105 protein-coding genes, 4 tRNA genes and 1 pseudogene (2 of these 110 running past the window's edge) are annotated in these 115,343 nt (G+C 28.4%); 46 read left to right on the forward strand and 64 right to left on the reverse strand.

What is annotated here, in order from left to right; all coding sequences use genetic code 11:
• Positions 1-64 carry the 3' end of a PAQR family membrane homeostasis protein TrhA gene (gene trhA / locus QIA22_RS01140; RefSeq protein ID WP_301611351.1) on the forward strand. Its footprint begins 638 nt before the window's first position, so only the last 64 of its 702 coding nucleotides appear in the window; its start codon lies beyond the left edge, outside the window; the stop codon is at positions 62-64.
• Here trhA and rseP read toward each other — a convergent pair.
• The 16 genes from rseP to QIA22_RS01220 all read right to left on the reverse strand — a co-directional run bounded on the left by rseP (position 61) and on the right by QIA22_RS01220 (position 15,673).
• Positions 61-1,362: an RIP metalloprotease RseP gene (gene rseP / locus QIA22_RS01145; protein ID WP_301611352.1), complete on the reverse strand. Its 1,302-nt coding sequence runs from the start codon at positions 1,360-1,362 to the stop codon at positions 61-63. The two genes, trhA and rseP, sit on opposite strands and share 4 nt — an antisense overlap.
• 19 nt (positions 1,363-1,381) lie before the next feature.
• Positions 1,382-2,245 (reverse strand): phosphatidate cytidylyltransferase, encoded by an 864-nt coding sequence (locus tag QIA22_RS01150; RefSeq protein WP_301612191.1) that lies wholly within the window; start codon positions 2,243-2,245, stop codon positions 1,382-1,384.
• The gene (gene uppS, locus QIA22_RS01155; protein ID WP_301611353.1) at positions 2,235-2,927 is read right to left on the reverse strand and encodes a polyprenyl diphosphate synthase; all 693 of its coding nucleotides are present in this window, start codon (positions 2,925-2,927) and stop codon (positions 2,235-2,237) included. Before uppS ends, QIA22_RS01150 begins: the two co-directional genes overlap by 11 nt.
• A 4-nt stretch (positions 2,928-2,931) precedes the next feature.
• Positions 2,932-3,486, reverse strand: coding sequence for a ribosome recycling factor (frr, locus tag QIA22_RS01160; RefSeq protein ID WP_301611354.1), 555 nt, complete (start codon positions 3,484-3,486; stop codon positions 2,932-2,934).
• 37 nt (positions 3,487-3,523) lie between these two features.
• On the reverse strand, positions 3,524-4,363 hold the full coding sequence (gene tsf, locus QIA22_RS01165) for a translation elongation factor Ts (RefSeq protein WP_301611355.1): 840 nt from the start codon (positions 4,361-4,363) through the stop codon (positions 3,524-3,526).
• A gap of 3 nt (positions 4,364-4,366) precedes the next feature.
• Positions 4,367-5,149 (reverse strand): 30S ribosomal protein S2, encoded by a 783-nt coding sequence (gene rpsB / locus QIA22_RS01170; protein WP_301611356.1) that lies wholly within the window; start codon positions 5,147-5,149, stop codon positions 4,367-4,369.
• A 208-nt stretch (positions 5,150-5,357) separates the two neighbouring features.
• Positions 5,358-5,636, reverse strand: coding sequence for a hypothetical protein (locus tag QIA22_RS01175; RefSeq protein ID WP_184125028.1), 279 nt, complete (start codon positions 5,634-5,636; stop codon positions 5,358-5,360).
• 18 nt (positions 5,637-5,654) lie between these two features.
• Positions 5,655-6,377 (reverse strand): hypothetical protein, encoded by a 723-nt coding sequence (locus QIA22_RS01180; protein WP_301611358.1) that lies wholly within the window; start codon positions 6,375-6,377, stop codon positions 5,655-5,657.
• 61 nt (positions 6,378-6,438) lie between these two features.
• Positions 6,439-7,050, reverse strand: a complete 612-nt coding sequence (locus QIA22_RS01185) for a tetratricopeptide repeat protein (RefSeq protein ID WP_301611359.1) — start codon at positions 7,048-7,050, stop codon at positions 6,439-6,441.
• Positions 7,050-8,705 (reverse strand): 30S ribosomal protein S1, encoded by a 1,656-nt coding sequence (locus QIA22_RS01190; protein ID WP_301611360.1) that lies wholly within the window; start codon positions 8,703-8,705, stop codon positions 7,050-7,052. Before QIA22_RS01190 ends, QIA22_RS01185 begins: the two co-directional genes overlap by 1 nt.
• 2 nt (positions 8,706-8,707) lie before the next feature.
• On the reverse strand, positions 8,708-9,373 hold the full coding sequence (cmk, locus tag QIA22_RS01195; RefSeq protein WP_301611361.1) for a (d)CMP kinase: 666 nt from the start codon (positions 9,371-9,373) through the stop codon (positions 8,708-8,710).
• Positions 9,357-10,106 carry a pseudouridine synthase gene (locus tag QIA22_RS01200; protein WP_301611363.1) on the reverse strand — a complete coding sequence of 250 codons (750 nt, stop codon included), beginning with the start codon at positions 10,104-10,106 and terminating at the stop codon, positions 9,357-9,359. The genes cmk and QIA22_RS01200 overlap by 17 nt, the downstream gene beginning before the upstream one ends.
• Complete coding sequence (locus QIA22_RS01205) at positions 10,093-10,860, reverse strand: hypothetical protein (protein ID WP_301611364.1); 768 nt, start codon at positions 10,858-10,860, stop codon at positions 10,093-10,095. The genes QIA22_RS01200 and QIA22_RS01205 overlap by 14 nt, the downstream gene beginning before the upstream one ends.
• A 14-nt stretch (positions 10,861-10,874) precedes the next feature.
• Positions 10,875-11,972 carry a recombinase RecA gene (recA, locus tag QIA22_RS01210; protein ID WP_301611366.1) on the reverse strand — a complete coding sequence of 366 codons (1,098 nt, stop codon included), beginning with the start codon at positions 11,970-11,972 and terminating at the stop codon, positions 10,875-10,877.
• A 13-nt stretch (positions 11,973-11,985) separates the two neighbouring features.
• On the reverse strand, positions 11,986-14,691 hold the full coding sequence (gene greA / locus QIA22_RS01215; protein ID WP_301611368.1) for a transcription elongation factor GreA: 2,706 nt from the start codon (positions 14,689-14,691) through the stop codon (positions 11,986-11,988).
• Between the two features lie 37 nt (positions 14,692-14,728).
• Complete coding sequence (locus QIA22_RS01220; protein WP_002656953.1) at positions 14,729-15,673, reverse strand: tetratricopeptide repeat protein; 945 nt, start codon at positions 15,671-15,673, stop codon at positions 14,729-14,731.
• A 183-nt stretch (positions 15,674-15,856) separates the two neighbouring features.
• Between QIA22_RS01220 and QIA22_RS01225 the strand changes: the two genes are divergently transcribed.
• On the forward strand, positions 15,857-16,984 hold the full coding sequence (locus tag QIA22_RS01225; protein WP_301611377.1) for a tetratricopeptide repeat protein: 1,128 nt from the start codon (positions 15,857-15,859) through the stop codon (positions 16,982-16,984).
• A gap of 46 nt (positions 16,985-17,030) precedes the next feature.
• Here the strand turns inward: QIA22_RS01225 and hisS are convergent, their stop codons facing one another.
• A complete protein-coding gene (gene hisS, locus QIA22_RS01230) occupies positions 17,031-18,401 on the reverse strand; it encodes a histidine--tRNA ligase (protein ID WP_301611378.1) in 1,371 nt (456 codons plus the stop codon).
• Positions 18,402-18,533: 132 nt separating this feature from the next.
• Here hisS and QIA22_RS01235 point away from each other — a divergent pair, with 132 nt between their 5' ends.
• On the forward strand, positions 18,534-20,423 hold the full coding sequence (locus tag QIA22_RS01235) for a penicillin-binding protein (protein WP_301611379.1): 1,890 nt from the start codon (positions 18,534-18,536) through the stop codon (positions 20,421-20,423).
• A 9-nt stretch (positions 20,424-20,432) separates the two neighbouring features.
• Here QIA22_RS01235 and QIA22_RS01240 read toward each other — a convergent pair whose 3' ends face one another.
• From QIA22_RS01240 to QIA22_RS01260, 5 genes are all read right to left on the reverse strand, one after another.
• Complete coding sequence (locus QIA22_RS01240; protein WP_301611381.1) at positions 20,433-22,325, reverse strand: AMP-binding protein; 1,893 nt, start codon at positions 22,323-22,325, stop codon at positions 20,433-20,435.
• Between the two features lie 457 nt (positions 22,326-22,782).
• Positions 22,783-23,091, reverse strand: a complete 309-nt coding sequence (locus tag QIA22_RS01245) for a PG0541 family transporter-associated protein (protein ID WP_301341327.1) — start codon at positions 23,089-23,091, stop codon at positions 22,783-22,785.
• Position 23,092: 1 nt separating this feature from the next.
• Positions 23,093-26,305, reverse strand: a complete 3,213-nt coding sequence (locus QIA22_RS01250) for an efflux RND transporter permease subunit (protein ID WP_301611382.1) — start codon at positions 26,303-26,305, stop codon at positions 23,093-23,095.
• 18 nt (positions 26,306-26,323) lie between these two features.
• Entirely contained in the window at positions 26,324-27,271 is a 948-nt protein-coding gene (locus tag QIA22_RS01255; RefSeq protein WP_301611383.1) for an efflux RND transporter periplasmic adaptor subunit, read from the reverse strand.
• 11 nt (positions 27,272-27,282) lie between these two features.
• Entirely contained in the window at positions 27,283-28,518 is a 1,236-nt protein-coding gene (locus QIA22_RS01260; protein WP_301611384.1) for a TolC family protein, read from the reverse strand.
• A 128-nt stretch (positions 28,519-28,646) separates the two neighbouring features.
• Between QIA22_RS01260 and yidD the strand changes: the two genes are divergently transcribed.
• The gene (gene yidD, locus QIA22_RS01265) at positions 28,647-28,937 is read left to right on the forward strand and encodes a membrane protein insertion efficiency factor YidD (protein WP_071891943.1); all 291 of its coding nucleotides are present in this window, start codon (positions 28,647-28,649) and stop codon (positions 28,935-28,937) included.
• Here the strand turns inward: yidD and QIA22_RS01270 are convergent.
• The 5 genes from QIA22_RS01270 to fliD all read right to left on the reverse strand — a co-directional run bounded on the left by QIA22_RS01270 (position 28,926) and on the right by fliD (position 35,189).
• Positions 28,926-29,801 carry a glycine betaine ABC transporter substrate-binding protein gene (locus tag QIA22_RS01270; protein WP_301611385.1) on the reverse strand — a complete coding sequence of 292 codons (876 nt, stop codon included), beginning with the start codon at positions 29,799-29,801 and terminating at the stop codon, positions 28,926-28,928. The two genes, yidD and QIA22_RS01270, sit on opposite strands and share 12 nt — an antisense overlap.
• A 69-nt stretch (positions 29,802-29,870) precedes the next feature.
• Complete coding sequence (locus QIA22_RS01275; protein ID WP_014023401.1) at positions 29,871-30,770, reverse strand: ABC transporter permease; 900 nt, start codon at positions 30,768-30,770, stop codon at positions 29,871-29,873.
• Between the two features lie 6 nt (positions 30,771-30,776).
• Positions 30,777-31,895, reverse strand: a complete 1,119-nt coding sequence (locus QIA22_RS01280; RefSeq protein WP_301611386.1) for an ATP-binding cassette domain-containing protein — start codon at positions 31,893-31,895, stop codon at positions 30,777-30,779.
• A gap of 159 nt (positions 31,896-32,054) precedes the next feature.
• Positions 32,055-33,065 carry a flagellin FlaB gene (gene flaB / locus QIA22_RS01285; protein ID WP_301611387.1) on the reverse strand — a complete coding sequence of 337 codons (1,011 nt, stop codon included), beginning with the start codon at positions 33,063-33,065 and terminating at the stop codon, positions 32,055-32,057.
• Positions 33,066-33,191: 126 nt separating this feature from the next.
• A complete protein-coding gene (gene fliD / locus QIA22_RS01290) occupies positions 33,192-35,189 on the reverse strand; it encodes a flagellar filament capping protein FliD (protein WP_301611388.1) in 1,998 nt (665 codons plus the stop codon).
• 180 nt (positions 35,190-35,369) lie between these two features.
• On the opposite strand from fliD, the gene nagA reads away from it, so the two are divergent.
• On the forward strand, positions 35,370-36,575 hold the full coding sequence (nagA, locus tag QIA22_RS01295; RefSeq protein ID WP_301611389.1) for an N-acetylglucosamine-6-phosphate deacetylase: 1,206 nt from the start codon (positions 35,370-35,372) through the stop codon (positions 36,573-36,575).
• A gap of 26 nt (positions 36,576-36,601) precedes the next feature.
• Positions 36,602-37,408, forward strand: a complete 807-nt coding sequence (gene nagB / locus QIA22_RS01300) for a glucosamine-6-phosphate deaminase (RefSeq protein WP_301611391.1) — start codon at positions 36,602-36,604, stop codon at positions 37,406-37,408.
• A 63-nt stretch (positions 37,409-37,471) separates the two neighbouring features.
• Here the strand turns inward: nagB and QIA22_RS01305 are convergent, their stop codons facing one another.
• Complete coding sequence (locus tag QIA22_RS01305) at positions 37,472-38,083, reverse strand: superoxide dismutase (RefSeq protein ID WP_301611392.1); 612 nt, start codon at positions 38,081-38,083, stop codon at positions 37,472-37,474.
• A gap of 14 nt (positions 38,084-38,097) precedes the next feature.
• Entirely contained in the window at positions 38,098-40,797 is a 2,700-nt protein-coding gene (secA, locus tag QIA22_RS01310; RefSeq protein WP_301611393.1) for a preprotein translocase subunit SecA, read from the reverse strand.
• Between the two features lie 61 nt (positions 40,798-40,858).
• Here secA and QIA22_RS01315 point away from each other — a divergent pair, with 61 nt between their 5' ends.
• From QIA22_RS01315 to alr, 6 genes are all read left to right on the forward strand, one after another.
• Complete coding sequence (locus tag QIA22_RS01315; RefSeq protein WP_301611394.1) at positions 40,859-41,995, forward strand: LIC_12708 family protein; 1,137 nt, start codon at positions 40,859-40,861, stop codon at positions 41,993-41,995.
• 28 nt (positions 41,996-42,023) lie between these two features.
• Positions 42,024-42,452, forward strand: coding sequence for a hypothetical protein (locus QIA22_RS01320; protein ID WP_301611395.1), 429 nt, complete (start codon positions 42,024-42,026; stop codon positions 42,450-42,452).
• A 4-nt stretch (positions 42,453-42,456) separates the two neighbouring features.
• Complete coding sequence (locus QIA22_RS01325; RefSeq protein ID WP_071891972.1) at positions 42,457-42,873, forward strand: hypothetical protein; 417 nt, start codon at positions 42,457-42,459, stop codon at positions 42,871-42,873.
• Between the two features lie 158 nt (positions 42,874-43,031).
• A complete protein-coding gene (locus QIA22_RS01330) occupies positions 43,032-43,826 on the forward strand; it encodes a S2/P23 family protein (protein ID WP_301611396.1) in 795 nt (264 codons plus the stop codon).
• Positions 43,827-43,849: 23 nt separating this feature from the next.
• Positions 43,850-44,527 carry a S2/P23 family protein gene (locus QIA22_RS01335; RefSeq protein WP_301611397.1) on the forward strand — a complete coding sequence of 226 codons (678 nt, stop codon included), beginning with the start codon at positions 43,850-43,852 and terminating at the stop codon, positions 44,525-44,527.
• 47 nt (positions 44,528-44,574) lie between these two features.
• On the forward strand, positions 44,575-45,693 hold the full coding sequence (gene alr, locus QIA22_RS01340) for an alanine racemase (protein ID WP_301612193.1): 1,119 nt from the start codon (positions 44,575-44,577) through the stop codon (positions 45,691-45,693).
• Here the strand turns inward: alr and QIA22_RS01345 are convergent.
• Positions 45,685-47,286 carry a hypothetical protein gene (locus QIA22_RS01345; protein WP_301611398.1) on the reverse strand — a complete coding sequence of 534 codons (1,602 nt, stop codon included), beginning with the start codon at positions 47,284-47,286 and terminating at the stop codon, positions 45,685-45,687. The two genes, alr and QIA22_RS01345, sit on opposite strands and share 9 nt — an antisense overlap.
• A 76-nt stretch (positions 47,287-47,362) precedes the next feature.
• On the opposite strand from QIA22_RS01345, the gene QIA22_RS01350 reads away from it, so the two are divergent.
• Complete coding sequence (locus tag QIA22_RS01350) at positions 47,363-47,530, forward strand: hypothetical protein (RefSeq protein ID WP_002657037.1); 168 nt, start codon at positions 47,363-47,365, stop codon at positions 47,528-47,530.
• Between the two features lie 26 nt (positions 47,531-47,556).
• Here the strand turns inward: QIA22_RS01350 and QIA22_RS01355 are convergent, their stop codons facing one another.
• The 4 genes from QIA22_RS01355 to malQ form a co-directional block, all read right to left on the reverse strand.
• Positions 47,557-49,305, reverse strand: a complete 1,749-nt coding sequence (locus QIA22_RS01355; protein ID WP_301611399.1) for a hypothetical protein — start codon at positions 49,303-49,305, stop codon at positions 47,557-47,559.
• Between the two features lie 80 nt (positions 49,306-49,385).
• Complete coding sequence (locus QIA22_RS01360) at positions 49,386-50,372, reverse strand: calcium/sodium antiporter (protein WP_301611400.1); 987 nt, start codon at positions 50,370-50,372, stop codon at positions 49,386-49,388.
• A gap of 27 nt (positions 50,373-50,399) precedes the next feature.
• A complete protein-coding gene (locus QIA22_RS01365) occupies positions 50,400-52,244 on the reverse strand; it encodes a putative glycoside hydrolase (protein ID WP_301611401.1) in 1,845 nt (614 codons plus the stop codon).
• Positions 52,245-52,363: 119 nt separating this feature from the next.
• Positions 52,364-53,884 (reverse strand): 4-alpha-glucanotransferase, encoded by a 1,521-nt coding sequence (malQ, locus tag QIA22_RS01370; RefSeq protein WP_301611402.1) that lies wholly within the window; start codon positions 53,882-53,884, stop codon positions 52,364-52,366.
• Positions 53,885-54,024: 140 nt separating this feature from the next.
• Here malQ and QIA22_RS01375 point away from each other — a divergent pair, with 140 nt between their 5' ends.
• Positions 54,025-55,194, forward strand: a complete 1,170-nt coding sequence (locus QIA22_RS01375) for an OmpA family protein (RefSeq protein WP_301611403.1) — start codon at positions 54,025-54,027, stop codon at positions 55,192-55,194.
• A gap of 9 nt (positions 55,195-55,203) precedes the next feature.
• On the opposite strand, the gene QIA22_RS01380 is transcribed toward QIA22_RS01375, so the two are convergent.
• Positions 55,204-55,581: a TraR/DksA family transcriptional regulator gene (locus tag QIA22_RS01380; protein ID WP_014023422.1), complete on the reverse strand. Its 378-nt coding sequence runs from the start codon at positions 55,579-55,581 to the stop codon at positions 55,204-55,206.
• 165 nt (positions 55,582-55,746) lie between these two features.
• On the opposite strand from QIA22_RS01380, the gene infA reads away from it, so the two are divergent.
• Entirely contained in the window at positions 55,747-55,968 is a 222-nt protein-coding gene (gene infA, locus QIA22_RS01385) for a translation initiation factor IF-1 (RefSeq protein ID WP_002556767.1), read from the forward strand.
• A 49-nt stretch (positions 55,969-56,017) separates the two neighbouring features.
• On the opposite strand, the gene QIA22_RS01390 is transcribed toward infA, so the two are convergent.
• From QIA22_RS01390 to mnmE, 10 genes are read right to left on the reverse strand one after another with little or no spacing between them, the layout of a single operon-like run.
• Complete coding sequence (locus QIA22_RS01390; protein ID WP_301612197.1) at positions 56,018-58,021, reverse strand: SH3 domain-containing protein; 2,004 nt, start codon at positions 58,019-58,021, stop codon at positions 56,018-56,020.
• Positions 58,015-58,602, reverse strand: a complete 588-nt coding sequence (locus QIA22_RS01395) for a tetratricopeptide repeat protein (protein ID WP_301341352.1) — start codon at positions 58,600-58,602, stop codon at positions 58,015-58,017. Before QIA22_RS01395 ends, QIA22_RS01390 begins: the two co-directional genes overlap by 7 nt.
• Positions 58,584-59,570, reverse strand: coding sequence for a vWA domain-containing protein (locus QIA22_RS01400; RefSeq protein WP_301611404.1), 987 nt, complete (start codon positions 59,568-59,570; stop codon positions 58,584-58,586). Before QIA22_RS01400 ends, QIA22_RS01395 begins: the two co-directional genes overlap by 19 nt.
• Positions 59,567-60,568: a vWA domain-containing protein gene (locus tag QIA22_RS01405; RefSeq protein ID WP_301611405.1), complete on the reverse strand. Its 1,002-nt coding sequence runs from the start codon at positions 60,566-60,568 to the stop codon at positions 59,567-59,569. The genes QIA22_RS01400 and QIA22_RS01405 overlap by 4 nt, the downstream gene beginning before the upstream one ends.
• On the reverse strand, positions 60,555-61,460 hold the full coding sequence (locus tag QIA22_RS01410; protein ID WP_301611406.1) for a hypothetical protein: 906 nt from the start codon (positions 61,458-61,460) through the stop codon (positions 60,555-60,557). The genes QIA22_RS01405 and QIA22_RS01410 overlap by 14 nt, the downstream gene beginning before the upstream one ends.
• A 3-nt stretch (positions 61,461-61,463) precedes the next feature.
• A complete protein-coding gene (locus QIA22_RS01415; RefSeq protein WP_301611407.1) occupies positions 61,464-62,339 on the reverse strand; it encodes a DUF58 domain-containing protein in 876 nt (291 codons plus the stop codon).
• 14 nt (positions 62,340-62,353) lie between these two features.
• The gene (locus tag QIA22_RS01420) at positions 62,354-63,346 is read right to left on the reverse strand and encodes an AAA family ATPase (protein WP_301611408.1); all 993 of its coding nucleotides are present in this window, start codon (positions 63,344-63,346) and stop codon (positions 62,354-62,356) included.
• 56 nt (positions 63,347-63,402) lie between these two features.
• Positions 63,403-64,029 carry a 16S rRNA (guanine(527)-N(7))-methyltransferase RsmG gene (gene rsmG / locus QIA22_RS01425; RefSeq protein WP_301611409.1) on the reverse strand — a complete coding sequence of 209 codons (627 nt, stop codon included), beginning with the start codon at positions 64,027-64,029 and terminating at the stop codon, positions 63,403-63,405.
• Positions 64,026-65,891, reverse strand: a complete 1,866-nt coding sequence (mnmG, locus tag QIA22_RS01430; RefSeq protein WP_301611410.1) for a tRNA uridine-5-carboxymethylaminomethyl(34) synthesis enzyme MnmG — start codon at positions 65,889-65,891, stop codon at positions 64,026-64,028. Before mnmG ends, rsmG begins: the two co-directional genes overlap by 4 nt.
• 2 nt (positions 65,892-65,893) lie before the next feature.
• Positions 65,894-67,288: a tRNA uridine-5-carboxymethylaminomethyl(34) synthesis GTPase MnmE gene (gene mnmE / locus QIA22_RS01435; RefSeq protein ID WP_301611411.1), complete on the reverse strand. Its 1,395-nt coding sequence runs from the start codon at positions 67,286-67,288 to the stop codon at positions 65,894-65,896.
• Positions 67,289-67,371: 83 nt separating this feature from the next.
• Between mnmE and QIA22_RS01440 the strand changes: the two genes are divergently transcribed.
• The 5 genes from QIA22_RS01440 to csrA are packed head-to-tail and all read left to right on the forward strand — an operon-like array spanning position 67,372 to position 71,680.
• Positions 67,372-67,866: a flagellar protein FlbF gene (locus tag QIA22_RS01440; protein ID WP_301611412.1), complete on the forward strand. Its 495-nt coding sequence runs from the start codon at positions 67,372-67,374 to the stop codon at positions 67,864-67,866.
• An 11-nt stretch (positions 67,867-67,877) separates the two neighbouring features.
• On the forward strand, positions 67,878-69,761 hold the full coding sequence (gene flgK / locus QIA22_RS01445) for a flagellar hook-associated protein FlgK (protein WP_301611413.1): 1,884 nt from the start codon (positions 67,878-67,880) through the stop codon (positions 69,759-69,761).
• 2 nt (positions 69,762-69,763) lie between these two features.
• Positions 69,764-71,038: a flagellar hook-associated protein 3 gene (locus tag QIA22_RS01450; RefSeq protein WP_301611414.1), complete on the forward strand. Its 1,275-nt coding sequence runs from the start codon at positions 69,764-69,766 to the stop codon at positions 71,036-71,038.
• Between the two features lies 1 nt (position 71,039).
• Entirely contained in the window at positions 71,040-71,432 is a 393-nt protein-coding gene (gene fliW, locus QIA22_RS01455; RefSeq protein WP_301611415.1) for a flagellar assembly protein FliW, read from the forward strand.
• A gap of 2 nt (positions 71,433-71,434) precedes the next feature.
• On the forward strand, positions 71,435-71,680 hold the full coding sequence (gene csrA, locus QIA22_RS01460) for a carbon storage regulator CsrA (protein ID WP_014023437.1): 246 nt from the start codon (positions 71,435-71,437) through the stop codon (positions 71,678-71,680).
• Here csrA and tsaB read toward each other — a convergent pair.
• From tsaB to infC, 6 genes are all read right to left on the reverse strand, one after another.
• Positions 71,664-72,317 (reverse strand): tRNA (adenosine(37)-N6)-threonylcarbamoyltransferase complex dimerization subunit type 1 TsaB, encoded by a 654-nt coding sequence (gene tsaB / locus QIA22_RS01465; protein ID WP_301611416.1) that lies wholly within the window; start codon positions 72,315-72,317, stop codon positions 71,664-71,666. The two genes, csrA and tsaB, sit on opposite strands and share 17 nt — an antisense overlap.
• On the reverse strand, positions 72,310-72,723 hold the full coding sequence (gene tsaE, locus QIA22_RS01470) for a tRNA (adenosine(37)-N6)-threonylcarbamoyltransferase complex ATPase subunit type 1 TsaE (RefSeq protein ID WP_301611417.1): 414 nt from the start codon (positions 72,721-72,723) through the stop codon (positions 72,310-72,312). Before tsaE ends, tsaB begins: the two co-directional genes overlap by 8 nt.
• On the reverse strand, positions 72,720-72,980 hold the full coding sequence (locus QIA22_RS01475) for a hypothetical protein (protein WP_301611418.1): 261 nt from the start codon (positions 72,978-72,980) through the stop codon (positions 72,720-72,722). The genes tsaE and QIA22_RS01475 overlap by 4 nt, the downstream gene beginning before the upstream one ends.
• A gap of 213 nt (positions 72,981-73,193) precedes the next feature.
• Positions 73,194-73,541, reverse strand: a complete 348-nt coding sequence (rplT, locus tag QIA22_RS01480; protein WP_301611419.1) for a 50S ribosomal protein L20 — start codon at positions 73,539-73,541, stop codon at positions 73,194-73,196.
• 20 nt (positions 73,542-73,561) lie between these two features.
• Entirely contained in the window at positions 73,562-73,762 is a 201-nt protein-coding gene (rpmI, locus tag QIA22_RS01485; RefSeq protein ID WP_184124917.1) for a 50S ribosomal protein L35, read from the reverse strand.
• 22 nt (positions 73,763-73,784) lie between these two features.
• Positions 73,785-74,345, reverse strand: a complete 561-nt coding sequence (infC, locus tag QIA22_RS01490; protein WP_002556788.1) for a translation initiation factor IF-3 — start codon at positions 74,343-74,345, stop codon at positions 73,785-73,787.
• A gap of 204 nt (positions 74,346-74,549) precedes the next feature.
• Between infC and QIA22_RS01495 the strand changes: the two genes are divergently transcribed.
• Together QIA22_RS01495 and QIA22_RS01500 are read left to right on the forward strand one after the other, a co-directional pair.
• Positions 74,550-75,203: a hypothetical protein gene (locus QIA22_RS01495; protein ID WP_301611420.1), complete on the forward strand. Its 654-nt coding sequence runs from the start codon at positions 74,550-74,552 to the stop codon at positions 75,201-75,203.
• A gap of 1 nt (position 75,204) precedes the next feature.
• A complete protein-coding gene (locus QIA22_RS01500) occupies positions 75,205-75,945 on the forward strand; it encodes a hypothetical protein (RefSeq protein WP_301611421.1) in 741 nt (246 codons plus the stop codon).
• Positions 75,946-75,957: 12 nt separating this feature from the next.
• Here the strand turns inward: QIA22_RS01500 and QIA22_RS01505 are convergent, their stop codons facing one another.
• Positions 75,958-76,767, reverse strand: coding sequence for a TatD family hydrolase (locus QIA22_RS01505; RefSeq protein ID WP_301611422.1), 810 nt, complete (start codon positions 76,765-76,767; stop codon positions 75,958-75,960).
• Entirely contained in the window at positions 76,764-77,903 is a 1,140-nt protein-coding gene (locus QIA22_RS01510) for a tetratricopeptide repeat protein (protein ID WP_301611423.1), read from the reverse strand. The genes QIA22_RS01505 and QIA22_RS01510 overlap by 4 nt, the downstream gene beginning before the upstream one ends.
• Before the next feature lie 337 nt (positions 77,904-78,240).
• Here QIA22_RS01510 and prfA point away from each other — a divergent pair, with 337 nt between their 5' ends.
• The 4 genes from prfA to QIA22_RS01530 are packed head-to-tail and all read left to right on the forward strand — an operon-like array spanning position 78,241 to position 84,391.
• Positions 78,241-79,314 (forward strand): peptide chain release factor 1, encoded by a 1,074-nt coding sequence (prfA, locus tag QIA22_RS01515; protein ID WP_301611424.1) that lies wholly within the window; start codon positions 78,241-78,243, stop codon positions 79,312-79,314.
• A 2-nt stretch (positions 79,315-79,316) separates the two neighbouring features.
• Entirely contained in the window at positions 79,317-80,177 is an 861-nt protein-coding gene (prmC, locus tag QIA22_RS01520) for a peptide chain release factor N(5)-glutamine methyltransferase (protein WP_301611425.1), read from the forward strand.
• A complete protein-coding gene (spoT, locus tag QIA22_RS01525) occupies positions 80,134-82,137 on the forward strand; it encodes a guanosine-3',5'-bis(diphosphate) 3'-pyrophosphohydrolase (RefSeq protein WP_301611426.1) in 2,004 nt (667 codons plus the stop codon). Before prmC ends, spoT begins: the two co-directional genes overlap by 44 nt.
• Entirely contained in the window at positions 82,127-84,391 is a 2,265-nt protein-coding gene (locus tag QIA22_RS01530) for a hypothetical protein (RefSeq protein ID WP_301611427.1), read from the forward strand. The genes spoT and QIA22_RS01530 overlap by 11 nt, the downstream gene beginning before the upstream one ends.
• A 4-nt stretch (positions 84,392-84,395) precedes the next feature.
• Here the strand turns inward: QIA22_RS01530 and QIA22_RS01535 are convergent, their stop codons facing one another.
• Both QIA22_RS01535 and QIA22_RS01540 read right to left on the reverse strand, forming a co-directional pair.
• The gene (locus QIA22_RS01535) at positions 84,396-85,481 is read right to left on the reverse strand and encodes a D-alanine--D-alanine ligase (RefSeq protein ID WP_301611428.1); all 1,086 of its coding nucleotides are present in this window, start codon (positions 85,479-85,481) and stop codon (positions 84,396-84,398) included.
• Position 85,482: 1 nt separating this feature from the next.
• Positions 85,483-87,009, reverse strand: a complete 1,527-nt coding sequence (locus QIA22_RS01540; RefSeq protein WP_301611429.1) for a UDP-N-acetylmuramoyl-L-alanyl-D-glutamate--2,6-diaminopimelate ligase — start codon at positions 87,007-87,009, stop codon at positions 85,483-85,485.
• A gap of 114 nt (positions 87,010-87,123) precedes the next feature.
• Between QIA22_RS01540 and QIA22_RS01545 the strand changes: the two genes are divergently transcribed.
• From QIA22_RS01545 to QIA22_RS01575, 7 genes and pseudogenes are all read left to right on the forward strand, one after another.
• Positions 87,124-87,196: transfer RNA gene (locus QIA22_RS01545), tRNA-Cys, on the forward strand.
• Between the two features lie 84 nt (positions 87,197-87,280).
• Positions 87,281-88,518: pseudogene (locus tag QIA22_RS01550) on the forward strand (hemolysin family protein).
• A 48-nt stretch (positions 88,519-88,566) separates the two neighbouring features.
• A complete protein-coding gene (hflK, locus tag QIA22_RS01555; RefSeq protein WP_301611430.1) occupies positions 88,567-89,502 on the forward strand; it encodes an FtsH protease activity modulator HflK in 936 nt (311 codons plus the stop codon).
• Positions 89,503-90,474: a protease modulator HflC gene (gene hflC / locus QIA22_RS01560; protein ID WP_301611431.1), complete on the forward strand. Its 972-nt coding sequence runs from the start codon at positions 89,503-89,505 to the stop codon at positions 90,472-90,474.
• Positions 90,475-90,785: 311 nt separating this feature from the next.
• A tRNA-Phe gene (locus QIA22_RS01565) sits at positions 90,786-90,858 on the forward strand.
• A 22-nt stretch (positions 90,859-90,880) separates the two neighbouring features.
• A tRNA-Phe gene (locus QIA22_RS01570) sits at positions 90,881-90,953 on the forward strand.
• A 28-nt stretch (positions 90,954-90,981) separates the two neighbouring features.
• Entirely contained in the window at positions 90,982-92,532 is a 1,551-nt protein-coding gene (locus QIA22_RS01575) for an HD-GYP domain-containing protein (protein WP_301611432.1), read from the forward strand.
• A gap of 3 nt (positions 92,533-92,535) precedes the next feature.
• Here QIA22_RS01575 and rsmD read toward each other — a convergent pair whose 3' ends face one another.
• Entirely contained in the window at positions 92,536-93,105 is a 570-nt protein-coding gene (gene rsmD, locus QIA22_RS01580; protein ID WP_301611433.1) for a 16S rRNA (guanine(966)-N(2))-methyltransferase RsmD, read from the reverse strand.
• A gap of 52 nt (positions 93,106-93,157) precedes the next feature.
• Between rsmD and QIA22_RS01585 the strand changes: the two genes are divergently transcribed.
• From QIA22_RS01585 to QIA22_RS01615, 7 genes are all read left to right on the forward strand, one after another.
• Positions 93,158-93,994, forward strand: coding sequence for a UTP--glucose-1-phosphate uridylyltransferase (locus tag QIA22_RS01585; RefSeq protein ID WP_301611434.1), 837 nt, complete (start codon positions 93,158-93,160; stop codon positions 93,992-93,994).
• Complete coding sequence (locus tag QIA22_RS01590) at positions 93,981-95,726, forward strand: BB_0208 family protein (protein ID WP_301611435.1); 1,746 nt, start codon at positions 93,981-93,983, stop codon at positions 95,724-95,726. The genes QIA22_RS01585 and QIA22_RS01590 overlap by 14 nt, the downstream gene beginning before the upstream one ends.
• 26 nt (positions 95,727-95,752) lie before the next feature.
• Positions 95,753-96,520 (forward strand): tetratricopeptide repeat protein, encoded by a 768-nt coding sequence (locus QIA22_RS01595; RefSeq protein ID WP_014023460.1) that lies wholly within the window; start codon positions 95,753-95,755, stop codon positions 96,518-96,520.
• Positions 96,513-99,224, forward strand: coding sequence for a tetratricopeptide repeat protein (locus QIA22_RS01600; protein WP_301611436.1), 2,712 nt, complete (start codon positions 96,513-96,515; stop codon positions 99,222-99,224). The genes QIA22_RS01595 and QIA22_RS01600 overlap by 8 nt, the downstream gene beginning before the upstream one ends.
• A gap of 6 nt (positions 99,225-99,230) precedes the next feature.
• Positions 99,231-101,066 (forward strand): DNA mismatch repair endonuclease MutL, encoded by a 1,836-nt coding sequence (gene mutL, locus QIA22_RS01605; protein WP_301611437.1) that lies wholly within the window; start codon positions 99,231-99,233, stop codon positions 101,064-101,066.
• A gap of 18 nt (positions 101,067-101,084) precedes the next feature.
• Positions 101,085-102,119: a coiled-coil domain-containing protein gene (locus tag QIA22_RS01610; RefSeq protein WP_301611438.1), complete on the forward strand. Its 1,035-nt coding sequence runs from the start codon at positions 101,085-101,087 to the stop codon at positions 102,117-102,119.
• A gap of 27 nt (positions 102,120-102,146) precedes the next feature.
• A tRNA-Ile gene (locus QIA22_RS01615) sits at positions 102,147-102,220 on the forward strand.
• Positions 102,221-102,230: 10 nt separating this feature from the next.
• Here QIA22_RS01615 and QIA22_RS01620 read toward each other — a convergent pair.
• Entirely contained in the window at positions 102,231-102,884 is a 654-nt protein-coding gene (locus QIA22_RS01620) for a hypothetical protein (RefSeq protein WP_301611439.1), read from the reverse strand.
• On the reverse strand, positions 102,862-103,440 hold the full coding sequence (efp, locus tag QIA22_RS01625) for an elongation factor P (protein WP_014023465.1): 579 nt from the start codon (positions 103,438-103,440) through the stop codon (positions 102,862-102,864). The genes QIA22_RS01620 and efp overlap by 23 nt, the downstream gene beginning before the upstream one ends.
• Positions 103,441-103,605: 165 nt before the next feature.
• Between efp and QIA22_RS01630 the strand changes: the two genes are divergently transcribed.
• The 4 genes from QIA22_RS01630 to pstB all read left to right on the forward strand — a co-directional run bounded on the left by QIA22_RS01630 (position 103,606) and on the right by pstB (position 107,770).
• Positions 103,606-104,445, forward strand: a complete 840-nt coding sequence (locus QIA22_RS01630; RefSeq protein WP_301611440.1) for an extracellular solute-binding protein — start codon at positions 103,606-103,608, stop codon at positions 104,443-104,445.
• Between the two features lie 89 nt (positions 104,446-104,534).
• Positions 104,535-105,443 carry a phosphate ABC transporter permease subunit PstC gene (pstC, locus tag QIA22_RS01635; RefSeq protein WP_301611441.1) on the forward strand — a complete coding sequence of 303 codons (909 nt, stop codon included), beginning with the start codon at positions 104,535-104,537 and terminating at the stop codon, positions 105,441-105,443.
• 104 nt (positions 105,444-105,547) lie between these two features.
• A complete protein-coding gene (gene pstA, locus QIA22_RS01640) occupies positions 105,548-106,987 on the forward strand; it encodes a phosphate ABC transporter permease PstA (protein ID WP_301611442.1) in 1,440 nt (479 codons plus the stop codon).
• Positions 106,988-107,770, forward strand: coding sequence for a phosphate ABC transporter ATP-binding protein PstB (gene pstB, locus QIA22_RS01645; protein ID WP_301611443.1), 783 nt, complete (start codon positions 106,988-106,990; stop codon positions 107,768-107,770). It abuts the gene before it with no gap.
• Positions 107,771-107,772: 2 nt separating this feature from the next.
• Here pstB and QIA22_RS01650 read toward each other — a convergent pair whose 3' ends face one another.
• Genes QIA22_RS01650 through QIA22_RS01670 form a run of 5 tightly spaced genes read right to left on the reverse strand, consistent with a single transcriptional unit; the run spans position 107,773 to position 112,622 of the window.
• On the reverse strand, positions 107,773-108,594 hold the full coding sequence (locus QIA22_RS01650; protein WP_002556818.1) for a ZIP family metal transporter: 822 nt from the start codon (positions 108,592-108,594) through the stop codon (positions 107,773-107,775).
• 40 nt (positions 108,595-108,634) lie between these two features.
• Positions 108,635-110,419 (reverse strand): alanine--tRNA ligase, encoded by a 1,785-nt coding sequence (locus QIA22_RS01655; RefSeq protein ID WP_301611444.1) that lies wholly within the window; start codon positions 110,417-110,419, stop codon positions 108,635-108,637.
• On the reverse strand, positions 110,419-111,636 hold the full coding sequence (locus tag QIA22_RS01660) for a flagellar motor switch protein FliG (protein WP_301612198.1): 1,218 nt from the start codon (positions 111,634-111,636) through the stop codon (positions 110,419-110,421). The genes QIA22_RS01655 and QIA22_RS01660 overlap by 1 nt, the downstream gene beginning before the upstream one ends.
• Positions 111,623-112,330, reverse strand: a complete 708-nt coding sequence (gene pgl / locus QIA22_RS01665) for a 6-phosphogluconolactonase (RefSeq protein ID WP_301611445.1) — start codon at positions 112,328-112,330, stop codon at positions 111,623-111,625. The genes QIA22_RS01660 and pgl overlap by 14 nt, the downstream gene beginning before the upstream one ends.
• Positions 112,331-112,340: 10 nt before the next feature.
• The gene (locus tag QIA22_RS01670) at positions 112,341-112,622 is read right to left on the reverse strand and encodes an SIMPL domain-containing protein (protein WP_301611446.1); all 282 of its coding nucleotides are present in this window, start codon (positions 112,620-112,622) and stop codon (positions 112,341-112,343) included.
• A gap of 68 nt (positions 112,623-112,690) precedes the next feature.
• Here QIA22_RS01670 and dusA point away from each other — a divergent pair, with 68 nt between their 5' ends.
• Positions 112,691-113,698, forward strand: a complete 1,008-nt coding sequence (gene dusA, locus QIA22_RS01675) for a tRNA dihydrouridine(20/20a) synthase DusA (protein ID WP_301611447.1) — start codon at positions 112,691-112,693, stop codon at positions 113,696-113,698.
• Here dusA and serS read toward each other — a convergent pair.
• On the reverse strand, positions 113,688-114,965 hold the full coding sequence (serS, locus tag QIA22_RS01680; protein ID WP_301611448.1) for a serine--tRNA ligase: 1,278 nt from the start codon (positions 114,963-114,965) through the stop codon (positions 113,688-113,690). The two genes, dusA and serS, sit on opposite strands and share 11 nt — an antisense overlap.
• 129 nt (positions 114,966-115,094) lie before the next feature.
• On the opposite strand from serS, the gene QIA22_RS01685 reads away from it, so the two are divergent.
• Positions 115,095-115,343 carry the start of a hypothetical protein gene (locus QIA22_RS01685; RefSeq protein WP_301611449.1) on the forward strand. The gene runs 453 nt beyond the window's last position, so the window shows 249 of its 702 coding nt (coding positions 1-249); its start codon is at positions 115,095-115,097; its stop codon lies beyond the right edge, outside the window.

Raw genomic sequence — 115,343 nt, forward strand, 5'->3', positions numbered from 1 at the left:
ATTAATAATAATCGCATCAGCATCTCACTTTTGGCTTATGCTAAAATACATTTCTAATTTTTAATTAAATATATTTAAAAGACCTTTCAAATCGTTAAAAAGGCCCAAGACAAAAAGAAGCAGCCCCAAAAAAATACCAAAGCTATAAAAAGAATAAATGGTTTTTGCCTTAAATCTTTTTCCACGTAAAAGTTCAACAAAGCTGATAAAAATTTGTCCCCCGTCAAAAATAGGTATTACAATAAAAAACAGATTCATACCAGCAAGAATTAAGCTTAAAAAAGAAATGCTATTGACCCAATACAATAGCCCTAAAGAATAAGATGAAGAGAGAATCCCCACAATCCCAACAGGGCCTGATACACTTTTAGAAGTATTTAAAAAATTTGTTATTAATAAAAAAATAGAATACAAAATGTCTTGCAAAACATTTATAACCTTAAAAAAAGAATTTTTAATGGCACTTGAAATATTTTCTACTTTAACTATCCTTTTTAAAGGTGGTGAAAAATATATGCCAATCATCTTATTTTTATCATGAAATACCAATTTTGAAGAAAAAATCTCTCCGTTTCTAGAAAACTTAATCTCCACAGCATCAGAATTTAAATTCTTAAGAAGATCATCTAAATCTCTTTTATTTTTCAAAAGAATATTATCAATGCTAATTATTTCATCACCTGGCTTTATTCCCGCAATCTTGGCAGGCGAATTTAAAACCACATCTGCTATCACAAGATCAACCCAAGGGCCAATCTCTTTTAAAAAATCTTGCAAACTAACAGTCTCTTTAAAAGTAATATTTTCTTTTTCCCTTAAAACATCAAATGTAATTGTAGATTTTTTCTCAGGAATAACTTTTCTTAAATCAGAAAAATATTCGATTTTTTTATTATTAACTTTTAATATAACATCACCGTCTCTAAATTTATCTTTTAAAAAAGAATCTTTATTTAAAACACTAACCCTTGAAGAATAATCAAAATATATAACACCCGCCATGCTTATGAAAATGAAAACAATAAATGAAAAAATCAAATTAAATAAAGGGCCTGCAAAATATATTAAAATTTTTTTAAAATGTGAAATTCCAAATAAAGAATCTTTATCTGCTTTTAATTCTTTATTTGCTTTAAGTTCCTTTTCTAAGTGATCAAATCCCTTAAGCTTACAATATCCTCCTAGAAGGATTGGAGAAAGTCTATACTCAGTATTATTAATTTTAAACTTTAATATGCTAGGGCCTATACCCACAGAAAAAACTTCAACCTTAACTTTGAAAAGTTTGGCAAATAAAAAGTGTCCTAGTTCATGAATAAATATTATAAAACTAAGAGCCAGCACACTAAAAAGAATATACATAAATTCCCTCCAAAAATCACTAAGATAAGTATAAATAAAATATCGGGCCCGTCAAAAGAAAAGAATCAATAGAATCAAGAGCCCCACCTCTACCAGGAACAATTTTCCCAGAATCTTTTACTCCAGCGCTTCGTTTTAATCCTGATTCAAACAAGTCGCCAATAATGGTAAAAACTCCAATCAAAATGCCCAAAATAATAGATTCTCCATAGCTTAAATTTATTAATCTAAAAACAACCGCAAATATAGCAGTAAACACAGAAAACAAAATGCCCCCCAAAAATCCCATTAATGTTTTATTTGGGCTAATAATAGTGGGACGATAACTGTTTTTCCCTAAAAAATAACCAAAAAGATATGCAAAAGTATCATTTCCACTTACCATAGCAAAAAGTATTAACATTAAAAATGGCGCCTTGGGTAAAGTTGTAATAGAAACCGTAAAAGACATTAATGCACCGGGATATATAAGTATAAAAAGTATTGACGATGCTTGAGACAAAAAATTTCCAATCTCATGTTCTTTAATAAATATCAAATTAACAATCCAATTGCTAAAAACTAAAGCTATAACCAAGTAATATATTAAATTCATGCCTAAATAAAAAACATTAAAATGAATATACGTTAAAATTGGAGGAACAAACCCTAAAAAAAAAGATAATATGCTCGAAAGTCCTGACGATTTGAATTTTAATTTTAATAAATCATTAACTTCTTTTGCCGCAAAACCACTAAATATAAAAATTAAAATATTAAGGAATAAATAATTTTTAAAATCTAAAAATATTAAAAATAAAATCAAAGGAACAAAAAATAGAAATGTTCCCAACCTTGCAAAAAAAGCAAATCTATTAATCTTACTCAATAAATCATCTCCCAAAATTTCTTTTTCTAAATTGGAAACATTCCAAATCCTTACTATATCTATTGTCATAATATTCAGGCCACAAAACATTTGAAAAAATCAATTCAGAATAAGCAATCCTCCATAAGAAAAAATTACTTATTCTAATATTTCCACCTGTACGTATTAAAAGATCAAGATCGGGAAGCTCTGGATTATCCAAAAAACTGGAAAAAGCATTCTCATTTAAAGACTCTAAATCAAAATCACTTGAAACAATTTTTTTAACAGCTCTAAGTATTTCATTACGACCTCCATAATTGATTGCTAAATTTAAAATAAGGTTATTGAAATTTTTAGAAAAGCTAATAGAATCTTTTATAGAACTTTTTACTTCTTCGCTTAAAGACTCAAAATCTCCTGAAACTATTATTTTTATTCCATTTTTTTTGTAAAAATCAAATTCAGCTCTCAAATAGTTAGCAATTAAAAACATCAACTTTTCTATCTCGCAAACATCCCTTTTCCAATTCTCAGTAGAAAATACATAAAAGGATAAATACTTAATGCCTACTCTTAAAGAATGCTTAACTATTTCTTTTGCTCTTTTTAGACCCTCTTTATAACCCTCCAAAGAAGATAATCCTTTACTTAAAGCCCACCTTCTATTGCCATCCATAATGATTCCAACATGACTTGGAAGAGAACCTTTATTCATGGATTTAAGCTTCCATTATTGCTTGAATTTTAGATTCTAAAATAGAATCAATCTTTTTAATATAAATATCTGTAGATTTCTGAATATCATCTAAAATTCTTTTTAAACTGTCCTCTGTAATTTCCGATTCTTTTTCTTGTTTTTTAACCCTATTGTTTAAATCCTGTCGTATATTTCTAGTTGAAATTTTATGCTCTTCTGCTATTTTTTTAGCATGCTTTACAATGTCTTGCCGCCTTTCACTAGTTAAAGTTGGAACTTTAATTCTAATAACTGAACCATCACTTGAAGGATTCATAGAAAGATCAGAATTAAGTATGGCTTGCTCTATTTTATTTAAAATGCTTTTATCCCAAGGTTGAATAACAACAAGCCTTGCTTCAGGAATTCTAATACTTGACACCTGAGTTATAGGTGTTCTTTGGCCATGGTATTGAATAAAAATTTTATCAAAAATATTACTACTAATTCTGCCTGTTCTTAGCGTTTTATATTCATTATCAAGTGATAAAAGAACTTTGCTCATCTTTTCATCTAGAAAAGCCTTATAATCTTCCATATAAACTACTCCTTGCCGATAAAAAGCAGTACATTATCTACCCTATTCTTAAATACTTAAACTCAACTATTTCTATCTTGCTTGAAATTGATTTTGAAATCTCTTCAAGCATTTCCCTTACAGTAATTTTATCATTCTTTACAAAACTTTGTTCAAGAAGAGAAATCTCAGCAAGATGTTTTTTAATCTTTCCTGCAACTATACCTTTGACTATACTTTCTGGCTTACCACTAGATTCTAATTGTTTGGTAAATATCTCTTCTTGCTCTTTAATATAATTTGGACAAACATCATCATTTTTCAAATAAACAGGAGCAAAAGCGGCCACATGCAAAGCCAAATCCATGGCAAAATTTTGAAACATTTTATCTTCGGTTTTAGAAAAATCATCTACTTTTAATTTAACTAAAACACCAATCTTAGATTGTTCGCCATGCAAATAAATTTTTACAAATTCATTAGATTGAATTTCGGTAATAAAAACTTTTTTAACCTGAATATTTTCTTTTATTGTAGCTGCTAAATTTTTAAGCTCTAACTCTTGAGAAGTAGTTAAAGAATCTCTTCCGCTTTCTACCAATTCCTTAATCAAAGAATTGCCAAAATTAACAAAATTATGATTTAAAGCAACAAAGTCTGTTTCACAAGAAACAAGCAAAAGCCCAGCATGAATATTATTTGAATATGAGAATACTCTACCCTCTTTTGCATCTCGATCTAGTCTTTTCTCAGCAGATGCAATTCCCATTTCTCTAAGTTTCTTTTTAGCTAATTCAAAGTCTCCACCAGCAGCAGATAAAGCTTTTTTACAATCTCCAAAACCGGCATTAGTTTCTTCTCGAAGTTTTTTTACATCTTGAGGACTAATAATACTCATAAATTACTCTCCCCCTTCTTCAATAGAATCACTTTTGTCATTTTTAATTTCAATTTCTTTCATCAAATCTTCTTCATTTAAATTTTCAATTATCTGAATACCAACCTCTTTATCACTTTCTAAGATAGCATCAGATATTATTTTGGTAAACAAAGCAACAGAACGAATCGCATCATCATTACCAGGAATTGGACAATCAATAACATCTGGATTACAATTCGTATCAACCACAGAAATAATGGGGATTTTTAATTTTCTAGCCTCATTAATAGCTATCTGCTCCCGCTTAGGATCAATGATAAAAATAGCACCAGGAAGTGTTTCCATATCTTTAATACCTGTTAAATTTTTAGCTAATTTTAATTTTTCACGATTAAGCTGTGAGATCTCTTTTTTACTTATCATATCAAAAGTTCCATCAACTTCCATCTTTTCTAGCTTTTTTAATTTTTGAACAGATTTTCTAATGGTATTAAAATTAGAAAGCATACCCCCAAGCCATCTATTGTTTACATATGGCATATCACTTCTTCTTGCTTCTTGTTCTATTATCTCGCTAGCTTGCTTTTTGGTTCCAACAAAAAGCACTTTTTTACCATCTTTTATTACCCTTTGAACAAGCTCATAAGAATCTTTAATACCCTGTAAAGTCTTTTGAAGATCTAAAATATGTATTTCATTTCTTTCAGAAAAAATAAATCTTTTCATTCTAGGATCAAGTCTTTTTACTTGATGACCAAAATGAACTCCGGCCTCCAATAGGCTCTTCATCGTAACAATTGCCAAATCAACCTCCTATCATCCTTCTCTTTTACTCACCATGAAAACACACGGCGGAAATTATCCCTTCTTTTATAAGAATATAATAAAACAATCCGATTAATAAGTCCACCTCAAATAAACACCATTCCCTTTAATAAAATTATCAACAAATTATATTAATAAAAAATATTAAAAGCTAAATTAATATCCAACTCTTTAAAAAATCATTCTTTTACAAATCATTCTTATTTCTTTCAGAGAATTTAATCAAACCTATTAAAATAACTGACCCCAAAATAGGAAATAAATAAAGAACAAAATCTATTTGCCTTTCATAATAATCAGAATAGAAAAAAGGAATAAAAAACAGAAATACAATTCCACCTAAAAAGCTTATTAAATAAACTACTAAAAACTTAAAATTTAATATGTTTAAAAACATAACAAAAAAGCTTACCAAAAAAGAAATAACAATGTTTGTTAAAATCAAATGAGAAAAAAATACTATCATGCTCCCCCTTAAAAATAACTAATCAGACAAACTAAATCCTGACAAATCTCCAAGATTAATAAGAACGCTATAAGCATCATCAACAATGCTGCCCACACCCATAACAAAAATTACCAAATTATACTTAGGAGCAATATCTTTTGTAAAAAAATCCTCATTTATATGTTTTAGATCAATTGGTCTTTTCTCTTTGTCTGAAAAATTGGACTTTTTAATAGATTTTGAAAAACCCACATATTCTCCTTTGTTAATATAAGACCTATATATGTTTTTCTTCTCAAGAATAGCAGATGAAGAAGTAATTCCATTTCTCACAATAATGAAAGCCTCACCAGGAACATCCTTTCTTAATTCCCCAAAATTTATTTCAAAGTATAAAGGCAACTTATTATCTACCCACTCTTTATTTAATTTAAAAACAGGTTTACCCGAATAAATAGTAGAACTCAAATTTATTTTATAAAACCCTCTATTGTTAAATTCACTAACATTGTCAAAAACACCCTTTAAGGCCTCAAAATCTTTTTCTACGCTTTTTTGAAAACTACTTATATGATAATTGGCACCTTCCGGATAAAATTTGTAATATATATCAAAACCTCTTAATTTACCAGCTGCTTGATTGGAAAAATAACCCGCTGGTAAAAAAAAAGCTACAGAATCTCTTGAAATTCGATTGTCAACCTTTTCTGGTGAAGGAAATATTAAAATGTTGTCAAGACCACACCCAAAAAACCCCATACAAAATACAAAATATAAGATAAAAAAAATTATAAAACCTCCCCCAAAAAAAATATACAAATTATTTTTGCTTAAGTTCTAAAATTTTATTATTTGCTATATTTATATATAAATTATTCTCATACGGGAACTTAACAATCTCTTCATATACTTTCACAGCAAGATCCTTATCTTTTTCCTCAATCAATATTGCCTTACTCAAAAGAGCTCTTACCTTTAAAAAATCCAAACTAGTACTATTAATAAGATCTTCATAAACTAACAAAGCATCTTCTTTTAATCCCATTTTTTCATAAACTGAAGCTTTATTAAGAAAAGCAATTTCACTTTCAACACCTTTTGCCTTAATAACAATATCCAAATCCCTAATAGCCTCATCATACTGTGCTTGGCTTTGAAAATAAACAGCTCTGGCCAAATAAAACCTTGAAATAAAATAAGATGAAATTTCTTTTTCCTTTGCAATAAGTTCCTTTATCCTAAGAAATATTTTTTCTCTCTCTTTGGTATCATTTTCTTTTAAATAATCATTTAAATCTTTTTCAAGATTTTCTACTATTTCTCCGCCACTCTTTACATAATCTTTACCTAAAGAATTATAAAAAACAACAATAACAGATATAAGCATAAAAATAATAGCAACAAAGAAAAATAAAAGCTTATTTTTAGCCATTATTCATCCCTCTTTAGTAAATTCTCAAATGGCTTATAAGATTCCTCATCATTGCCCTTAAATAAATAAGAAGAAATCTCTTCTCTTGATCTTTGATTTTCATACTCCCTATAAGAAAGCAGCACTGATTTGTCTTTAGAGTCAATGCTTGTTATTACCACTTTAAGTTTGTCTCCAACATTTAATTTTTCGAAAGTTTCTAAACTAGATTCTTTTGTATCCCCTAATTGAATTTTACTAATAAATCCCATTATTTTATTATAAACTCTTACCTGAAAGCCTTTTGATTTTTTCTCTACAATCTCAACCTCAATAGCATCGCCTTTTTTATAGCTTTTAGAAAAATCTTCCCAAGGACTTTCTTCTAGCTGTTTAATTCCTAATCTAACATTTCTCTTTCGTCTGTCAACTTCAAGCACTTTGCCATTAACTAAATCACCTATCTTGAAATATTCTTCAGGATCAATCTCTTCAAGCCAAGAAATATCAAATTTGCTAACATAAGCATCTATACCCTCTTCAATATTCACAAAGGCACCCGCTTTTGTAATATTAGTAACAATTCCTTGAACAACTCTCCCAATAGGATATTTCTCAGTTAATCTCTCCCAAGGATTCTCATTGATCTGTTTAATACCTAGGGATATTTTTTGATTTTCTTTATCTATCTCTAAAACCTTAACTTCTACAATCTGGCCAAGTTTTATTAATTCTTGAGGGCTTTTTATTACTCTTATCCAAGAAAAATTACTTATATGCAAAAATCCTGACAATTCGCTGTCAAGCTCAATAACAGCCCCAAAAGGCAAAATTTTTACAACTTTCCCTTTTACAATGCTATCAATTTTATATTTAACATCTACAGAATCCCAAGGATTTGCTTTTAAAGCCTTAAGGGACAATTCCATTTTGCCTGTTTGTGGATTTATCTTAATAATTTTCAACTTTAACTTATCACCAACTCTAACAAAATCTTCAATATTTTCAACTTGATTAAAGGCAATATTTCTTTTATGCAAAATTCCTGTAACAAAATTCTTAATTTTTACAATAGCACCATATTCCGTAATACGCTCAACAACACCATCAACAATATCTTCTTCATTGTAAGAACTTACTAGCTCTATTCTCTTGGCAAGATCTCTTTCTTTTTCTAAAGTACGCCTATCAAGAATAAGTCTCAAACCGTCCGCTTCGCTTGCTTCAAGGATATAAAATTCAACAACAGAACCTCTTTTTAATTTCTCATCCTTAGACTTAGAGCTTAAATAAAAAGGCATAAAGCCAGAAACATTTTCATTAATTTGAATCTTATAGCCATTTGGAAGTTCAACCAACACTTTGCCTTTAATTACTTTTTTATTTTGAATATATTCATATACTTTATCTTGAAAATTTAAAGAATCAAGCTTTTCAACGCTTAAAATAAGACCTAATTCTCCGCCCATTCTTACAACAATTGCTTCAAGTTTATCACCAATTTTGGGAACATTTTCAAATTCTTCAATCTTGATAAAGCCTTCCGATTTATAACCAATATCTACTAGAACATAATCCTTCATAATATTAACAACCGTCCCAGAAACACGACTTCCAAGTTCTACTCTTTCAAGTACTTTCAAATAATTTTCTTGTAAATCTTTTTGATTTTCCATTCTCACCTCTCTCTTACTTTTTTCAAATTAAACTTTTTTATTATAATATTACACACATCGTCTAATCCTTTGTAGCTTGTATCAAGGTAAAAAACCCCTTTTGATAATTTTAACTTACCATATTGTTTTTTCTTGTCAACATCATCTCTTCTTTTAAGAGTACGCTCTAATTCTTCTAAAGTCTCATTCCCATTTCTTTGCTTATATCGTCTCAAAGCTCTAACTTTAACAGAAGCATCAAGATATATTTTAAATTCAGATTCTGGAAAAACTACAGTAGTAATATCTCTACCTTCTATTATATAATTATCGTCGCTAAATTTAACAACCTCTTTCAATTTTTTATTCACAATGTTTCTTATTCCAACATAAGAAGAATAAAAAGAAACTTGAAAATCAATCTTATCATTTAAAATTTGATTTTCAACATTCTCTCCATTAAGCAAAAAGGTGGAATTATTAAAACTTATATCATTCTCAAGAATCAAATCTAAAAGATTATTCTCACTAATAAAATCGCTACTACTCATAAGAGATCTTTGAGCAATTAAAGTTATTATCCTATAAAGATGTCCAGAACTGATAAATTTATAGTTAAGCCTTACACCAAGCTCTCTTGCAATTGAACTTTTTCCTGATGCTGAAGGTCCATCAATTGCTATTATCATTTAATTTCTCCAGCTTGGATTTCAAACTATTTATCTTAGACAAAGGAACAATTTTTACTTGACCTTCCTTTAAACTATCTAAATTAATATTGCCAATTCTAATTCTATGAATTTTTTTTAAAAAAATATTTTTGCTCAAAAACACTTTTCTTATTTCCCTATTTTTTCCTTCGTCTAAAATCAATCTAGCAGAATTTTTATTTAAAATTTCATAAGATTTTAATTTAAAAAATTCTTTTTTTACCTTTATACCCGATTTAAAAGAAATAAGCAAATTTTCATCAATATCTTTTTTTGACTCAATAATATATTCTCTTTCAACTTTTTGCCTTGGGTGAATAATATCATTTGCAAATTTACCATCATTGGTGAATAATAAAAGCCCAGAGCTTTTAAAATCAAGCCTACCAATTGAAAACACACGCTCTTTAAATAAAGGTTGAACTAAAGCTATTGCTAACTTTCTTCCATTAGCATCAAAATTGGAACATAAATAATTTTTAGGCTTGTTAAGAGCTAGATAAATTCTATTATTACTTTGAAAATCTTTAAAAACAAAAATCTGTTTTTTATAAATTATTCTGTCTCCTAAAGCTACTTTATCTCCAAGCTTAGCAATAGCGTTATTAACTCTTACAAGCTTCTTTTTTATCAACTCCTCGCAAAATCTTCTTGAACCTACTCCCTTTGCAGCTAAAAAAACGTGAACTCTGGGGGTTTTAAGTGCAATCATTAATTTTACAACCTCGATACAACACTAATTTATGATTCAAATATCCTAAATTTACAATATTAAGCATTTTGAACTCAAGAGATACTAAAAAATAAGAAAATCTCTCAAAAGAATAATTATCGGCATTTAAATCTAAAAGAGAATCAAAAATGACACTACTCTCTTTATTTAAAATAGAAATAATTTTCATCTTTTTTTCAAAAATTTTCAATTCATATTTATTGCAAACAAATTTAAATTTTTTATCACACAAAAAATTTTTATTAATAACTTTTTTCATCAATGCGTTAGACTTTCTCTTCAAATTTTTCTTTTTATTATTATCATTAGCAATAATATTAATATTTTTAACAAAATTATCACTACCGCCAGAAATAAACTTTTCAATCATTTTTGAGTCATAAAATTTAAAATTCTTTGTTTGACTTAATTGTAATTTTTCATTTTCTCTATTTTTGCCATAACATATTAATCTTTGCATAACTTTTCGATCAGCTTTATCTTTGTAGTCAAGCTTCAGTGGAAATAAAATTTGAGTTTTCCAATAAAACAAATTATTAGCAAGATAAAAAAAATCGATCAATCCCCTAATGCTTATATTAAGGTCGCCTGAAACAGCTATAAATTGTTCAATTATTTGATTTAAACTCAAAGTCCTCAGAATATGTCTATTCATACTAACATATTCAAAAAAAAGCTCTATTCCGCCTTTAAAATTATCAAGACTGATAGAGTAACTATCCAATTCAGACATTTGAATTGTCCATATTACTCAGATTCATCTTCTTTAAATTCAATGAAATTATCATCCTTTTGATAAAAATTATTAAAAATTATTTCTCTAAGCCTTTTATCCAAATCATTTGCAAGTGCTACTTCTTTACTAAGATACTCAATAACACTCTCTCTTCCTTGTCCCAACTTATTATCTCCTAATGAATACCAAGAACCTGCTTTTTGTATTAAATTATGCTTAATAGCGGCATCTAAAATACCAGCTTCTCTTGAAATACCTTTCCCAAAATAAATTATCAATTCTACTTTGCGAAAAGGTGGAGCAACCTTATTCTTCACAATCTTAACTCTAATCTTATTGCCAACAACATCATCACTTGAGCCTGATCTGGTTACTTGTTCGATCTTTCGAACCTCAAGCCTAAGAGATGCATAAAACTTTAAAGCATTCCCACCAGTAGTAGTCTCTGGATTGCCAAACATAACGCCAATCCTCATCCTTACTTGATTAATAAACATAATGCAAGTGTTGGATTTAGAAAGTATGCCAGTAATCTTTCTAAGAGCCTTGCTCATTAGTCTTGCTTGAAGGCCAATCTGAGAATCCCCCATTTCTCCATCTATCTCCAATTTAGGGGTTAAAGCTGCTACAGAATCAACTACAATCAAATCAACACCACCACTTCTGATTAAATGCTCGGCAATCTCAAGAGCCTGCTCTCCGGTATCAGGCTGACTAAGCCAAAGTTCTGCAACATTAACTCCCAAAGCTTTTGCATAAACAGGATCAAGAGCATGTTCAGCATCAATAAAAGCAGCTATTCCACCCTCTTTTTGCACCTCAGCAATCGCTTGAAGAGTCAAAGTGGTTTTGCCAGACGACTCGGGGCCAAAAATTTCTATTATGCGCCCCCTAGGATATCCACCAATGCCAAGAGCCTCATCTAATACAATAGATCCACTTGACATACTCTTTATACCTTTTCCGACAGGAGATTCTCCCATCTTAATAAGACTTCCCCTTCCAAAAGCTTTTTCTATTTGAACTCTTGCAAGCTCAACAGCTTCCTCTTTATTTGCTCTTTCTATATCAACAACAGCTTTTTCCCTTTTTTCTTTTAACTTTGACATTCTTAAATTTTTCCTAGCTAAATTTTATGGGTTCTATTTTCTTTACAAAATATCTAAAATCAGTATTATTTATAACAAAATTAAGACTATCACCTTCTTTAGAATCAAGTAAATTTTCTCCAAAAGGCGATTTATATGAAATAATGCCTTCATCGGGGTTTGATTCCCAAGGCCCAAGTATTAAATAAGATTCATCTTGACCTGTAGCTTCATTTAAAATAATAACCTTGGTCCCAAAACCAACAACGGAGCTTTGAAGATCCTTAGTATCTATAACTTTTGCATTCTCTATTTCCAACATTAAGGAGTTTAATCTTTTTGTCAAAAACTGTTGTTTTTCCTTAGCAGAATGATATTCAGCATTTTCTTTTAAATCACCAAGCTCACGAGCTTTTCCAATTTCTTTTGAGTTTTCTGGAATTTCAACTTCCTTTAAATGTTTAAGCTCTTTTTGCTTTTTGTTCAAAGAACTTAATATGGTTAAAAATCCAATTTCCATTCTCTCGCCTGCAAGCTGCATCTTTTCATCTTCAAACTCAACCGAATCAAATAATTGTCTTATTATAGATTTAATCTCTAAAAGATCCTTTGGGGGGAAATCTTTTACATAAAAACAAGTCATATAAACTCTTTTTGCAAGTTCTTCATCTCTTGTAACTTCTAAAACCGATTTAAGATATCCATCTTTAACTAAAAGATTAATTACCATTTTATAAATTCTTTTACTTGCAACAGAATTATTTTTATTATTAATTTTAATAACACTATCTGTTAAAATTTTAATCAAATTAGACAAAAGATCTGAATCTGAATAACTCAGTTCTATAGAATAAGTTTTACAGTGCTTCAAAATCCAAATATAAGCATCCTTATAGATCTTATAATTTTTTATAACATAATTAAATAATTTTTCCACTTCTCTGGGATCTTCTTTGTAAAGTGATTCAACCAATCTCTTATTAACAGAATGAGGAAAAAGTTCTTTGTAATACAAAATCCAATTGCTAAGTTCTTTTTTAATTAAAACAACCAATTCTTTTTTTATTTCTGCATTCAAAATTGAATCAAAAAGATCCACTATTCCTTTTGAATAATCCTTTAAAAGAGATTCTAAATTAACATCTTTTTCTATATTAACTTTTGATGATAATTCTTCCGAAGAATTACCTAAAGATTTAAGAATAACATAAGAACTTATAACATGATGATCCACCTTTGTAAAATTGTTAACATAGATTAAAAAATAGTTAAGCATCTCTTCTTCAATATGCAAATCCTTAATAATTCCTTTAACATTACAATAGTTCATAAATATCTCGTATCTTTTATAAAAATCTTTCTCAATCTTAAATTTATCATACATTTTTTCATTCAAATTGGAAGATCTCTCATTATATATATAACAATCAAGCTTGCCAGAATCCATAACAAAATGGGGATTATCCTTTAAAATTTGCTTTGCCTTCAAGCTCCATGAATTCCACGAACTTTGAGTCATCAAGCTTGGCACTAACTCTTTTTTTATTCCCTTTAAATCAATAGCTTTATAGCTTTTTATAATAACCTTTATAGCCCACTCAATATCTTTTTTTACCCTATCTGCAAGTTCCTCTTTAGGCGTTACAGCCTTTAATACTCTAATATCTTCTCTGTCAAGAGGAGACAAAGCCGACATAGCCATATCAAACCCAATAAAATGACCTCTTTTAGAAACAAAATCAACCATAATGCCGTTATCATTTACATCCCTTACTATTCCAACAGACCAAGTCTGATGATAAACAAAATTACCCTTTGCAAAAAACAAATATTTTTCAAAGTCTGAATATACATCAATAAAATTTTTATCTAAATTTTCAATATCAGACTTTACGAGATAATCCTCAATATTTTTAACATCTTTATATCTTTCTCTTAAAAATTTAACTAAATTTTCTCTTGCCTTATGATTTTTGTTATCAAGCTTTAAAATACCTTTTAAAATTTCTATTGTCTCATCAACATTATCAGTCAAAGAATAATAATCAAATAAATCCTCATAAAGAACTATAGCCTTTTTAAATCCAAGATCTTTTTCAATTTTTTGCAAAATAAGCAAAAAAGAATCAAAATCATCTGAAACATAATGAATAAGCTTAGCCCATACTTCTCTGATTCCTGACATTTGTTTTTTATCAATAAAACGATAAATAGCTTTTCTAAAATAGAAAATTGATTTTTGCAAATCAATAGTTTCATAATAAGTAGCAAGTTGTCTAACAAACACAGTGTCATCAATATCTGCTTCAACAATTCTAGTCCAAATACTTGGAAGCTTATCATTTTCATTGTTCTGAGCATATATTTTTGCAAGAGTATAAAGAGCGTGCTTATTCTCAGAAATCAAAAGCATTTCGTTGCATATATGCTCAACAAGAGCCCATTTTAAATTTTGAGAAAACAAATCAATAACAGCAAGTAAATTCATATCATTTAAAGGTCGCCTACTATATATAAGCATTCCAGAAATATAAAGACCTGCTATGCTTTTTTTAACGTCCTTTAAATGCCTGCCACAAATATCAAGCACATCCTCTGTTAAGCCTTCATCAATTATATTATCTATCAAATCATCTAATTCTTTTATTTTGGCAAGAGAATAATTATTAACAACTATTCTTGTCCACTTATCTTCTTGTAAAATACTATCTAATTTCTCTATGGTAGTAACATTAGACATCAAACTCTCCTAATATCGATTTTTTAGCATCAAGCAACTAATTTACATACTGTTGATAAATACCTAGGTCTATTTCTTTTATGTATAACAAAATCTCATCAATACGTGCTCTATCTTCTTTTATCCTTACATAATGATCAATAAGCCAAAAATATTTATTAATAAGCCTTGGAAGCAATATGCTCTCATTTATTGATCTATAAGACTTTTCTTTAAGTTCATTGCGCAAACTGTAAACAGACTGCTTTAGCTGTCCAAGCTCTATAGGCCTTAACTCTCTTTTAATATTAAAAACACCATTAAGAGAGCCATAAACAGGAATCCATTCTTTTATAAGATCATCTGAAATATTTCTGTCAGACTTAATAAGATCTATTAATCTTAAAATCATATCAGACTCAAGAGAATATATATCTATCTTTTGAGGATTAATAAAAAAAGCCTCTCTGAATAAGACTTTAGCCTCTTTAATTTCATCAACCAACGCATAAGAATCAGCAAGCTCTGCAACAACATCTGAGTTATCTTTAAAATCCCCTAATATTTGCAAAAAAACATTAATTGCTCTCTCATAATTTCCCATGCCTTTATAAGACTTAGCAATTTTTATTAAAAGGTCCAAATTTTCTGGATGCATTTTGTATATATTTTTATATATATAAAGACAGGTCTGAAACACAAAATATTTTATAGAATTGCGACCTTGCAAAAAATTACAACCCATCTTTTTCAAATATCGTCCTGCAAAATTATTCCACTCTCGTATTAAAAATTCTGCCTTTTCATAATCTTGCCCTATTCTATCAAGACTTTCAACTTGACCATTCCAATACACAGAACTTTTCAAAGCTGTTAGAATTTCAATATTATCAAAATCAAGAGAATGAGCCTCTTCGGATTTTACTAAAGCTTCTTTGAAATTGCCTTTTCTAAAATCTAAATAAATCTCTTTAATCAATTCAACGATTCTTTCTGATGACACATCCCCACCATTTTAAACAATATATACAAACCCCCGTTACACTTTATTTAATTATATCATTTATCAATTTTTAGTCAAACAAGAAATTAGGGCAAAATAACAATATTTCATTTATTATTCTTTTAAAATAAAATCTTATATTATAATATTAAAAAGAAAATTGTGGGGTCAAATTCTAGCTATATGGAACCTAATAAAATTATCAATAAGTCTATTTATTACTATAATTCAAAAAAATATTCACAGGCAATAAAACTCCTAGAAAAAGAAATTTTTTTATTCAAAAATTACTATTTGTATCACTACGTCTTAGGAATGTCTTATCTTCGTATTGGAAACCTTGGCAATGCTCAAACATATCTTAAAAAAGCTTACACTTTAAATCCAAGCGAACCAAATATAAAACAAGCTATTGCTATACTTTTAGTAAGTCAAGGCAAGGAAGAAAAAGCTATTCAGATATGGCTTAAAATGATAGAAGAAAATCAAGAAGTAGATAGATCAGAGCTGTCTCTTGAAATTATTCGAAAAAATCCCCTCAAAGGTTCTGCTTTTTTAAAAAATAACAACCTATATGAAAAATTATTCCCAGCAATTAAAGCAATACCCGATAAAAATTCAACAAAGTTAATCATAATAATTATCATAGGGGGAATTGTATTTATTTCAATGTTAGCAATCTATTTTATTTTTTATGAACAAAAAACAACAAAAACCGCAAATCTAAAAGCAGAAATAAACAAAAATTTAAATAATATTGCTGCTTACATTGATGACATTAAAATAAATAACAAAGAAAAAATAAAAAATGAAGAAGGTCAATTCATATTAATACTAACCAGCGACGAAATTAAAAATTCTTTCGAAAAAATCAAAATTTACTTAAAAAAGGGAAAAGATAATTTTGCAAGAGTAGAAATAAATAAAATATTAAATTCAAATGCATCAGAATCAATAAAACTAAAAGCCAAAAATCTTGCAAGTTTTATCTCAAGACCAGATTTCATTAGCTTTAATGAACATCTAAACCTAAAAGATATTAAAAAAGATCCATCAATATATTCAAACGTATATGTAAAATGGGAAGGAGTAGTAAATAATATCGAAAAAAAAGATAACATAATTCAATTTGATTTTTACGTAGGATACAACAAAAATGTACTCTCAGGAATTATTCCAACAAAAACAACCTTTGATATTGATATTGATTTTAAAGACAATGTTGAAATACTTGGACAAATAGAATACAAAAAGAACAAACTTACCTTAAATGCAATAACAATTAGAAAAATAGATAAAAATGTAAATTGACCCTAATATCTTTGCTAAAATTTTAAAAAATAATTAACATTTAAGACTAAAAAGGGGTACACAATAACTTTTCATTACATTTGATAAGATCGATTGATTCTTCAAAAGAAAGCAGTAACTCTTCTTTTTTTGTTAAATCTCTTACTTTCATTTTATTTTCTTTATATTCTTCTTGACCAACAAAAATTAAAAATCTTATTTCTTTGCTTAAAGCATATTCTATTTGCTCTTTAATATTTTTACCATTTTTATTTTTAAAATAGACTTCACAAGAAATATTTTTGACCTTAGAATAATCATGATTTCTAAACCTAGTAGCAAGTTCATAATAATAATTTTGCAAAGCACTGTCTAAATTTACAATCAAAACTTTAGATCTAGCCTTAGTGACAAATATTTTAATATAACTAAACTTTTCAAGATCAATTATATCCTTTATTCTATCAACACCAAAAGATCCGCCAACTCCTGAAATTTTTTGAATAGAGCTTGAGAACGAAGAAACCAAATTGTCATACCTTCCCCCACTACAAACACTACCCATATTGCTACCAAACACCTCAGATTCAAAAACAATCCCCGTATAATAATCAAGCCCACGCGATATTTTAAGATTTAAGTTAAAAGAATCTTGAATTTTTAACAAACTAAGATGCCGGAAAACATCTTCTACTCTCTTGACAGACTCATTATCGCCTAAAATACTTTTTAAAGCTTGTATTTTATCTTTAAAAGTGCCTTGCAAGCTCACTAAACTTAAGATTGAATCTACTGCTTCTTTTTCAATCTCAAGAAGCAGCGCTTCTTTAACCTTATCAATTCCTATTTTGTCTATTTTGTCAATATTCCTTAAAATAAAAATAGATTTTTCTTTAAGTCCTAATTTTTCAAAAAAAGAATTCAATATACCAAGATGGGAATAATGAATAATAAATTTTTTATTAATACCTTCGATAAAATTTAAAAAAATCTCTTCAAGTCCATAATATACAACAGAAAGAATCTCAGCATCGCCCCTAAAACTATCTTCTCCGACTATATCAAAATCGAATTGCATAAACTCTCTATATCTACCTTTCTGAGAATTCTCTCCTCTGAAAACTTTTCCAAATTGAGAACGTCTGAAAGGAAATTTTAAAGCAGAAATATTTGTAGCAACAAATCTGGCAAAAGGCACGGTTAAATCAAATCGCATAGAAACATCTCTTCCCCCATTATCTTTAAACCTATAAATTTGCTTTTCGGTCTCCTCCCCACCCTTTTTCAAAAGCAAATCTGAATATTCAAGAACTGGAGTATCTATTAAGTCAAAATTATAAGAATTAAGAACGCTAAATATCTGCCTAACAATATGAATTCGAATCAAAGAATCCTTCGGTAAATAATCTTTAAAGCCTTTTAAAGTTTTAATGTCCATTATATTATACCCTCTGCTATATAGTAATTTACTTTTTCAGAATATAATAACATATAATAATATAGATGCAAAAAAAAATGAATAATTTTTTATTTCATATAGTCATAAAATAATTTAAGAGGTCCAAAATTCATGACCAAAAGAATACTTAATAACAAGTATCGAATAAAAACAATATTAACAATATTCTTTGGCATAACTTTGCTAACTATTTACAAATATTTCACACTAATGGCTTTCAATAACAGCCCAGACAACATAATACCTTTAAAGTCAAATGATATTGCCAAAAGAGGGGCAATTTACGATAGAAATGGCAAACCAATAGCATTCTCTTCAAAGTCTTACTCAATCGGAACAAATCCTCAAAAAATAGAAAATATTGTAAGCACATCTGAAACTCTTGGCGCAATACTCCAAATTGACTCAAGAATTTTAAAGGAAAAGCTTTCTTCCAACAGAGGGTTTTTATATATAAAAAGAAAAATAAAAAGAGAAGAATCGGATTTAATAAAAAGAATCCAAGCTGAAGGCAGACTTTCCAACATTGCTTTATACCCTGATTATACAAGAATTTATCCCTTTAGGCACATCACAAGCAATATTACTGGCTTTGTAGGGACAGATAATCTTGGCCTTGAGGGTATTGAATTTTCTCTAAATAGCATATTAGGAAAAGATAAAACCAAACAACAATTTTTAAATCAAGAGTTAGAAACAAACAACATCTACTTAACAATAGACATGGATATACAACAAGGCGTTAGCAAAATAGCTAAAAAATACTTTAAAGAAAATAATCCTGAAAGTTTAATTACTTTGGTAATGAATTCCCAAAATGGAGAAATATTGTCCATGGTTCAATTTCCTCAATATGATGCAAACTTTTATTCTGAATATCCTGAAGAAATACGGAAAAATCTTTCTTCATCTCTCACCTATGAACCTGGGAGCATTAATAAAATTTTTACAGTTGCAATAATATTAGAAAGTGGAAAATTACGTTTAGAAGAAAAATTTTTAGACAATGGAATATATCAAAAACAATTTCCATCAGGAGAAAAAATTACAATCAAAACATTAAATCCTCCCTATAAATATATCGACTCTACAGAGATTTTAATCTATTCATCAAATGTTGGAATAGCTTACATTACTGAAAAAGTTAGCAATGAATACTTTTACAAAAAACTTTTAGATTTTGGATTTGGGGAAAAAATTGGGTTTCCATTCCCCGGAGAAACAAAAGGACTTTTAAATCATTATTCAAAATGGTCAGGACGAAGCAAAGCTACAATTGGATTTGGACAAGAAATAGGAGTGTCAGCGGTTCAAATACTACAAGCTGCAAGCATATTAGGCAATAATGGAATAATGTTGAAACCTAAAATAATAAAAAAAATAAACAACGATAAAGGAGAAAATATTAAAGAATTTGATAAAGAAGAACTAAGAAGAGTAATATCCAAAAGTTCAGCACAAAAAGTTTTAAAAATGATGAGAGAGGTTGTAAATAAAGGTGGAATTCCAAATCTTAAAATTAAAAATCTTGACATTTCTGCAAAAAGCGGAACATCTCAGGCTATTGATAGAAAAACGGGCAAATATTCAGAAGAAGACTATACCTCCTCTATATTGGCAATATACCCCACAGAACAACCAAAATATATTATTTATATTGTATATAGATACCCAAAAAAAATAATATACGGAACAAGAATAGCAGCTCCAATGGCAAAAGAAATAATAGAATTTATTGAACACCAACAAAATACAATAGCATATAAAAAAATTAAAATGCCATCCAAAATCAAGATTCCTAAAACTGAAATTAATTATAAAAATAAAACATACTTGCCAAATTTTATCAACCTTTCCAAAAGAGAAGCAATAGACATACTAAAATACTATAAAAATACTATGAAAATAAAAATAAATGGAGACGGATTTGTTTACAAGCAAAGCATATCCCCCAATACAAAACTAGAAGATATAGCAGAGCTTGAACTGTATTTAAAATAATTGGGTTAATTAAATAAATAAATTTTTAATTTCATTTTTATAAAAATTTAAAATATAGCTTCGCTTAATGTCCATTTTAATCGACATTTCTTTACCAACTTCAAATGGTTTTTCTAAAAGAGTAAACTTCAATATCTGCTCAAAAGGCTTAAATCCATTAGTTTTATTGATTAATTTTTTTATTTCATCATTTATGGCCTTAAGAACAATATTGTTTGCAATAATTTGACGTCTATTATTAGCATCAAAAATTTTTTGCCCAACACTTTCTAAATATTTATTTATTTCTTCAAAATTTGGAAGAATAAGAGCGCCTAAGAATTTTTGATCTTGGCCTACAACAACCGCTTTTTCTATTAATGCTGATTCTTCAAGCTTAATCTCAATTGGAGCAGGCTCAACATTCTCTCCATTATTCAAAACAATTGTATCTTTTTCTCGACCAATAATTTGAACAACATTATCCTTAGATAATTTTGCAATATCGCCTGTGTTTAAAAACCCATCAGAACCAATAATCCTATAAGTTGCTTCTTTATCCTTGTAATATCCAAGCATTACTTGGGGCCCTTTTACAAACAAAATTCCCTTTCCAGGCTTTTTAAGTTTATTCCCATCGACATCCCTAATCTCAGCAACAGTTCCAGGCAAAATTTTACCACAAGTCCCAATAATCACTTTTTTATGCTTATTAGAAGCCACTCCGGGTGAAGTTTCTGTCAATCCATAAGCATTAGCAAGCTCAATGCCAATTGAATTAAAAAATCTAGCAGCAGACAACGGCATGCTCCCGCCACCAGTAATCCCAACAACAAAATTATTGCCCAAGATCTTATTTATTTTATTAAAAATTAAAATATTCCCCAAAGCTTTAAAAGGGAATAAACAGATTAATCCAAATATTCCCAAAATTTTCTTTATAGGGAAAAATAAACTAAACCCGTTGTCCGGATAAAGCCCCATTACCACTCTATAGCAAATATCACTAAGAAATGCCAATTTTACAAAAAAATGAAAAATCATTCTAGAAATAAACGGTTTTTTAGAAACTTCTTTGTAAATATTTTGCCTTATTGCAATCCAAAGCCTAGGAACAGCTGCAATATAATGGGGATTAATATTTTTAATGTCATCAAGCATTGCTCTTGGAACAATGGTAGAAAACAAACAAACCATACCCTTGAGGAAAATGTTGTAAGAGAAAGACCTTTGAAAGGAATGCCAAATTGGCAAAATACACATAAATATTTGTCCCACCTGCGTATCAACCATTAAACTAAAACTAGAAACTTGATAAAGAAGGTTAGTATGGCTGAGCATTACCCCCTTTGGATGACCTGTTGTTCCAGAGGTATATATTATTGTTGCCATATCATTAGAATCAACTTTATTTGCAATCTCAATAATTTCTAAATCTTTTCTTAAGTTGTCTCCTAATAAAATACAATCGCTATAAGTATAAATCTCAAAATCATTATATTTCAACCTATCTTCTTGGCTTAAATTTTCAATAATAATAAATATTGGCTTTGCTGTAAATTTAATTTGAACAAACATGTCAAGAAGATTTAAATTTTCTAAAATAACTACACTTGGAAGAACGGAGTTAAAAATAATTTCAGCTTCAAAAAGAGTAACATCAGAACCCTTTGGAATATCAACGGCACCTAAAGATAAAATTGCAAAATCTATCACGGTCCACTCGGCCCTATTCTCAGAGCAAATAAATATTTTATCTTGATGCTTAACATTGATTGACTTTAAAAAGGAAGCAAGCTTTAAAACATTGTTTTTTAAGTCGCCATAAGTAACATGGGCATATCCATTGCTAACTTTATATATTTGAGCAATTTTATCTTTTTGCTGATCAGCCACTTCAAAGAATGCCTTTGCTATTGACATATAATCCTCCTTTTAACAAAGTTAACATGGTTTATTATATCATTATTAACCATAAATTCATAAAGATTATTTATAAAGACTCATACTGTAAAAAACATACAGAAAGCCAATGAAAATAAAAGCCTAAAAAATCAAAACAAATTAAAAAAGTATTTAATAAAAAATAATTAAAAATCTAAAATTAAAACAATCAAGCACTCTTTCTAAGAAATCTCCTTATTTTTTATTCATAAATACAAGAAATATAATTTTCATAGTCTTTAAAATAATATTTTAATATTTATCCATTTAAAAGAAAATGTCCACAAACCTATCAACACGAATTTAGTCGTTTCTCTACAATATTTAAGTTTTTTTGAAATATTACCACCTTCCAGTTCTCTATTAAAAACTTCAAAAAAACCATTAACTACTTCTTTGTTACCCAAAACAGCAAATAAAATTTTAACATTAAGAATTAATTTTTCAAAACAAAAAAATTAATCCCTTCTGTGGGGTAAGAACGATTCAAATCATCTACAATATCCTTTAATCGATCAACAATAGATTGATTGGATGTATAAATAATCAAAATAAAATTTTCTTCAGGCCAAACACCATTGCCATGTTTTTCCCCCTTCTTGCCTTTTCCATAAACATTTTCTATCTTAGAATAATATATAGGCTCTCCTAACTCTTGCTCTATTTTTTCTATACATTCAAAAACATCAAGCTCTAAAGATAAGTTAGAAACTATTTCAATCCTATATCTATAAAATTTAGTCATATCATTCTCCATCTTCTTCAAATAAATTATCATAACTACTTTTAGCTGAATTATTAATTTTGAATGATTTTTCAACATCTACATTGGACGTCACTCTTTTTAACCTAGCTTTAAAACTTGAAACAATGTTGGAAAAAATTTCAAAAAGCATGGGAATAAAAAACAAAGTAAGAAATGTGCTGGCTGTCATTCCGCCAATAAAAGTGAATGCAATTGGCTTTAAAAGTTCATTTCCACTTCCACTAGAAAATGCCATTGGAATAAGCCCTATTATTGAAGTCAAAGAAGACATTAAAACCGGCCTAAGCCTTGAACGACAAGATTCAACAATTGCTTCTCTTAAGCCAAATCCCCTCTTGATCAATAAACCAGTATAGTCTACAAGAACAATTCCCGTATTTACCACAACACCAACAAGCATAAGCATACCAATTGCAGCAAAAATAGAAAGTTTTTCTCCTGCAAGAAAATGTATAAGAACAACCCCTATTGCTGTTAAAGGAATTGTAAAAATAATAATAAAGGGTTTTAAAAAAGATTCAAATTGAGAAGCCATAATGCCAAACACAACAATAATAGCCATCATAATGATTATTTTAAACTGATTCATAATATTTGAAAATTCATTATATTCTCCCTCAACCTTAAGCACTATGCCTTCTTTATGAGGCACTTTATTATTAATAAAATCTACAACTTTTGCAGTTACTTGGGTTAAATTATCATTTGGAGAAATACCTGCATTAAGATAAACAGTTAAAGCTTGATTTTCTCTATAAATAGATTCAGCTTTATTAGTTTTTTCAAAGGTAGCTATTGATGAAAAAGGAATTTTAACCCCAGATGAATTTGTAATAAATATTTTTTCTAAATCTTTTAAATTTTTAACATCCATTCTATCAAGCTTAAGAACAATATCATAATTAAGTCCATTTTCTACATATTGCCCAGCAACAACACCATTAATATTGGCCTTTAACTCATTTAAAATGGTATTCATGTCAATGCCATAATTATAAGCTAAAGCTCTGTCTATCTCAACGCCAATTTGGAGTTGAAAATCACTTATACTAAGTCTTGGATTTACAAGTTCAGGAATTTCCTTTTTTAACATGGAAACTAAAATTTTTCCATAATCTTTTATATACTCGAAATCATTGGCCGAAATTTTAATTTTAATAGAATCTCCACCGCCTAAAGCACCGCCACTGGAAGGTTCAATATTAAACTCAGGATAAAGATTCCCAATACGATTCATAATTTTATATTTAATAGCATCGTAATCTATGCTTTGGGTTAACTTATCTCTTGATTCTTCCTTAAGAGGAAACAATACATTGAAAATTATTCTATCAGCATGTAAAGTGGCAATAATGCTTTTATATCCCTTAGACTCACTTTTTACAATTTCTAAAAATCTATTAGAATAAAATTTTGCATATTCTAAATTAGTTTTATGGGGAAAATTTAAATTAATAGTAATTGAGTTTTCTTTGCCTCTAGCAAAAGTTGTCACATCCAACAATAATCCTAAAAGCAAACTACCAATAAAACTAAAAAAAACAATTAACCCAAAAATCAATTTGTGATTTAAAACTATATTTAATAAATTGATATATAAAAATTCTAAAAAATAATAAATACTCGCAAAAAAAGCATCGATTTTCCTAATAAAAGCATTCTTAATATTTTTTTGAAAACTTGTGTACAAACCGACATAATGGCTTGCTAAAACAGGAACCAAAAAAATCGCAACTAAAAGAGAAACCCCCAAGGAAATAACAATCGTAAATGAAAAATCTTTAAAAAAATCTCCATATACTCCAAGTTCTGATTTGAAAATAAGAAATGGCCCAAAAACACAAATAGAAGTAAAAGTTGAGGATGTAATAGGTAGCATCATTTCTTGGGCTCCAAGAATGGAAGATGAAATAAGCTTTGCTCCTTTTTGTCTATATTTGTATATGTTGTCTATTACAACAATTGAACAGTCAACAACCATTCCAATTCCAAGTGCAAGGCCTGCAAGACTCATAATATTAAGGGAAATATTTACAAAATACATTAAACAAAAGGTCAAAACAATTGCTATTGGAATAGAAATTCCAATAATTATTGTGGCCCTAAAGCTTCTTAAAAAGAAGAAAATAACAAATATTGCAAGTATGGCCCCAAAATAGGCTGAATTTACAACTGTTGAAATGGATGCTTTAATAAAATTAGTACTATCAGAAGCAATTTCTAATCTCATATCTTTAGGCATAGATAATTTCAATTTTTCTATTTCACTCATAACAACATTAGAAACGGCAATAGAATTGGCATCACTACGTTTTTGAACCGACAAAGAAATTGAAGGCAATCCATTATACTCAACATATTCTGACAAATCTTCAAAATCCGTTTTAATATTAGCAATATCTTTAAGTTTTATTTCAATAGGAGATGAATTTATGCCAGAAGAAATGTCGGGCATCTTATAAGCTATGACCACATTGCTTATCTCTTCAATTGATTTAAATTTTCCAGAAACTTCAACCAAATATTCCAAGTTATTTTCCAATATATTACCGGCTGAAAGTTCCAAATTTTGAGATGCTATAATTGAAGATATTCTTGATAAAGAAAGCCCATAAGACTCCAATCTGTTTTGAGAAACTTCAATTAAAACGCGCTTTTTACTTCCACCATTAACAGTAACAACTGCAACTCCATCAAGCCTTTCAAGCCCAGGTTTAATGATCTCATCAGCATATCTTTTAAGCTCAGAAACTGGCCTTACAGAATTAATAACAATTTCCATTACAGGAATATTTTTAAGATTGTATCTAAAAATTCTAGGTGTTTGTGATTTACTGGGCAGTAAAGACTTTACCAATTCAAGAGCATCTCGAATTTCATTTAAAACTAAATCTAAATCGGTTCCATGATAAAATTCAAGCGAAACGGTGCTACTTTCTTTAGAAGAAATGCTATATATATTTTTCAAATTCTTTACCGAACTCAAGCCACTCTCAAGAACTCTAGAAACACTCTCTTCAACTTCTTTAGGAGAAGCACCAGGATAAACAGTATGAATACTTATTTGGGGAATATCAATTCCTGGTAAAAGATCTACTTTTAATCTTGAAAAAGTATATAAACTTATCATTATTAACAATGAAAATAAAATCAACATTGTTATTGGCTTGCTAACTATTCTCTTTACCAACATAACACATCCCCCAATAAATTAAATATTGCTTTCAGCTGAAAGACCCTCTTTGGTATCTACCAAATTTATTAGAGTTCCATTAGAAAGAGCAGACATACCTTCTACTACAATTAAATCACCCTCTTCAACCTCGCCCGAAAGAGCTACAATGTTATCTATTTCAAAAAGCGTCTTAATGGGTAACATTTGAACACTTTTACTCTCTAAATCAAGCTTAAATACAAATGTCTTGCCCTCTCTCTCAACAACAGACTCTCTTGGAATCTTAATTACATTTCTAAAACGTTTAGTAATAAGTTTGATTTTAGAAAACATACCAATAATCAGTTTATCTAAATTGCTACCAATAGGCGTAAGATACACTTCGATAGTCCGACTTTTAGAATCTAAAATAGGAGATATTTCTGAAACTTTGGCCCTAAACTTTTCATTAGGATAAGCTCCAACCTCAATAATAGCATCATTTCCAACTTTAATATTTGAAATGTATTTCTCAGAAACATAAGTTAAAATTTGCTTTGTATCTATCCTTCCCACCACTGCTATGTTAGACTGAGGATTAACTGTTTCACCAATTTTTTTTGTAATATTTAAAATATATCCTGAGATTGGCGCTCTTACAGGACTTTTCAAGTATACAGAACCGGGCCTTGAAGGATCAAGAGTTGCAACTATTTGTCCCTTTTGAACATAAACTCCAAGTTTTATTCTCAAAGAAGTTATTTTGCCCACAGCGTCTGGAAAAATGCCTGCTTTAACTTTTGTATCTACATCTCCATTTAAAGACAAATAATCACTCAAGATTCCCTTTTTAACCTTCATAGCAATTACTGGGAATCTATAAGGATCTTCTTTCTCCTTATTGGTGTCGCTTAGCTTGTTCTTGCTCGAACAAGCAGCTAAGACTAAGAATAAAACTAAAAAATAATTTTTTAAATAAAAGTTAATATTAAAAATCAAATTCATCAAAATACCTCTCAGTCTAATGAATTTATTAAATTTTTATATTCAAGTATAGAATTGGCATAATTTAATTTATCTTCAATGAACTTCAAATCACTCTGCTTATAAGCAAATTCAATATCATTTAATTTAGAAAGATCCATGACCCCGGAGTTAAAAGCATTAAATGCCATTTGATAATTTTTATTCGCCAATTCTACATTAATTTTAGAAGCATCAAGAATCGCTTTATATCTTCTAATATCCTTTCTTTTTTGCACAATATTAGATTTTAAATTCCTAATTTTACCTTCAACATTGTTTTGTAGTATTTTTAGCTGATAGTTGTTATCTTGTATTTTTGTAAAACTCTTTGAAAATGGAAACATTTCAGTTAACCCATAATTTAAACTAAAGGATGCTAAAAATCCAGTTGAAAAACCTTTAGAACTTTCATGAAATGATTTATAAGGAGAGTAAGAAAATGACAAAGAAAGGCTTGGTAAATAAGTATCCAGCCAAAGCGAACCAATAAGCTGTTCTGTCATTTTTAATCGTATATTCAAATCCTTAATCTCTAATGATTCATTAAAATTTAATTCCTCATTAAATAAAGAAAAATCTATCGTCTCATCTGGCAACTCTCCAATAATTTCAAAATCTTGATCCGGATCTAATCCTATTAATAATTTGAAAATTTCTTTTGATTTTTCAAAATTAATAATCTGACCATCCAAATCTGGTTGAGATTTTTTATACTTAAGCTGCGCATCAAGAAAATCTATTTCTGATATTAATCCATTATTATAGGCAATTCTAGCTTGTTCAAATTTAAGTTTGCTATTTTGTATTTGGCTCTCAAAAACTTTTAAAGTGCCCTTTAAAGCTATCAATTGATTGTAAGACTTAAGAACATTTAGCTTAATATTGCGAACAGCGCTTTCTTTTGCTATTTTTGCACTTTCATACTCCAACATAACCAGTTGCATTCTCTTTAAAACAGAAGGAGACAAAGAAAGATTAATCCCAACTCCAAACCCAAAACCCCAATAATCTCTCTCAAGATCACTCAAAGCAGAAGAATTTCTACTAAGTGTAGAGCTAAGGTTAACATTTGGAACAAAAACATTCCACGCATTATTTTTATAAAGTTTTTTTATATTTTCTTTGTACAGAGCATTTTCTGAATCTAAGCTATTTTCTAAGGCCATATTTACAGCTTGTTTGGGTGATATTTGAATAATTTCAGCAAAAGAAAAAGAGACGGTCATAAAAATTAAAAAAAATTTTTTAATTTGAAGCCCCCTTTATAATAAAAATCAAAACTTTAAAGTTATAAAACTTAATTAATATTTTTAATTCATTTGATTAATTATTATAATATAATACAATTCCAAGTATGAACATTTTCAAAATTTTATTTATCTTAAATTATACTCTCATTTTTTTAATAAAAATTTACCAAAATACTTTATCTAAAATATTTGGGCTACAATGCATATACAAACCTACTTGCTCAAAATATTCAATTGAATGCCTTAAAAAATATAACTTTTTAACGGCCTTAATATTAATGACATTGAGAATAATAAGATGTAACGCATTATTTAAAGGAGGAAACGATTTTATTCCTAAATACACCCCTATTTCAAAATCTTTAAAAGAATTTAAAAAAAGATTAATCAAATAAAGTCTTATATTTTTCTGGAACCCACGTCTTTACAACTTCTTTATTCTTTTCAACAAATTCAACTGCATTGCGATACTCTTTGCCTGGTTCTTTATCGTTTCTATCCATTAAAGGCAATATTAAATCATCACTCCAATAAAAATGATCAAAAACATAATATGCATCAAAATCATCATTTTCAAGACCAAGCCTAACAAGAGTGTGCACGCTCTCAATCCCTCCCATAATTAAATCAGGATCATCAAGAAATTTAATATCATACCTAGAAAAAGCCCAATGGGGCTTCCACAAAGGAACTAAAATCCACTCGTTTCTCTTTATTGAAGAATCTAAACTTGCAAGCATAACACTCTCGCTTGAAGGAACTAGCTCATATTCTTTACTTAATCCATAATAATCAAGCGCTTGTTCTGTAACAATTTGAGTCCCCGCACCAGCATCTATGCCAATCATTTTGTTTTTAAACTTAGCGCCTTTACCCTTAAGCTCACTAATGCTAGAAATTGGAACATAACTTGGCACCACAAAACCCTGAATGGTTCCTTCATAATTTGCACCAAGATCAACAAACTTTGTTTTCAGCTTTTCGTAATAAAATTTATCGGCTGTAGGAACCCAAGAAGATACAGTGCCATCTACCTTCCCAGATGCTAAGTATTGATACATTATAGATGTAGTAACTGAAAATATTTCTGCATTATAACCCATTTTTTCAAAAACAACCTTCAATACATTTGTAGCTGCTGTTTCTCCACCCCAATTCACATATCCAATTTTTACCGATTTCAAATTCTTTGAACTCTTTTTTTCATCACAAGACAAAAAAGTAAGAAAAATACAAAAGATAATAAACAATTTATTCATAAAAAATCTCCATTTCATCAAGCAATCTCCAAAACTCAATAAACAATTTAGGCATAAAACAATCTCCATTTATTTATTATATATTTCTAAAAATCTTTTAAATTTATTTTCTCTCTTTCCACTATAATGATCTGTATTTAAATAGCTAAATTTAATAAAAATAGACTGCATAATCCTATCTAAAATAATAGCTATAATAACAACTGCTAATCCAGATATTAAACCCTCACCAAAATTTAATCTTTCTATAGAGTAAATTACAGTCCTGCCCAAACCAGAAGATCCAACCATTGCAGCAATTACTATCATAGATATCGCCATCATTATTGACTGATTAATACCTTCAATTATACTCTGAAGAGAAAGAGGAAGCTGAACTTGAAAAAGAATGCGCAAATTACTACTACCAAAGGACTTGGCTGCCTCTATTACTTCATCTGAAACTTGAACAATCCCCAGTCTTGTATATCTAATAACAGGAGGCATAGCAAAAACTATTGTAGCAAAAATAGCAGAGGCTGTACCCATTCCAAAAAAAGGAATAGCGGGAATCAAGTAAATAAAAGGGGGCATGGCTTGCATTAAATCTAAAATGGGTTTTAAAAAAACATAAAACTTTGGGAAATATCCCCCCAAAATACCTATAGGAATTCCCAAAATAACAGAAACTAATACAGAGACAAATATAATAGCTATTGTATCCATTGAAGCTTCCCAAAGATTAAAATACAAAATAAAAAAGAATCCGGGTAAAATTAAAAATATTAATCTCTTTTTTAAGAAAACAAAACTTAGCAAACATACAGTCAAAATAAAAATAAGTGGATTAACAAAAAGAAATAAATTTTTCAAATTTTCATATAAAAAAATTATACTTTTAGAAAAACCTACCCCATCAGAAATTGAAAAATTATCAACCAAAAAATCAAAAAAATTATCTATTTTTAATATAAAAAAATCTTTATTCATAAATTCCTATCTTGATAATAAATCAGAGATTTCATTTAAACTAACATAGCCAACAATAGTTCCCTTTTCTTTTATTATTAAATAATCTTGCTTATTCAAATATTCAACAATTTTTTTTATCTCATCATTTAGATCTAAATTTAAAGATATAAGATTATCATACCTTTTATTAAGAACTTTGTCGTATAAACTGAAATTTTCACCTTGACATTTTATAATAACATTTAAGCCATTATCACTACCAGAGTTTAAATCAAAATCATCTTTTAAAATATCTTTTATTTTTAAAATATTTAAAACAGGTAAATTTTTAATAAAATCAGATATAAAATCTGTACTAGGATTAGCTAAAATTTCTAAAGGTTTGCCAACTTGAATGATTTTTCCATCTCTCATAAAAGCAATTCTATGTCCCAATTTAAAAGCTTCAATTAAATCGTGAGTAATAAACACAACTGTTTTTTTAAGTTTAGCTACCAACCTTAAAAGTTCTTCCTGCATTTCTCCTTTAATTAAAGGATCAAGTGCCGAAAAAGCTTCATCCATTAAAAGAATATCTGGATTAACCACTAATGCTCTTGCTATTCCAACTCTTTGCTTCATCCCCCCAGAAAGTTCATTAATATACTTATATTTTGAATCCTCAAGCCCTACAAGATTTAACACCTCAATAGCAAGCTCCTCTCTGATCTTCCTGGAAACATGTTTAACCTCAAGCCCATAAGTAACATTTCTCAATACATTCATATGAGGGAAAAGTCCAAAGTTTTGAAAAACCATTGCAAATTTATCTTTTCTTAAATTAGAAAGATCTTTGCGATTTATAGCATTCATTTCCATATTATTTACCAAAATAGATCCTGAATCTATTTTATAAATACCATTTAAACACCTGACTAAAGTAGACTTGCCACAGCCTGACATACCCATAATAACTAAAATTTCATTTTCATAAACATCAAGATTAATATTGGCATTTGCAATAAAAATAGAAGATTCTTTGTAGATTTGCATTCTATCTTTGCCATCTTCATAGTCTTTTATAGCTTGACTTATCTGCTTTTTGTCAACATAATACGAAAATACTTTATAACAATCTTTGATTTTAACAGCAACCCTACTCAAAGCAAACTCCTCAATAAGCCTGCATTATACTTTATAACACATCATTATAAATTATACTAAAATTATTAAATTTTTGCCGATCCGAAATAAAAAACAAAAGACCCTTTAAAGGATCTTTTGTTAAAAATTTGTACCAATTATACCAATTAAATTATAATTTTATCTAAGCAATGACAAAACATATTGGGGAACTTGATTAGCCTGTGCAATCATTGCCATTGCAGATTGGGTTAAAATACTATTAGTTGTAGCTGCTACAACCTCATCTGTCATTGTAGCATCTTTTATTTGAGCATAAGATGCCTTTAGATTTTCAATTGCATACTCAGTACTATTCTTTATAGATTCAAGTCTATTTTGGAAAGCACCCAAATTTGCTCTTTGGTCACTTACCATTCTGATAGCATTTTCTATTTTAGCAAGTGATGTATTAGCATCAACTGTGGTTGTAACATTAACAGGAGAATTAACTCCACCCTGAGAAGGTGCTGTAGCAGGTGTTGGTTGTTGAGCTCCTTCTTGCTGAACACCTTCTTGAACAGGTGCAGCCTGAGCAGTTTGAGCTCCCTCACCAGAGAAAAGATTTGCAACATTAGCTGCATAAATATTTACAGCAATAGCTTCATCTTGGTTTGCTCCAACATGAACTCTTAAGGTCCAAGAAGCCTGAGACCCTGAAAGTGATGCTGGTGTGTTAATTTTTGCAGGTTGCATTCCAAGCTCTTCAGCTGTTCTTACATTTTGAGAAGCAGATTTGTTTGACAACATGTGCATTTGGTTATATTGAGCTTGATCAGCAATTCTATTAATTTCGTCTGTAAGTTGCTCTATTTCAATTTGTATAGAACCTCTGTCTGCATCTGAATATGTGCCGTTACCTGATTGAACTGCCAATTCTTTCATTCTTACTAAAACTTTTTCTACTTCATTCAAATTTCCTTCTGTTGTCTGAATAAAATTAATAGCTTTAGAAGTGTTTCTAGAAGCTTGTGACAAGCCTCTTATTTGAGCATTAATCTTACCAGAAACTCCCATACCAGCAGCATCATCAGAAGCACGATTAATTCTGTACCCACTAGAAAGCTTTTCTTGAGTTTTGCTAAGATTGGCAGCATTAATGCCATTATTTCTTGAAGCATTAATAGCTGATGTATTATGATTTATAATCATATATCATTCCTCCATGATTAAACTTAATTATTTATTTTTGGCAAATCCTTTTGCCTGTTAAAAAGAATAGCACAAAAATTTAAAAAAAAGAAACGCAGACAGCAATAGCATTAAAAATAATTGTTATTATTTATTTCTTTGATTAAAATCAAAAGCTCTTAATGTATTTTCCTGATCTTTCATACGCTTAACAGTAAAATCTAAGGTATTAAGATCACCCTCCACTTTTCTCTCTTTATCTTCGTATTTCTTTTTATAATCTTCAACTTTATTTTTTTGATTAAAAATTTTCAAGTCGTAATTTTTTATTTTATTATAAATAACTCCTCCGGAAGCCACAAGAGGCGAAAGACAATCTCCTAGCATTTTAGCAATTCCATTATCATATACTCTGTCCCCATTAAGGTCAAATAAAAAAAGTTCTCGAACATTATCGATGTTATTGCGAATTGATTCATCAAACTTTTTCTCATCAAGTCTTAAATATCTAGAAAGTCCACCAGAAGAAGAAATAGAATTAGTAAACACTCCCATTTGATTAATTATTGAAAAATTAGGATCGCTAGTAACATAAGGTTTAAAAATTATTGACTCTAGTCTGGACTTAAGATTTTTCAATAAAAATTCAGACCTTAGAATACCTAAATTTTTATAAGCCTCTTCTTTTTGAGAATCACTAAGATATGTCAACTCTTCAACTATATTAGACTTTTGATTGCTGGGTTGATCTTCATTGGAGCTTACAATATTAATCTCCGCAAGAACCTCATTATAAGCACCAATAAAATCCAAAAGAACCCTCTTAATCCCTTCATAATCAGGCTCAATTTTAGCCTCAACCACATCGCTTGAGGCTTTTTTTAAACTTAATGTCACATTTGGAACTAAATCATTAATAACATTTGAATCTCTCTCAACATCTACTCCATCAAATTTAATTTTTGCATTCTCAGCAAAACTTTTAGCATTTATTGGCAAATAACCATCTCTATTTTTTGGATCAAAAATTTCAACATTACCAATAACAATTACTTTATTATTTGATTTATTTTCAATATTTATTTCTTCCAGATTAGAAAGAGCTCCAACATCAACTTCAACTTCTTCAAAATCATTTGAAATATTTATTAAAGGAAGCTCTAAAGAACCTTCTTTGCTACTTATTTTAAATATATTCATTTGAATATATTTTTTTTCCAAAGGAGTTTTTAAATCAGATCCAAGATCAACTACACTGTCTTCACTGTCAACTTTTGCATCCTTAAATGTAGCCCCTCCGGGATTAAAAATAATCTTGCTATCAGACTCTTCTAGGCCTGTATCAAAATACTTAACTTCAAATTTAATTTTACTCCTAGATGTAATTTCAATATCTTCAGGAATTTCAATTGACACTTCTGAAAGCGGATTTAAAACAAGATTATTGTTCTCAAAAGCAAGTCTATTATTACTGCTAGATTGATTTACGGCAATATCTGAAAGACTAGGATTAAAATTGGTTTTAAGTTCACTTAAAATGCCAATTTGCTTAGCAAAAGACAATCCCTCCCCTTTGATCACAAGCTTATTTTCTTTGCCTTCCTTTAAGGATTGCAAAACAAAACGACTATTTCCATTTTTATCGCTTTTTACTATTTTTGCAGATAAAAAACCCTTTCCCTTGTTATTAATATCCCTTACAAGTAAATCAATGTTACCATTACTTTTTACATTAATTTCCTTCTTGCCAACTAAAAATATATAATCTCCCTCTGGAATTGTAACTTTTTTAGGATCAAAATTTGCAGACAAAAACACATCAGCTGACGCTATTTGATCAACAATTAATTTGTGAGTCTCATTCTTAGATCCATATCTAGTAGACAAGGTTAAAACCTCGCTATTGCTAGAATTCCCTGACATTAGATTAAAAGGACTGTTAAGCGATGTGATTTCTTTTGCAAGAGAATTTAAAGTAGAGATTTTTCTATTAATTAACTGCCAAGCACTTTTCTCTTGCTCTAAAGATTCAAGTTTTTTGAAAGAAGAATCAATTTTAGCTTTATCGGACTTAAGCATGGATTCACGAATTTCTTTAGTATTATATTTGCTCTCAAGTCCAGGAACAAAAAATCCTGATGCCAAAATAACGCCCTCCGGGGTAAATTATATCATTAATAAAATTGAAAATAAAATATAATATGTAATAAAAAAACATAAACTTTAAGCATCCAAACAATTTAAAATAAAATTGTAAAGTATAAAAAGTAAAAACTTTAAAAAAAATTAATGTTTATAGTAAAATAAATTAAAAGGAGCATAAAGATGCCAAATTTTTGCTTATTCAACTCAAAATCTGTTTTAACTGGAAACGATAAACTGGATAATTCGGCAGTTCTGATTAAAGACAATAAAATTTTTGATATTGTAACATCTGATAGACTTAAAAAAATGGATCTAGAAGAGTACCAAATGATTGACACAAAAGGCAATTATATAACTCCTGGTCTTTATGACAATCATATTCATGGATTTCACGGTTATGGGACAGATCAATGCTCAACAGAATCAATACTTAAAATGTCAGAACATTTAGCGCAATACGGTGTAGTAGGATTTTTGCCAACTATTTATCCAAGACCAATAGATGAAATGACTAAAGCAATAAAAGCTTGCACAGCAGCAATAGGTAAAGAAAAAGGAGCTAAAATTCTGGGACTTCACCTTGAAGGACCTTTTTTTTCTCCTGAAAAAAAAGGAGCGCACCCTGTTTCTCATCTTCATGAACCTAGTATTAAAGTTATGCAAAAACTAATAGATGCAGCTGGAGGAATATTTACAGGATCAAACGGCAAAAGAAAAACACATATAAGCACAATGACTGTTGCTCCTGAGCTTAAAGGCATGAGAGAACTTGCAATATTTTGCCTTGAAAACAATATAAACCTTCAAGCAGGACATACAAACGCAACATATGAAAATATGATAGAAGGATTTCAAGTTGGAATACTTCACACAACCCATTTTTTCAACGCAATGTCAAAACTTGACCACAGAAATCCAAATGCAATAGGAGCAGTATTAATACATGGCGATGTTTCTTGTGAAATTATTGCAGATGGCCACCATATACATCCAAAATTAGTTTTAATGCTTAGAAAGCTCAAAGATATAAGTAAAATAGTCCTTGTAACTGACGGACTTACCCCAAATTGTCAAACTTGTGGAAAACTAATTGCAAACGGAGATGAGGTTTATATTGCAGAAGATGGATTATTCCATAGCGTGAAAAGCAACACAATAGCTGGATCAACACTCACAATGATACAAGGTCTTAAAAATTTAGTAGAATTCGGATACAGCTTAAGCGACGCTGTTCAAGCAAGCTCCTACAATCCAACAAGAATCCTAAATATTGATAAAAAGGGATTAATATGTCATGGATATGATGCAAGCATCAATGTCTTAGATAAAGATTTTAATCTAAAACTAACAATGATAGAATCTAAAATAATTTTTAACAATCTATAGCTTTAAACAATTTTAAGGGGATCAAAATGAGATTAATAGTCAGACCTACATACGAAGACATATCAAGGTGGGCAGCCAATCACGTAGCACAAAAAATTAAAGAATTTTCTCCAACAAAAGAAAAACCATTTATCCTTGGACTTCCAACAGGAAGCTCCCCAATTGGCATGTATAAGAATTTAATTGAATTAAATAAAGATAAAAAAATTTCATTTCAAAATGTCATAACTTTTAACATGGATGAATACATAGGAATTGAAAAAAATCATCCTCAAAGTTACCATTCATTTATGTGGAAAAATTTTTTTTCTCACATTGATATTAAAAAAGAAAACATAAATATACTAAATGGAAATGTTTTAAATCTTGAAAAAGAATGTGAAGAGTATGAAAAAAAAATCAAATCTTTCGGGGGAATCATGCTTTTTGTAGGTGGAATCGGACCTGATGGTCACATTGCTTTTAACGAACCCGGCTCCTCCCTAACATCAAGAACAAGAATTAAAACCTTAACCCAAGATACAATCATTGCTAATTCAAGATTTTTTGAAGACAATCTGAGCAAAGTTCCTAAAAGGGCGCTAACTGTTGGGGTTGGAACAATTATGGACTCACAAGAAATTTTAATAATAGTAAACGGCCATAGCAAAGCAAGAGCACTAAAACATGCTATTGAAAAAGGCATTAATCATATGTGGACAATTAGCGCGCTTCAACTACATAAAAACGCAATTATAGTATCTGACAAAAACGCAACTTACGAATTAAAAGTCGGAACGGTAGAATACTTTAATGACATAGAAAGAGAAAACTTTAATAACGACTTAAAATAAACTAATTAAATTTTTAAAGTAAAATACTGAATATAAGATTGAAAATCTTTATAAAACAAAAGCTTACTCCTCGGCTTCATTGTAAATTTTTGAAACTTCTTCCCAATTTAAAGCCTTTAAAAATGCATCAACATATTCAATTCTTCTATTTTGATATTTAAGATAATAAGCATGCTCCCAAACATCAATACCTAAAATTGGCTTATAAGACTTCATTAAAGGACTATCCTGATTAGGCATCGAAATCACTTTAAGCCCACTATCAGGGCACAATACTAACCACGCCCAACCACTTCCAAAAATTTTCATCGCAGTATCTTTCAAATTAGCCTTAAGAACATCTAGGCTTCCAAAAGCTGCATTAATATCGTCTTTAAACTTTTCAAAAAGATTATCCTTGTTTCCCGGCCTTAAAGTTCTAAAATATAAAGTATGGTTAGAATAACCCCCAGCATTATTTCTTATTAAAGTTTGAAATTCTTCTGGAAAATCATGAATATTTTTTAATATATTTGACACATCTGTTAAATGAATTTTATCCATTTTTTCCAAAATGGAATTCAAATTCATTACAAAACCATTATGGTGCTTGCTATGGTGAATTTCCATAGTTTTAGCATCAATATAAGGCTCAACAGCATCATAATCATAACCAAGTTCTGGCAGCTTAAACATAAAAACCTCCTGTTTTAACTTTTGCCGTGACAATTTTTATATTTCTTTCCACTTCCACAATAACAAGACTCATTTCTACCTATTTTAGGAGAACTTCTAACCACCTGAACATTAGAAATGCTTTTATTCTCATTAATAAAAATTCCAGAAAGTTCTTTATGAATTGACTTAACATTCCTAGACTTCTTTGTTGACTTAAAATCGGAAGAATTGCTATCCAATTTTAACTGAAGAACACGCCTTATGGTAGAAACTTTAATATCTTTAATAAGCTCGCTAAATATTGAAAATCCTTCTTCTTTGTATTCTGTAATTGGATTTTTATTAGCATAAGATCTTAAATAAACAGCCTCTCTTAAAGAATCTAAATTTGCAAGGTGTTCTTGAAATTTAAAATCAATATTTTTCAAATATTCATATCTTAAAAATCCATTAAAAAGATCCCTGCCAATCAAATTTTCCTTTTCATCTAAATTTGCCTTTGCTATTTGCATTAACTTAGCCTTCAAATCAAGAGAACTAATATTTTCAATAGAGCCAAGACTCTCAAGCATATAAGCAAAAATTGAATTTACTTCATTTAAAAAAATATTTGAAACTGTACTACTTTTTGTCCCTTCAATTAAAAAACTAAGATATTCTTCTAAAGCAACAAGAATACGATCCTTAATAGCTGTATCTTCAAGAATAGAGTTTCTCTGAGCATAAATAAAATCTCTTTGCTTTGTAATAACATCGTCATACTCTAATAAATGCTTTCTAATTTCAAAATTTCTGTCTTCTACTCGTTTTTGAGCATTAATCAAAGATTTAGTTAAAAGAGAATGTGTGATAGGCTCTCCTGTTGCCATTCCAAGCTTACCCATTAATGATCTTAGGTTGTCTCCAGCAAAAAGACGCATTAAATCGTCCTCAAGCGACACATAAAATCTTGATCGCCCAGGATCACCTTGTCTTCCACTACGCCCACGAAGCTGGTTATCTATTCGCCTTGACTCGTGACGTTCACTACCAATAACATAAAGCCCACCAAGACTTTTAACCTCATTATAATCTTTTAAGTAACTTTCTCTCTCATTTTTAACAGCCTCTTGAAATTCTTCAAGGCTTACATTAGTTCCGATTTTTTTCCTAACCCTGTGTTCAATATTGCCCCCAAGTTTAATGTCCGTACCACGACCAGCCATATTTGTTGCTATTGTAACCGCATGTTTTGCTCCAGCCTCAGCAATAATAAATGCTTCTCGAGAATGATTTTTTGCATTAAGAACTTCATGCTTGATCCCCCTACTTTTAAACATGGCTGATAAAATCTCAGATTTTTCAATAGAAACAGTTCCCACTAAAACCGGCTGACCCTTTTTGTAAGTTTTATAAACCTCATCTGTAATCGCATTAAATTTAAATTCTTCCGTATAATAAATAGTATCATTCTCATCTATTCGTGCTAACAATCTATTTGTTGGAACTACAACTACATCAAGATTATATATTTTATGAAATTCCTTAGCTTCTGTATCAGCTGTACCTGTCATACCAGAAATTTTATTAAACATTCTAAATAGATTTTGAAAAGTAATAGTTGCCATAGTTTTATTTTCATTAGCAACTCTAACTCCTTCTTTAGCCTCAATAGCTTGATGAAGTCCATCAGAATATCTTCGCCCTGTTAAAACTCTCCCGGTAAATTCATCTACAATTTCAACACCAGAATCACCAACAATATATTCTCTATTTTTTAAAAAAAGCAAATGTGCTTTTAAAGCTTGAGTCATATAATGAACATAATTAAAATTTGAATCCGTATACATAGACCCGCTAATAATGCCCTTAGAAACTAAAAGTTGTTCAAGATTATTAAGCCCTTTCGCAGTAAAAGAAATTCTTTTGGCCTTTTCATCAACAGTATAATCACCATCAAGGTCATCTATTTCTAAAGGATAATCACCGGTTTTAGAATCCTTGGAGCACTCTTTTAAAAAAGATACAAGAGAATTAACTTCAAGATAAGCCTTGGTGTTGCCCTCTGTTGGCCCTGAAATAATTAAAGGGGTTCTTGCCTCATCGATCAAAATAGAATCAATCTCATCAATAATACAATAATTAAATTTTCTTAAGGATTTTTCATTCAGGTCATAACGCATATTATCTCTTAGATAATCAAATCCAAGTTCATTATTTGTAACATAAGTAATGTCTTTAGCATATTGAGCCTTTCTTAGCTCATAATCCATATTAGATAGAACAACCCCCACGCTAACACCCAAAAGATCAAAAACCGGCTTCATCCAATTAGAATCGCGCTCTGCAAGATAGTCATTAACAGTAACAATAATAACCCCATCTCCTGTTAAACTATTTAAATACGCTGCTTGAACTGAGGAGAGAGTTTTTCCTTCTCCTGTTTTCATCTCTATTATTTTGCCTTTGTGAAGAGCAAGCCCAGCAATGATTTGCACATCATAAGGCCTTTCTTTAAGACGCCTTCTAGCAGCTTCTCTAGACAGAGTAAAAGCTCGTTCCAAAATATTATCTAAAGAATTACCCGATTTTAATTCATCTTTAAGCTTTTCTGTCTCCTTTGAAAAATCTTCATCTGCCAACAATAATGCCCAACGTTCAAGCTTATTAATATTTCTTAGGGTTGGAAGATAATCTTTTAAATCTCTTTTACTTTTTGAGCCAATAGTTGTCTCAAGTACTGCTTTTAACATGGTAGGTATTAATTCTCCTAAATAATTGACTTAAAGTCATTTTAAATAATAATATAAAAATATGAAAAAACACTATAAAGCTCTTATATTAAGCCTGCTTTTTGCAATTATATCATGTAATAATAAAACTTTAAACGAACTAGGAGAAGAACAATTCAAAATACCATTTGGAACACTTCCTGGTGCAATAATGCCTCTGAATAACAAATTTACAAATTCAAAATTTGATATCAAAACATATAATGGGCTAGTTTACATTGCAGAAATAAAAACAAATAAATTAATGATTTTTAACTCATACGGGAAACTAATACAGACATATCAAAATGGAATATTTAAAACAAATGCCGATTTAAAAATAAAAAAAATAGATTTTGAAGGAATTCAGGCAATATACCCGCTAAACGATTTTATTATTGTCGCAGATAAGCTAAATAATAAAAAATCAAAATTCAATCAAAAAGAAAATATTGCCTACTTTATGAGAATACTAATACTAAACAAAAACTCGTCTGTAGAAATTTTAGGGCAAGAAGGTTTAAACGGAATGCCATTTCCACAAATTTACGATGTTAATGTTGATGAGCACGGCAACATTGCAATAATATCAATATATAGCAAAGGTTATATAATATATTCTTATAATAAAGAATTTTCTCCACTTTATAAAATTTACGTCAACAAAAACCTGCTAGAAACAATAGACAATCAAAAGACAAAATACAATATTTCAATAGACAAGGTTTTTTTTGAAGTCAACAAAAAAACTCTTTACGTAAAAACTACTTACTATGAAAACATTGGTGACAATGAAAATATAAACGATCTTGGAATTAAAATTAAAGATCAATATATCTATAAAATGAGTTTGAAAAAAAACAAAGAATTAGAAGTTATAAGTAAAATCGCTCTTCCTAAAAACTTACTAGATGATAAACAAGAAAGCTTTATTAACATTATAAAAATACAAAAAGACAAAATAATAGCATCTACTAACATGAAAAACTTATCTAACAATTTAATATGGAAATTAGATAACAAAGGCGCAATTAAAGAACAAATAGCTTTAATTGAGCCTTCAAATTTAATATTTCTCTCTGAGAGTTTATCTAAAGATGGAATACTGAGCATACTTTATGGCGGGAAAACTGGAGTTAGTGTTTACTGGTGGAATTTAAATGCGTTATTAAAATTATAATTATAAAATGGTTGAATTTGCCAATACAATGAAAAAGATTAATTACAATCAACAACTAGAAATTAAATACCAAAAAAAAATGAAAAAACATATCATTATTGGAATAATCTTTGTTGTAATTCTTTTATTTTTTAAAATTTTTCTAATTCCTAGAATTCAAAATCACGAAAACAATAAAAATAATATCAAAATGATAATAAACTATAAACAAGACAAAAACAGATTATCACTAAAAATAAATATAAAAACAAAAAAAACTTCAAGCTTAGGGAAAGCCAAGCTAGATATTTATCTAGACAGCAAATTAATTGAAAGCAATATGTTTTACATAAGCAGTAAAAACTTTACAACATATGCTAATATAATCTATCAAAATGAAAGTTTATTAAGTATAATACTAAAGAGTAATGGCAATAATAATGTCTTTTATAGTAAAAGAATAAAACCTAGGGGATAAAAATATGATACAAATATACTTCATGTCCGTTTTGCTTAACATCTTAGGGGGAATAATACTTGCATTTCCAATATTAATAGAAAGAATGAGCTTTTTCAAAATTTTTGAAGATTTTGTAAACTTAATAAACGATAACAAAAAGGTAAAAAGCATTTTTGGATTATTGTTTTTAATAACCAGTGCCCTTGAAATAATCAGGCCATACAAATTGCCAATAATTGGAAATTTGATTCCAGCTATAAGTTTATTTTTAATTGGATTTATCTTGTTCTTAAAACAAAAATTACCAACAGAGGTTCAAAATAATAAAAAATATGGAAAATTCAAATCAATACTTGAAAGCAATCAGCAGTTAATTGGCATTATATCAATCATTATAGGAATAATTCATTTTTTAGCAGCAGAAATACCTTTATTGTAAGATGTTGCAAGATTAAAAATAAAGATACAATTTTTAACAAAATTACTAAAAAGCAACTTGACTTTGACATGATCATTCTATATTATTACTATGATTTAATTTAAATTTTAATTGTTGGCCCAATAAAGGCCGTAAATGGTATAAAGGGAAAAGATATAATGATATTTAGAACATATAAGCATTTGGAACTAATAATACTTCCCATGTTAATGCTCAGTTGCGCCTTTTTTAAAAAACCACAATCTGTATATCAAGAAAGCAGTACTGGCAAACCAATACGTGATGAAAAATTACATTTAAAAAAAAATTCACAATCTGTATATGGAAAGCAAGAAAGCGGCACTGGAAAGCCAATAAGCGATGAAAAATTACATTTAATATCAGGCAAAATTTCAAATAAAAAATTACCAATCATAAATGGTAATCATGACGTAACTTGGATAAAAACAAAGGCAATGACAATCTTAGATGAATATGGGAAAGAAATACCAGAATTTAAAAACAAATTTGGATATTCCTATATACTATCCCCTATAAAAATGGATGATGCATATAGTTATTACACATCGTTATTAATACTTTTTGAAACAACTAAAGATGGGGACAAAGAATATGAAATCGAAGATATTAAATTTGTAACAGCCGGTTCCAATCTAGAGCTTAAAAATTCCCTTTTAGATGTTGAAAATTCACAAGAAGAAGGATATATTACTGCATACCCATTTGGAATATTGATGAGTGATGAGATTAAAAATGCTTTTAAATTAACATATAAAAATGATCAATGGAATTATATGCTTGCAGATTTAACTGTCAAAAATAAACTTACTCAAGAAACTAAAATTTATAAAATTTCCCTTAATTCAAAATTAATTATTGAATTTTTAAAAGAAGTGCTAAAAGAAAATTCTATATTAAAAGACATAGCTGGAGATTTATTTGAAGACATATAAATACAAACAAAAGGAAATATCTTATGAGCATTAAAAAATTTATTTTAACGGTGATAATTCTTTCTCTAGCTAAAAATATTTTTTCTGAAAACGAAATTAATATCTTCGAAAATGAAAATTATATTGTAAAAGAAAATATAAAAACAGAACTTAAAAAACTAAAACAAAGTTTTTTGCTTGCATCTGTTGATGTCGCCATTAGCCAACCCTACATGGAATTAGTAGATTTAAATGGAAACCTCATACAAGAACTTGTTGGAATTAGTTATTCATTTATAAATGTATTTTCAAAAATTGGATCTTCTGCTATTATTTCATTCGACCTATCAAACGAGGCTTCCAAGAAATACAAAATCACAAAATTAGAATTTTTAAGTCCAGATAAAGGCAATTTTATTAATCGACTAAGCAGTCTTACTAGTGGAAAACAGCAATCAAAAAAAGAACTTGCAAAAGACGCTTACTCATTTGGCACATTAAGAACTGAATCTCTTTCAAAAACAATTGCAGAATATTACAAAGATAACAACTGGTATTATATTTTAGCAGCAATAACAGTAGAAAATAATATAAATAATAAAGAAACTAAAAAATACGAAATTAGAATTAACCCTAAAATATATAATGATTTTCAAAAAAAATTGAGATTACATTTTAAGGGAAACCAAATAACAAAATTCCCAATACCCGTTATAGAATAAACTATAAATTAATAGAAAAAAGATTTTTACTTCTCTAAGAGAGCTAAATATATAATAATAAAACAATGAGTAGTAACAAAACAATAATAATAAATTTAAATAATTTAGAACATAACTTAAATTTAATTAAAAATAAAATTGGTGATAAAGAAATAGTCGTCACATTAAAAGGTGACGCCTATGGTCACGGGCTTATAAACATTTTTAAATTTTTAAAATCAAAAAAAATAAATTATTTTGGACTTTCTAATATTGAAGATGCCAAAGCACTTAAAAAAATTGATAAAAATATAAAAATATTAATGTACATTAAAGTGGATAAAAAAGAAATTAAAAATTTAATTAAACTTGAGTTAGTGCCATTTGTTGCTGATTTTGAATATCTATTTTTAATAGAAAAAGAATGTGCATTGCAAAAAAATAAAATAAAAGTTCACTTAAAAATTGATATTGGAATGAATAGATATGGAGCAAAAATAGACAGTGCCCTTGAAATAGCCACATATATTCAAAATTCAAAATTTCTAGAACTAGAGGGGGTCTGCTCACATCTCCCATCAACAGAAGACTTTAAAACCACACAAAAACAAATAGAACAATTCTTATTTTTTTTAGAAATACTAAAACAAAAAAATATTAATCCCAAATTTGTCCATATTTCTAATTCGGGACACATTATCGATTACAAACTAAGTTCACAATTTAATATGATAAGACCGGGTCTTATTCTTTACGGTTATTGTCCATTGCCAAAAAACAAAAAACCTGCTTTAAATTTTAAGCCTGTATTAAGCTTATTTTCAAAAGTAATATTTATCAAAAATGTTAAAAGGGGTGAAAAAATTTCATATTCGGGCACATTTAAAGCCAAAGAAGATATAAAAATAGGAATTATTCCAATCGGATATTTTGATGGAATACCTCAAAATATAAGTAATGATTTTTATTTTTTAATAAACAATAAAAAATGTAAAATACGAGGAAAAGTTTGTATGAATCTAACAATAGTGGAAATTCCTAAAGACCTAAAAGTTAAAACGGGTTCAAAAGTAGAAATTGTATCAGAAAAATTAAGTATAGATGAAATGAGCAAATTTTCCAAAAGAAGCAATTATGAATTGCTATGCAATATAGGCAAATATGAGAAGAAAAAATACTTAGATTAAATTACCTAAAGAATCAAATTTTTGAAAATCTATTAAATTGCCTCTAGAATCATAAATCCATTTATAAATTGAAAATCCTCCAACATCATCTCTTAATCTCAAATCCGGACCATGATTTGACTGCTTTGATATTTTGCCAAATTTATTGTATTCATATTTATAAACACTAACTCCATGAATATCATCTTGCAATTGTCCCAAACTGCCAAAATTTTTTTGAGAAATAAGCCTATTTTGTTTATCATATTCATATAAATACTCAAAAACAAAATTACAATCAGCAACCAAAACCCCATCCTTAGAATAATTTTTCTTTGAAATCATATTGCCATTAGAATCGTAACTAAATTTATACTTCGAAACTCCTTCAAAATCATCTATTGGATTAACAAAATCCCCACCAAAATGTTCTTGAGCAATCAAAAATCCTTCTTTGTCGTAAGAGTATCTGTAAATCATCACACCTTTAAAATCAGCTATTAAATTAAAATTTTTATCAAAAAAAATATTTTCTATTAGATAAAAATTATCATCATATTTATAACTATAAATAGCAATGCCTTTAAAATTATCCATTATTTCATACTTTTCCTCATAAACAGTCGGAATATCTCTATTATAGTTTTTATTGATCTTATTACTGTAATTTATTACCCTTTTCTCATTATTTTGGACATAAAAAATAGTCTTCTTCATGGCATACCCATTTTGACTGATTGTTAAATTATTATTATTATCATAATTATATTCTTTGTAATAGCAATCTTTCTCTTTAAAATAATATTCATAACGATAAATTGCTACATTATTTTCATCTGGAGTCAAATTGTTATTAATATCATAATTTAAAATTTCAATAACCTTTCCATCAACATCATAATGATATATTTTAATAGCTACAGAAAATGGATTTGAAACAGTATGAGCTGATTTATCAAGATATTCCTCTTTAATAAGATTATGATTAGCATCATAGGTTAATCTAAACCCACAAGTACCATTTTTTGACCTTACGATATAACCATTCTCATCGTAATACAAAACCGTTTTAACAAATTTGGAATGATCATAGCTAATTTTTGTAAAATATACACCATTTAAATCTTTGATTTGAATTCCTGATTCATTAAATCTGTAAACACTAAACTCTCTCTCATTATCGTATAAAAAATGGTAATAAGAAACATCATATTTATCCCTAACCATTTCATTAGATCTATTATAATTAAAAATATTTTTAATCCTACCATCACTCATATATTCTATATGTTCAATATAAACACTATTATTATTCTTAAAAGCAAGTCCCCTATTTAGAAATATGCGTCTTTCACTGCGCTTAGACCTTTCTATTTTAATTTGGCTTGCATTAAAAAAAGAAGGCATTAAAATGCTAAGCTTACCAATATAATCAACCAAAATAAGATTATTATTGCGATCATAAGTAAATTTATATCCGTACTCTTCCTCAGATTCTTCTTTTGTAATCTCATATTTACCCACTATACTGTAATTAACAGAATAATCTGCAAACCTATAATAAACTTCTTTTGAAAAAAGAGGGGCGCTAATAAAAAATATTATAAATAACATGAATAAATTCCTTGATAAATCAACCCTATTTTGATAGATTTTATTATACAATAAATCTATCAAAAGGAGCTTTAAAATGGCTAAAATTTCTAAAAACGCTCAAAGAGTGGGCTCAAAAGAGCTAATAAGTCGATGGGGAGGAAAAATCATAATGAAATCAAAATTTGAAAATGGAAAAATAAAGCATTATGCAGAATGTCAAACTTCAAAAAATACAGCAAGAAAACCAAGGGATTTATTTTAACAAATAAATCCACTTACTCACAAACGCTATTTTTTTTGTATCCTATCACTAAATTTAACCCAAGCTTCATCTTGCTCTTGTTTTGTATAGTTCTTGTTTGCTGCTTGCTTAGGTGCTGTGCCTTTTTTGGGGAAAGAATTTCTAACTTGCTCTTTTATTTCTTCTCTTTGTTTTCTAATTTTTTCCAACTGTCTTTTAACTCTTTCGTTTGGATCAAAAAGACCATTCCCGCTTTTATTCAAACCAGCTCTAAAATCCAATCTGGACAAAGCCTCTTTATAGCTTTGATGCTTGCCTGTCAAAAACAAAACAATTTTTTTAAAGAAACTTAAATCTTTATAAGCAGCATTCAAAATTGAATACAAATCAAGTTTATATATTTTATATAGGGGCAAAAGTTCATTACTATTCTTAAAATATTTCGCTGCTTCAACTTTAATCAAATCTTTAAGATGAACCTGAACACTTTGTGTTTTGCAAACTCTTCTAAAATGAGAAACAATAAGGTCAAGAAACTTGACTTTATTTTTTAAGCAATACTCATTCATAATATATCTAGATACTAATCTATTGAGAACTTCTTCTAAGCCTTCTTCTGTAAAAATAGAAGAAGGATCATCTCCAAAACTAAGAATTTTAAATATATTAGCCTTCAATTCACTATTAAGAAATAGTAAAACCTTTTCATATTCTTCTAGAAAAAACTCATATGCAAAAGGTTTGTACAAATAAAAATTTTCTTTTACTTGAAATATTTTTGGCAAAATATCATGAATTTTAGATTCAAAAAAGTACATATTAGCAACTAACAAGAAATTTTCAGGATCACTTAGCCCTTCAGAATAAACTTTTAAAATACTGGAAAACTCTTCTGTATCAATTGGCCCCTTTTTAAACTCTAAAGTTTTTTCAATTGCTTTTAAAGATTCATCAATTTTAATGGCTTCTATAGTCTTAAGCTCTTCTAAGTCTTTTTCATTTTTAATAAAAAGATTAAGAAACTCCAAAAAAACAAAATAATTTTTTGAGAAAGTAATTCCTTTCTTACCAAGAACTTCATCCTTGATTTCAATTATGCCAGAGAGAATCTTGGAAATAGCACCAATAATATTCTTGCCCTCTTCTAAAGTTTTCTCATAATCAATAAGCTTTAATCCTTTTATTCTAACGAAAACATCTTTTACAACATTATTAGAAGCAATATTAAAAAATATTTTTTTAACAAACTCAATAAAATATAAAGCCCTGCTCGATGGAATTATCAATGATTTCCAAACTAATATTTCCTTCAATTGTGATTTTGTTTCAAAAAATTTATAGTTAATATTTGAATCTGAAATAGTTATAAATTCATTTTGAAAAACCAGCAAACTAGATTCTACATTCTTAACAGTAAGCAAAGAACTAAAAAGCTCTATTCCTATATAAGTTTTTAAAAATAAATCATCAATAGAATAATAATAAAAATCATAACTGGCCTCATCGGTCAAAATTATGCTGTCTGGCAAAAATTCTCCGTCGATTGCTATTTTATTAGTAACTATTCCTCTTTTAACTTCATAAAGTTTGCGAAATAAAAAATCAAGCTCCCCCTTTAAACCTCTTATTCTTACAGAATGCTCTTCTATAAAAGAAGAATAATCTATAGCTTCCTTTTTATAAGAAAGAATAGTTTTCAAAATTAATTTTTGGGTATCAGAAGATATTCCTAATTGAGAAATCAAAATATCTACTTCTTTACTACTCATATAAAAAATTTCTGGCAATTTTTTCATATTGTTCCTTATATCACATTTAAATAATAAAGCATATTACATTAAAAATATATTAACAAATCAAAATTAAGATCAAATAATCAATAAAAGTTAAATAACATTAAATTATATAAAAGATATAAAAGCAAAAAAATTAAAGAAATACCCCTGCTAAAAACCCCTTTAAATTTAACCACTAAAAATAAAACCAAAGTTATAAATACCATTATACTAAAATCTAAAAGATAAATATCTTGTAACAAGATGGGTCTGAAAAAACTACTACTAGCCAAAATAAACCCAATATTAAAAATATTGCTACCAATAATGTTGCCAAATGCAATGTCTGCTTCTTTTTTAATTATTGCAAAAAGAGATACAACAAGCTCGGGAACACTTGTTCCAAAAGCTACAACTATAATTCCAATTAACTTTTCACTAACATTAAAAACATTGTTGGCAATGTAAAGAGCTCCATCAACTAATAATTTCGATCCCAAATAAAGAAAATACATGCTAATAACAAAACTTAACGAACTAAAAAATACAAAGTTTAAACTCCGATTTAAATTGCTTGCACCTTCTTGAAAAGAATTTTCCAAGCTGGCATGCGCTTTTTCTTCTTTATAAAAAAGCAACAGATAGGATAAAAACAAAATTAAGATACTAAGTGAGCTAAAGCGATTATAAGGCGTTACAAAAAAAGAGTAAGATCTAAAATCAAATGAAAGCAGCAAAAGAAGAAACATTAATAAAAACAGAAACATAAAAGAAAGCTTAAGTCTTTTAAAATCTGCCTTAATATTCAAAAAGAATCCCGCTAAAGGCAGAGCAAGTAACATATTAATAATATTGCTACCAATAACATTAGAAACAACAATTTCGTTTTTCCCCTTAAAAGCTGCCACTAAACTTGTAAAAAGCTCTGGAGCGCTTGTTGAAAAAGACACTATTGTAACCCCTATTAAAAGTGTTGGAACTTTTAAATAAGTAGCAATGCTAACTGAACTTTTTAAAAGTAAATCACCACCAAGATACAATAAAAAAATCCCAAATCCTACGTAAAAAAATTGAATTAAATGTTCCAAACGAATCTCCTTTGCAAAAAACAACAATTAAAAAGAATCTAAATATTCTTTTAAGCTGCCTTTAATCATATAATACACATTAGATGCATTCCAAAGACTAAATCCACTACCAAAAGACTCTTTGATTCCTTTAAGTTGAAACTTTAAATATTTCAAATAAATCTCGTCATCCACCAATCTTTCTTTTCCTAATAAAAAAGCTTGAACATAAGGCCTAATGACAACCCCACCTAAAGAAAAGGCAAGCGCTCTATCACTCCCCTCTTTATAAATCCTATAAGCTCTTTTTGTATAATAAAAATTGCTTGGCAAAAAATCATCAGTATAATGTGAAGGATAAAACATAGGAGATATAACGTCAACATAATCTGATAACATTGCAATATTTTGCCCAATACTATTAGTAGGAAACCAGCCATTGTATCCATAAATATCAACTGAAATAGGTACATAAAGCTGTTCTCTTGCCATAATCAAAAAAGATTCAAGAGCATCAACGGGTTGCATTTCGCGCTTATTTATTCTTGAGATTGCAAGAGACACAGGCCCATCTGATGGAAACCTAATATAATCAAACTGTATCTCGTCAACTCCAAAAGATTGAATTTCTTTTGCAATAGAAATGTTGTACTCCCAAGTAGCCGTAGAAAAAATATCTACCCAATGCTCTACTTGCACATATTTAACAAGCCCACTAGAATCAACTTTTTTAATAAAATGAGCCCATGGTTTATTGGTTCTTTTATTCCAAAGAGCATGTTTAAAATTATCGTAATAATACAATTTTGCATCTTTAAATACAACACATCTAGCAATAACATAAATTCCAAGCTCTTTGGCTTTTTTAAGAATATAAGAAACATCAATAAAGTTTTTAACAGATTTCAACTTATTGGGCAAAGAAAGCTTACTAGAATAAGTCAAATTACCATTATCATCTTTAAAATCAATTACAACGGCATTCATGCCTGAATCTTTAATAAATTTAAATCTTTCATCAACTGCCCTCTTATTACGCAATGTATATGCTGTTAAATAAATAGACCCTTTATTTTTAGCAAGCCGCATTCTTTGTGATTTTTCAAAAAAATCTTGATCTTGCAAAAATAATTTTCCAATAAATACCCATTGCCCATTAATATAAGAATAAAAATGATTGTCATATGTTCTTACTAAAATTTTTTCTACATTCTTGCTAGATAAGTCTAAAATACGTATTATTTGCTTTTTAAAAGGAAAAGAAATTTTTTTAATAAATCCAATTTTCTGACTAATTAAAAAAATATCTCCATAAACTCCAGAAGAAAAATATAAATTATTTATCTCTTCTTTTGAAAATTCAATAGCACTAATAATGTCGTAATACCCTGCACCTAAATAAATCTGCGGAATTAAACGATTTAAATTTTTAAAACTAATAGCTCCATTAACACTAAGGTAAATGCCATGAATCGCGGTTCCAATAGCAATGCGCTTATACTCTCCTTGAGAAAAGGCACTTGATGTAATATACGCACCACTATTAAATTTGTCAATTCCCACCAATTTCCTAAAATTTTTTGAATAATCATAAGAAACATAAAGATTGTCGCTTGTGGTCAAAAATGAACTTGAAGAATAAATATCTTCATAAATAGAGGTAATTCGACTAGGAACAAGCTTTTGAAAAGGATAAATCCACCTAAAATTTATCCCACTCACTTTAACTTTGGTTATTTTCCCATTAACATTTTTACTTAAAAATCCTTTATGAACAAAAAATAAACTATATTTTTTAAAAAATTCTTCATCAGTTAATGGATATATACTAAAAACTTTAAAAACAAAAAAGAAGAAAATAACTATCCAATAGATAAAAATTTTCATATACATTAATACATGATACTTGCAAATCAAAAAATATTAAATAATAGTGATTTTTATTTGAACAATTGAATCACAATTAAATTCAAAAATACTTAAATTTCATAACAACCTTGCTCCTAAAAATCTTAAGCCCTACCATAAAGCCTTGTAATAAAACTTATATTTTGACTCAAAGCAGTATCTAAATCACTTTCTAATAATCTAAAAATACAATTATCTAAAGTACTTTTAGGGATATTTCCCCTAAATTCATCTCCTAAATTAATATAATCTTGCATTGGCACTATTACGTTATCAGAAACACTACCCATAGCACTTCTTATCATGTCCCAAACAACAAAATTTTCATTTGTATTTAAATAATCAAAAATGTACTTTTTATGCAAATCATCTAAAGAGTCAACAAATTTTCGTATTGTGTCATTATCATTAATTCCTGTGTAAACTATACAATTTTTAATATAATTATGAGGAAGATTCTGATTGCCTGAATCAAAATCAAAGGCAAGCTTCATTATTTTCATTCCTGGAAAATTAAAAAAATCTCTTAATTTTGAAACATCTTCAAGATCATTTTCAAAATCTTCAACCCAAATTTTTAAATCTTTAATTTCATTTAAAATAAAATTGAAAAAATCTCTCCCTGGTGACTTTATCCACAACCCATTAAAAGCATAAGTCTCACCCGCACTAACTTCCCAAGTAGAAACAAAACCTCTGAAATGATCAATTTTAATTATATCTACATACTTTCTTAAACCCCCAATCCTTTTTGCCCACCATTCATACTTAAATTTCTTTAAAACATTCCAGCTATAAGCTGCACTATCCCAAGCTTGCTCTTGTTCTAAAAAATAATCTGGGGAAATTCCTGCAACCTTATCTTTGCTTGCATCAAATCTTAGCTTAAAATATTTTTGGTGTGCCCAAACATCAGCGGAATCATACGCCATAAAAAAAGGCACATTCATAACTAGCTCAATCCCTTTATCATTTGCATAGCGCTTTAAAGCTTGAAACTGTGAAAAAAAGAAATACTGCAACACCTCTTGTGCTTTAATCTCTTTTGAAAGGATATTTCTCAATTTAAATAAATCTTTTTCATTTCTTTTAAGAATTCCTCTATCAAAAAGAACATTAAAAGCATTCTTTGATTCTTTTAAAAAATATTCTTTAAATGCAACAAAACTTGCAAAATCTAAAAGCCAATAAGAAGACTTTTTTTTAAATTTTTCAAAGCTTCTAACCTCATCAACCGAAGCTCTATTAATAAAATTTAAAGCAGCTTCTTTAAGAAATTTATCTTTAAAACTTAATTTTTTTAAATCAGAATACCTAGTTTCATTTTCCTTTAAAAGGCTCAAATCTGAATCTATAAATTTGTCAAGGGCTTCTAAATCAATATAATAAACATTGCCAGCAAAAGCCGAAAAAATTGAATAAGGGGGAGATCTTGTAAAATCAATAGGAGAATAAGCAAACATTTGCCAATAACTTTGAGAAGATGCAAACAAAAAATCTATAAATTTATAAGCTCCTTTGCCTAAATCTCCAATACCATATTTAGATGGTAAAGAGCTTATGTTAAGCAAAATACCACTTTTTCTTTTCAAGTTTAAATTAATCCTTATTTTTTTATATTTCATATAAAACCTCTATTAATTAATAATTTAAATAAATTCCCACTGTGTTATAAATTATAATAAATATCAACTCAGAACAACATATCAAATAGCAATTTTAATAAAAATTTAGAAATTAAATACTTTTATGATAAAATCTATTAATGAATAACAAAGCGACTACGTCATTGTTGCTATTATTTTTAGTTCAAAGCTTAGCTTTTTCTTCTGAAATCTTTGAATTTAAGTACGTTAAAGGCTCAAAATTTAGATTAGAAGGCACAGATAATCAAAAAATGTATTTCAACGGCCACTATAATTCAAGCTCTACAACCAATATTCAGATTTCAAGTGAAATAAAAGACACAAAAGAAAAATTTTCAAACATTAAAGCTTTTTTTAGAATCTTAAAAAGAGAAAATATTAATGAACCTTATCTATTAAACGAAGAGTTTGAAGAAACTTTCAGCATAAATAAGCAAGGAGAATATATAATAGGAGCAAATCAAAAAAGGCCCTCTGTTAGAGGCATTCCAAGATTTCCAAAAACACCAATCAAAATAAATGAAAAATGGACATATCCTGCAGAAGAATATATAGAAGCGTCAAAAATAGACAAAAGTATAAAAGATTTCATTGTAAAATTTAATGTTAACTACGAATATAAGGGTAAAGAAGAATACAATGGCAAACATTACCACATAATTCTTTCGAATTATGAATCACAATACAATGTAAAAAACATCTCTTTCTATCAAAAAGTAGACCAAAAAATTTATTTTGATAATGAAATTGGAAATACATACAAATACAGCGATAAATATATATTTGAAATAAATCAAAACAACAACCAACATTTTAAAATGATTGGAAACTCTCTTGGCAGAGTAGTTTCAATTGAACTTCCAAATGATAATCTTATTGAAACTGAAGTTGAAAATTACATCCGAGAAAAAAAAATAAAAGCTATTGACATTGAAAAAAACAATAAAGGAATTAATTTAAGCTTCGATATTGAATTTTATCCTAACTCATTCCAAATACTACAAAAAGAATATGAAAAAATTGACCTTATAGCCAAACTTCTTGAAAAATTTAAAAAAAATAACATACTAATAGAAGGACATACCGAACAATTTGGACTAGAAGAAGAAATGCGCGAGCTCTCTGAAAAAAGAGCTCGTGCAATTGGAAATTATTTAATAAAAATGAAAGTAAAAGATAAAAATCAAATACTATTTAAAGGATGGGGATCTAAAAAACCAAAATATCCTAAATCTTCCCCACTAAAGGCTAAAAATAGGCGAGTAGAAATTACAATATTAAATAATTAGCAAGGTGTATCATCTTTTGCTCTTTTTTTCTTTTTTTGTCTGGCAACTAATACATAAAAAAGCATAAGGAATAGCTAAAAGTCTCTCCCTAGCAATCTCTTTTTCACAAGCCAAACACTTACCATAAGAATTTTGAGAAATTCTATAAAGAGCTTGATTTATTAAATTTAACTTTCTCTTTTCAACAAAACCCAACGCTTCAAGATTATTTCCATCCATATTATCAAAAGCAATATCGACAACATCCTTTGGATACATGTCATTATTAATTATTTCCTTTTTGCTATTTTCTACAGACTTAATAGAATCTAATATCTCTCTTTTTTCGGCTGAGAGAAATTTTTTTATCTCTTCAATAAACTCATGCTCAGAAATAGCTTTTTGCATGATACCTCCCTATAAATTACATTTTTAAAAAACTTCGTGTAATTATATACACAATTTCTTATAATGTAAACAAAAAATAATGCTTTTATTCTTAAAAAGAATAATTGAAATGATATGTTTAATCATGTAAAATTTATCCTATTAGAGAAAATTATGGAGGTTGCCTTGAATATTAAAGAAGAAGCCATTGAAACTGAAGGAATTGTAAAAGAATCCCTTCCAAATACCATGTTTAGGGTAGAGCTTAAAAACAAGCACATTGTACTTGCCCATCTATCTGGCAAAATGCGAAAACATTTCATAAAAATAGTTCCCGGTGATAAAGTAAAAGTTGAACTATCTCCTTATGATCTTACAAAAGGTAGAATAGTATACAGGGAAAAATAAAATTAAACCCTTTTAAAAATTTTCAAGCGTTTTAAATATTATTTATTTTTTAAATCAAATCATCTTTTAAGGACACGACAAAATTCTTGCGAATCCAGCCTTGAAGCCCATAACTTGTTTCAATAAGAACAAAATCGTCTTTGCTGTCAAGAATATAAACACTTGCATTTCCTTTTAAAAATCTCCAACTCCTTGAAAAATTGTCAGGAACTTTATAAAGAGAAACTAAATCCCCTTTAATTATTCCTACCTCGGATTGTTGTTCAGAATAAAAATAATATGTTTCAAATATAGTAAAACAAGTCGCAGAAAAAAGCAAAAATATAACTATTTTTTTCAAATTTTTTGCCAAAAATCTATAAGAAATAGACACAATTAAAAAATTAATCAAAAATAAGCTAATAATAAAAAAAATATTAGAAAAAATAAAACTATTGTTACGAACATTATCTGTAACTCCATTTTTAGTTTCAATCAAATCAATAACTTTGTAAGAAGCTTCATTATTTGGAGCAGCCAAAAATGCCTTATAAGCTGAATAAATAGCATCAAAATCTCTATCCATTTTACTTAAAACAAGGGCTCTATTTAACCAAAGGCCTGAATAATTTGGATATTTTTTAAGAATATTATCAATCTTGATAAGCGCAGCATCATAATTTTTAGTATTATAGCTTTCAATCAAATCATTTATATTTTTTTCTGACAATAAACCATCATTTACAGCATTCAAACTAATACCAACAGCCAATATTAAAATAACCAGTCCAAAACTTGATGCTGCAAAAAACTTTTTATAGTTAATTAAAATAACTAAAGATAATAAAAATCCTGGAATCAAAAGTAAATAATAGTATGAAACAAAAAATAAAAAAGTTTTATTTTTGTAATTCAAAATATCGACATAAGATAATAGTTTAAACTCAGAATCTACATTATTTTGTATTTTGTTTATATTATTAAACTCTCCTGAATATTCGTACTTCAATTTTTTCCCTTTAAGAGTATAAACTGCACCATTATCGGGATTTAAATAATTAAAATCACCAATATTTAAAAATACACTACCTTTAGTATCAGGTTTAACTGTATAAATTTGAGAAATACTACCCTCGTATCCACTTTTAGAAGGCTTAAAATTATAATTTTTCTTTTTATTAAGAATTTTAGAATTATAAGTTTCAATCTCTGGAAAGTAAAAATGTGGGAAATTCCCTTGACCTGTAATTTTTATTAAAATAGTAAATATATCTTGCTTAATTGTCGAATAATTCGGAGTCTCATAATCAATTCTAAAAGTTCCTACCGCTAAAGATTTAACTTCTCCAGGAATCGGTTTGACTTTTAATAAAAGCTCAGGAGTATTTCTAACAAGGCCAGAATCAATATTAAAAGAAAAACTAGGAATCAAAACATTTTTTGAACCCTTAAGAGGAGTTAGCACAAAGTTATAAAAAGGTACATCTAAAATTTCTTTATTATGAAAAGTCCTATATTTAATATCCCCAAATATAGGCATCTTTTCAACCATTGCATCCTTAATAGCAGGCAAAAATCCAGACATTTCATTAGAATTGCTATCTGAAAGCCAATTTGAGCGCAAAACAAGCCCAATACTTTGATATTCATAAACCTCTTTTTTGTCAAGATCCCAATATAAATCAACCGGCAACCCAAAAGAATTTATTTCATCCGCTCTTAGCACACTAACTTCAACTTCTGAAGATAGATAAAAATCACCCTTATAAATTACTTTTAATGGGGGAATCTTAATAAATCCCAAACTCTCAAAAAGATATTCAACTTTGATCTCAATAAAAGAAAAGTTATTATCTGTTGTTCTAGATATTGATAAAACATTGGAATTGGATTGAACTTCTTTGTTTATTTCAACTTTTAGCAAACTTATGTCAATATCTTGCAAAGGATTATTAAGCCTTACAATCTGAATAAATTTATCGCCCTTTAAAACTTTAATATTTTTAACAAAATCAATACCCGTAAGCGAATAAAGTCTTGCGATTGAAAAAAAATAAATAAAAAATATTACCAATCTTCTTTTGGAACAACTAAATTCTCGTCTATTTTTCTCAACCATACAACCCTCTCAAGATTTTCAATATACCTTAAAAAATTTTCATTACTTTCAACAAAATTTTTACTTTTTTCTACACTTAAAGAATTTAAACTATCACGCACCGTTCGTTTTTTTATTATTGCAAGCTCAAGATTATATTTAGCATTATAACTGCCAGGATTAATCTTTAAAGCTTCCTTAAAGGCCACTTCGGCCTTATGATAAAGTCCTTGATTATAGTATATTATTCCCTCGTTATAATTGACATTAAAATTTAAAAAAACATCATCAGTCTTCTTTGCATAAGAGAATATTCTAAGAGAACTTTCATACTCACCTAAAGAATAATATACAACGCCAAGATTGTAATATCCCCAAGCAGAATATTTTTTATCATCTACAAGATTATAATAATTTGAAATTGCATTTTGATAATTTCCTCTAACATATTCATAATTGCCAATAGCCATTAAAGACATGGACTTGACATTTGAACAAGACAAAAAACCCAAACACAAAAAGTAAGAATATAAAACCGCTAAAAAGTTTCGTCCCACTTTATCATCCTGACAAATAAATACATAAAAATAAACAACAATGAAATAACCAAAAAAATTTTATATCTTGAGACATCAACAAGTATAATGTCGTTTGACGTTCTTCTTATTATACCATTTCTTATATCATTGATAACAAAGTTAATCCCTTTTAAATACAAGTTATAATATGATCCCTTAAGAGAAGAGGCAAGAAGAAGTAAATTTTCTTCATTTAATCCGGTTTTAACAAGATTTCCATTTTTATCTTTAATGCTTAAATTTTGATTAAATAAAACGGGATTACTCCCACCAATCCCAACCACAAAACTTTCCAACTTTAAATTATTGACAAATTTAGAAAACCTATAATAATTATTTTCCCCCCAATCATCTCCATCTGTTAAAATAACTAAAAAATTATAATAAGAGTCATCCTGCACATTGGAGACTACACTAAAAACAGCATCTCCTAAAAAACTACCAGGAGAGCTTATTAAATCAGGATCTATATAATTTAACATCTTGTTTAAACTATTTTTATCCTTAGAAAAAGGTAAAGCCAATATAGATTTGCCTTTAAAAATAGTAAGAGAATATTCTGCATTCTCAAAATTACTTAAAATCAAACTAATCATATTTTTAGCGCTCTCAAGCCTATTAATAATTCTACCTTCATCTACACTTAACATACTACGAGAAATATCAAAAATAAAAGAAATTCTCAATTTACTTCTCTCATCCTCAACAGCTTTTTGTCCCCAAGAAATATCCAAAATGGATAAAATTAAAAAAATCAAGCTAAAAATAAAAAACATTGACATGAGAACTTTTTTAATGTAGTAATTTTGAATATAGGAATTATCCCCATACATAAAGCTTAAGGTTTTAAAAAACGGAATATTTCGTCTAAAATCAAGCACACATACAAAAAAAATAAACAATAAAATTAAAAAAAAGTATAAAGCATTATAATTATTTATACTCATAGTATCTCTTTTAAGAAAATTTTTGAAAAAATAAAATAAATAAGTAATAAGCAAAGCGCTAAAACTAAAAATTCTTTATAAATATCTTTATTGTCCACAGCTATTTTGATTTTTCTCTCTAAACTCTCTTTTTTTGAGAAATCTTGAATTGCAAATTGAAAAGAAAAATCATCATTAACCGAATAAAAAAGTCCCCCCGTTTTATTTGAAATCTCAACAAGCATACTAGGATCATAAACCTCTTTAAGACTTCCTTGATAAAATTTTCCAGATCTTAATTTAAAATCAACACTAAATTCCTCAGAACTTCCAATGCCAATAGAATAAATCTTAACATTTAAACCTTGAGCAAGATTGATCACTTGATCTTTATAAATCTCATCTGAATTAACAACCCCATCTGTTAAAACCACTATTGATCTTTTAAGAGCCTCAGAATGCTTTAAATGAGAAAGTGCAATAGAAATGCCTAATCCTAAAGCAGAGCCATTGCCAAGATCCATAATATAAATATCATCTAACTTTCTATTAAAAAACTCCCTATCTGTTGTTATAGGCACTACTATTGAAGCATCTTTTGCAAAAGCTACCAAACCAATATTATCATTTTCGCGTTGAGAAATAAAACTTCTAATCAATTCTTTTGAAAACTCAAGTCTATTCTTAGAAGAAAACTCAACAGCCCCCATACTAGGCGATATGTCAAGAACAATAACAATGTCAGCACCAGCACTAAGATGTATCAATTTCTTTTTTGAAACTGAAGGACCTGCTAAAGCAAACACCATAACCATTGCAGCTAAATATAAAAAAGAATAAGTAAAAAAATACATAAAATTTAATCTATAGTTCTTAAGTTTTAAAGAGTTAAAATTGCCATAAAGCGATATTGGAAACTTTATCTTGCCCCCTCTATTTTTAAAAAAATGATTAAAATAAATTATTAAAGGAAAAATGACTAATAAAAACAAATATAAAGGCTCATTAAATGTTAACATTAGCACCTCTATTAAATTCTTCAAAATTCGATGCTGCGGTTCTTAAATCCTCTAAAACAAACGACAAGCTATCAAATACTAAATCAACACCACTAAATTTACTAAAATCAGAAAGTCTTAACGTATTAATAAAAATCGAACGAATCTCATAAGGAACCTTAAGATCTTGCAAAATTACAGAAATTTCTGTTGTAGTAATCGCATTAAAATCAAAACCGGTTTTCTTAGATAAATAAACTCTTAAAGAAGAATTTATTAAATTATAAAATGCACTCTGATCTCCACCTTCTCTAACATATTTAGATAAAATAACAAACTGCCTCTGCAGTACTTTGTAAGGCTTTTTAAGTCCGTGCTTAACTATCAAGTAAATCAAAAGCCGATTTAAAAGCTTTAAAAGCTTAATAATCAAATAAGGAACAAAAAACAAAACAAGAATGAATAAAAACAAATAGGTGCTTGTCCCAGGAATAAATAAAACGCCTTCTATATTTTTAATTTTAAAATCAGAATTATTAGATACTAGTTTATCTGTATTAATTTTTATATTCTTTAAAATAACCTTGTTTTTCTTTCCACTACTAATGACATCCCCAATATAAATAGAAGGAAGAGAGCTGCTTCCAATATAAAAAGAAACAAAATTAACTATTATCTCATTTGTTGTGTCATTAAAACTAATCGAATTTACTTCAACAAATTCATCTTTAATATTAATATCTTTAAAATCTACAGGAAGAAACTCTTCCCCATCATTTAAAATTAATGAAACTTTAAAATCAACAGAATCGCCCACATAATAACGAGTTGGCATAAATATTTCATTTTTTATTTCATAAGAATACAAAGATAAGGTTAAAAAAAGAAAAAGATTTGAAACAACTCTCTTCAAAATCTATTGTCCCTTTTTAAGAAGAATTTTAAGTTTTTTAAAAACATCTTCTTTAGTATCAATCTCAATAAAACTAATATTTTTTTTAATACATTCTTTTTTCCATTTTATTTTATCAAGCGTCCAATAGTTTTTATAACCACTTAATGTTGATTTGCTAAACCCTGAAACTAAAAAATTTTCTCCAGTTTCAATATCTTCACAAATTAAAGTCCCAATTTTAGGAAAATTTTCATCAAAAAAATCTGAAATTCTTATAGCAATAACATTGTGTCTCTTGCTTAAAACATTTAAAGATTTAAAATAAGCATTCGCCTTAAAATCAGAAATAATTATAACTAAAGATCTTTTTTTATAATATTCTGCTGTATTCTTAAAAATATAAGCCAAGCTGCTACCCGGCTTAAGATTTCTATTAACCGTTTCACTTAATATCAATCCTAAGTGCGAATGACCCTTGCTAGAGGGTATAAACTTGTCTGTTCCACTTGAAAAAAAAGTAACTCCTATTTTATCATTATTAAAAAATGCCATATGTGCAAAAATAGAAACCAACAAATCTTGAACGTCCTTTTTATTTACCTTGTCTCCCAGGCTCATGGAAAGTGAATTATCAACAAGAAGATGAAGATTCATTCCCCTATCTTCTTTGAAAACCTTTGAAAAAATGCTATCGGCTTTTGAGCTCACATTCCAATCAATAAATCTAGCATCATCAGAATCCTCATACGGTCTAAATTCATGAAATTCAAGGCCAAGACCTTTAAAAATTGAACGATAACCACCAAAATTAAGCTCTGAAAGCATTTTCCTTGAAAAGAACTTTAAAGCTTTTATTCTAGTTTTAGTACTACTACTTATCTCATTATCTTGTATCATTTCAAAATTATTTCCTAAGGAAGCGCTACAGCAGAAAGAAGCATTCTAATAATATCATCAATGCTCATTTCCTCTACCTCTGCCTCATAAGATGGTGTAATTCTGTGTCTTAATACGCTGTAAGCAACGGCTTTGACATCTTCTGGTAGAACAAATATTCGCCCCTCATAAAGAGCATTAACACGAGCACACTTTAACAAACTAAGAGAAGCCCTAGGAGATGCGCCAAATTCAATATATTTGGCAAACGGATAAGTTTTCTTATCTCTCTCTCGAGATGCCGAGATTAATGTAACAATATAAAGCATTATTTTATCATCAACTTTTACTCTACCAACCGTTCTCTTAATATCAGCCAAAGAATAAGCATTCATCACCTTTGCAACTTTAATATTCTCAAGACGCCCATCTACTGAAAATATTTTCAAAAGCCTTACTTCATCTTGCACTGATGGATAATGAACATTAACTTTTAATAAAAATCTATCAAGTTGGGATTCTGGCAAATTATAAGTCCCCTCTTGCTCTATTGGATTTTGAGTAGCAAGAACAAAAAACGGATCTGGGAGTCTGTGGGTTTCGTCTCCAAGAGTGACTTGTCTTTCTCCCATGGCCTCAAGAAGAGCGGACTGAACTTTTGCAGGAGCCCTATTGATTTCATCTGCTAAAATAACATTTGAAAATACTGGACCTTTTCTAACCTTAAAAGTGCCTGTAGCACTTTTATAAACCATATTACCAGTAAGGTCGGATGGCAAAAGATCTGGGGTAAACTGTATGCGCTTAAATTCAAGATCAAGAACATCAGATACGGTTTGAATTGCAAGAGTCTTGGCAAGCCCTGGAACCCCTTCAAGCAAAACATGCCCATCTGTTAAAAGACCCATTAAAATAGCATCTATCATTTCTTTTTGACCAAGAACTCTGCTTGCAACTTCTCTTCTAAATTTATTTATCAAATGTAACGCATTCTCTACTTCTGAATCTATCTGAAAACTACTCTTCATAATACTCCTAGTCAAAACCACTCTAAAATATAAATTGAACTAAAACGATAATAATATTATCTGTAAAGCAAAACCAAATTTCTGTCTACTCTTAATTTTGAATTTAAAGACTTTACTTCTATTTTACTAAATAAATCTTTAATCTGATTGACCTCAAGGTTAATTCTATCAAATTTACCTTTATATGCCATAATCAATCCCCCACTCTTTAAAAGATTCTTTAAAATTAATGCATATTCATTCATACTTCTAAAAGCTCTAATTGTAATAAATTCATACTTCTTTTTTTCTTTTTCAATTTCATATTCTAAAATTTTTACATTTTCTAAATCAAGTTCTAATTTTATCATTTTCAAAAAAGTAGATTTTTTCTTACTTCTTTCTAAAAGATAATATTTTCTAGAAGTGTCAAAAATAGACAAAACAATACCCGGAAATCCAGCACCGCTTCCAACGTCAAGAATTTCAGAAGGATTAATCTCTTTAACAGTAGACAATCCCAAAAGAGAATCTATAACATGTAAATTAAGAATGGAGCTAAAATTGCTATTACTATTTGAAATTAAATTGAATCTTGTATTTAAAAGCAAAATTCTCTTTATATATAAATTTATTTTCTCAAGATCTTTGTAAGCAAACTGAAAATTATGTTCTGACAAAGCAAATTCAATATCACTTATCATAAAGAAAAATTTATAACTACCTTATTTTTAGGATTTGAAAAATATATTAACAAAACAGTAATATCTGTACTTCTTATTCCAGGGATTCGACTTGCTTGAGCAAGAGTGGCCGGTTGAACCTTGGAAAATTTTTCTCTGGCTTCTCTTGAAAGACCTTCAATAATCTCATAATTAAAATCAAATGGTAGTTTGACAAACTCTAAATTATCAAGTTTTTTAATCAAATCTTTTTGTCTATTAATATAACCTTCATATTTAACATCTAATTCAACCTGTTCTAAAATTACTTTTGAATCATTTAAACTTGGATCAATTTTTATAAGATTATCCAAACTAATAGAAGGATCTTTTAAAATATGGTAAAAATCTTTACTAACATGTTTTTTTAATTGTTCATCAACAACATCTTTTAAACTAAGACGCCTTTGCTTTAAAAGCTCCTTTATCTCTTCAACTCTTCTCTCTTTGAAAAGATATCTTGAATATCTCTCCTCATCAACAAGCCCAAGATCATATCCAATCTTAATCAAACGCTTGTCGCTAGTATCGTGCCTTAAATTAAGCCTGTGCTCAGCTCTAGAAGTAAACATTCTGTAAGGCTCTTTAGTGCCCTTGGTAACAAGGTCATCAATAAGAACTCCAATATAAGAGCTGGTTCTTGTTAAAATCATTGGCTTTTTATTTTGAAGTTTAAGAGCAGCATTAATTCCAGCCATTAACCCTTGAGCTGCTGCTTCTTCATATCCTGAAGAACCATTGGTCTGACCTGCTATAAAAAGTCCTTTGACTCTTTTACTCTCAAGATTTGGGTAAAGTTCAATTGGATTTATATAATCATACTCAACAGCATAACCAGGCCTTGTAATAACAGCATGCTCAAGACCTTCAATGCTGTTAATCAATTTTTGCTGAACATCTTCAGGCAAAGAAGAGCTAAGCCCATTAAGATACATTTCTTCGGTATTAAACCCTTCAGGTTCAATAAAAATTTGATGTCTATCTTTATCTTTAAATTTTACTATTTTATCCTCAATAGAAGGACAATATCTTGGACCATTGCCTACAATCTCACCAGAATAAAGGGGCGACAGGTGCATATTCTCGCTAATTATTTCGTGAGTTTTTTTATTGGTATAAGTTACATAACATGAAAGTTGAGATTTGTCTAACTTGCCATTTGAAAAAGAAAAGGGAATAATGTCCGAATCTCCAAATTGAACCTCAGTCTTTGAAAAATCTACACTTTTTTTATGAATTCTTGCTGGAGTACCAGTTTTAAGCCTGCCCATTTCAAATCCAAGACTTAGCAAAGTTTTATCAAGCCCATAAGCAGAAAATTCGGCAAGTCTGCCCATATTAGCTCTATACTCACCAATAAATATTTTACCTCGAAGAAACGTCCCTGTTGTAAGCACCACAACGCTTGATCTAAACTTATTGCCTCTCTCTGTAACAACACCTTCAATTTCATTTCTCATAGAATTAAGAAGAAAATCAACAACTGTATCTTGGAAAAGATCAAGATTGTCTTGACGTTCTAAAGTTTCTTTAGCCTTGGTTTGGTACATTAATTTATCAGCTTGAGCACGCGGAGCTTGAACTGCAGGACCACGACTTTTGTTTAAAACTCTAAACTGAATCATGCTAAAGTCAATAATACGGCCCATTTCACCACCAAGAGCATCAATTTCTCTAACCATATTGCCCTTAGCAAGCCCACCAATAGCAGGATTACAAGAAAGCTTGCCTATTGTGTCTAAATTTTGAGTAATCATTAAAGTTTTAAAATTTAATCTTGAAAGGGCAAGAGCGGCTTCAATCCCTGCATGCCCCCCTCCAATAACAATTGCGTCAAAGTCCATATTTATTTCCCCAAACAAAAATTCTTAAACATATTGTCAAGAACATCTTCACTGCTAACTTCTCCTGTTATTTCCCCTAAACAGTTGATAATCTCATAAGCATCAAATGCTAACATATCATAACTTACTTGGCGATCAATTTTACTCAGTAAATCTAAAATCAAAGCATACGCTTTCTCTAAAAGTTGCATCTGACGACTTGATGATATTATTATATCATCAAGACCAATCTCCACCCTCTCGTAAGAGATTAAAGCTTTTATTTTGTCATAAAGGATATCTATTCCTTCTAAATTTTTAGTACTAATCATTATTAAATTTGAAGAATTTAAAACCTTTGAGCGAACAAATTCTTCGGTGGATTTATTTATCTTTAAATCTATCTTATTTAAAACGAACAATATTTTACTATTAGATTTATTTGAATCAATAAATAAAAAATCATCTCTTGTTAAATTTGAACTAACATCGATCACATAAATCACTAAAGATGCTTCCTTTATTAAAGAATTACTTTTTTCAATTCCTAATCTCTCAACAAAATCATTAGCATCTCTGAGTCCTGCTGTATCAAAAAGATTAAATAAAATACCATCAAGCTCAAAACTTGCTTCAATATAATCTCTTGTAGTACCTGGATATGAAGAGACAATCGATCTATCTTTTTTGAGAAACAAATTAAATAACGAAGACTTTCCAGCATTAACAGAGCCTGCTAAAACCAAAGTAACACCGCGATCAATTTTTTCATAAACCTTATAAGAGTTAATTAATTTTTTAAGTTCGGCTTTGCTACTTAAAATTAAATCAAAAGGAATGCTAATTTCATGATCATCAACCTCATAATCAAGATAAACACTAACAGCCGATAAAAAATTTAAAATACATTTTTTTATTGTATCTATTTTAACAAACAAAGCTCCAGAAAGCTTATTAACTGCAAGAGAATAAGTTTTATTGGTCTTGGCAAAAATAATCTCATGGATTGCTTCTGCCTTTGTAAGATCAATTTTCTTAGCAAGAAATGCACGCAAAGTAAATTCACCAGGTTCAGCCATTCTAAACCCACTTTTTAAAAACAAATCTATAATCTTTTTAATCCCAATCACAGAACCATGCGCCATAACTTCAATAGCATCTTGCCCTGTAAAGCTCTTTGGTGCTCGATACAAACAAACAACAACTTCATCTACTTTGCAATCATTTTCATTATCTAATATATATCCGTAATGAATCGTATTCCCAGATGCCGAATTGAGAGCTGAAGGATTTGAAAAGATTTTAGAAAATTTAGATATAGAAGAAGCACCGCTGCTACGAATAACACATAAAGCACTACTTAAAAAAGGAGTTGCAAGAGCTACAATATCATCATCTCTCTCAAAAAACTTACTCATACTTTAATGTATTATAACACAATAAAAAAGACAAAATTGATTTGTAAATATGTTTATAATAGCTTATAATTAATTTTATAAAAATGAAAACAAAACTTGAAATTGAACTAAAAGAAGTTTTAAAAAAAGAACTTCTCTTGGTAGAAGAAATATATAATTCATACTTAAAAATAAAAGAAAATATCGATAATAAAAATGAAATAGAGCTTAAAGAGGTCTCAAACAAAACAAAAATATTACTTGAAAGTTTTAAAGAAATTGAAAGCAAAAGAGACGAAATTTGGAAAAAATTTACCAAAAATGAAAACTTTAAGTCAACTTACGAAGCTATAGAAAAATTAACTACAATTTACAAACAAGAAATATACGACTATCTGCACAAATTGAAAATTGGAATACTGAATATCAAAAATTTAAACTACATAATACAAAACTATGTAAATACATCACTTGACATGTTAGCAATAATATTTCAAGATATCCAAGAAAGCGTAGAAAATGTAACTTACAAAAACCCTTACGGGCCAAAACTTGGACGCTCAAACGAAGCTTCCGTTTTAATAAATAAAAAACTTTAAAGGAGTTTAGAGTGGATTCAACATTTTCAGGAATAGAAATTGGCAAAAGAAGTTTATTTGCACATAAAGATGCTATGAATACAGTTGGACACAATCTATCCAATGCTACAAAGCCTGGATATTCAAGACAAAGAGTAATAATGAAAACCGAAATTCCTCTTTATGCTCCACAATTAAACAGAGCCAAAAAGCAAGGACAATTGGGCCAGGGAATCGTGGTTCAGTCTATAGACAGAGTAAAAGATGAACTACTTAACACAAGAATCATTGAAGAATCACACCGACTAGGATACTGGGATTCACAAGACAAGTTTATATCAATGCTAGAAGATGTTTATAACGAGCCTGAGGATCAATCAATAAGAAAAAGATTAAATGATTTTTGGGAAAGTTGGCACGATCTAGCAAATCAACCACAAGGCCTAGCAGAAAGAAAAATAATTCTAGAAAGAGGCAAATCTTTTTGCGAGGGAATAAGAAATAGATTCCATTCGCTTGAAAGAATTTACATAATGGCAAACGATGAAATAAAAATTACAACAGATGAAGCAAACAATTACATTAGAAACATTGCAAATCTTAATAAACAAATTTCAAAATCCCAAGCAATGAAAGACAATCCAAATGACTTAATGGATGCAAGAGACTTAATGGTTGAAAAATTAGGCAATATAATAAATGTGTCAATTGAAAACAAACAAGATCCGAATGAATTTTTAATCCACTCAGAAGGAAGACACCTCGTACAAGGTTCAATTGCAAATGAATTTAAACTAGAAGCTACAAACGGGCCCACCAGGACTAGATGGAATATTTTATGGGAAAATAATGACAAAGCTTACCTTAAAACAGGAAAGTTGGGCTCTTTGCTTAACATAAGAGATGAAGAGATTAAAAATGAAATTGGTGAACTAAATAATATGGCTGCCAACATTATAGAGATTGTTAATGAAATACATGAAGCAGGACACGGAATGGACAAAAAAAATGGAAGAAGCTTTTTTTCTCAAGAACTAAAACTAACTGATGATCGAGGCAGATATGATACTAACGGAAATGGCCAATTTGATTCCGTTCATATTTTCAAAATTAATAGCACAAACGAAATATTCCCAGAAGAAAAATTGGGATTTTATGGAACTCTTAAATTTGAGGCTACAAATAGCAATGAAATTGTAGAAATACCCTACAATGCTCCAGATACAGTTCAAGATGTAATAAATAGAATAAACAATTCCAACGCACAAGTTACAGCAAGAATTAACTCAGAAGGCAAGCTTGAAATCAAAGCGGTTAAAGAACAAGAAGATGAGAACATAACATTTAAAATCAAACACATAGAAGATTCTGGATTATTCCTAACAAAATATACAGGAATATTAAATGCATCTGGACCTGAGGGAGCTTATGATTATAAAAATATTGATACAACAGACAAATTGGCACCCAAATCAACTTATTCAATCTCACCTCTAAAAAATCCTGCAGCATGGATAAAAGTTGCAGACATAATAGACTCAGATCCATCAAAAATAGCATCAGGAATTAAAAATCCAACAAATGAAATATCTATTGGAGATAACCAAGCAGCATTGAGAATCTCCTCTTTTGGAAATTCTCAAGTTATGATTGGAAAAAATTTAACACTAAATGATTACTTTGCAAATACAGCATCAAATATAGCAATAAAAGGCCAAGTTTCAGAAATCACAAAAGAAAGTCAATCTCAAATATTAAAAGATTTAACAGATCTAAGAATGTCTATTTCTGGGGTAAACAAAGATGAAGAACTTGCAAACATGATCGAATTTCAACAAGCATTCATTGCAGCAAGTAAATTTATCACTGTTTCTGTTGAACTAATAGACACAGTAATAAATAAAATGGGAGTATAAGAATGATAAATAGAGTAAGTCATCCATTAACATATGAAAATTTTAAAACCTCTACAGCAGAGCAAGAGTCTAAAATTACAAAAATTTTAGAAAACTTATACAAAGGCGGTAAAAGGATTGTAAAACTAAGAAACGATCCAACAGGTGTTACTCACGCAATAAGGCTAGATAATGACATATTTAAGCTTAATGTATACATAAAAAATATTAATACTTCTAAGGGCAACCTAAGGTATACAGAAGGATATTTACAATCTCTTACAAATATTTTAACACGGGCTAAAGAAATTGCAATTCAGGGCGCAAGCGGAACTTATGAGGCAGATGACAAAAAAATGATATCAAAAGAAGTAAATGCTTTGCTTGAAGATGTCGTTGCAATAGCAAACGCTAAGGGGCCTGATGGATACAGCATATTTTCAGGGACCAAAATTGACAGCGAAGCGTTTAAAGTAACTAGAGAGAATAAAATAAGCAAAACAAGCAAAGACGGTGCAGGCCCTCAAATAATTAAAGTAGAATACAACGGCAACCAAGCTGAAAAAAAAACAGAAGTATACAATGATATTCATATGTCAAATAATTATCCTGGAAATGTAATATTTTTCTTACAAAACCAAAATATTATCTCATCAATAAACACTAATGGATTTGCCGTAAAAGAAAATACAAAAATTTATATTGACAATGTTGAGATAGGACTAACAGCAGGAGATACTGCACTTGACATTGTTGCAAAAATTAATGAATCTTCAGCACCTGTTGAAGCAAGTATTGATCCGGTTTTAAACTCATTGTCTATTAAAACTACAACTCCACACCAAATTTGGATAACAGAAGAAAAAGACTCAAATGTTTTACAAACACTTGGAATACTTACTAAAAACAATGATACCAAACTGCCTCCTTACAACCTTTCTAGCAACACAGAGGTTAGAAGTAGGTATATTTTCGATGCGCTTATTGAACTTAGAGACACACTTTACAATAACAAAGAAGAGCTTGTTGGAAGCAGAAGCCTAGCAGAAATTGACGAAAGCTTAAAAAGACTACTTATATCCGTTGCGGATCTTGGAGCAAAAGAAAATAGACTTGATAGAAGCTACGAAAGAATAAGTAAAGAGGCTGCAGATATGAAAGAAGATATGGTTCAATACACAGATCTTGATGTAACAAAAGCAATAACTAATTTAAATATGGCAAGCTTAGCTTATCAAGTATCTATAGGAATCTCTGCTAAAATAATGCAAACAACTTTATTAGATTTTATAAAATAGAATGATAGATGAAAAAAGTATAGAATTTGATTTTCCCGAAGGAATACTTGGGTTTGAAAACATTAAAAAATTTATAATAAAAGACTCTAAGTATAAGCCTTTTTCTATTATGCAATCCATCAATAAAGACGTAAGTTTTTTGGTAACATCTCCTTTTAATTTTTTAAGCGAATACTTACCAAATATCCAGAAAAAAGATTGGTCGGACATTAAAGCAAAAGCAGAAGATGAAAAAGTTATACTATGCATAATTAATATGCATGTCAATGATTATAAGGACATTACAGCTAATCTAAAAGCACCAATCATAATAAACAAAAAAAAATTACTTGGAAAACAAGCTATATGCACAAATGAAAATTACTCACTACACCATAAAGTTTTCAAGGAATAAAGATGCTGGTATTGTCAAGAAAAGTAAATGAAAGTATTAAAATAAACTCTGACATTGAAGTTTTAATATTAGAGATAAAAAAGGATACTGTTAAGATAGCAATTAAGGCCCCTGAAAACATTAAAATATTTAGATCTGAAATTTATGAATTCATTATAGAAGAAAATAAAAAATCACTACTAAAAGATAAACACAATATAAGCAAAATTAAAAGCCTATTCAATCATTATTTCAAGAATGAAAATTAATCTCTGCATCACTTTGTCTTATGTAAAGAGGTCCTGACAAAATATCATCACTTTTGTGATTTTTTAAATATTTAGCTATCCCAAGTTCTGTCAAAATTTTTCCAAACGAACTTAAATTTTCAATGATTTTAAATTTATAATTGGATTCTTTGGAAACATTCTCAAGATTGTTTCCAATAAGCACTGAATTTGGATCAATCTGATTAAAATATTCAAACAAATCTTTCTTAGAAAAACACAAAATCTTCCCCATCAATTCGCAATTTTTATAATGCCCAAGAAAATATTTACCTGCAGTAAAAGTTAATACAATTACACTGGGACTGTTTTTAACTAAATTTGCAAAAACATCTAATGTAGAAATATTAACAAAAGGAACAGAAAGACCTAAAGCAAGACCTTTGACAAAGCTTAAACTAATTCTAAGGCCAGTAAAAGAACCAGGACCACAAGAATTTATAATTAATTCAATTTGATTAAGATCTATATTATTCTTAATTATAAAATCATTGAAAATTTTTGGAACACTAAAATTAAAATTTGATTTAAGTTCAACCAATGAAAAATTCTTATTATTAATTCTAAAATAAACTATTAATGCTTTATATGAATATTCAAATGCAAGCGTATTAATCATTAAATTCTACAACCCTGCCTGAACCGACTATTTTAAAAGTTAAAGAAAATAATCTGTCTTTTGGAACAATGCTCAAAGCAATTTGTGGCCATTCAATAGCAATAATTGAGTCAATATCCATAAGTATTTCCAATCCCCCAATAAGCTCAAATTCTTCTAAAGAAAACACCCGATATAAATCAATATGATAAAATTTAAAATCTATAAAATCATAAACATTAACAATGTTATAAGTTGGACTTGTAAAATAAGAAATTCCAAGATTAAGCGCAAGTCCCTTTAAAAAACTAGTTTTTCCAGATCCCATATCACCACTTAAAACGAATATTTTACCAATTGGTAAAGGATAAAAAAAAGATTTGGAAAAATTTATCATTTTTTTTTCTGATTTAAATTCTAAAATCAAGGAAGTTTACCTTTAAACTCCAAATCAATTACATGCCTTTTAATTGCAACCATTAGCTTTAAAACAGGATAATTTAAAAAATCTATAAAATCAATAGTGACGTGCTTTTCTCCTAAGGGTGTAGCCTCGATTACAAACTTGACTTTTTTGATTTCCAAGATGTCATTATACTTATAAATAACATCAGCAAAATATACATTTCTATAGTATATAAAGCTCTCTTGCTTTTCAATATTATTAAGAGAAATAAGCTGCACAATAATAATCCTTAAAATAAATTAAACTCCCAAAAAGCCAACATAAGAACATTTTTATTTAGCGCTATTTTTCAAGGCGGAATTTTTATTCTTAACCTCTGAATTGCTTTTGGCTATCATTGACTAAAAATCTTCAAATTCCTAAATTTTATGAGATGTCGCAAAAAAATAACTCTAATTCTTAAAATTAAACCTCCCAGGAGTTTTGATTTTTCATCTTCTTATTTCTAAAACAATTTTTTTAAAAGCTTCAACATCTTCAATCGCCAAATTAGACAAAATTTTTCTATTAATTTTTATATTAGACTTTAATAAACCCTCAATAAATCTTGAATAACTAACCCCAGTATCACTTAAAGCAGCCGAAATTCTTGAAATCCACAAGCGTCTAAAATCTCTTTTTCTAACCTTTCTATCTCTTGTGGCATACATCATACCCTTTCTCAAGGTATCCTTAGCTTTCTTATAATTGCTCTTTTTTGTACCCCAAAACCCTTTTGTTTTTTTTAAAATTCTCTTACGCCTTGCAACGTGAACTGTGCCGTTTTTAGCCCTAGCCATATCTATCTCCTAAAATTATTTTAACCATAAGGTAATAAAGTTTTAATTCTTTTAGCTTCAAAACAAGAAAGATTGCCTGATTTTCTTAAATTTCTCTTGCGCTTAGAAGATTTTTTTGTCAAAATATGCCTTAAATTTTGTTTTTTATACTTAACTTTACCATTTACAGTAAAAGAATACCTTTTCTTAGCACTTTTGCGTGTTTTCATTTTATTTGCCATTTCATCCCCTTTAATTTAATATTTATTTTTTAAACTTAGGCGCTACAATCAAAAACATTGTTTTGCCTTCCATTTTAGCCGCAGATTCCAAAACATAATTCACATCCCCTACTTTTTCAAGAATGCTATTTAAGATGCCATATCCTAAATATGTGTGAGCAAGTTCACGACCTCTAAATCTTATTGTAACTTTAACCTTATTGCCATCTTTTAGAAAACCTAAAATGTTTTTTGATTTAAAATCAAGGTCATGAGCATCTATCTTGGGCTGCATTCTAACTTCCTTAAGCTTAATTACTTTTTGATTCTTCTTTTGCTCTTTTTGACGCTTTTCTTGATGGAATTTATATTTCCCATAATCAATAATCTTACAAACCGGAGGAGATACATTAGGAGAAACCTCAACCAAATCAAGTCCAGCTTCCTTTGCTTTTTTAATAGCATCTTCAATCGATAAAACTTCTTGTGTCCCATTTTCAAAAATAACTCTTACCTCACGAGCCTTAATTCTGTAATTAATTTTCAATTCCTTGTCATTTGATCTGGACCTATCCCTATCTCTATTGGCATTTCTATTTATCATTTAAAAAATATATACTCCTAAATCAATTAATAATTAATATTAATACTTAATTCTATTATACATTCACTAAAAAGTAAATTCTAAGAATAATGTTTACAAAAAGCAATAAAATCAACAACATTAATAAAACAAATATCCAAATCACGCAAGTTTTTAGTCAATCAATTGATTTAAAAAACGTTTAAAAGTAGAATTGTACTTACAATGAGTTTATTTTTATTAACAAGTCTACCGCTAATATTAAAAATTTATATGGATACTCAGTTAAGACAAAGTCAAACAAAAAATACCCAAGCCCATATTTTAGTAATATTTCTTGCAATAACAATGTTTTCTTTCCTTTATTTAACTCAGGAATTTATTCTATACAGATCATTTGAATTAGATTACACATCAAGAATAAGTTTAGGGATTTCAATATTTATCAAAGAACATTTATACTACTATATATTCCCATTATTAATATTTATATTTTTTTTTACTCTAAATGAAAATTCTTTATTTAAAAAAAATTTAACAATTCTTATATATTTCACATTTGGACTAATTTTTTCTAAAAACTTAGAAATAATAATTCTAAATAGCAAAATTTTTGGAATCTATGAATATATTGAATTACCAATACTTAATGCAATAGAGCTAATATTTTCAGCCACAATCTTTGAAAAGAAAATTAGAAAATGCCAAAAATACTCGGCAAAAGAATACAAAATCATTCTTTCTCCTATTATATTTTTAGGATTATTTATTGCAACTTTAAAAACATTAATTCTAACCAATATGAGAATCTATGCACTAATAATACTTGGATTGGTTTTAATATCTATAGCTATTAATAATAAGTATACTAGGAAATAAAATGTCTGGCACAAAAAACCTTGCTATAATGGCGCTCTTAGTAATTTCAATACAAGGATGCAAAAAATCTTCCATTACTGAAAAACAATTTAATTATTCAATAATTTTCTCAGATGCAACTGAATATTTTTTTGAAATTCAAAAAACTCCATTCATAAAAAACGAAATACTATTTATAAATGATAAAAATTTAGAAATTGTAAAAGACAAGCTTAAAACAACAAAAAAAATACTATTAACGCACAAATCAAATAATGAAATACTAAATAATGAAATTTTAAAAGAGAAAATTTTTTATCTATCAAAAATAAAATTTTCTCTAAAAAAATCTATTGATTTTCTGCTCAACGAAAAATCAATAAACTTGCAAAAAACATTACTATTTAGAGATAAATCTCTAAATAGCGAAGACCTTGAATACTTGGAAAAAAAAGGCAAAGAAAAAAATGCTAATATTACCCTAATAAACGAAAAAAACATATCCTATATGCAAACATTTATTACTCCTCAAATAAACACAATAATATTATTCTCCTTAAGGGATAATAATATTATTTTAAAAAAAATATCAAATTCGCCCTTTTTCAAAAATATAAAATTTGTATTAATTGGCAATACAAGAAAAGACTTAAAAATCATTAAGCTACAATATATAATCACTCTTAAAGAGTCCGATTTAATAAAAATAGTAAAAGACATTGAAAATAACTTCCAATATGAATTTAGCATTTACAAACAATAAAAATGATTAAATTTAATGCAACAATAAAAGATCTTTAAAACTATTGTATACCGCAATAGCAACATCATTAACAGAGCAATTTTTAATCCTTGCAATCTCAAGACATACATATCCTAAAAACAAAGGTGAATTAATTTTACCCCTCAATGGCACTGGAGCTAAAAAAGGACTATCTGTTTCTATTAAAAGATCATTGATATTTAACTTGCCAACAAGAATCCTTAAAGATTGTGCATTTTTAAAAGTTATATTACCCGAAAAAGAAACTTTAAATCCCAAATCAATAAATTTTTTAGCATGCTCATAAGTTCCTGAATAACAATGTAATATACCCCTATTTAAAAAATTTAAAGACCTTACAATATTATAGACATCATCATAGGCATCTCTTATATGCAAAATAACTGGCTTTTTATATTTATCAGCCAAATACAATTGCTCTTCAAAAACTTTAATTTGGAACCTCTTGTTATCTGCTTTAAAATAATCAAGGCCAATCTCGCCAACAGCAACAACATTTTCACTAATCAAAATTTTTTCAAGCTGCTTAATATCATCTTTAAAATGATCACTTAAATTTAAAGGATGAATACCCGCTGTTAAAAACACATTAGAAAAAGGACTTAAAAGATCTTTCCTATCATTAAAATCACTAGGATGCAAGCCGACATCAAGAAAATAAGAAAAGCCGTTTTTAAAACATTCATTAATAATGTAATTAACGTCCAAAGATCTTTTCTTTAATTCATAAAAATGAACATGGGTATCTATTAATTTATCAAAAAAAATAGATTTTTCAATTCCAAGTAAAGAGTCCGTCATTCTATTTTTTTCCTAAGAGCTGCAAGGTAGTCAATAACAACAATATTTTTCATACCAAGATGTAAAAAGCTTGACAAAATATCAATGGCATTCCCAATCTGCCCCAACGCCTCATAACATTCAGCAGCATTAACATACAATGCTGAATTTTTAGGATTATTTTTAATTAAACTTTTAATAGCTATTAATGCTTCTTCATATTTACCCTGATCCTTTTGAATAAGAGCAAGTCCAAGTATTGCAAACATATCAAAATCAACATCAAGAGCCTTTTTATAATAAATTTGAGAATTTTCATAATCATTCAAATAGCGATAAGCATCTCCTACTCTTGTAAGAACCAAATTATTTTTTGGATCTTTTTCGATAATATCAAGCCAATATTTTAAAGCCTCTTTGTATTCCTTATTCCCCCTATAACAATCGGCAAGCCCAAAAACAGCATAAAAATTGCTAGGTGAAATTTCTAAAGCTTTTTTAAAAAAATAAATTCCTCTGGTAAATTCCCTTAGCTTGCGATAACAATTACCAATTGAAGTTAATACTCTAACGTCAACTTTGGATTGATTTAATTCATACATTTTAAGCCAATACTTTAAAGCCTCTTTATATTCTTTAAAGTCATAATACAAATGGCCAATACCTACAAGTGCATAATCATTCTCAGGCATTAATTCCATTACCTTAAGATAAGTTTGCTTAGATTTTTGAAAATTTTTTAGCTTCCTGTAAGATGCCGCAACTCTTGTTAAAACCGTTATATTCTCAGGATCATATTTTAAATATTCTTCCCATATGTCTGTGGCCTTTTTATAATTATCTAAATTTCTGTAACAATCTCCAAGTCCAAAAAGAGCATAATTATTGCTTGGATGCTTTACAAGACATTTTTGATAATAAACTATTGCTTTATCGTAATTATTTTTCTTCCTTTCAATGTCTCCAAGCCCAACAAGAGCATAATTATTCTCATTATCCTTTTCAAGGATATCAGAAAATAGACTTTCTGCCTCAGAAAGTCTTTCTTCTTTGATCAACTGATAACCTCTTTTTGATTTCTCAGTGACATCAAGAAGCTGATCATCAGAAATATTCGAGAGATCTCCTAAAGCATCCAAAATTTTTTCATTTAACATAAATACCCCTTTTAAATCGGTTTATTAAAGATATAACTTTAACTACCTCAAACACACCACAAATAATAATACGTAAAGCTCAATTTATATATAAATACAACAAAACCTAATCTAACTTTAATATCCAACTTAATAACATTCATTATATAAAAAAATATGAAAAAATATAATTGATTTTTGTTAATCAAGCTTATTCTATTTATTTCATGAAAGCAGTTTTAAAAAAAATACTAAAATAAAACATAAACATAGACATCATCACAAAACTTATCTAAAAAGTCTAACAAAAAAACCTAAAATTAATATAAACTATTACTATCTTTCAGGAGAAATCATAATGCTTTTAGAAAAATTAAATTCAGCAACAAGTAAGATTAAGTTGATAGAAGAAAAATTGCAAGATATAAATCTAATTAAAGATCAAAAAAAATATTCAAAAATAATAAAAGAATATACATATTTAGAAAAAATAAATACTAAAAAAATTGAATACGAGAAAATACTAAGCCAAATTAATGATAACAAAACCATCTTGGAAGAAGAAGATCAGCAAGAAATGAAAGAATTGATAAAACAAGAACTAATTGATCTGGACAAAAAAAAAGAAGATCTTGAACATCAAATAAAAATACTGCTTTTACCTCAAGATGAAAATGATAGCAAAAACATAATAATTGAAATTAGGGCTGGAACAGGCGGAGAAGAAGCTGCACTTTTTGCAAACAATCTTTATAGCATGTATATAAAATATTCAGAGAAAAAAAAATGGAAAACAGAAATCATAAACTTCAATGAAACAGAACTTGGGGGATTTAAAGAAATAATCTTTGAAATTAAAGGAAAAGATGTATTTAAAAAATTAAAATATGAAAGCGGTGTTCACAGAGTGCAAAGAATCCCCATAACAGAGTCTAACGGAAGACTTCAAACCTCGGCCGCTACTGTAGCAGTGCTACCCAATATTGAAGAAACTGAAATTGATATCAATGAAAAAGATTTAAGAATTGATGTTTACAGATCGTCTGGAGCTGGTGGGCAACACGTCAACACAACTGATTCTGCAGTCAGAATAACACACCTGCCAACAGGAATTGTTGTGCAGTGCCAAAACGAAAGAAGTCAGCATAAAAACAAAGATCAAGCAATGAAAATATTAAGAGCAAGGCTTTATGAATTTGAAGATTCCAAAAAACAAGAGCAAAGATCAAGCAATAGAAAACAACAGGTCGGCTCAGGAGATAGATCTGAAAGAATTAGGACCTATAATTTTCCTCAAAATAGAATAACAGATCATAGAGCAAACATCACTCTTTATAAATTAGAAGAATTTATGCAAGGAGAACTTGATCCACTTCTTGATCCCTTGATGATAGAGCTTCAAGAACAAACATTAAAAAGCAGCAATATATAGCAATGAATATAAACGAAGTTATAAATTATGCTAAAAGTAAAAATTTAGATACAATAGAAGCGCTACTAATACTTGAATTAATTTTAAAAACTAGAAAAGAATTAATAATTGCAAATATAAAAAAAAGCTTAACAAAAAAAGAAAAAAAACTTTTTTTTGATCAAATAGATAAAATAAAAAAAGGAACTCCTATTCACTACATACTTCAAAAGAAAGAATTTATGGGAATTGAATTTAACCTAAACAAGCATGTATTAATCCCAAGATTTGATACAGAATGTTTGGTTGAAGAAGCCTTAATTCAAATTCAACAAAATGGTTTTAAAAAAATATTAGACTTATGCTGCGGTAGTGGGTGCATAGGGCTTTCTATCGCCTATTATATGAGAGAAAAAGTAATACTCTCAGATATTTCAACAAAAGCTTTACAAATAGTCGCAAAAAATACAAAAAAGCTCAAACTTGAAAAATTTGTAGAAATAATTCACTCTAATTTGTTAAAATGTATAAAGGGAAAGCTTGATATAATTATTACAAATCCTCCTTATTTAAACAAAGAAGAATTAGAAATAAAAAATAAAATAATAAAAGAGCCTACAAAAGCTCTTTTGGGATTCGGAAAAGATGGGCTTAATATTTCTCGAAAAATATTAAGCCAAGCAAAAGAAAAACTTAGTTCAAACGGACTCATAATAATAGAATCGGCTCCTTGGCAAATAAAAAGTTTGAAAGATTTTGCAATCAAAAAAGGATTTTCACATTTAAAAACAATTTACGATCTTGAAAAGAGAGCAAGGGCACTAATATTAGGACAAAGAGATGATACAAGCGTACGAGATTGCACACTTGATAAAGATAAATGATCTTGAAAAAGCTAAAAATATTTTTAAAAAAACTGTTGAGAATACTTACAAAGATGAATTTGAACTAAAAAGCATATTCAAAGCTCTAGAAATAGCAGAACAACTCCACTATGGTCAATACAGAGAAAGTGGAGAGCCTTACATTATTCATCCAATAATGGTTTCATTATTTCTTGCCAAATTTCAACTAGACTTTAAGGCAACTATTGCTGGACTACTGCATGACGTACTTGAAGATACAAACATCGAAAAAGAAGAAATAGTAAAAGAATTTGACGAGGAAATTTTAAGCCTAATCGACGGTGTAACTAAAATTCACGATTTGCATAATAAAACAAGAAGCATAAAAGAGGCTAATACTATCTCCAAAATGTTTTTTGCAATGACACATGACATTAGAATAATAATAATAAAATTGGCAGACAAGCTTCATAATATGACAACACTCTCTTATTTGCCCAAAAACAGACAAGATAGGATTGCAAAAGATTGCCTTTCAACTTATGTTCCAATAGCAGAGCGCCTTGGAATATCATCTCTTAAAACATATCTTGAGGATCTTTCATTTAAGCATCTTTATCCTAAAGATTATAAAGAAATAAAAAATTTTTTATCTGAAACGAAAATAGAAAGAGAAAAAAAATTATACAAAGGCAAATTATCAATAGAAAAAGAACTTCAAAAAAGCGGAATTGAAGCAGAAATTACAGTAAGATCAAAACACTTTTACTCAATATTTAGAAAAATGCAAACAAGAACAAATAAGCTTACTCAAATTTTTGATACTCTAGGAATAAGAATAATTTGCAAAAAACAAAAAGAATGTTATGAAATATTAGAAATTGTTCACCGAGTGTGGAAACCAATTCCGGGAAGACTTAAAGACTACATTGCAAGCCCAAAAGAAAATAAATATCAATCACTACACACTACTGTAAGAATACCTGAGGACAACCAGCTTATTGAAATACAAATTCGAACAGAAGAAATGGACAGAATTGCTAATTATGGGGTTGCGGCCCACTGGATATACAAAGAACAAATCGCACTTAAAGCTGACGACCTTTCATTTATAAACCGAATAAAAAAATGGCAACAAGAATCGGCCAACAAAAGCCAATATTCAATGAATGACATACACAAAGAGTTGTTAAATACATTCATATATGTTTACACCCCAGAAGGAGAAGTAGTAGAACTTCCCTTTGGATCAAATTCAATTGATTTTGCATACATAATTCACACAGATATTGGAGATCAAGCTCTTTATGCAAAAATAAATGGAAAAATAAGCTCTATCACAAAACCACTTAAAAACGAACAAATTGTTGAAATATTCACATCAAAAGACTCAAAACCAGATGTAATATGGCTAAACAGCGTGCGAACAAAAAAGGCTCGATCAAAAATTAGATCATGGCTCAATAAAAATGACAACACAATTTTTGTAGATAACAATATTATTGCGTATCTTGTTGGAGCAAACAAAGAGCAAAGAAAGCTTTTTAGCTTGTTTAAAGCTTATACCAAAACCAAAATAAAAAGAATTGCAATAGACCCTGAATGCAGCCCAACAACAGGTGAAGATATTATTGGAATAATACATAAAGACGAAATAATAGTGCACAATGAAAATTGTCAAAAGCTTAAATCCTATAAAAAAACCCAATTGATTGAAGTTGAGTGGGAAGCAACACCAACTCGAAAAGTGCATCACATTATTTTACTCTTAAAAGAACTTAAAGGAATATTTAGCTATCTTGAAAACATTTTCACACTAAATGACGTAAGACTTATTAGCGAAAAAATAGAAGACTGCGGCAATGGTCATGGAATAACAAATATAATAGTCTCATCAAACGCTAAAAATATAACAAAAATTATTTCTGCTTTAAAAGAAAACCCAAATATCTTACAAATAATGCAAATAGAAGAAGATATTAAAAATTATGATAATTAATATATTGTTATCATTGTTATTGCTTGGCTCAACAGGCTCTGCTATTGTGCCAAACAAAATGAAAAAAAATGTATTCAATTCAAGCAATAAAATTACAAACATAGAAACTGAAAAGAGCATAAAAACGCACATTAGGAAAATTAATCAACTAAATGAAAGACAAGAAAAAATAATAAACACTTTTAATTATATAAAAAAATATTTTAATACAAATGAAGTTAAATATATGGAATATTCTTTACAAGAAATTGGATTTATTGGGTATTCACAAAAAATAATACATTCTAAAATCAAAGGGAAAAACATAAATACTTATAATATAATTATTCCAATTAAAATACAAAATAATTTAAAAAATAATTTGGCAATTGGAATTGCAATTGAGCTTTTGCATAAACTTAAAAATACTAACCCTAAAAACAACATAAATTTTTTTTTTGTTGAGGATGATTCTTTAGAACAAAATACAATAATTAGTAGCAGAATTTTACTTAGCAACAAGTATTTAGGAAAAAATACAAATACAATATACCTAATGTTAAACGAAAATAAAATAAAAAATAAAATTTACTTAGAAAATGAATCTTTCATAACAAATTCAAAAACAAATTTGGGATTTTTAAAAGCCATTATAAAAACCTTTGAAAAAAATAAACTTGATTTTAATACATCAAAAATAACTGAAAAAAAATTAAACACTTTATACAATCTATATCTTGATGAATCTATACCCCTTTTAATAATAAATAATAATTTAAACCCTATATTAACTGGAAATAAAAATACTATTTTTGAAATTTACAAATCAATCGAAGAAACATTGATCAGTGAGTACAAAAGTAAAAATACAAATGAAATACATTATATTGTAATTGATACGCCTTTTAAAAAAATAATAATTAATGAAATTGCTTTAATAGCATTAATCTACATTTGCTATAACTTAATTATAATTGTATTTATTAGAAAATTTAAAGAAGCTGGACTAGTTATGAAAAAAGTAAAAAATAATTACTACAAATTAGTAAGATTGTTTTTTACTTTATTTGTAAGCACTTATTTATCCTTATTGCTTACAAATAAAGTATTTGCAGGCTATGAAAACACAACGGTTTACAGCATAACAAATCCCAAATATCTAATAACTTTTTTTGCAACTTTACTCATACATAATCTTTTGTCTCTTTTCACATATAATTTCACAATATATTTAAATTACAGACAACTTAAATACCTAGCAATATCAACCTCTATTATTGAACTAATAATATTAATGTTTGTTAAAATAGAATTTATCTTAATAATTATCATAAAAAGCATTTTATTGTTAATAAAACCAAATAAAAATACTATTATTCGAAAAATAATGGTATTAATCATTTGGATAATCAATTTTGTATTAATAACATTAATACAAAATACCACATCAATCAAAAACACACTTACGCTAAGCTACCTAATATCAATTTGTCTTTTCTCTACCATATTTATTAATATCTCAGAACATTTAAAATCCAAACTCCCAAAAATTAAACAAAATTTAAAAAAAGCTGAAAAACTTGGTCTTGTAACTTTTTTTTTAATAACCGCAATCATAATATCTAGCAATATTGATAAAGAAGAGCATGCAATGCAAATAGAACAAACGGTTAGCTTTCCAGAAAAAATAAATAAAATAAAAATTGAATATCCAAAAAGCAATAAACATCCTATCCAAATAATTTCAAATGATTTTAACCTAACTTTAAAGGCAAATGAAAAAACATTAGAAACTAACATTGAAGCTGATGATGAGTTAATAAATATTGATTTTAAAAAAATAGATATAGCAGAAAGAGCTGTTTATAGCATCGATTTGGTTACTCAAAAAATTGCAAATCAAATCGAGCTGCATTTTAAAAACGCATCTAAACTAATAATTTATCAAAGCAATACTCCTTATAAAATATTAGCTAATAAAATTATTTTTTCACTTAAAAACATTAACTCTAAAAAAACAACAATTGCATTTACTCTCAAATCTCAAGATGACATAGCATATGAAGCATTTGCAAATATTCATATTAAAAAAAATCAAGTTAAAATTTACAATAAAGCTAACAATACAGAAGTAAAAAATATAAAAATAAATTACTCTTACAAAATAAAATATTCAGGAATATTACCTAAAGCAGAAAAATATAAAAATCTTGAATATTTCAAACTAAAAGATGATAAAGAAATTGAAAATCTAAAAAATTTAAAATTAAATTAATCTTCTAATCTTCAAAATTAATCCTTTTTTCCCTATTAATGTAACTTTGAAAAGCATAATCGATTAAATTATCCACTAGGTCTTTAAATTGAAGACCATCATGACTGCACATTTTAGCAAACATAGATATATCGGTAAATCCTGGAATAGTGTTTATTTCATTAAGATAAATAGTTCCTGTTTTTTTTTCAACAAAAAAATCAACTCTTGCCATACCTCTTAGTTCTAGATTCTTATAAGCAAGAAATGCATATTCTTTAATGCTTAACAACTGATTTGTCTCAAGATGTGCAGGAATATTAAAAATAATAGAATTTCCAGGAATAACAGAATATTTAGCATCATAATCATAAAATATAAAATCTTGCACAACAACTTCTCCGGGAGAAAATATTTTCATCTTTTCATTCCCAATAATAGAACATTCGATCTCTCTAGCCTCAATAAACTTCTCTATTACAATGGTAAGGTCATACTTTAAAGCCTCTTTAATAAAAGATTCAATCTGATTTTCACTGTAAGCTACATTTATTCCAATTGAAGAACCTAATACTGCGGGCTTAACAATAACAGGATATCCTAAAACCTCCCTTATATTTCTTTTTACTTCCTCTTTATCTAAAAAATAATCATGTTGTCTAAATCCAATAAAAGGCACCAATGGAATATTAAAACTTTTAAGCAAAAGTTTGCAAAAATACTTATTACTAGAAATAGCACTCCCTATAATACCAGCGCCAACACAAGGAATGTCCATGACTTTTAAAACTCCCTGAATAGCACCATCCTCACCGGTTCTTCCATGAACAACGGGGAAAACAACATCGATCTCAAGGTTTTTGTTATTTGAAAAAATTCCAAGCCCTGGTAATAAACTAACAATGGGTAAAACATCTATATTAATGGGCTTTGGAGGATCAGAAACAGAATCTAATAAATACCAAATACCTGTACACCTATCAATATAAACAGGATAAATATTGTATTTATTTAGATCTAAAAGGGCTAAATAAATGCTATAAGCAGATTTGCAAGAAATTTCATGCTCAAAAGAAACGCCACCAAATATTAACATAAGATTTTTCTTCACATCACTTCTCCTTTTCTGATTTTTTTAAACTTAAAATAGCATTTTTAACTACCTCTTGTTCATTCCAAAAAACTTCTCTATTTTTATAAATTATTGAACTTTCATGACCTTTGCCCAAAGCCACAACCAAATCTCCTGCCTTTGCAAGACTTATTGCTTTTTCAATAGCCTGCTTTCTATCAGGAATAAAAAATAAATCCTGATTTACAATTTTATTCACAATTCCTTTTGCAATGTCTTTAATTATACACATACTATTCTCACCTCTTGGATCTTCATCGCAAAGTACTATTAAATCAGAATAAATATCTGCAATTTGCCCTTGCAAAAATCTTTTCTCAACATCTCTTTCTCCCGCAGAGCCAAAAACAGAAATCAATCTATTGACAGCAAATCTTTTAAAAATAGGAAAAAGTTTAGAAAAAGCACCAGGAGTATGAGCATAATCAATTATTACAGAAAAATTTTGACCCAAGTTAATACTATCCATACGCCCATCAAGACTTTTAATGCAAATGAGCTTATCAACAATGTCTTGAATATCGCTATTTAAAATTTGAGAAACTAAAATAAGAGCAGCCATTACATTCTCAACATTAAAACTCCCAAGCAGGTTAACATTAGCAAAATATTTAATCCCCTTGTGATAAAATTCAAACCTGGTAGAATTGGTTTTCTCGTCAATAAAACTTACAAAAAAATCTGCTTTACTGTTTTTTAAGCTATAAGTAAAAGATTTCTTAACAGCACTCTTAAAATCAGAAGAATAAACGTCATCAAAATTAATAACCCCAAAACCAGAAGCATCACTAACAGACCGAAAAAGACCTAACTTGACATTCAAATAATTCTGAATTGTACCATGAAACTCAAGATGCTCATGTCCAATATTGGTAAAAACAACTGCAAAATAATTAACATCGACAAGCCTTGCTGTTTCAAGGTCAAGTCCATGAGAAGTAGATTCAAGAATTGCATATTGAGCTTCATTTTTAACCATGTTGCTTAAAAATGAATGAATTTCTGTAGACTCAGGAGTTGATTGTCTGTAGGGATTTTTAATCAAGTTTCCACTCCCATCATCAAAAAATACCGTAGATATAAACCCTACTTTAACGCCTTTTTTTTTTAAAAGCAGATATATATAATAACAAACAGAACTTTTCCCGTCAGTGCCAGTAACTCCAATAACTTTTAACTTTTTTGAAGGCTCATCATAAAAAATATTTGAAAAATTAGACATAAATTTTCTTATGTTAAAATCATCTACCTTGATATAAGTAACATTGGAACTGTAAAAATCCATATCTCGTGAACACACAATAACATTGCTGCCCTTTTGAATTGCGATTTCAATAAAATCATGCCCATCAAAATGAATTCCTGGAAGAGCAAAAAACACAAACCTGGGTGAAACCAATTTAGAGCTATAAGTAACTCCCGATATTTCTAAATCAAGAGAACCTTTTACACATTTTATTAAATCTTGATCTAACTTTAATAAAACTTCATTAAGTTTTTTTTTCATACATTAAAATTTTACATAAAACTAATAAAAATATCTAAGAAATTCAAAATTATGCTTCAATAGAAAATATATTTACAATTTTCTATTTTTTTAATAAACTAAGCAATGTTACAAGGCGCTGTACCCAAGTGGCTAAGGGAGAAGTCTGCAAAACTTTGATTCGCCGGTTCGATTCCGGTCAGCGCCTTTTAAGGTCAAGTCAAAAATATTTTTACACTTAAGGGCATAACTTAAAGCATTTTTATTAAAGATAAATTAAAATAATACATATATGTTAGAATTAATCGTAATACTACTATTTATAATGTTATCTGCTATTTTCTCAGCATCTGAAACAGCTTATACTTCATTAAGTATAATTCAGATACAAGATATAAGGAAAAAAGGAAAATCAGGAATTTCGGTGTACAATTTGGTTCAATCTCCTTCAAAATTAATTACTACTATTCTTATCGGCAATAATATATCAAATATTGTGGCAAGTGCGCTTACAACAAAATTTGTACTTGAAAAATATGGAAACAGCGCACTTGCAATATCAACAGGCCTAATAACAATAATCGTTCTAATTTTTGCAGAAATACTTCCAAAACAAATTGCAATTCTAAATAATGAAATCATTGCTCTATCTACTTCATTTTTTTAATACCATTAATTTTTATATTTACTCCACTAATATATGTAATAAACAAAATAATAAAAAAAATATTAAATCTCTTTAAAGTTAAGGCTAGCTATCAAATGACTAAAGAGAGTATAAAAAATATGCTCTCTTTAGCAGGAAGTTTAGGAATTTTAAACAACGACTCTAGAATATTTATGCAAAAAATGTTAGACATAGATCAAGTAAGAGCTTCTGAGATCATGACTCACAGAACAGAAGTTTTTTCACTCTCAAGCTCATCAAAACTAAAAGATGTAATCAAATTGATCAAAGAAGAAGGATACTCTAGAATTCCTATATACAAAGGACAAAACAGAGAACAGATAATTGGCATTTTAATAGCTAAAGACCTCATAGAAATCAATAAAAAAGATATAAATAAAAACGTTTCTCAATTTATTAAACCGGCTGTATTTGTACAACAAAACAAAAGAATAAAAGACATACTAGATATTATGAGAAAAAAACAAAAAATAATGGCAATCGTAATAGATGAGTATGGTGGTTTTTCAGGAATACTTACAATAGAAGACATTGTAGAAAAAATTTTTGGAGCAATATCTGACGAATACGACATTAAAGAGGAAAAGCCTCTGATTACCCAAATTAGCGACAATACTTATTCAATACTTGGAGAAACTACTTTTGACGAGATTGAAGAGACAATTGGAATATCTATTAAACATAAAGAATATACAAATACAATTGGGGGATACTTAATAGATCTACTTGACAAAATACCAACAAAAAACGAAACCGTAAAAACAAATGATGGAGAATATTTTATTAAGGAAATTCAGAATAATAAAATCGAAACAATAACTTTTATCAAATCCAAAAAGTAGTGACAAAATTCGCTTACTAAAAGCAATTTAAAACATTAGGAGAAGCAAATGTTTGACATAAAAAAAATTTTTAATAAAACTTACGAATATTTAATAATTATTATCACTTTAATACTAATATCAATAATAGTTATTTCAAACATATTCATAGTAGGGCCATCAGAAGAAGCAATTGTACTTCGCCTTGGCAAGCTTAACAGAACTCTTGATTCTGGAATACATGTCAAGATTCCATTAATTGAAGAAAAATTTATCGTACCTGTAAAAATAGTCCAAGAAATTAAATTTGGATTTCTAATATCTCCAAGCGGTATTAGAGAAAATGATGATGCAAGCGACGAAGGCAGGATTATTACCGGAGATTTAAATATAATAAACATTGAGTGGTTAGTGCAATACAAAATAAGAGATCCTTATTCATTCAAGTTTAAAGTAGAAGATCCTGAGACAACAATTAAAGATATTGCAAAGTCATCAATGAATAGATTGATTGGAGATAATACTATTTTTGAAATAATAAATGACAACCGAGTGGGAGTAACAGAAGATGTAAAATCTTCTATGAATGAAATAATAGACAATTATAATTTGGGAATTGACGTGGTGCAAGTACAAATTAGAAATGCCCTACCCCCAAAAGGAAAGGTTTACGAGGCTTTTGAAGATGTAAACATTGCTATTCAAGATAAAAATAAATACATAAACGAAGGGAAAAAAGAATTTAATCAAATAGTTCCCAAAATTAAAGGTGAAGCATTAAAGGTTATTGAAGAAGCCAGAGGATACAAAGAAAGTAGAATAAACAATGCATTAGCGGATACAGAAATTTTTAATGCCATACTAGACGCTTACTTAAAAAATCCCGATATTACAAAAGAAAGACTTTATAATGAAACCATGAAAGAAATACTTGAAAACAAAGATAACATTGAATTAATTGACAAAAACTTCAAAAATTTTCTACCATTTAAAGAGGTAAAATAAATGAAATTTATAATAAAACTTTTATTATCTACTGCAAAAATTATAACCTTTACAGTAATAGTTTGCTTGACTATTTTGTCCATTTTCCAACCAATGTATATTTTGAAAGAAAATGAAATTTCAATAACCACTCGACTTGGAAAAATTCAAAGAACCGAAAGTTTAGCCGGGCTTAAATATAAAATCCCATTAATTGAAAATGTACAAATATTTCCCAAAATCATTCTTAGATGGGATGGAGAACCTCAAAGAATCCCAACAGGGGGTGAAGAAAAACAATTAATATGGATTGATACAACTGCTAGATGGAAAATTGCAGACATAAATAAATTTTATACAACAATAAAAACAATGAGTAGAGCTTACATTAGAATTGACGCAGCAATTGAACCTGCTGTTAGAGGAGTTATTGCAAAATATCCTTTGCTTGAAATTATAAGAAGCTCAAATGATCCTATTCAACGTTTGTCTAATGGAGTGCTCACCCCACAAGAAACAAAAATTAACGGTATTTATAAAATAACAAAAGGAAGAAAGATAATCGAAAAAGAAATAATTCATATAGCAAACAACAATACTAAAGATATTGGAATTGAAATTGTAGACGTACTAATAAGAAAAGTTACTTATGATCCAAGCCTTATTGAATCTGTAAACAACAGAATGATTTCAGAAAGACAACAAATCGCAGAAGAACAAAGAAGCATAGGATTAGCTGAAAAAACAGAAATTCTTGGAAGCATAGAAAAAGAAAAGCTAAAAATATTAAGCGGAGCTAAAGCCACTGCTGCCAAAATAAAAGCTGAAGGAGATCGAGAAGCTGCAAAAATCTATTCAAATGCATACGGCAAAAATGTTGAATTTTACAAATTCTGGCAAGCATTGGAAAGCTATAAAGCAGTATTAAAAGATAAAAGAAAAATTTTCTCAACAGATATGGATTTCTTTCAATATCTTCACAAAAGAAATTGAAAGTTTATTAGTATAAATTTTTTCTTTAAATACCCGTAAAATATAAATTTTGTTGTTATGAATTTAATAGCAATGCAAAGCTTTATTTAAATTTAAATTTAAATAACAAATAAAACCGTTAAAAAAAATACCTAAAAAATATATTACCGCATACATTTAAAAATTAAATTAAATTTTTAGAATTGCTCTTTTTAAAACCTCAAAGCTAGCTATAAATCATTTTTTTAGCAATATATCCAAAAGTTGAAATTTGAAAAAAGAGTTGACAAACATATATACTTATGAAAAAATTAAGGTACTAGAATAAAAATGCTGCTGTAGCTCAGTTGGTAGAGCATAGGACTGAAAATCCTTGTGTCAGGAGTTCGATTCTCCTCGGCAGCATACATTTATTTAAATTGCAATTGTCGCTGTAGCTCAGTTGGTAGAGCATAGGACTGAAAATCCTTGTGTCAGGAGTTCGATTCTCCTCGGCGACATTTATTTAAAGATTAAAAGGATCTCAAAGTGATACTTAAAGAAATAAAGCAAATAAAAGATCTAAGCGAACAAGACGTAATTTTTGCAAGAATAGGAAACTTATCAAAACTTGGCACAAGAGTAAATGAAAAAATCATTAAAATACTTTCTAAAGGCAATACACCATACATTCCTGTAATTAAAAAAGAAGAAGATGAATCATATGAAAACCTGATAAAAAAAATAAATGAAGAAATTTTAAATGATGATCTTAACTATTTAAGAGAAAAGTTAATAGATAATCTAAAAGATGTATATAAGCCCTTTAAAGAAGACGATCCAATATTTATTACCAAGAACAAAAAACCACTTATGAAAATAAATACATTAATGGAGGCTGAACCTAATCAAATTTATTGGAAAGAAATATTGGAGGGAAGCTTTAAAATACTTCCAAGGCATAAAATAATATCTTTGCAAAAAATTTTATTAGAAATATATCATTATTTTGATGTTCAAAAACTTAGGACAAAAGAAAACCTTAAAGATAAAAAAACTTTAAAAAAGTTATATTTATATTCTGCTAGAAGAGACTATGAATTTTTTAAAGGAAAAGTTAAAACAGAGGGCGATTCAATACTACTACATTCAGTCGATACAACAATTTACTTTCTAATTACAATTGCAAATTTAAACAAAATAAGGTCTTTAAAAAATGCGCCTCGTTCAACCATCAAATTTTTTCTTGATAAAACTAAATATACCGAATTTACAGAATTTTTTTATGCAGAAGACATAATACTACAAGCCGCACTTGGATCTCTATTACACTCAATAGGATTAATGCATATAACGATATTAGAAAATATCGGAAATAAAATAAGCCTTAAAGACGAAAATTTTAAAGAACAGCACAAATTAAAAATAGAACACTTGGAAAAAAATATTAACATTGCTAAAAATTTGTTTAGAATGCGAGAAGATATTTCAGCTATTACAAAAATGATAATCAATGGGCAAAAAGACTACCTTGATGCTACCGGAAATCCACAGCTAAAAATCAACAAATTTATTCATGAATTTGTTAGGATTTTTTGTATAGTAGATACTTACGATGAATTGGTAAATCCAATAATAATAAAAGAAAGTACTAATCCCTTAGAGGCTGTGAAATTCCTAATAGAAAATAGTGGAAAATACTACTGGAGCAGAAAAGAGCCAAACGAACAAACAAAAAACAAAAAATTTGACATTAATATGCTAGAAAATTTTTTAACAATACTTGCACCTTTTGATTATGGGCAAATAGTAGATGTAAACAAAAAAAATAATAATGAAAATCTTTTTCAAGCGGCTGTTATTGAATACAAAATGGGCATTACACCAAATTTATCTATAATAAACAAAAAAACTCAAACTTACAAAATAGAAGAAATAATAATGGATCTTGAGAACAAAGAAATTTTAATAAAAGATGCAAACGGAAATTATAAAAAAAATCCGTTAAAAAATGTGGATGATTTTGTAATAAAAAACAGCATTCCAGAATTAAATAAAAATGAAATTCAACTCATTCTCTTTAATTATGGAAAAAAATAAATCCTACAATATTCTCAAAAAAATAAGTTTAGATCCCCCATACCTTTTTAAATTATAAATTAAAAATTTTGACGTATTTATCTTTAAATCCTCACCAGAAGGATAATGCATAATGATGCTAACTTTATCATTTAAAATTTTACCCTTTAAAATAATTTCAAGCAAATTAATCTTATTTTTATAATTAAAAGGGGGATCAAGATAAATAAAATCATAAAAAAGATCTTTCTTACCCAAAAAATCCTCTGCACTTTGAAAAAAAAATTTATAAAATTCCTCAACAAAACTAAAATTCTTAACTAATGTATTTTTAATTTTTCTATCACATTCAACAAGATGAGCAAGACTAGCCCCTCTGCTAAGAGCTTCGATAGACATTATACCAGTCCCCGCAAAAACATCCAAAAATTTTGAGTTAACAATATCCTTGAAAATAATAGAAAAAAAGGCTTCTCTAACAAGAGACATCACAGGACGAACAGAACCATTCTTGGGAAACAAAATTTTTTTACCTTTATATTTACCCGAACTTACATACATAAATGAAAATTTTAAAACAATTTTAAAAAACAATGAATATATAAAATTAAATTTTTGCTATAATCTTATTTCAAGAGAGAGAAATATGAAAGGCATTATTCTGGCGGCTGGGTATGGTACAAGATTTTTACCAATAACAAAAACAATTCCAAAAGAAATGCTACCAATTTTAAACAAACCAGCCATAGATTATATTATTCAAGAATTTATCGATTCAGGAATAAAAGATATTTTATTAATAAGCTCAAGACGAAAAAAAGTTCTTGAAGATTATTTTGACAGAGAAATTGAACTTGAAAATATTTTTTTAAAAGAAAATAAAAAAGATGAAATAGATAAGATTAAAAACAAAAAAATTAACATAAGCTTCATAAGACAAAAAGAAATGCTAGGCACTGGAAATGCACTGCTTTATGCAAAACCCTGGATAAATAGAGAGCCTGTAATTGTAGCTTACCCTGACGATCTTTACATTGGAAATCCACCATTAAGCTTACAATTGATAAGTCTTCATGAAAAAACTGGAAAGAACATAATATCTATCATTGAAAATCCAGAAGATATAAATAGATATGGTGTAATAGAACTCTACAAAGACGAAATTCATGTAAAAAACATTGTTGAAAAACCAAAAATTGGAAGTGAGCCCAGCAATAAAGCATCTATTGGAAGATTTTTGTACAATTATGAATTTTTTGAACATTTAGAAGAAGGATTTAAACTACACCAAAAAGGTGAATACTACCACATTTATGCTTTAAAAAAGCTAATGGATCAAAAAAAAGTATTATATAAAAATATTGAAGGAAAAAGAATTGACATAGGAACTCTTGAAGGTTATCTAGAGGCAATAATAAATTCTGCCAAAAAAGATAAAAATTTAATGGAAATTATAAAAAAAGGAATAAATGAAAACGATTAAAAAGGATTCAGAATTTTATGATTCCCTTGCAACATTAAAAAAGTATATAAATAAATACATAGAAGAAAAAGTTTTAAAATATAGTATTTCTTCCCAGCTTTACAAATTAGAAAAACCTGAAATAATTGAACTTATAAAAATTAGCAATGATTACGAAAAAGAAAAAAATGAATTAAATGCTTCACTTGAAGAATACTACTACAAAAAAACTCAAAATAAAGTAATTAAAAAATGGATATTAGAAATAGTAAGAAGCAAAAATTTCACTCAAATAAACAAAGAAGCCAATCTCAACACCAAAAAACTAGGAACAACATATAAACTAAAATCCAGTAACTTTTTAAAACTAATTGAAATACAAAATAACCCTTATTATTCTCAAGAAAAAAAAGACATTTACAAACAAATTATATTAAATTTTTCCAGCAATATTAACATTGACAACCTAGAACGAACAATAGACATCCTAGTAGCTGTAAGAAACAAAAATAAAATTAAAATATTAAATATTTTAAATAAAAATTTAAAATATAAACCGGAAAATCAAAAAGTTTTTAAGTCAAGCTTAACCAATAAAGAAAGTAGACTAATAAAATTAAAAAGAATGCTAATACTTACATATTGGCCAGTTGGGTGCTTGAGTAAAAACATTTTTATTAAAATTTTAATAAAACATTATAAATACTTGGAAGAAGAAATTCTAGCACTAAAATACAATGAAATTTTAAACTACTTGCACGCACTAAAAACTTTAAGTCTTAATGAAATTTTTTATAAAGGTTCTAGTAAAAATATTAACTTCAATTATTTTTTCAGTGATTTTACTCAATACGCTCCCAAAGATTTTCAAGACACATTAAAGTGTTATTTATATGTAATTGAAAAAACAATAACAAAAAAATATTTAACTTGGTTTTTCAAAGACAAAATATCTAATAATTGGGAATCTTTCATAGATGCACTTGAATACATTGAAAAACACAAATTAATCAACATAAAAGAAAAAATAAAAGAAATTATAACTGCAAAATTTCAAACAGAAGATTTTTTTATATCTTTTGATAAAACAAATTTCAACCCCTACGAAAGCTCAATCTTTAAAGAAAGATACATTAAAAGCGCATTTTTAGAAATAATCATGCATTATATCAAAAAAAATTCCAATAATATAGAAACTTATGGATGGATTGCATTCTATATTTATGCTGACAAAAAGGATAAAAAAATTTTTTGTCAACACATGAAAGACTTTTTCAAATCCAAATCCTTTGAAATACAAAATCAAATATTTGTATATTTTCTATCTTTTTATCCAAATATTGAAAATAAGCATTTCAAATTTATATCTGACATACTACTCTACCTTGACGAAAATAAAATTACAATACCTAAAAAAATAATAAAAATACAAAAAATAAATTCCAACCAACTAGATTATCAAAAATCATATATTTTAATAAAATCACTAAAAACAAGATCAAGGATTTTAAAAATTATTCTCAAAAATATAAGATTTGATCTTATTGAAACACTGGAAGATGAAAATGAGAAAAAATTATTCCCTGCAATATGCTATTTAATATATTATGAGAATCTGGTAGAATTAATAAGCAATAGAAAGATAAAATCTAATGAAAAAAATAGTTTATTAGAATTTATTTATTTTTTCAAAACAAAATTGAAGCAAAAAATAAATTTTAAAAAAGAACTTATGAAGTCTAAAGACATTTAATCTAAATTAAGTATAATGGAAAAAGAATGAGGATTTATTTATTTTTAAATAAAAATTGCAAGATTTTTATTGTATTTTTAATTTTAATATTTAATTCAAAACTGGCATATTCTCAAAGACTAATTAGAATTGGCAAAGAAGAGATGAAAAACAAAAATTATATTCAAGCAATCGAAACGCTAAGCGATGCTATTAAAAAATATCCAAAAGTACAACTCGGCTATTACTTTTTATCAATAGCATACAGAGAAAATAACCAACTAACAGAAGCAGAAGGAGCATTGCTTGATGGAATTGCAGTGGGGGGTGAAATCGATTACATACTATATTATGAATTAGGCAACATAATGTTTAACAGAGGAGAAGGTTACTATCCTTTAGCAATAAAATATTATTCTAATTCCATTAAAAGCAGGCCCAATTATGACAGCGCACTACTAAACAGAGCCAATGCCTATGTTCAACAAGGCAAAATAACATCTAAAGAAAAAGAATACCAAAAAGCTTGGGATTCTTATACTATGGCTATCCATGACTACTCGCAATTTATTACCCTTAGATCAAAAACAGAAAAAAAAGACAGCATTTTACTTTTAATAAGTTATTTAAGAAATGAAAAAATTAATCTTGAAAAACTTGACAAAAGCTTAAAAGGACGAACCGAGCATATTGTATACGCGAAAGAAGATAAAAATCAAATACTTAAAGATAGTTTTAAAGACAACCTAGAAACAAATTCTTTAATTGAGCTAGAAAAACTTAATTGGCAAGAGGAGTTATACATAGATGAATAAAAAACATACAAATTTTTCGGTATTATTGCTTTTAATTTTCTTACTTATCCTATCATTTGGAGGCTTTGGTTACTATGTATATCAAAGCAAATTAAATGACAAAAATCGAGAAATAATGCTAAACGAAGTTAAAAATAGCGTAATAGATCGAAACTATAAAAAAGCATATTCTGTTGCAAAACTTCTGCAAGACAAATACCCTAAAAATGAAGACATTACAATGCTTACAAATACACTAGCAGAAATTGCCAACAGCAGCCCTTTTGAATCAAACGAATTACAAAGAGACTCTGCAAATCAAATCTTAGACAAAATCAAGGGCCAAGACAATACAAAAACAAATGTAAACGAAAATTTTGATATAGCATTTAATAATAGATACATCAAAGATAGCACAATAACAGAAAACTACTCTGACAGAAACGATGATATTGGTATTGAAGATGAAGACATATCTGAATTTAAAAAAAGCAAAATCCCAGAAAAAATAAACCCAAATACAAACCCAAAAGAAGAAAATCAACCAATACAATCTCCAAATTCCAAATTAAGTGTTAATGATCAAAAAAATTTATTTAATTTGGAAAAACTAAAAAAAAACTTAAGTGAAAAATCAAATAGTGAAAATATTTTAAACAACTCTCAAAAAATAGAAAATGATACGCAAAACACAAATTCTTCCAAAGAACAAACTTCAGAGCATATTTTAAAAACTCCAGACAACAAAAAATACTCAAACAATAACAATGCTACAACTTTGAAAAAAAATCCTTCAAACTCTCAAAAAGAAAGTGAACTTCCTCCACCCAGTCAAACAATAATAGGGAAAATTCATAGGCCATATAGTTACTTAATAAAAAAAGAGCTCTATGAAATATTAGACGATATTAATACTGGTAGAGTTACACTTGGAAAAAATAGATTAAAAGAATTAATTAAAAAAGGCCTAAGCAACAAATTTCAAAAAGTAAATGAGTTGATTGAAAGTTTAAAAAATAAAGAAGCCTCAAATTTACTATTAACCTTAATAAAAAAAGACATTGAACCAAATCTAATTAATATACCAAAAAAACCTTATAAGAAAGAAATTTTCCAATTAAATAATGAAAACAAGAAACCTCAGCGCTTAGAAGATCTTAAATCTAAGGTTTATTCAATAAAACCCGTTGATCTTGAAAACACAAAAATACGCCAACAAGCAATTAACGATCTAAATGAATTCTTGAAAACCAATCCTAATGACACACATGCCTCTAAAACTTTAGCTCAAGCTAATAAAATACAACACCTGGAGGACCTTAAATCTAAGGTTTATTCAATAAAACCCGTTGATCTTGAAAACACAAAAACACGTCAACAAGCAATTAACGATCTAAATGAATTCTTGAAAACCAATCCTAATGACACACACGCCTCTAAAACTTTAGCTCAAGCTAATAAAATACAACACCTGGAGGGCCTTAAATCTAAGGTTTATTCAATAAAACCCGTTGATCTTGAAAACACAAAAACACGTCAACAAGCAATTAACGATCTAAATGAATTCTTGAAAACCAATCCTAATGACACACATGCCTCTAAAACTTTAGCTCAAGCTTATGAAAACAATGGAGATTTGCTAAAAGCAGAAAATGCATACGAAAAAATTACCAAACTCACAAATACCCAAGAAGATCACTATAAACTCGGAATCATTAGATTCAAGCTTAAAAAATATGAAAACTCAATAGAATCATTTGATCAAACAATAAAGCTCGACCCAAAACATAAAAAAGCACATAATAACAAAGGAATAGCTTTAATGATGCTAAATAAAAACAAGAAAGCAATAGAATCTTTTGAAAAAGCAATACAAATTGATAAAAATTATGGCACTGCCTACTACCAAAAAGGAATAGCAGAAGAAAAAAATGGCGATATGCAACAAGCATTTGCAAGCTTTAAAAATGCCTACAATCTCGACAAAAAGCCCAATTATGCATTAAAAGCTGGAATAGTCTCAAACAACTTGGGCAACTTCAAACAAAGTGAAGAATATTTAAATTTTTTCAATGCCAATGCAAAAAAACCTAACGAAATTGCTATTTACAACCTGTCAATATCAAAATTTGAAAATAATAAACTTGAAGAATCTCTTGAAATAATAAACAAAGCCATCGATTTAAATCCAGAAAAAAGTGAATATTTATATTTAAAAGCATCTATAAATCTTAAAAAAGGAAATTATCAAAATGCTATATCACTTTACAACCTAGTAATTGAAAAAAACCCTGAAAATACTTCAGCCTATATAAACCTAGCAAAAGCATACGAAAAATCAGGAAATAAAAGCCAAGCAATCTCAACTCTTGAAAAGATAATAAACAAAAATAATAAATTAGCCTTAAACAATCTGGGAATACTTTACAAAAAAGAAAAAAATTATCAAAAAGCAATTGAAATTTTTGAAAAAGCAATAACCAATTCAGATATTGAAGCAAAATATAATCTTGCAACCACTCTAATTGAAATTAATGATAACGCAAGAGCTAAAGACCTTCTAAGAGAATATACAAAATTAAAACCAAACAATCCAGAAGCCTTACATGCGCTAGGAATAATAGAATATAATGAAAGTAACAATGATCAAACACTAAGAGAACTTATAAAAAAATTTCCAAATTACAAAAAAAATGAAAATATTAAAAAAATAATAGGAATATAAATTTCAATGAACAAAATAAGATTCTTAGATAAATACTTGGTTCAAAAAATAGCAGCAGGAGAATCAATAGACAGACCGTGTTCAATATTAAGGGAATTGCTAGACAATTCAATAGATTCTGGAGCTACTAAAATTGAAGTTTTTCTTGAAGAGGGGGGAATTCACAAAATCTTAATAATAGATAATGGAAGCGGAATAAGTAAAGAGGATTTAAAAATCTGTTATCTACCACACACTACTTCAAAAATATCATCAGAAGAAGATTTAAGAAAAATAGAAACTCTAGGATTTAGAGGAGAGGCTCTCTCTAGTATTGCAATTTGCTCCAACATTTCAATAACAAGCTCAACAACTAGCAATGAAAGCTATCAAATAGAAATAGAAAATGGAATTGAAAAATGCTTTAAAAAACAACCTGCCATAAACGGAACAATAGTAGATGTCACAAAAATATTTCACAACTTCCCAGCAAGGAAAAGATTCTTAAAGCAAGAACCCATTGAAACAAAAATGTGTCTAAAAGTTTTAGAAGAAAAAATAATAACCCACCCCGAAATCAATTTCGAAATTAATTTAAATCAAAAGCTAAGAAAAATTTACTTTAAAGAATCGTTAATTGACAGGGTTCAAAATGTATATGGAAATGTAATAGAAAATAATAAATTTAGAGTTTTAAAAAAAGAACATGACAATATAAAAATAGAAATATTTTTAGCACCAGATAACTTTTCTAAAAAAAGCAAAAGACATATTAAAACATTTGTCAACAGAAGACCTATCGATCAAAAAGATCTCTTAGAGGCAATAACTAATGGGCACAGCAGAATACTTTCTCCTGGCAACTTTCCAATATGTTATCTATTTTTAGAAATAAACCCTGAATATATTGACTTTAATGTGCACCCTCAAAAAAAAGAAGTAAGATTTTACAATCTTCCATTTTTATTTAAACTAATATCTGACAACATTAATAATTTTTTTGATAAAAACATAAATAACTACCAAGACATAATAATAAAAAGACAATTAACAGAAGATGATCATTTAATAGAAATGATAAACGAACAAGAAAACTTTAATAAATTCAACACATATGATATACCACAAAACAACTATTTAGAAAAAGAAGATAATATAAAAGAGCCAAACAAAAACACACCACAAGGCAATATTGACCTTAGAAGGTACAATTCAATTATACAAAATAGACCAACACTTAAGGAAAACATTGAAAACATTTTCTCTGACAGCTTTTTAGAATTTGAAGAACTGCCAAACAAAAATGAAAAAGAAGAAATAAAATTTAACTATATTGGACAAATATTCTCTGAATTTTTAATCGTTGAAAAAATAAATGAAATTTACTTCATAGACCAACACGCAGTTCACGAAAAAATAATATATGAAAAACTTAGAAATTCAAAAAAAACTATTCAAAGGCTTCTAATACCAATTGAATTCACAGTAGTTGATAAAAACATAGAAGAAATTATAGATAGCGAAATAGAAGAATACAAAAAATTGGACATTATAATCTCTAAAATAGGCTCTAAAAAATATCAACTTGAATCTATTCCTAATATTTGTAGTCAATATGAAAATACTCTTATTAACTTTTTTCAATCAAGAAGAAGTAGAACAATAAATTCTCTTGAATCTGACTTATATGCAACTATTGCCTGCAGAAAGGCTGTTAAAACAAATGACATATTAAGCATTGAATTTAGTAAATTTTTAATAAATGAATTTTTTAAACTAGAAATCAAACATTGTCCTCATGGACGAAAAATTTATTACAAAATATCTAAATTTGATCTTGAAAAAAAAGTTGCCAGAGCGTAAAATAAAATCAGAGTTCCCATGATAAAAAAAATCAAATCAGAAATCAACTTGTTAAAGATAGAAAAAGAAAAAAGTTTAATTGAACTTGGAAAAATATTGAAAAATAATAATATAGTAGAATTAAAAAATTTAAATCACTATCCCAATTTAAAATTAGTAGAAAAAGAATTGTATCAAATGAAAAGCAATTTAAGCAAATCAGAAGAAACTGAAAACATATTAAAAAATTTAAACAAAAAGATTTATATTCTTAAAAAAGAATATAAATCTACTAATAAATCATATAAAAAAAACCTCAAAGAAATTGCTAAAACAATAATCGAAATTTATCCTCAAAATTTAGAATTAATATCAAAATACAATATGAATTTTTCTAAATTGAAACTTGAAAAATATAAAAAAATAGAATTAGCAAGTGATCATAAAACAAAAAATTATTTACAAAGAATAATACTTAAAGTCAACTCAGCAATAAACAATATTATCAATATGATAAATATATATAAAATATCAAAAGAATTTGAAAAGCGGGTATTCACAAAATATTATCCTTCTGAAAACTTTGAAAGCATAATAAATGAATTTTCATTAAATAAAAAATTAAACAATATAATTGTTAAAGAATTTAAAATAATGAATGAAATCAAAACAAATATAAAAAACATAAAAGAAGAAATAAAAGAAATAATATCTACAAGCAAAAAAGAAAAAATATATAAAAAGAATAAAATAAAAACCGAAATCAATGTTATTACAAAAAATAAGGAAAATATTTTAAAAAAAATTGCTGAAGAATTTATTGAAGCAACAAAAAAAGATAAAATTACAGCCAAAAACAATGCAATTAGCTCAATAATCCAAAAAATAGAAAAAACAAATCAAAAAATATTAAACTTAAATAATGATTTAATAAAAACAACAAAACACGAAGAAATAAAAAACATTCAACAAAAAATGAAAATCCTAACGAAAGAAAAAGATAAAATTAATAACAAATTAGATGCATTAACTTCTAAAATAGAAGCTATTCAAAATGAACTTGACAATGAATAAAAAATAAATATAATAAATTAAAGCTAAGGGCCTATAGCTCAGTTGGTTAGAGCACCCGACTCATAATCGGTAGGTCCCAGGTTCAAGTCCTGGTGGGCCCATTTGATCTTTTCAATTAACTTTAAAAAAAAGATTTGAATTTTTTTCGACATAATAAAGGCTTATATAATTATCAAATGTTTTATCAATCTCTAGGGTATCTATTGAATCAATTTTAGCAACTGAAGAGATAGGATGTAGTTTATCTTTATAAGTTTTAATAAAAAATACTTTAAAATTGCTTAACTTGTTTAACATGGCCATATCTTTAGACTTATATACATAATTGTGAACATCATCTAAATCATACTTTGACATGCCTAGAGAAATAACAAGCTCTTTATTGTATACCCTCATGCCCTTATCAAAAAGACGAACGCATGAAGTAAAATCTTCAAAAGTTTTATCAAAAAAATTAAACCTCAAATCCCTACAATATAGAATATCCTTGCCAAGATTAGAATCAATAAAAAAAGAGCTATAATTATTATTAACCACTTGAATAAATTCATTGGTGTTCTTATTCTCTATTGATAATTTAAAAACATCTTTTGGATTTAAAACTTTAATTGCAAAATCAAAACTCATGGAGTAATCTAAACGATTTTCAGTAAAATAATAATTTATCTTATAATCAAGCTCTTTTATTTCCGGATAATTCATTTCACAAGAAGAAGCAAAACAACAAAAAAACAATATTAATTTAACTTTTAATCCGCTCTGCATACTCTTTGGTTTCAGAATTAACTAAAATCCTATCTCCAACGTTAATAAAAAGTGGAGCTTTTACTACAAGTCCTGTATTAAGAGTAATATTTTTCATTGCATTTGTTACAGTGTCGCCTTTAACGGCTGCCTCAACCTCTACAACTTCAAAAGCAATCTTTGGAGCCAGCTTAATATCAATAACCACATTGTCAAACATTATAAGAGAATAGATTTCCGACTCCTGCAAAAAAAGCACCTTATCTTGAAAATTAGCACTTTCTTTTAAATCCAAGCTAACTTGATCATAAGTTTCTAAATCCATAAAAACCAAAACGTCTTTATCTTTGTATAAATACTGGGCACTAACTTCATAAATTTCAATAGCTTCTGCAGTATCTGCCCCTTTTAAAGTTTCTCTAATGACAAGTTTGTTTTTCAAGTTCTTAAGCTTTAACCTTACTATTGCCCCTCCCCTACCTGTTTTTGAAAATTCTCTCTCAAGAACAATATGAGGAACCCCCTTGATAAGCAAAAAAGAACCTTTTTCAATCTCACTAGATTTCACTACTGCCATTTAAATACCTCGCAAAACTTAACATACAAATCTAGTAGTAATTTATACCAAAAAATTAAAATATTTGCTATTATTCCTCAATTATAACTTAATCACTAAAGTTATTTTACAATTGACTTATTTTAAATTAATGATATTATATACTTAAACAAAGGAGTTTACTTGATGAAAAAATTTATTATCTTAATTTTTATGCTATCAACAAGTTTATTATACAACTGTAAAAATCAAGACAATGAAAAAATTGTATCAATTGGGGGATCTACAACTGTAAGCCCAATACTAGACGAAATGATTTTAAGATATAATAAAATAAATAATAATACTAAAGTAACATACGATGCACAAGGAAGCAGTGTTGGCATAAACGGACTATTTAACAAAATATACAAAATAGCAATATCATCAAGAGATTTAACAAAAGAAGAAATTGAACAAGGAGCAAAAGAAACTGTATTTGCTTATGATGCTTTAATTTTCATTACAAGCCCTGAAATAAAAATTACAAATATTACAGAAGAAAATCTAGCTAAAATACTAAATGGAGAAATTCAAAATTGGAAACAAGTAGGAGGCCCTGATGCTAAAATCAACTTTATTAATCGAGACTCTTCTTCTGGTTCTTATTCATCTATAAAAGATCTACTTCTTAATAAAATATTTAAAACTCACGAAGAAGCTCAATTTAGACAAGACGGAATAGTTGTAAAATCTAATGGAGAGGTAATTGAAAAAACAAGCCTTACTCCGCACTCAATAGGATATATAGGTCTTGGATACGCAAAAAATTCAATAGAAAAGGGTTTAAATATTCTTTCTGTCAATAGCACATATCCTACAAAAGAAACAATAAATAGCAATAAATATACCATTAAGAGAAATTTAATAATAGTTACAAATAATAAATACGAAGATAAAAGCGTAACTCAATTTATTGATTTCATGACAAGCTCAACCGGACAAGATATTGTTGAAGAACAAGGTTTTTTGGGGATAAAAACATAATTAAATTAAAGGAAAAAACACTTGACTTAATATTAAGTCAAATAATACAATTTAACACTGACATGAGCTTTAAGGGATTCTTTTAAAAAATGCATCTAAGCTTAAAGACAAAAAGAAAAATAATTGAAATTATTTTCAAATCTTTTATTCTTATATCTGCAGTAATAAGCTTTCTATCAATATTGTTTTTAGGTTTGTTTATATTAAAAACTGGAATAACACCATTTATTAATAACAAAATTAAAATTTTAAACTTTTTATTTAGCACAAATTGGGATCCTACTAGCAATATTCAAAAATCTTATGGTATCTTAGCATTCATTATTAATTCCTTTTTAACTACACTTTTTTCTATTTTAATTGCTTTACCAATTGGATTGGGATTTGCAATATATTTGCTTGAAAAAGCAAAAGGCTTTTATAGAAAATTTTTACAAACAGTAATAGAGCTATTAGCAGGAATCCCTAGTGTGGTTTACGGATTTTTTGGAAGCACATTTATTGCAGCTTTAGTAAAAAATATTTTTCAAAGAGAAGACAATTTGGGATACAATTTAATAAGCTCATCACTCATATTAAGCATAATGATAGTTCCTACAATAATTAGCGTTTGTTATTCATCACTTAAAACCGTTCCCAAATCATATAAATTTGCATCTCTTGCATTAGCAGCAACAGACTGGCAAACAATATATAAAATAATAATACCATCGGCTAGTCGAGGTATTTTAGCAGGAATAATATTGGCAATAGGAAGAGCTATTGGAGAAACAGTAGCAGTATTAATGGTCGGAGGGGGCTCTCCTCTATTTATAAAAAACGTATTTTCTCCCATTAGAACGCTAACCGTAAATATTGCTATGGACATGGGATACGCCTCGGGTGTTCACAGAGAAGCTCTCTTCTCTACAGCTCTAGTATTATTGCTATTTTCAATAATTACAAATTTACTCAAAAATTTTATACTATCTTCAAATAAAGGGTTAAAGAAAAAGTGACCAAACCTCAAATAAATAAATTAATTAACAAGTTCTATTTCTTTATAATTAATTTTATTGCATATTTTTTAACAGCTGTATTAATTTTTCTAATAGTATATGTATTGTACAACTCTTTATTTTATTTCAAAAAAAAACAAACTTTATTTTTAAACAAAGCTCAAAATTTTGTGCCATTTAAAACAGAAGAAAACAAAAAAATACAAATTGTTTTTATTGTTAACAAAAATATCAATACAGACAAAATTTCAATAGAAGACATTTACAACATATATAATAATAAAATTTCACACTGGGGAAGCATTTCAGATCAAGGAATTGATATTATACCTATTGCCAGTTCAATTGACAACATATCTAACAAAGCTATTCTAAAAACACTAATCAAAAACAATGTATTTAATAAAAGATACATAAAAATCGAACCATCTACAAAAAAAATACTTCAAACTATTAATAGCACAACAGGCTCTGTAAGCTATTTAACAAAAGAAGAATTCGAATCCTTAGACTTTAAATTATATCCCAATATTAAAGCTTTAAAAATAAAAACTATGTCTGTCCTAATAGGTAAAAAAACTTTAACAAAAAATGAAAATGAAATAATCAATACATTAGGTGTCGATGAAGTTGAAAAACTCATTAAAGGCAAAGAAAAATGGATTAATTTAATATCAAAGGATTTTAAATTAAAAATAATAAAATATAATCTTGATCAAGAAGAAAATATAATACAAACTATAGAAAAAACAGAAGGCGCACTAGCAATTGTGCCTTGGCATTATTTTCAAAATCTTAAAGCGCCCTTTATTAAAATGCATTATTTTGATAAAAGCAGTCCTTTGAATTTAAATTTCATATTATCTATTCCAAGAGATTCTGGGGCATATGGCGGAATTTCTTATTTAATATTAAATACTTTTTATGTAATACTGCTAACAACTGTTATTTCAATATGCATTGGAATAGGAACCGGCATAATGCTTGCCGAATACACTTCTAGTAAAATATTTTACAAAATACTATCTATGAGTGTTGACATCCTTTCCTCAATTCCTGCAATAATTTTTGGACTTTTTGGACTGATTTTTTTTGTGCCAATTTTTGGAATAGGAATACTCTCTGGGGCAATAACAAGCTCTCTAATGATATTGCCAATGATTGTTAAAACAACCGAAGAAGCATTTAAAACAATCCCAAAATCATACAAATATGCTTCATTCGCCTTGGGGGCAAATAACACAGAAACTATAATTAAAGTTATGGTTCCAGCAGCTATTCCTGGAATACTAACAGGAATAGTTCTTGCAATAGGAAGAGCTTTAGGAGAAACAGCCGTATTACTTTTTACAATGGGAACAAACTTGGGACTTGCAACAAATTTAAATGAACCATCAAGAACATTAACTGTACACTTACTGATGTTATTTCAAGAAGGACATCTGGACAAAGGATTTGGGACAGCTTCAATACTTGTAATAATGGTGCTCATAATAAATTTGACTTCAAAATTTTTAATAAACAAATTATATAGGATTAAATAAGTGATAAAAGAAAAAGATACACAAAAAAATGAAGTTATAATAGAAACAGAAAATCTAAATCTATTTTATACAGATTTTAAGGCTTTAAACAATGTAAATATTAAAATACTAAAAAATAGCATTACCGCTTTAATAGGCCCATCTGGCTGTGGCAAATCAACATTCTTAAGGACTCTCAACAGAATGAATGATCTTGTTGAAGGCATTAAAATAGAAGGCAATGTAATATATGAGGGGAAAAACATTTATTCAAATAATTTCGACATCTTGGAGCTTAGAAGAAAAATAGGAATGGTATTCCAAACCCCTAACCCATTTTTAATGTCTATCTATGACAATATAAGCTATGGCCCAAAAATTCACGGAACAAAAGATAAAAAAAAACTAGACGAAATAGTAGAACAATCACTGAAAAAATCTGCACTCTGGAACGAGGTCAAAGACAAACTTAATACAAATGCCTTAAGTCTCTCGGGGGGTCAACAACAAAGACTCTGTATTGCAAGAACTCTTGCAATAGAACCAAATGTAATACTAATGGACGAACCTACCTCTGCTCTCGATCCAATATCAACAGGCAAAATTGAAGAGCTAATAATAACCTTAAAAGAAAGTTACACAATAATCATTGTAACTCACAATATGCAACAAGCCGGAAGAATATCTGACAGAACCGCATTTTTCCTTAATGGGTGCATTGAAGAAGAAAGTTCAACTGACGAACTATTCTTCAATCCTAAAAATACCAAAACTGAAGAATATATCAGTGGAAAATTTGGATAATTTCAACCTAATGAAACATCAAGAAACATCATTAATGTAAAACCAATAACACCAAATATACTTGGCACTTTATTGTCAATGTCTTTTCTCTTAGCTTCAGGTATTAGTTGTTCAATTGACACATAAATCATGGCTCCTGCAGAGAAAGCCAGAGCAAAGGGTAAAATTCGGGTAAAAGAATAAACCGCATAAGCACCCATAAGCCCCCCCACAATTTCTACCAATCCTGACATTTGGCCATAGTTAAAGCATTTTGCTAAAGCAACATTACCTCTTCTTAAGGGCAAAGAAATAGCCGCTCCTTCGGGGATATTTTGAATGCCAATACCAAGCGTAAGAAGCATAGCTCCAACTAAAGTTTGAATATCTGGATTAGACGCTAAGGCTCCAAAAGCAACTCCAACTGCTAATCCTTCTGGGAAATTATGTAAAGTAACAGCAGTAAAGAGTAAAAAATCTTTTTTACCGTGCTTAGTTAAGTCTTCATCAATAAAAGTAAGTTTATCAAGATCTGGAACAAATACATCTACAATGTATATAAAAAATGCTCCAACAAGAAATCCAAAAACAGCCGGCACCCAAGTAATGTACCCAAGCTCCTCAGCTCTCTCGATAGCGGGCTGAATAAGTGAAAAAAAACTGGCTGCTATCATAATGCCCGCTGAAAAGCCAAGCATAGCGTCCATTATTTTATTATCTACCTTTCTAAAGAAAAAAACTGCCGCTGCTCCAAAAGCTGTAGTAAACCAGGTGAAAGTAGAACCTAAAAGTCCTAATAATACAGGATGTAAAGTCAATAAATAATCTAAAATTGATTTTATCATAAAGTCTCCTATTAAAATAAATCAACAAATAATAAGTAATTTACTTATCAATCAAAATAGCTTTTATTCTTCTTATACCTGAAGATGAGGATTGTTCTTTTTGTATTTTAAAAGTACCAAGTTCATTAGTATTTTCTACATGAGGACCTCCACAAACTTCAAGTGAAAATCCATCTATCTCATAAACGCTAACCAAATCATCATATTTTTCTCCAAAAAGAGCCATAGCGCCTTTTTCTCGAGCCTCACTTAATTTCATTATAATTTTTTTTACAGACAAAGAATTTTTTATCTGTAAATTAACAATCTCTTCAACTTTTTTTATCTCAGCATCTGTCATCTTTTCAGAATGAACAAAATCAAACCTTAATCGCTCAGCAGTAATATTGCTGCCTTTTTGTCTAACATGATCACCTAGTACCAATTGAAGTGCCTTATGCAGCAAATGAGTCGCCGTATGCAGCTTAGTGGTCTCATAAGTATAATCGGCAAGCCCACCTTTAAAGACTTTGTCACCCCCTTTCTTTGAAGTCTTTTGATGCTTTTTAAAATGCTCATCAAAACCCAACTTATCAATGTTAAAACCATACTCAAGAGCAAGCTCTTCTGTTACTTCATATGGAAAACCATAAGTATCATATAGTTTAAAAGCAATATCGCCAGGAATAGTCTTGGAAGGTAAATTTCTTGTTATTTTGATAAATTCTTGCTCTCCTTGAGATAAAGTTTTAAAAAACTTTTCTTCTTCTGTGCTCAATTCCTTTTTGATGAAATCTTTTTTTTCTGTTAGCTCATTGTAAAAAGATCTATAAATAGCTTCTACAGAATCAACAAGATCAGCTAAAAAATGGGATTTTATTCCAAGCTTCTTTGCATATCTTATAGATCGCCTTATTAGTCTTCTTAAAACATATCCTTGGCCCAAATTGGATGGGAAAATAGCAGAACTATCAGCAAGAATAAAGCAAGCTGCTTTAACGTGATCAGAAATTATTCTAATACATCTATCATCATCTTCTTTTTGTCCATAAATTTTACCAGAAATATATTCTATTCTCTTTATTATGGGCATAAATGCATCTGTATCATAAACTGAAGATTTGCCCTGCAAGAACGCAATTGTTCTCTCAAGGCCCATTCCCGTATCGACACATTTTCGACCCAATTCTATGTAATTACCATTTTCGTCTTTATTGTATTGCATAAAAACATTATTCCAAATTTCAAAATACTTACCACAATAACACGTAATATTACAGCCAAGAGAACACTTGGGCTTTCCAGTATCCACATATATTTCAGTATCTGGCCCACAAGGCCCTTTAGATCCAACAGGACCCCAAAAATTATGATCCTTAGAAAGATAATATATTCTATCTTTAGGAATGCCCAAGCTTTCCCAAACTTTAGCAGTCTCTGTATCACGCGGAATCTCTTGATCACCTTCAAATACGCTCACATAAAGACTGTCTTTTGGAATATTTAAATAATCAGAAGACGTCAAAAATTCAAAACTACACTTTACAGAATATTCTTTAAAATAAGCCCCAAGAGACCAATTTCCAAGCATTTCAAAAAAAGTTAAATGGCTTAAATCTCCAACCTCATCAATGTCGCCTGTTCTTAGGCATTTTTGAACATTAACAAGCATATCTCCTGATGGATGCACTTCTCCAAGAAGATACGGGATAAGGGGCTGCATGCCAGCTGTATTAAAAAGAACTGTAGGATCATTTTCAGGAACTAATGATTTACCCATTATTTCAAAATGTCTTTTTGATTTAAAAAAATCAATATATTTTTTACGCAACTTATCAAGTGTCATTAAATAAATTCCTCATTTTTTCTATATATTATTAAATCGCCTTTTAAAGTTAAATTTTTAATATAATTAACAAAAACTGTTGTCATAGTTTTTAAATCTTTTTTACTTATTTTTCCCAAAAAAGCTTCTTCATCTAAAATAATTTCTTTACGCCTTTTTGAAACATTTGAAAGCATTTTATCTCTAACCTCATCGGTTTTATCTTTAATAATAATTGCAATCTCTTTGTCTGTAAACTCTCTTAAAATATTATGAAGATCATTGTCCATGATTCTCAATATTACATTGATATCAAATATTTTTTCTCTAATTTCGCTGTCCACAACAGGATTTAAATCTCTCATATTAATATTATTAAGCAGATTTTTCTCCTCATTAGAATCCATATAGCTTAAAATATCAACAAGGATCTTAGATCCATCAAGTTTATCTGTCTTAAGATTCCCCTGCATCTTAAATCTATCCTTAAGCTTATTTGAAATTGCCTCTATTGTCTCCATACTCAATTGCCTTGGTTTGACAAGATCTTTTACAAATTTTCTTCTATCTTCTTCTTCTAGCATTGAAAAAACATACTTTTTTTGATCTTTATTTAAATAATTATATAATATAACAAGCGTTTTAATATTCTCATCTTTAATTAATGCCCAAAGTTGTTCATGCTCAATTTGAGATAAATAATCAAAAGGAATAAAAATATCATTGCCAGTAACTTTTTTATAAATTGATTTTGCCTTAGATTTTCCCAACGTTTTATTTAATAACTCATAAGCAAAGTTATCATCAACCTTAACATACCTTTTTTGATTTCTTAGTAAATCTTCAAATTCTTTAATAATATGCTCTTTTTCTTCTGGAGCAATATAACTAATCTTTGAAATTTCTCTAGTAATCAAGATTATATCTGAATCATCAAGCTCAGACATAATCTTTGCAGATTTTTCAAGTCCAATAGCCAAAAAATATTTTGCAACCTTTGTGACTTTACTCTCTTTTCGAATAAACCCTGGCTTTAAATCATTAATATTATTGGACTTGGACTCAACCGGTGCTTTATTTTTATTGCCCTTAATAAGACTTATCCAAGATCTAAGCATAGAGCCTTGAATCTCTGAATCGGAAAAATTTTTATTTAAACTCAAAGTATCAATTTCTTCAAAAGTTTTTTTGCTTAAATTTTTAGCATTTTTGTACTTGGAAAGCCTAGGATCCTGCATAACTTTCATCTCTTTTAATGTTTGTAAGAACTAGTAAATTGGGATGCTCTTTGAGAAGTCTGGCTGGACATTCATTAATAGAATTATTAGCGCCTAAAAAATTTTCTAAAGCACGCTTTTTATCATCACCCATAAATAACAAAACAATAGCTTTTGAACTAAACAAAGATTTAGGCGTTAAGCTTATTCTTTTACTAGGAAATTTGGGAGAATTGTATTCATACTGATAACCTTCTACATCTGAGAACAACAATTTTCTCGAAGGGAAAAGCGATGCTATGTGGCCATCCTCGCCAACAGAAACCAAAATAAAATCAAAAATATTAAACCTAGAATTAAATTCAATATTATAATCATGAATCGCTGTGGCTTCGTCTATTTCGCTATAAACAAAAGCATGAAATTTGGAAATGCTTATTAAATTTTTATCAACCATTTTGGAAAAAAATTTTTTATTTAAAAGATTATAATTACTATTCTCATCATCTAATGGAACACACCGTTCATCAACTAAAAAAAAATGTGCTCTTCTAAAAGAAAAATTTTGTTTAAGAAAAACACTTAAGAAGTTAACTATACTTCGACCACCACAAATTCCAATACTTGTATATTTATCTTTATCTACATTCATATTAAAAAAATCAAAAAATCTATCTTTTAAATAATTCTCTTCATCAGAATATAAAAACTCCATTTAATTTCCCTTAATACATATAATATAAATAATAATAAATATTTAATAAAAAAGTTTTAATCTTGGATAAATTTAAATTATTTGCTTTAATGCGAACATAAGCCGAATCACCATTCAAATCATACTCTAAATCCCAAATCAAAGATACCAAAAGGATTTCCTTTTTGCCCATGCCCTTAGCCGCAATATAATTACTATTTTTAATGCCAACTTTTTTTATTCTGTAAGAAATTATAATTAACAATGACAGGAAAAGTATTAAAAAAAATAAATCTTTGGTTTCGCTAGGCATATAACAATTCCTCCTAAAAAAGAACAAATAATTGTTAAATTGGCTCGTTTATTCTAACATATTATGTAATGTTAATAAATCGGAAAATATCAATAGCTCCAATGGTAAACATCACAGACGAGCATTTCAGATATTTAATAAGACTTTTGTCAAAAAAAGTTACATTATACACCCCAATGATTTCCGCAAAGTCAATAATTATGGGTGATGTAAAAAAAATTATAAAGCAAAACCCCTTAGAATCTCCAATTGCAATTCAAATAGCAACAAACTCCAAAAATGATGCCCTTAAAGCTATTCAAATTCTTGAAAAACACTTTAATTTTGATGAATACAATCTTAATGTTGGATGCCCATCTCTAAAAATCCAAAATGCAAATTGTGGAGCTTGTCTAATGAGCAATGCTAATCAAGTAGGTGAAATTTTAAAAACGATGAAAGAAAATACAAATAAGCCTATTTCAATTAAACATAGATTGGGTATAAGGCCTTTACCTAGTGATTACAAAAATGAAAGTTATTCTGAGGTAAAAAGCTTTGTCAAAATAATCTCAGATTTTGGTATCAAAAATTTTATTGTACATGCAAGGATTGCAATATTAAAAGGATTTTCTCCTAAAAATAATAGGAATATTCCAAAATTAAAATATGAATTTGTATATAATTTGAAAAAAGAGAATAAAAATTTGTTTATTGAAATAAATGGAGGAATCAATAACTCAGAACAAATTAAAAAACACTTATCTTTTGTTGATTCTGTCATGATTGGGAGAAGTGCATTTGAAAATCCATACTTTATTGCAAACGCCTCAAGAGAATTTTTAAACGAAACTGATGAAATTATCACAAGAAAAGACTTATTGATAAAAATGGTAGAATACATTAAAGAATACGAAAATTATTTGTCGATAAATATATTATTCAAGCATCTTATGGGAATAGTATTTTCCAAAGAAGGAGCAAAAAAATTTAGACAAAATTTAACAGCACCATTTCCGAAAAACTTAAAAAAATATGAAATATTGCTAAAAGCTATAGAAACATTGCCAGAAAAAATACTAAATTCTAATTCTTAAAAGGAATATAATCAAAGCCTGTATACTTAACCAAACTTTTAGGAATTCTAACTCCTCCGTTTTGATCCTGAAAGTTTTCAAGTATGGAAATAATAACCCTTGTAGTAGCTATTGCTGTTCCATTTACCATGTGTACAAATTTATTTTGCCCATCTTGATCTTTATATCTAATCTTAAGCCTTCTTGATTGATAATCTGTACAATTTGAAGTTGAAGTAACCTCCCCATAACTACCTTTTCCGTCTCTTCCAGGCATCCAAGCCTCAATATCATATTTTTTATAAGCTGGAGAACCAAGATCAAAAGAACAAATATTTAAAACCCTATAAGGAATTTCAAGCTCAGTAAAAATTTGCTCTTGAATGCTCAAAAATTCATCATGAATAACTCCAGATTCTTCTGCTTTGCAAAAACAAAACATCTCCACCTTGCTAAACTGATGAACTCTATAAAGACCTTTTGAAAGCTGGCCGTATGCTCCAGCTTCTTTTCGGAAACAATGCGAAAACCCTGCCATTCTTATTGGCAAAGTGAGATCTATTATTTTATTATAATAGTAACCACCAAGCGTAATTTCAGAAGTGCCCACAAGATATTTATCCGTATCTTCAATCTTATAAATATTGCTTTCGTTGCCACGAGGATTAAAACCAATTCCATCAACTATAAACTCTCTTGCAACATCAGGAGTAATAAAAACATCAAACCCTTTTTCTCTTAATTTATTTAAAGAAAAATTAATAAGAGCAATTTCTAAAAAAACTGCTTCATTTTTAAGATAATAAAATTTACTCCCGCTAATCTCGCGTGCTCTGTCAAAATCTAGAAGATCTAAATCTCTGCCAAGTTCTAAATGATCTTTTGGCTTAAAATCAAACTTTGGAACAGCTCCAACTTTTTTTATTTCAAAATTATCTTCTTCACTATTACCAATAGGCACATCGGGTGACAAAATATTGGGTACCCGCTTGTTTTCAAGGTCAAAATCAACAGATACTCTTTTAAGCTCTTCTTCTAGATCAAGAAGCTGTTTTTTTAAAATTTTTCCGGTTTCCATTAAAGAGATTTTTAAAACCTTATCAAGATTTTCTCGCATTTTAGAAGAATTTTCATTTCTTTTTGCATTAAGCTCACCAATTTTGGTAATTATTTTTTTTCTCTTATCATCAAGATAAATTAACTTATCAATATCTAAAACAAGGCCTCTTGCTTTAATACTTCTCTTAACAAGATCAAGGTTATCTCTAATAAATTTCAGATCAAGCATCCTATCTCCTAAGATATATCTTAAGTAAAATTTTTAAACAAAATTACAAATAATATTAATTCATATCAAGGTTATTATATAATATCTTATAACAGGATTAGAATAAATATTGTAGGGAGAAATCATCGCATGCTAAGTCTAAGAACAATAAAAACAACCTTTATGTTAATATCTATATTAATGATTTTTAACGGATGTACAAAAAAATCAACCAAGATCAATTTTAAAGATATTGGCTTAAATAGCAATAAAATGAATTCTTTAATAATAACTTCAATGAGCTCAAAAGAAGAATCACAATTTTATGAATACAATATTAGAATCCCTAAATTAATAATTGAGGGAAAAGAAAAAGGAAATCTTGAAGAATTAAATACC

Source organism: Borreliella kurtenbachii, assembly GCF_030437945.2.
Lineage (GTDB): Bacteria > Spirochaetota > Spirochaetia > Borreliales > Borreliaceae > Borreliella > Borreliella carolinensis.

Bases quoted from the DNA above. Each gene is read 5' to 3' on its own strand.
- rseP (WP_301611352.1), bottom strand. From the start codon at position 1,362: ATGTATATTCTTTTTAGTGTGCTGGCTCTTAGTTTTATAATATTTATT.
- uppS (WP_301611353.1), bottom strand. From the start codon at position 2,927: ATGAATAAAGGTTCTCTTCCAAGTCATGTTGGAATCATTATGGATGGC.
- frr (WP_301611354.1), bottom strand. From the start codon at position 3,486: ATGGAAGATTATAAGGCTTTTCTAGATGAAAAGATGAGCAAAGTTCTT.
- tsf (WP_301611355.1), bottom strand. From the start codon at position 4,363: ATGAGTATTATTAGTCCTCAAGATGTAAAAAAACTTCGAGAAGAAACT.
- QIA22_RS01175 (WP_184125028.1), bottom strand. From the start codon at position 5,636: ATGATAGTATTTTTTTCTCATTTGATTTTAACAAACATTGTTATTTCT.
- QIA22_RS01180 (WP_301611358.1), bottom strand. From the start codon at position 6,377: ATGGGGTTTTTTGGGTGTGGTCTTGACAACATTTTAATATTTCCTTCA.
- QIA22_RS01185 (WP_301611359.1), bottom strand. From the start codon at position 7,050: ATGGCTAAAAATAAGCTTTTATTTTTCTTTGTTGCTATTATTTTTATG.
- QIA22_RS01190 (WP_301611360.1), bottom strand. From the start codon at position 8,705: ATGGAAAATCAAAAAGATTTACAAGAAAATTATTTGAAAGTACTTGAA.
- cmk (WP_301611361.1), bottom strand. From the start codon at position 9,373: ATGATAATAGCAATTGATGGACCTTCAGCATCAGGAAAAAGTTCAATT.
- QIA22_RS01200 (WP_301611363.1), bottom strand. From the start codon at position 10,106: ATGATTGCACTTAAAACCCCCAGAGTTCACGTTTTTTTAGCTGCAAAG.
- QIA22_RS01205 (WP_301611364.1), bottom strand. From the start codon at position 10,860: ATGTCTGAATTGGATAGTTACTCTATCAGTCTTGATAATTTTAAAGGC.
- recA (WP_301611366.1), bottom strand. From the start codon at position 11,972: ATGTCAAAGTTAAAAGAAAAAAGGGAAAAAGCTGTTGTTGATATAGAA.
- greA (WP_301611368.1), bottom strand. From the start codon at position 14,691: ATGTCTAATGTTACTACCATAGAGAAATTAGATAGTATTTTACAAGAA.
- QIA22_RS01225 (WP_301611377.1), top strand. From the start codon at position 15,857: ATGGAACCTAATAAAATTATCAATAAGTCTATTTATTACTATAATTCA.
- hisS (WP_301611378.1), bottom strand. From the start codon at position 18,401: ATGGACATTAAAACTTTAAAAGGCTTTAAAGATTATTTACCGAAGGAT.
- QIA22_RS01235 (WP_301611379.1), top strand. From the start codon at position 18,534: ATGACCAAAAGAATACTTAATAACAAGTATCGAATAAAAACAATATTA.
- QIA22_RS01240 (WP_301611381.1), bottom strand. From the start codon at position 22,325: ATGTCAATAGCAAAGGCATTCTTTGAAGTGGCTGATCAGCAAAAAGAT.
- QIA22_RS01245 (WP_301341327.1), bottom strand. From the start codon at position 23,091: ATGACTAAATTTTATAGATATAGGATTGAAATAGTTTCTAACTTATCT.
- QIA22_RS01250 (WP_301611382.1), bottom strand. From the start codon at position 26,305: ATGTTGGTAAAGAGAATAGTTAGCAAGCCAATAACAATGTTGATTTTA.
- QIA22_RS01255 (WP_301611383.1), bottom strand. From the start codon at position 27,271: ATGAATTTGATTTTTAATATTAACTTTTATTTAAAAAATTATTTTTTA.
- QIA22_RS01260 (WP_301611384.1), bottom strand. From the start codon at position 28,518: ATGACCGTCTCTTTTTCTTTTGCTGAAATTATTCAAATATCACCCAAA.
- yidD (WP_071891943.1), top strand. From the start codon at position 28,647: ATGAACATTTTCAAAATTTTATTTATCTTAAATTATACTCTCATTTTT.
- QIA22_RS01270 (WP_301611385.1), bottom strand. From the start codon at position 29,801: ATGAATAAATTGTTTATTATCTTTTGTATTTTTCTTACTTTTTTGTCT.
- QIA22_RS01275 (WP_014023401.1), bottom strand. From the start codon at position 30,770: ATGAATAAAGATTTTTTTATATTAAAAATAGATAATTTTTTTGATTTT.
- flaB (WP_301611387.1), bottom strand. From the start codon at position 33,065: ATGATTATAAATCATAATACATCAGCTATTAATGCTTCAAGAAATAAT.
- nagA (WP_301611389.1), top strand. From the start codon at position 35,370: ATGCCAAATTTTTGCTTATTCAACTCAAAATCTGTTTTAACTGGAAAC.
- nagB (WP_301611391.1), top strand. From the start codon at position 36,602: ATGAGATTAATAGTCAGACCTACATACGAAGACATATCAAGGTGGGCA.
- QIA22_RS01305 (WP_301611392.1), bottom strand. From the start codon at position 38,083: ATGTTTAAGCTGCCAGAACTTGGTTATGATTATGATGCTGTTGAGCCT.
- secA (WP_301611393.1), bottom strand. From the start codon at position 40,797: ATGTTAAAAGCAGTACTTGAGACAACTATTGGCTCAAAAAGTAAAAGA.
- QIA22_RS01315 (WP_301611394.1), top strand. From the start codon at position 40,859: ATGAAAAAACACTATAAAGCTCTTATATTAAGCCTGCTTTTTGCAATT.
- QIA22_RS01320 (WP_301611395.1), top strand. From the start codon at position 42,024: ATGAAAAAGATTAATTACAATCAACAACTAGAAATTAAATACCAAAAA.
- QIA22_RS01325 (WP_071891972.1), top strand. From the start codon at position 42,457: ATGATACAAATATACTTCATGTCCGTTTTGCTTAACATCTTAGGGGGA.
- QIA22_RS01330 (WP_301611396.1), top strand. From the start codon at position 43,032: ATGATATTTAGAACATATAAGCATTTGGAACTAATAATACTTCCCATG.
- QIA22_RS01335 (WP_301611397.1), top strand. From the start codon at position 43,850: ATGAGCATTAAAAAATTTATTTTAACGGTGATAATTCTTTCTCTAGCT.
- QIA22_RS01345 (WP_301611398.1), bottom strand. From the start codon at position 47,286: ATGTTATTTATAATATTTTTTATTAGCGCCCCTCTTTTTTCAAAAGAA.
- QIA22_RS01350 (WP_002657037.1), top strand. From the start codon at position 47,363: ATGGCTAAAATTTCTAAAAACGCTCAAAGAGTGGGCTCAAAAGAGCTA.
- QIA22_RS01355 (WP_301611399.1), bottom strand. From the start codon at position 49,305: ATGAAAAAATTGCCAGAAATTTTTTATATGAGTAGTAAAGAAGTAGAT.
- QIA22_RS01365 (WP_301611401.1), bottom strand. From the start codon at position 52,244: ATGTATATGAAAATTTTTATCTATTGGATAGTTATTTTCTTCTTTTTT.
- malQ (WP_301611402.1), bottom strand. From the start codon at position 53,884: ATGAAATATAAAAAAATAAGGATTAATTTAAACTTGAAAAGAAAAAGT.
- QIA22_RS01375 (WP_301611403.1), top strand. From the start codon at position 54,025: ATGAATAACAAAGCGACTACGTCATTGTTGCTATTATTTTTAGTTCAA.
- QIA22_RS01380 (WP_014023422.1), bottom strand. From the start codon at position 55,581: ATGCAAAAAGCTATTTCTGAGCATGAGTTTATTGAAGAGATAAAAAAA.
- QIA22_RS01400 (WP_301611404.1), bottom strand. From the start codon at position 59,570: ATGAGTATAAATAATTATAATGCTTTATACTTTTTTTTAATTTTATTG.
- QIA22_RS01405 (WP_301611405.1), bottom strand. From the start codon at position 60,568: ATGTTAACATTTAATGAGCCTTTATATTTGTTTTTATTAGTCATTTTT.
- QIA22_RS01415 (WP_301611407.1), bottom strand. From the start codon at position 62,339: ATGATACAAGATAATGAGATAAGTAGTAGTACTAAAACTAGAATAAAA.
- QIA22_RS01420 (WP_301611408.1), bottom strand. From the start codon at position 63,346: ATGAAGAGTAGTTTTCAGATAGATTCAGAAGTAGAGAATGCGTTACAT.
- rsmG (WP_301611409.1), bottom strand. From the start codon at position 64,029: ATGATAAGTGATATTGAATTTGCTTTGTCAGAACATAATTTTCAGTTT.
- mnmG (WP_301611410.1), bottom strand. From the start codon at position 65,891: ATGGACTTTGACGCAATTGTTATTGGAGGGGGGCATGCAGGGATTGAA.
- mnmE (WP_301611411.1), bottom strand. From the start codon at position 67,288: ATGAGTAAGTTTTTTGAGAGAGATGATGATATTGTAGCTCTTGCAACT.
- QIA22_RS01440 (WP_301611412.1), top strand. From the start codon at position 67,372: ATGAAAACAAAACTTGAAATTGAACTAAAAGAAGTTTTAAAAAAAGAA.
- QIA22_RS01450 (WP_301611414.1), top strand. From the start codon at position 69,764: ATGATAAATAGAGTAAGTCATCCATTAACATATGAAAATTTTAAAACC.
- fliW (WP_301611415.1), top strand. From the start codon at position 71,040: ATGATAGATGAAAAAAGTATAGAATTTGATTTTCCCGAAGGAATACTT.
- csrA (WP_014023437.1), top strand. From the start codon at position 71,435: ATGCTGGTATTGTCAAGAAAAGTAAATGAAAGTATTAAAATAAACTCT.
- tsaB (WP_301611416.1), bottom strand. From the start codon at position 72,317: ATGATTAATACGCTTGCATTTGAATATTCATATAAAGCATTAATAGTT.
- rplT (WP_301611419.1), bottom strand. From the start codon at position 73,541: ATGGCTAGGGCTAAAAACGGCACAGTTCACGTTGCAAGGCGTAAGAGA.
- rpmI (WP_184124917.1), bottom strand. From the start codon at position 73,762: ATGGCAAATAAAATGAAAACACGCAAAAGTGCTAAGAAAAGGTATTCT.
- infC (WP_002556788.1), bottom strand. From the start codon at position 74,345: ATGATAAATAGAAATGCCAATAGAGATAGGGATAGGTCCAGATCAAAT.
- QIA22_RS01495 (WP_301611420.1), top strand. From the start codon at position 74,550: ATGAGTTTATTTTTATTAACAAGTCTACCGCTAATATTAAAAATTTAT.
- QIA22_RS01500 (WP_301611421.1), top strand. From the start codon at position 75,205: ATGTCTGGCACAAAAAACCTTGCTATAATGGCGCTCTTAGTAATTTCA.
- QIA22_RS01505 (WP_301611422.1), bottom strand. From the start codon at position 76,767: ATGACGGACTCTTTACTTGGAATTGAAAAATCTATTTTTTTTGATAAA.
- QIA22_RS01510 (WP_301611423.1), bottom strand. From the start codon at position 77,903: ATGTTAAATGAAAAAATTTTGGATGCTTTAGGAGATCTCTCGAATATT.
- prfA (WP_301611424.1), top strand. From the start codon at position 78,241: ATGCTTTTAGAAAAATTAAATTCAGCAACAAGTAAGATTAAGTTGATA.
- prmC (WP_301611425.1), top strand. From the start codon at position 79,317: ATGAATATAAACGAAGTTATAAATTATGCTAAAAGTAAAAATTTAGAT.
- spoT (WP_301611426.1), top strand. From the start codon at position 80,134: ATGATACAAGCGTACGAGATTGCACACTTGATAAAGATAAATGATCTT.
- QIA22_RS01530 (WP_301611427.1), top strand. From the start codon at position 82,127: ATGATAATTAATATATTGTTATCATTGTTATTGCTTGGCTCAACAGGC.
- QIA22_RS01540 (WP_301611429.1), bottom strand. From the start codon at position 87,009: ATGAAAAAAAAACTTAATGAAGTTTTATTAAAGTTAGATCAAGATTTA.
- hflK (WP_301611430.1), top strand. From the start codon at position 88,567: ATGTTTGACATAAAAAAAATTTTTAATAAAACTTACGAATATTTAATA.
- hflC (WP_301611431.1), top strand. From the start codon at position 89,503: ATGAAATTTATAATAAAACTTTTATTATCTACTGCAAAAATTATAACC.
- QIA22_RS01585 (WP_301611434.1), top strand. From the start codon at position 93,158: ATGAAAGGCATTATTCTGGCGGCTGGGTATGGTACAAGATTTTTACCA.
- QIA22_RS01590 (WP_301611435.1), top strand. From the start codon at position 93,981: ATGAAAACGATTAAAAAGGATTCAGAATTTTATGATTCCCTTGCAACA.
- QIA22_RS01595 (WP_014023460.1), top strand. From the start codon at position 95,753: ATGAGGATTTATTTATTTTTAAATAAAAATTGCAAGATTTTTATTGTA.
- QIA22_RS01600 (WP_301611436.1), top strand. From the start codon at position 96,513: ATGAATAAAAAACATACAAATTTTTCGGTATTATTGCTTTTAATTTTC.
- mutL (WP_301611437.1), top strand. From the start codon at position 99,231: ATGAACAAAATAAGATTCTTAGATAAATACTTGGTTCAAAAAATAGCA.
- QIA22_RS01610 (WP_301611438.1), top strand. From the start codon at position 101,085: ATGATAAAAAAAATCAAATCAGAAATCAACTTGTTAAAGATAGAAAAA.
- QIA22_RS01620 (WP_301611439.1), bottom strand. From the start codon at position 102,884: ATGCAGAGCGGATTAAAAGTTAAATTAATATTGTTTTTTTGTTGTTTT.
- efp (WP_014023465.1), bottom strand. From the start codon at position 103,440: ATGGCAGTAGTGAAATCTAGTGAGATTGAAAAAGGTTCTTTTTTGCTT.
- QIA22_RS01630 (WP_301611440.1), top strand. From the start codon at position 103,606: ATGAAAAAATTTATTATCTTAATTTTTATGCTATCAACAAGTTTATTA.
- pstC (WP_301611441.1), top strand. From the start codon at position 104,535: ATGCATCTAAGCTTAAAGACAAAAAGAAAAATAATTGAAATTATTTTC.
- QIA22_RS01650 (WP_002556818.1), bottom strand. From the start codon at position 108,594: ATGATAAAATCAATTTTAGATTATTTATTGACTTTACATCCTGTATTA.
- QIA22_RS01655 (WP_301611444.1), bottom strand. From the start codon at position 110,419: ATGACACTTGATAAGTTGCGTAAAAAATATATTGATTTTTTTAAATCA.
- QIA22_RS01660 (WP_301612198.1), bottom strand. From the start codon at position 111,636: ATGCAGGATCCTAGGCTTTCCAAGTACAAAAATGCTAAAAATTTAAGC.
- pgl (WP_301611445.1), bottom strand. From the start codon at position 112,330: ATGGAGTTTTTATATTCTGATGAAGAGAATTATTTAAAAGATAGATTT.
- QIA22_RS01670 (WP_301611446.1), bottom strand. From the start codon at position 112,622: ATGCCTAGCGAAACCAAAGATTTATTTTTTTTAATACTTTTCCTGTCA.
- dusA (WP_301611447.1), top strand. From the start codon at position 112,691: ATGTTAATAAATCGGAAAATATCAATAGCTCCAATGGTAAACATCACA.
- serS (WP_301611448.1), bottom strand. From the start codon at position 114,965: ATGCTTGATCTGAAATTTATTAGAGATAACCTTGATCTTGTTAAGAGA.